The 84,810-nt window shown below is 60.3% G+C and carries 87 protein-coding genes; 40 read left to right on the top strand and 47 right to left on the bottom strand.

Annotated features, from left to right (window positions below; translation table 11 throughout):
• Window positions 1-194: 194 nt before the first annotated feature.
• The 4 genes from SNL23_RS16045 to SNL23_RS16030 all read left to right on the top strand — a co-directional run bounded on the left by SNL23_RS16045 (window position 195) and on the right by SNL23_RS16030 (window position 4,374).
• Window positions 195-1,085, top strand: coding sequence for a sugar nucleotide-binding protein (locus SNL23_RS16045; protein WP_008436463.1), 891 nt, complete (start codon window positions 195-197; stop codon window positions 1,083-1,085).
• A gap of 244 nt (window positions 1,086-1,329) precedes the next feature.
• Window positions 1,330-2,454, top strand: a complete 1,125-nt coding sequence (locus SNL23_RS16040) for an ATP-binding protein (RefSeq protein ID WP_318302736.1) — start codon at window positions 1,330-1,332, stop codon at window positions 2,452-2,454.
• A gap of 90 nt (window positions 2,455-2,544) precedes the next feature.
• Window positions 2,545-4,005 carry an ATPase domain-containing protein gene (locus SNL23_RS16035; RefSeq protein ID WP_318302734.1) on the top strand — a complete coding sequence of 487 codons (1,461 nt, stop codon included), beginning with the start codon at window positions 2,545-2,547 and terminating at the stop codon, window positions 4,003-4,005.
• 6 nt (window positions 4,006-4,011) lie between these two features.
• Complete coding sequence (locus SNL23_RS16030; protein WP_063026844.1) at window positions 4,012-4,374, top strand: response regulator; 363 nt, start codon at window positions 4,012-4,014, stop codon at window positions 4,372-4,374.
• A 98-nt stretch (window positions 4,375-4,472) separates the two neighbouring features.
• Here SNL23_RS16030 and SNL23_RS16025 read toward each other — a convergent pair whose 3' ends face one another.
• The 5 genes from SNL23_RS16025 to SNL23_RS16005 form a co-directional block, all read right to left on the bottom strand.
• Entirely contained in the window at window positions 4,473-5,171 is a 699-nt protein-coding gene (locus tag SNL23_RS16025; protein ID WP_167665692.1) for an OmpW/AlkL family protein, read from the bottom strand.
• Window positions 5,172-5,267: 96 nt separating this feature from the next.
• Entirely contained in the window at window positions 5,268-5,789 is a 522-nt protein-coding gene (locus tag SNL23_RS16020; RefSeq protein WP_318302732.1) for a DUF3299 domain-containing protein, read from the bottom strand.
• Window positions 5,790-5,800: 11 nt separating this feature from the next.
• On the bottom strand, window positions 5,801-7,066 hold the full coding sequence (locus tag SNL23_RS16015; RefSeq protein WP_167665693.1) for an ABC transporter permease: 1,266 nt from the start codon (window positions 7,064-7,066) through the stop codon (window positions 5,801-5,803).
• A 1-nt stretch (window position 7,067) separates the two neighbouring features.
• Window positions 7,068-7,778 (bottom strand): ABC transporter ATP-binding protein, encoded by a 711-nt coding sequence (locus SNL23_RS16010; RefSeq protein WP_167665694.1) that lies wholly within the window; start codon window positions 7,776-7,778, stop codon window positions 7,068-7,070.
• Window positions 7,779-7,902: 124 nt separating this feature from the next.
• Window positions 7,903-8,520: a DUF2796 domain-containing protein gene (locus SNL23_RS16005; RefSeq protein WP_318302730.1), complete on the bottom strand. Its 618-nt coding sequence runs from the start codon at window positions 8,518-8,520 to the stop codon at window positions 7,903-7,905.
• A 135-nt stretch (window positions 8,521-8,655) separates the two neighbouring features.
• Here SNL23_RS16005 and SNL23_RS16000 point away from each other — a divergent pair, with 135 nt between their 5' ends.
• On the top strand, window positions 8,656-9,003 hold the full coding sequence (locus SNL23_RS16000; protein WP_017476294.1) for a hypothetical protein: 348 nt from the start codon (window positions 8,656-8,658) through the stop codon (window positions 9,001-9,003).
• Between the two features lie 3 nt (window positions 9,004-9,006).
• Here the strand turns inward: SNL23_RS16000 and trxA are convergent, their stop codons facing one another.
• The 3 genes from trxA to SNL23_RS15985 form a co-directional block, all read right to left on the bottom strand.
• Window positions 9,007-9,879, bottom strand: coding sequence for a thioredoxin (gene trxA / locus SNL23_RS15995; protein WP_318302729.1), 873 nt, complete (start codon window positions 9,877-9,879; stop codon window positions 9,007-9,009).
• A 152-nt stretch (window positions 9,880-10,031) separates the two neighbouring features.
• Window positions 10,032-10,688: a class I SAM-dependent methyltransferase gene (locus SNL23_RS15990; protein WP_318302727.1), complete on the bottom strand. Its 657-nt coding sequence runs from the start codon at window positions 10,686-10,688 to the stop codon at window positions 10,032-10,034.
• Window positions 10,685-11,143: a YbaY family lipoprotein gene (locus SNL23_RS15985; RefSeq protein ID WP_076016662.1), complete on the bottom strand. Its 459-nt coding sequence runs from the start codon at window positions 11,141-11,143 to the stop codon at window positions 10,685-10,687. The genes SNL23_RS15990 and SNL23_RS15985 overlap by 4 nt, the downstream gene beginning before the upstream one ends.
• 139 nt (window positions 11,144-11,282) lie before the next feature.
• Between SNL23_RS15985 and nrdR the strand changes: the two genes are divergently transcribed.
• The 10 genes from nrdR (at window position 11,283) to SNL23_RS15935 (ending at window position 18,701) form a co-directional block, all read left to right on the top strand.
• Window positions 11,283-11,753 (top strand): transcriptional regulator NrdR, encoded by a 471-nt coding sequence (gene nrdR, locus SNL23_RS15980; RefSeq protein ID WP_003209990.1) that lies wholly within the window; start codon window positions 11,283-11,285, stop codon window positions 11,751-11,753.
• Window positions 11,750-12,886 carry a bifunctional diaminohydroxyphosphoribosylaminopyrimidine deaminase/5-amino-6-(5-phosphoribosylamino)uracil reductase RibD gene (gene ribD / locus SNL23_RS15975; RefSeq protein ID WP_318302726.1) on the top strand — a complete coding sequence of 379 codons (1,137 nt, stop codon included), beginning with the start codon at window positions 11,750-11,752 and terminating at the stop codon, window positions 12,884-12,886. Before nrdR ends, ribD begins: the two co-directional genes overlap by 4 nt.
• A 34-nt stretch (window positions 12,887-12,920) precedes the next feature.
• The gene (locus tag SNL23_RS15970) at window positions 12,921-13,598 is read left to right on the top strand and encodes a riboflavin synthase (RefSeq protein ID WP_003209988.1); all 678 of its coding nucleotides are present in this window, start codon (window positions 12,921-12,923) and stop codon (window positions 13,596-13,598) included.
• A gap of 16 nt (window positions 13,599-13,614) precedes the next feature.
• Window positions 13,615-14,706, top strand: coding sequence for a bifunctional 3,4-dihydroxy-2-butanone-4-phosphate synthase/GTP cyclohydrolase II (gene ribBA, locus SNL23_RS15965; protein ID WP_318302725.1), 1,092 nt, complete (start codon window positions 13,615-13,617; stop codon window positions 14,704-14,706).
• 90 nt (window positions 14,707-14,796) lie between these two features.
• On the top strand, window positions 14,797-15,273 hold the full coding sequence (gene ribH / locus SNL23_RS15960; RefSeq protein ID WP_003209986.1) for a 6,7-dimethyl-8-ribityllumazine synthase: 477 nt from the start codon (window positions 14,797-14,799) through the stop codon (window positions 15,271-15,273).
• Window positions 15,270-15,770 (top strand): transcription antitermination factor NusB, encoded by a 501-nt coding sequence (gene nusB, locus SNL23_RS15955; RefSeq protein ID WP_017476288.1) that lies wholly within the window; start codon window positions 15,270-15,272, stop codon window positions 15,768-15,770. Before ribH ends, nusB begins: the two co-directional genes overlap by 4 nt.
• Window positions 15,771-15,788: 18 nt before the next feature.
• Window positions 15,789-16,742 carry a thiamine-phosphate kinase gene (gene thiL / locus SNL23_RS15950; RefSeq protein WP_167665698.1) on the top strand — a complete coding sequence of 318 codons (954 nt, stop codon included), beginning with the start codon at window positions 15,789-15,791 and terminating at the stop codon, window positions 16,740-16,742.
• A 128-nt stretch (window positions 16,743-16,870) separates the two neighbouring features.
• Window positions 16,871-17,488, top strand: coding sequence for a GTP cyclohydrolase II (gene ribA / locus SNL23_RS15945; protein ID WP_076016667.1), 618 nt, complete (start codon window positions 16,871-16,873; stop codon window positions 17,486-17,488).
• Window positions 17,485-17,904, top strand: a complete 420-nt coding sequence (locus SNL23_RS15940) for a nuclear FMR1 interacting 1 family protein (RefSeq protein ID WP_076016668.1) — start codon at window positions 17,485-17,487, stop codon at window positions 17,902-17,904. The genes ribA and SNL23_RS15940 overlap by 4 nt, the downstream gene beginning before the upstream one ends.
• On the top strand, window positions 17,904-18,701 hold the full coding sequence (locus tag SNL23_RS15935) for a cobalamin-binding protein (RefSeq protein ID WP_318302724.1): 798 nt from the start codon (window positions 17,904-17,906) through the stop codon (window positions 18,699-18,701). The genes SNL23_RS15940 and SNL23_RS15935 overlap by 1 nt, the downstream gene beginning before the upstream one ends.
• A gap of 107 nt (window positions 18,702-18,808) precedes the next feature.
• Here SNL23_RS15935 and SNL23_RS15930 read toward each other — a convergent pair whose 3' ends face one another.
• The 11 genes from SNL23_RS15930 to SNL23_RS15880 form a co-directional block, all read right to left on the bottom strand.
• Window positions 18,809-20,674 (bottom strand): TonB-dependent receptor domain-containing protein, encoded by a 1,866-nt coding sequence (locus SNL23_RS15930; protein WP_318302723.1) that lies wholly within the window; start codon window positions 20,672-20,674, stop codon window positions 18,809-18,811.
• Between the two features lie 141 nt (window positions 20,675-20,815).
• On the bottom strand, window positions 20,816-22,714 hold the full coding sequence (gene dxs / locus SNL23_RS15925) for a 1-deoxy-D-xylulose-5-phosphate synthase (RefSeq protein ID WP_318302722.1): 1,899 nt from the start codon (window positions 22,712-22,714) through the stop codon (window positions 20,816-20,818).
• A 110-nt stretch (window positions 22,715-22,824) separates the two neighbouring features.
• Window positions 22,825-23,712, bottom strand: a complete 888-nt coding sequence (ispA, locus tag SNL23_RS15920; protein WP_318302721.1) for a (2E,6E)-farnesyl diphosphate synthase — start codon at window positions 23,710-23,712, stop codon at window positions 22,825-22,827.
• Entirely contained in the window at window positions 23,709-23,951 is a 243-nt protein-coding gene (locus SNL23_RS15915) for an exodeoxyribonuclease VII small subunit (protein WP_003209964.1), read from the bottom strand. The genes ispA and SNL23_RS15915 overlap by 4 nt, the downstream gene beginning before the upstream one ends.
• 88 nt (window positions 23,952-24,039) lie before the next feature.
• Window positions 24,040-25,179 carry a Fic family protein gene (locus tag SNL23_RS15910; protein WP_318302720.1) on the bottom strand — a complete coding sequence of 380 codons (1,140 nt, stop codon included), beginning with the start codon at window positions 25,177-25,179 and terminating at the stop codon, window positions 24,040-24,042.
• Window positions 25,180-25,257: 78 nt separating this feature from the next.
• On the bottom strand, window positions 25,258-25,449 hold the full coding sequence (locus SNL23_RS15905; protein WP_076016674.1) for a hypothetical protein: 192 nt from the start codon (window positions 25,447-25,449) through the stop codon (window positions 25,258-25,260).
• A 231-nt stretch (window positions 25,450-25,680) separates the two neighbouring features.
• Window positions 25,681-26,070, bottom strand: a complete 390-nt coding sequence (locus tag SNL23_RS15900) for a hypothetical protein (RefSeq protein WP_318302719.1) — start codon at window positions 26,068-26,070, stop codon at window positions 25,681-25,683.
• 61 nt (window positions 26,071-26,131) lie between these two features.
• Complete coding sequence (locus SNL23_RS15895; protein WP_318302718.1) at window positions 26,132-26,440, bottom strand: hypothetical protein; 309 nt, start codon at window positions 26,438-26,440, stop codon at window positions 26,132-26,134.
• Window positions 26,441-26,500: 60 nt separating this feature from the next.
• Complete coding sequence (locus SNL23_RS15890) at window positions 26,501-27,136, bottom strand: hypothetical protein (protein WP_318302716.1); 636 nt, start codon at window positions 27,134-27,136, stop codon at window positions 26,501-26,503.
• A 3-nt stretch (window positions 27,137-27,139) separates the two neighbouring features.
• Entirely contained in the window at window positions 27,140-31,732 is a 4,593-nt protein-coding gene (locus tag SNL23_RS15885) for an RHS repeat-associated core domain-containing protein (RefSeq protein WP_318302715.1), read from the bottom strand.
• 205 nt (window positions 31,733-31,937) lie between these two features.
• Entirely contained in the window at window positions 31,938-32,810 is an 873-nt protein-coding gene (locus SNL23_RS15880; RefSeq protein ID WP_318302714.1) for a WYL domain-containing protein, read from the bottom strand.
• A 122-nt stretch (window positions 32,811-32,932) separates the two neighbouring features.
• Here SNL23_RS15880 and SNL23_RS15875 point away from each other — a divergent pair, with 122 nt between their 5' ends.
• On the top strand, window positions 32,933-33,166 hold the full coding sequence (locus SNL23_RS15875) for a hypothetical protein (protein ID WP_318302741.1): 234 nt from the start codon (window positions 32,933-32,935) through the stop codon (window positions 33,164-33,166).
• 52 nt (window positions 33,167-33,218) lie between these two features.
• On the opposite strand, the gene SNL23_RS15870 is transcribed toward SNL23_RS15875, so the two are convergent.
• The 8 genes from SNL23_RS15870 to SNL23_RS15835 form a co-directional block, all read right to left on the bottom strand.
• Window positions 33,219-34,115, bottom strand: coding sequence for a hypothetical protein (locus tag SNL23_RS15870; RefSeq protein ID WP_076014119.1), 897 nt, complete (start codon window positions 34,113-34,115; stop codon window positions 33,219-33,221).
• Window positions 34,115-34,855 (bottom strand): DUF3944 domain-containing protein, encoded by a 741-nt coding sequence (locus SNL23_RS15865; protein ID WP_318302713.1) that lies wholly within the window; start codon window positions 34,853-34,855, stop codon window positions 34,115-34,117. The genes SNL23_RS15870 and SNL23_RS15865 overlap by 1 nt, the downstream gene beginning before the upstream one ends.
• 44 nt (window positions 34,856-34,899) lie before the next feature.
• Window positions 34,900-35,544, bottom strand: a complete 645-nt coding sequence (locus SNL23_RS15860; RefSeq protein WP_167665708.1) for an OmpA/MotB family protein — start codon at window positions 35,542-35,544, stop codon at window positions 34,900-34,902.
• A gap of 10 nt (window positions 35,545-35,554) precedes the next feature.
• Window positions 35,555-37,507, bottom strand: coding sequence for a hypothetical protein (locus SNL23_RS15855; protein ID WP_076014116.1), 1,953 nt, complete (start codon window positions 37,505-37,507; stop codon window positions 35,555-35,557).
• Window positions 37,504-38,754 carry a hypothetical protein gene (locus SNL23_RS15850; protein WP_167665710.1) on the bottom strand — a complete coding sequence of 417 codons (1,251 nt, stop codon included), beginning with the start codon at window positions 38,752-38,754 and terminating at the stop codon, window positions 37,504-37,506. Before SNL23_RS15850 ends, SNL23_RS15855 begins: the two co-directional genes overlap by 4 nt.
• Window positions 38,755-38,773: 19 nt before the next feature.
• The gene (locus SNL23_RS15845) at window positions 38,774-39,718 is read right to left on the bottom strand and encodes an ATP-binding protein (protein ID WP_318302712.1); all 945 of its coding nucleotides are present in this window, start codon (window positions 39,716-39,718) and stop codon (window positions 38,774-38,776) included.
• A gap of 200 nt (window positions 39,719-39,918) precedes the next feature.
• Window positions 39,919-40,275 carry a MerR family transcriptional regulator gene (locus SNL23_RS15840; RefSeq protein ID WP_318302711.1) on the bottom strand — a complete coding sequence of 119 codons (357 nt, stop codon included), beginning with the start codon at window positions 40,273-40,275 and terminating at the stop codon, window positions 39,919-39,921.
• Entirely contained in the window at window positions 40,214-40,858 is a 645-nt protein-coding gene (locus SNL23_RS15835) for an NAD(P)H-dependent oxidoreductase (protein WP_318302710.1), read from the bottom strand. The genes SNL23_RS15840 and SNL23_RS15835 overlap by 62 nt, the downstream gene beginning before the upstream one ends.
• Window positions 40,859-41,260: 402 nt before the next feature.
• On the opposite strand from SNL23_RS15835, the gene SNL23_RS15830 reads away from it, so the two are divergent.
• Complete coding sequence (locus SNL23_RS15830; protein WP_017476274.1) at window positions 41,261-41,572, top strand: DUF6124 family protein; 312 nt, start codon at window positions 41,261-41,263, stop codon at window positions 41,570-41,572.
• A gap of 123 nt (window positions 41,573-41,695) precedes the next feature.
• Here SNL23_RS15830 and fic read toward each other — a convergent pair whose 3' ends face one another.
• From fic to exaC, 10 genes are all read right to left on the bottom strand, one after another.
• Window positions 41,696-42,817: a protein adenylyltransferase Fic gene (gene fic, locus SNL23_RS15825; RefSeq protein ID WP_167665713.1), complete on the bottom strand. Its 1,122-nt coding sequence runs from the start codon at window positions 42,815-42,817 to the stop codon at window positions 41,696-41,698.
• Window positions 42,818-43,323: 506 nt separating this feature from the next.
• Entirely contained in the window at window positions 43,324-44,100 is a 777-nt protein-coding gene (locus tag SNL23_RS15820) for a LexA family transcriptional regulator (RefSeq protein WP_076014109.1), read from the bottom strand.
• Window positions 44,101-44,313: 213 nt separating this feature from the next.
• A complete protein-coding gene (gene ppa, locus SNL23_RS15815) occupies window positions 44,314-44,841 on the bottom strand; it encodes an inorganic diphosphatase (RefSeq protein ID WP_003176323.1) in 528 nt (175 codons plus the stop codon).
• A gap of 93 nt (window positions 44,842-44,934) precedes the next feature.
• Window positions 44,935-45,765, bottom strand: a complete 831-nt coding sequence (locus tag SNL23_RS15810; protein WP_318302709.1) for a zinc-dependent peptidase — start codon at window positions 45,763-45,765, stop codon at window positions 44,935-44,937.
• 6 nt (window positions 45,766-45,771) lie between these two features.
• Window positions 45,772-46,428, bottom strand: a complete 657-nt coding sequence (locus tag SNL23_RS15805; RefSeq protein WP_076014107.1) for a DedA family protein — start codon at window positions 46,426-46,428, stop codon at window positions 45,772-45,774.
• Window positions 46,429-46,668: 240 nt separating this feature from the next.
• Window positions 46,669-47,127 (bottom strand): GNAT family N-acetyltransferase, encoded by a 459-nt coding sequence (locus tag SNL23_RS15800; protein ID WP_076014106.1) that lies wholly within the window; start codon window positions 47,125-47,127, stop codon window positions 46,669-46,671.
• Window positions 47,128-47,219: 92 nt separating this feature from the next.
• A complete protein-coding gene (gene eutC, locus SNL23_RS15795) occupies window positions 47,220-48,068 on the bottom strand; it encodes an ethanolamine ammonia-lyase subunit EutC (protein ID WP_076014105.1) in 849 nt (282 codons plus the stop codon).
• The gene (locus tag SNL23_RS15790) at window positions 48,065-49,459 is read right to left on the bottom strand and encodes an ethanolamine ammonia-lyase subunit EutB (RefSeq protein ID WP_003219393.1); all 1,395 of its coding nucleotides are present in this window, start codon (window positions 49,457-49,459) and stop codon (window positions 48,065-48,067) included. The genes eutC and SNL23_RS15790 overlap by 4 nt, the downstream gene beginning before the upstream one ends.
• Window positions 49,460-49,523: 64 nt before the next feature.
• Window positions 49,524-50,972 carry an ethanolamine permease gene (gene eat, locus SNL23_RS15785; RefSeq protein WP_318302708.1) on the bottom strand — a complete coding sequence of 483 codons (1,449 nt, stop codon included), beginning with the start codon at window positions 50,970-50,972 and terminating at the stop codon, window positions 49,524-49,526.
• Between the two features lie 98 nt (window positions 50,973-51,070).
• Window positions 51,071-52,591: an acetaldehyde dehydrogenase ExaC gene (gene exaC / locus SNL23_RS15780; RefSeq protein ID WP_003219398.1), complete on the bottom strand. Its 1,521-nt coding sequence runs from the start codon at window positions 52,589-52,591 to the stop codon at window positions 51,071-51,073.
• Between the two features lie 290 nt (window positions 52,592-52,881).
• Here exaC and SNL23_RS15775 point away from each other — a divergent pair, with 290 nt between their 5' ends.
• The 4 genes from SNL23_RS15775 (at window position 52,882) to SNL23_RS15760 (ending at window position 57,100) form a co-directional block, all read left to right on the top strand.
• On the top strand, window positions 52,882-54,786 hold the full coding sequence (locus SNL23_RS15775; protein ID WP_318302707.1) for a sigma-54-dependent Fis family transcriptional regulator: 1,905 nt from the start codon (window positions 52,882-52,884) through the stop codon (window positions 54,784-54,786).
• 61 nt (window positions 54,787-54,847) lie between these two features.
• Window positions 54,848-56,197 carry a UDP-N-acetylmuramate:L-alanyl-gamma-D-glutamyl-meso-diaminopimelate ligase gene (gene mpl / locus SNL23_RS15770; protein ID WP_318302706.1) on the top strand — a complete coding sequence of 450 codons (1,350 nt, stop codon included), beginning with the start codon at window positions 54,848-54,850 and terminating at the stop codon, window positions 56,195-56,197.
• On the top strand, window positions 56,194-56,823 hold the full coding sequence (gene ubiX, locus SNL23_RS15765; RefSeq protein WP_003219402.1) for a flavin prenyltransferase UbiX: 630 nt from the start codon (window positions 56,194-56,196) through the stop codon (window positions 56,821-56,823). Before mpl ends, ubiX begins: the two co-directional genes overlap by 4 nt.
• Entirely contained in the window at window positions 56,816-57,100 is a 285-nt protein-coding gene (locus SNL23_RS15760; protein WP_076014101.1) for a YceK/YidQ family lipoprotein, read from the top strand. The genes ubiX and SNL23_RS15760 overlap by 8 nt, the downstream gene beginning before the upstream one ends.
• A 148-nt stretch (window positions 57,101-57,248) precedes the next feature.
• Here the strand turns inward: SNL23_RS15760 and SNL23_RS15755 are convergent, their stop codons facing one another.
• The 3 genes from SNL23_RS15755 to SNL23_RS15745 all read right to left on the bottom strand — a co-directional run bounded on the left by SNL23_RS15755 (window position 57,249) and on the right by SNL23_RS15745 (window position 60,195).
• Window positions 57,249-57,890 carry an oxidoreductase gene (locus tag SNL23_RS15755; RefSeq protein ID WP_167665191.1) on the bottom strand — a complete coding sequence of 214 codons (642 nt, stop codon included), beginning with the start codon at window positions 57,888-57,890 and terminating at the stop codon, window positions 57,249-57,251.
• 28 nt (window positions 57,891-57,918) lie between these two features.
• Window positions 57,919-59,637, bottom strand: a complete 1,719-nt coding sequence (locus SNL23_RS15750; RefSeq protein WP_076014099.1) for a C13 family peptidase — start codon at window positions 59,635-59,637, stop codon at window positions 57,919-57,921.
• A 102-nt stretch (window positions 59,638-59,739) separates the two neighbouring features.
• Window positions 59,740-60,195 carry a MaoC family dehydratase gene (locus SNL23_RS15745; protein ID WP_076014098.1) on the bottom strand — a complete coding sequence of 152 codons (456 nt, stop codon included), beginning with the start codon at window positions 60,193-60,195 and terminating at the stop codon, window positions 59,740-59,742.
• Window positions 60,196-60,360: 165 nt separating this feature from the next.
• Here SNL23_RS15745 and SNL23_RS15740 point away from each other — a divergent pair, with 165 nt between their 5' ends.
• From SNL23_RS15740 to SNL23_RS15725, 4 genes are all read left to right on the top strand, one after another.
• Window positions 60,361-60,714 (top strand): CidA/LrgA family protein, encoded by a 354-nt coding sequence (locus SNL23_RS15740; protein ID WP_017476261.1) that lies wholly within the window; start codon window positions 60,361-60,363, stop codon window positions 60,712-60,714.
• Window positions 60,711-61,427, top strand: coding sequence for an LrgB family protein (locus tag SNL23_RS15735; RefSeq protein WP_318302705.1), 717 nt, complete (start codon window positions 60,711-60,713; stop codon window positions 61,425-61,427). The genes SNL23_RS15740 and SNL23_RS15735 overlap by 4 nt, the downstream gene beginning before the upstream one ends.
• 22 nt (window positions 61,428-61,449) lie before the next feature.
• Window positions 61,450-62,040: an LON peptidase substrate-binding domain-containing protein gene (locus tag SNL23_RS15730; RefSeq protein WP_076014096.1), complete on the top strand. Its 591-nt coding sequence runs from the start codon at window positions 61,450-61,452 to the stop codon at window positions 62,038-62,040.
• A gap of 111 nt (window positions 62,041-62,151) precedes the next feature.
• Window positions 62,152-62,358: a hypothetical protein gene (locus SNL23_RS15725; protein ID WP_076014095.1), complete on the top strand. Its 207-nt coding sequence runs from the start codon at window positions 62,152-62,154 to the stop codon at window positions 62,356-62,358.
• Here SNL23_RS15725 and SNL23_RS15720 read toward each other — a convergent pair.
• Together SNL23_RS15720 and SNL23_RS15715 are read right to left on the bottom strand one after the other, a co-directional pair.
• On the bottom strand, window positions 62,355-63,671 hold the full coding sequence (locus SNL23_RS15720) for a bifunctional DedA family/phosphatase PAP2 family protein (RefSeq protein WP_318302703.1): 1,317 nt from the start codon (window positions 63,669-63,671) through the stop codon (window positions 62,355-62,357). The two genes, SNL23_RS15725 and SNL23_RS15720, sit on opposite strands and share 4 nt — an antisense overlap.
• 147 nt (window positions 63,672-63,818) lie before the next feature.
• Entirely contained in the window at window positions 63,819-64,502 is a 684-nt protein-coding gene (locus SNL23_RS15715) for a DNA-3-methyladenine glycosylase (protein ID WP_318302702.1), read from the bottom strand.
• Window positions 64,503-64,678: 176 nt separating this feature from the next.
• On the opposite strand from SNL23_RS15715, the gene SNL23_RS15710 reads away from it, so the two are divergent.
• The 13 genes from SNL23_RS15710 to SNL23_RS15650 all read left to right on the top strand — a co-directional run bounded on the left by SNL23_RS15710 (window position 64,679) and on the right by SNL23_RS15650 (window position 77,210).
• The gene (locus SNL23_RS15710; protein WP_076014092.1) at window positions 64,679-65,944 is read left to right on the top strand and encodes a glutamate-5-semialdehyde dehydrogenase; all 1,266 of its coding nucleotides are present in this window, start codon (window positions 64,679-64,681) and stop codon (window positions 65,942-65,944) included.
• A complete protein-coding gene (nadD, locus tag SNL23_RS15705) occupies window positions 65,944-66,588 on the top strand; it encodes a nicotinate-nucleotide adenylyltransferase (RefSeq protein ID WP_003215431.1) in 645 nt (214 codons plus the stop codon). Before SNL23_RS15710 ends, nadD begins: the two co-directional genes overlap by 1 nt.
• Before the next feature lie 69 nt (window positions 66,589-66,657).
• Window positions 66,658-67,152 (top strand): ribosome silencing factor, encoded by a 495-nt coding sequence (rsfS, locus tag SNL23_RS15700; protein ID WP_003215432.1) that lies wholly within the window; start codon window positions 66,658-66,660, stop codon window positions 67,150-67,152.
• Between the two features lie 9 nt (window positions 67,153-67,161).
• Complete coding sequence (gene rlmH / locus SNL23_RS15695) at window positions 67,162-67,629, top strand: 23S rRNA (pseudouridine(1915)-N(3))-methyltransferase RlmH (protein WP_003185785.1); 468 nt, start codon at window positions 67,162-67,164, stop codon at window positions 67,627-67,629.
• Window positions 67,630-67,644: 15 nt separating this feature from the next.
• A complete protein-coding gene (mrdA, locus tag SNL23_RS15690) occupies window positions 67,645-69,543 on the top strand; it encodes a penicillin-binding protein 2 (RefSeq protein WP_076014091.1) in 1,899 nt (632 codons plus the stop codon).
• 31 nt (window positions 69,544-69,574) lie between these two features.
• Complete coding sequence (rodA, locus tag SNL23_RS15685) at window positions 69,575-70,678, top strand: rod shape-determining protein RodA (protein ID WP_050543221.1); 1,104 nt, start codon at window positions 69,575-69,577, stop codon at window positions 70,676-70,678.
• A gap of 17 nt (window positions 70,679-70,695) precedes the next feature.
• Window positions 70,696-71,709 (top strand): lytic murein transglycosylase B, encoded by a 1,014-nt coding sequence (mltB, locus tag SNL23_RS15680; protein WP_063026905.1) that lies wholly within the window; start codon window positions 70,696-70,698, stop codon window positions 71,707-71,709.
• Entirely contained in the window at window positions 71,709-72,707 is a 999-nt protein-coding gene (locus SNL23_RS15675) for a septal ring lytic transglycosylase RlpA family protein (RefSeq protein WP_318302700.1), read from the top strand. Before mltB ends, SNL23_RS15675 begins: the two co-directional genes overlap by 1 nt.
• Window positions 72,708-72,892: 185 nt before the next feature.
• On the top strand, window positions 72,893-74,050 hold the full coding sequence (locus SNL23_RS15670; protein WP_076014088.1) for a D-alanyl-D-alanine carboxypeptidase family protein: 1,158 nt from the start codon (window positions 72,893-72,895) through the stop codon (window positions 74,048-74,050).
• Window positions 74,051-74,134: 84 nt separating this feature from the next.
• Complete coding sequence (locus SNL23_RS15665) at window positions 74,135-74,410, top strand: DUF493 domain-containing protein (RefSeq protein ID WP_076014087.1); 276 nt, start codon at window positions 74,135-74,137, stop codon at window positions 74,408-74,410.
• Entirely contained in the window at window positions 74,410-75,057 is a 648-nt protein-coding gene (gene lipB / locus SNL23_RS15660) for a lipoyl(octanoyl) transferase LipB (RefSeq protein ID WP_318302699.1), read from the top strand. The genes SNL23_RS15665 and lipB overlap by 1 nt, the downstream gene beginning before the upstream one ends.
• A 2-nt stretch (window positions 75,058-75,059) precedes the next feature.
• Entirely contained in the window at window positions 75,060-76,079 is a 1,020-nt protein-coding gene (lipA, locus tag SNL23_RS15655) for a lipoyl synthase (protein WP_003215441.1), read from the top strand.
• Window positions 76,080-76,274: 195 nt separating this feature from the next.
• A complete protein-coding gene (locus tag SNL23_RS15650) occupies window positions 76,275-77,210 on the top strand; it encodes a S66 peptidase family protein (RefSeq protein WP_318302697.1) in 936 nt (311 codons plus the stop codon).
• Between the two features lie 133 nt (window positions 77,211-77,343).
• On the opposite strand, the gene SNL23_RS15645 is transcribed toward SNL23_RS15650, so the two are convergent.
• From SNL23_RS15645 to leuS, 5 genes are all read right to left on the bottom strand, one after another.
• Entirely contained in the window at window positions 77,344-78,669 is a 1,326-nt protein-coding gene (locus SNL23_RS15645; protein WP_076014085.1) for a lytic murein transglycosylase, read from the bottom strand.
• Between the two features lie 61 nt (window positions 78,670-78,730).
• Entirely contained in the window at window positions 78,731-78,895 is a 165-nt protein-coding gene (arfA, locus tag SNL23_RS15640) for an alternative ribosome rescue factor ArfA (protein WP_003176285.1), read from the bottom strand.
• An 84-nt stretch (window positions 78,896-78,979) separates the two neighbouring features.
• Window positions 78,980-80,017: a DNA polymerase III subunit delta gene (holA, locus tag SNL23_RS15635; RefSeq protein WP_318302696.1), complete on the bottom strand. Its 1,038-nt coding sequence runs from the start codon at window positions 80,015-80,017 to the stop codon at window positions 78,980-78,982.
• A gap of 39 nt (window positions 80,018-80,056) precedes the next feature.
• Entirely contained in the window at window positions 80,057-80,662 is a 606-nt protein-coding gene (locus SNL23_RS15630) for an LPS-assembly lipoprotein LptE (RefSeq protein ID WP_076014083.1), read from the bottom strand.
• A 90-nt stretch (window positions 80,663-80,752) separates the two neighbouring features.
• The gene (gene leuS, locus SNL23_RS15625) at window positions 80,753-83,359 is read right to left on the bottom strand and encodes a leucine--tRNA ligase (RefSeq protein WP_318302695.1); all 2,607 of its coding nucleotides are present in this window, start codon (window positions 83,357-83,359) and stop codon (window positions 80,753-80,755) included.
• Window positions 83,360-83,620: 261 nt separating this feature from the next.
• Between leuS and SNL23_RS15620 the strand changes: the two genes are divergently transcribed.
• Both SNL23_RS15620 and SNL23_RS15615 read left to right on the top strand, forming a co-directional pair.
• The gene (locus SNL23_RS15620; RefSeq protein ID WP_318302694.1) at window positions 83,621-83,938 is read left to right on the top strand and encodes a hypothetical protein; all 318 of its coding nucleotides are present in this window, start codon (window positions 83,621-83,623) and stop codon (window positions 83,936-83,938) included.
• A gap of 99 nt (window positions 83,939-84,037) precedes the next feature.
• A complete protein-coding gene (locus tag SNL23_RS15615) occupies window positions 84,038-84,799 on the top strand; it encodes a YdcF family protein (RefSeq protein ID WP_318302692.1) in 762 nt (253 codons plus the stop codon).
• The last annotated feature ends 11 nt before the right edge of the window (window positions 84,800-84,810 follow it).

The following is an 84,810-nucleotide window of genomic DNA, read 5'->3' as shown; positions in this document are numbered from 1 at the left end:
GCCACTGCAAGCTCCCTCGCCACAAAAGGCTCTCTCTATCTAAAGCACCCAGGCGGCAATGGGCAGCGCACTTTGTAAGTGACGGTTGCGCTACAAACACGCAAAATGCAACGATTCTGGCAAATGCCAACGGCATGGCTCACAAGCCTGTCGATAATAACCATCGTTCCAAACAGACCGGGCCTGCTCAATCTATGCGAATGCGCCTTATGTTACTGGGCGGCGGGAATGCCCTCGGGCAGGCGCTGATTCGCCTCGGTGCGGAGGAAGACATCGGTTTCCTCGCCCCGCGTCCGCCCCAAGACGGCTGGGATGCCGCGAGCCTCACGCAACTGCTCGACGACACCCGTCCCGATGCCTTGATCAATCTCGCCTATTACTTCGACTGGTTTCAGGCGGAGACGGTCAGCGAAACGCGTCTGGCTGCCCAGGAATATGCGATCGAGCGCCTGGCGGAACTGTGCCAGCACCACAGCATCACTTTGCTGCAACCGTCCAGCTACCGGGTGTTCGATGGCTCCCGCGCCACCGCCTACAGCGAAAAAGACGAACCCGTGCCCTTGGGCCTGCGGGGGCAGGCGTTGTGGCGCATCGAGCAGAGCGTACGCGCCACCTGCCCACAGCACGTGCTGTTGCGTTTCGGCTGGCTGCTGGATGACAGCGTCGACGGCACACTCGGGCGCTTCCTGGCCCGGGCCGAAAAACCTGACGAACTGCTGATGGCCGACGACCGCCGGGGCAACCCGACGCCGGTAGACGATGCTGCGCGGGTGATCATTTCGGTGCTCAAGCAACTCGATTGCGCCGCGCCGTTGTGGGGCACTTATCACTACGCCGGCCACGAAGCGACCACCCCGCTGGCGCTCGGGCAGGCGATCCTGACCGAAGCGCGCAACTTCCACCCGCTGGCCGTGGAAGCCCCGACCGCCCAGGCCCACGCCGCCCGTCCGGATGCCGCCGATGAACCGCAACACGCGGTGCTGGCCTGCAAGAAAATCCTCCACACCTTCGGCATCAAGCCACGGGCATGGCGGGCCGGGTTGCCGGCGTTGCTCGACCGGTTCTACCGACACGGTCAAACATAAAAAAAGGCGCCTGTAACCGGCGCCTTTTTTGTGGCGGAGTCCGGACGGATTCAGTTAATGCGTGTTGGCCAAGTGGGGTGCGCCACGGCATACGAAAAATTTGAAACCTTTGGTGCGCGCGGTCATCCATCCCAATAGAGATTGATTGTGCTTACGGCTCGTTCAGCAAAAGCAAAAGTCTGGATTCAGAAGAAGACTTCGCCCATCCAGCCATGGGCAGCCTAAAAGAGGAGCCCTGCCCATCATGGCAACAAATTCTCCGGTGAATGGTTCGCCGCCGCCTCACGATGATGTGTATGAGGAGGAGCACGAACTGCAGTTCGCTTTGAGTACCGCCGGGCTTGGTATATGGCGCCTGGATTTGACGACGGGCGAGCTGAAGACCTCGGCCACTTGCCGCCTCAACTTCGGACTCGAACCACAGATACCGTTCAGTTATGAACACATGCAGCGCTCGGTGCACTCCGAGGACAGCAACCGAGTGGCCGAAGCCTGGGATCGCTCGATCGCGCAACGTTGCGATTACGACGTTCACTACCGCGTCATCACGCCGCGAGGTGAAACTCGCTGGCTGCACGTGTGCGCGAGACCCCGTTATGCCGATGATGGTCTACCCGTCGCGATGGCGGGCACCGTTCGGGATGTTACCCAAGAGAAGTTACTTCAGTCGCAGAAGATGGAAGCGCTGGGGCGGATAACTGGCCGAGTGGCTCATGACTTTAACAATCTGCTGACGGTGATCCGTTCTTCAGCGGATCTTTTGAAGCGTCCTTCCGTATCAGAAGAGCGGCGGCTGCGCCTGGTGGAAGCCATTTCCGAGGTTGTGGTCCGTGGTTCTCACTTCACCAGCCAATTGCTGTCCTTCGCTCGCAGGCAAGCCCTGCATCCCGCACCGCTGGATGTCAATTCAAGCACGTTGGCCATGGCCGATACGATTGCTTTACGGGTTGGGACAGGCATCAACGTACGCATCGAACCCACAGCAGTACCCTGCGTTGTTGACGTTGACGCAGGACAGTTTGAAGCCGCCATTCTCAATATGGTCATGAACGCCCGAGACGCCATGATGGATAAGGGAGAGGTGGTCATCCGTGTTGAATCGATGGACCTTATCCCCGCGTCCAATGGTTATCCCCTTATCAAGGGGCGCTTCGTTGCCGTGTCCATCACAGACAATGGCTCGGGTATCGCTCCGGTCAGCCTCGATAGAATCTTCGAGCCATTTTTCTCTACCAAAGGCAAAGGCCAGGGAAACGGGCTGGGGCTCAGTCAGGTATTTGGTTTTGCCAAACAGTCGGGGGGAGAGATCAGGGTAGAGAGTTGTCTGGGTCTGGGAAGTACGTTCACGCTTTATTTGCCCCGCCCTTGAACTGGATGAGCAGATAGCCCGATTGCGCAAATGGAGTTAGCATCGTAAACCTTCGGCTTAAGGGCCTGTTGTTCACATCAGGGTTGCATTGTGGAAAAGCTAAATCGCCTTCAAAGCGGAATAGAAGGGCTGGATGCTCTGCTCAAGGGCGGGCTAGTCGCAGGTGCCTCCTACATCATCCAGGGGCGCCCAGGGTCCGGTAAAACCATCCTCGCCAATCAACTGGGGTTTAACCATGCGCGCAACGGGGGCCGTGTCCTGGTCGCCACGTTGCTGGCTGAGTCCCACGACCGTTTATTTCAATTCCTCTCGACCCTGAACTTCTTTGATGTTTCCCGGGTGGGAGCTGAAATTCAGTTCGTCAGTGCATTTGACACCCTTGAGAACGAAGGTCTCGATGAAGTGGTCAAGCTGCTTCGGCGTGAGATCAGTCGTCAGAAGGCCACCGTGTTAGTGGTCGACGGCTTGCTCAATGCACGCTCCAAGGCTGACTCTCCCATCGACACCAAGAAATTCATTTCCGAGCTGCAAGGCCACGCCGCGTTCGCCGGTTGTACGGTGCTGTTTCTCACCAGCTCCCGGTTGGACGACGGCAGTCCTGAGCACACCATGGTTGATGGTGTGATTGAAATGGGTGAGGAGCTTCACGGCAGCCGTTCGGTGCGCCGTATTCAACTGCGCAAGACTCGAGGCAGTGGTGCACTGACCGGATTGCACGAGTGTGAAATTACCGACGATGGCCTGGTGGTTTATCCGCGGTTGGAAAGCCTCTACAGCCGTCCATCGTTTCCTGATAGTGCCGATCTGACGCGTATCAACAGCGGCATCGGTTCGCTGGACGCCATCATCGGCGGTGGCCTGCACAGTTCTTCCGTTACGCTCGTCATGGGGCCTTCGGGCGTCGGGAAAACCACGTTGGGGCTCAAGTTCCTCGCTGAGTCGACAGTGGAAGCGCCGGGCCTGCATTTCGGTTTTTATGAAAGCCCGCAGCGGTTACGCCTCAAAGGCCAATCGCTGGGTATTGATATCAAGGGTATGGAAGAAAGTGGTGCGCTGAGTATTGCCTGGCAACCCACTACAGAAGGCCTGCTCGATGGTCTCGGCGCACGGCTGCTGAAAATGGTTGAGGAAAAGGGCATCAAGCGCCTGTTCATCGACAGCTTGAGCGGCATGACCCGACTGTCGACGAACCCGGCACGTATCACCGATTTTTACGGTGCCCTGATGAGCGAGCTTCGTGCCCGTGGCGTAACGGTATTTGCCTCATGGGAGATGCGTGACGTTTTTGGTTCGGAGGTCAGTTCTCCAACCCCGGACCTGTCCAGTATTGTCGATAACCTGCTGCTGATGCGTTTCTTCGAGATTCAATCTGAACTAAGAAGAATGCTTTCGATTCTTAAGGTACGAGACAGCTTCTACGATCCTTCGCTTCTTGAAGTGGTAATCCATGAAAACGGCGTTGACCTGAAGAAGGCATCAAGAAATGCGTTGGCTGTCCCTAATGATTCTTCGCTGCCGGGCTCAACGTCCAAAGTCTCTGATTCGGGTTGAACTGACATGACCACCATCCTGGTCGTCGACGACGAGTATTTGATCGCTGACATTCTCGGCTATGCGCTGGAGGATGAGGGGTACATGGTCGTAAAAGCGAGCAATGGCCAGAAAGGACTCGAGGTCCTGGAGCGCGAGCGGCCAGCGTTGATCATCACCGACTTCATGATGCCGGTCATGGATGGCCAGGAGTTTGCCGAAGCTGTCCGCGCGCTACCGGCAGTCAATCACTTGCCCATCATCCTGATCAGCGGAGCCCAGGCACATATTGGTATGGAGCGGTCGGACTTGTTCAATGCGGTGTTGAAAAAGCCGTTCAACATTGACTTGGTCATCGCTGAAGTTCGCCAACTCCTGGCTGAAGCCTGATTCGCAGCACACGGGCGTGTGCCTGGCCTCTGATTGGCGCTTGCCTCCATGGGAAGCCTCACAAAAAAGGCCCTGTACAACAGGGCCTTGGGTAGAACCTAGAACTTGTAGCCAATACCGACCATGTACACCATCGGGTCAACATCCACATTGACCTTGGCGCGAGTGCCCTGGCCCAGCGCGTTGTTATCCACAGTGGCCTTGGTGCTGATGTCGATATAGCGCGCCTGGGCGTTGATCATCCACTTGTCGTTGATCATGTAGTCCGCACCGATCTGCGCGGCCCAGCCCCAGGAGTTTTCCGCCTTGAAGTTGCTGAAGCCGGCTTCCTGGGCGCGACCGCCGACGTGTTCGTCGTAGATCCAGGTGTAGTTGATACCGGCGCCGATGTACGGTTGGAATACCGACTTGCTGTCCAGCGGGTAGTACACGACGCTCAGGGTCGGCGGCAGGTGTTTCAGCGAGCCGAGCTTGCCGTTGGCAGCGCCCAGGGCAGTGTTCTTGATCTTCACATCGTGTTCGAACGGCGTGGCCGCCAGCAGTTCGATGCCCCAGTGGCTGGTGAACATGTAGGCGAAGTTCAAGCCCAGTTGAGTGTCGCTGCTCATGGTCGCCTTACCGCCCAGGTTGGTCCCGGCCAGCGGGCCCTGGTCAACCTTGACACTGCTGCTGTCCGCTTTCGGGTTGACGGTGATGGCACCGGCGCGAATCAGGATGTCGCCCGCTTCGTGAGCGTGGGCAACGGGGGCAGCGAGGGCGAGCGCGACAAGCGACGCGCCGAGCAGGGACTTGTTCATGGGAGCTCCAGAGGATGTATTAATAGAGATACATCCAATGGTAAAGATCATTCAGGCTGGGCTTTTGACTCAGCTCAATGAAACGGTGATAACGCGCTACTCCTGCAATTCGTACACGTAGATCTTGTCGGCATCCATCTGGTAGCCGGCGTCGGCCAGTTCGCTGCTCGACGGTTTGACCTGCATCTGGCCTTCGATCCAGTACGGCTGATACAACTCGTCGAGCTTCACACCGACTTCGCTTTTGACATGCACGATCTGGTTCGACGGCGGTGGCGGTACATGGATGCACGCGCCGAAATACGGCACCAGCAGGAACTCCGTAGTGCGACCTTCTTCGCTGACCTCCAGCGGCACGATATAACCTGGCAGGCGGATGTGCTTACCGTCCAGGCTTTGTACGACTGGCGCGTTGGGCAGGTCCTGCTTGGCGGCCGGCGCAGACTCCACCGACAACGCATCAGCCATGCCCGACAAGTTGTGCAGCGGTTTCATGTTGGGGATTTCCGGCGGTGCGTCCGGCGGGATCATCTCCTGCCAGGCCAGGTCCCTGGGCTGGTCTTCGGCCCAAGCGGGCAGGGCCACCAGCAGTAACAGCGCGAGCACGACGCGACGCATCAACAGCTTCCTCATAAACGTATCGACAGGCCGTCGGCCAACGATTGGCGGTAGGCGCGCCAGGCCGGCACGCTGCCCATCAGCAGGGCTGCGACGAGAATACCGCCGAGCAGGGTCCATTCATATTCGCTCGGCAGCGACAATGGCAGGTCCAGGCCGTAATTGGCCTGCAAATACCCGCGAGACGCGGCGATGCACACATACAGCAGCCCAACGCCGGCGATCACGCCGGACAACGCCAGGGCAAAGGCTTCGAAGATCAGCAAGGTCGCAATGTGCCAGGGCCGCGCGCCCACTGAACGCAGGATCGCCATTTCCCGGCGGCGCTCGTTGAGGCTGGTGAGGATCGCGGTGAGCATGCCGATCAAGCCGGTCAGCACCACGAACAGCGAGATCACGAACAGCGCTTTTTCAGCGGTGCCCATCATGCTCCACAACTCTTGCAGGGCCACGCCCGGCAGGATCGCCAGCATTGGCTCGCCACGGAATTCGTTGATCTCCCGTTGCAGGGCGAAGGTGGAGATCTTGTTGTTCAAGCCGAGCATGAACGCGGTGATGGCTTGGGGCGTCAGGTCCATGTTGCGGGCCTGGTCGGCGCTGATCCGGCCTTTGCCCTGGGCGGGCACGCCGTTGTGCCAGTCGATGTGAATCGCTTCCATACCACCGAGGCTGATATGCAGCGTGCGGTCCACCGGCGTGCCGGTACGCTTGAGGATGCCGACCACGGTGAACGGCTTGTCATCGTGCTTGACCAGGCTGACCACCGCCACGCCGTGGGCCAGCACCAGCTTGTCGCCAAGCTTGTAATGCAGGGCATCGGCCACTTCGGCGCCGAGCACCACTTCGAACGGGTCGGTGGCGAAGGCGCGACCGCTGTCGAGTTCGAGGTTCTGCCGACGGCCGTATTGATAGTGTTCGAAATAGGATTCGTTGGTGCCCATCACGCGGTAGCCGCGGTGGGAGTCGCCGAGGGAAATCGGGATTGCCCATTTCACCTGCGGGTTGGCGGCGAAGTGCTCGTAGCTGTCCCAGCGAATATTGTTGGTGGCGTTGCCGATGCGGAACACCGAATACAGCAGCAAATTCACCGAGCCGGAACGCGCGCCGACGATCAGGTCGGTGCCGCTGATGGTGCTGGCGAAGCTGGCGCGGGCTTCGGTGCGTACCCGTTCAACCGCCAGCAACAGGCACACCGAAAGGGCGATGGCGAAGGCGGTGAGGATTGCGGTAAAGCGGCGGTTAGCCAGGCTGGCCATGGCTAGTCGAAACAAATACATCTCAAACCTCTGCGGGCGTGGCGGCGCGATTGAGTTCGGCCAGCGACAGGTTGCGGTCGAACAGCGGCGCCAGGCTCTGGTCATGGCTGACGAACAACAGGCTGGCGCCTGCTTCGCGGCATTCGGCGAACAACAACTGAATGAAGGCTTCCCGGGCGTCGTAGTCCAGGGCTGAAGTCGGTTCGTCGGCGATCACCAGTTCCGGCTGGCCGATCAACGCGCGGGCGGCAGCCACCCGCTGTTGCTGGCCAATGGACAGCGAGTCGGCGCGGCGTTCCAGCAGGTTCTTGTCTTTCAGGCCCAAGTGGGCGAGCAAAGTCGCGGCGGCCTGGTCGACGCTGCCATGGCGCTGGGTTGCCCGCTGCGCCCGCAGCTTGGAGAAGTGGCAGGGCAGTTCGACGTTCTCGCGCACCGAGAGAAACGGCAGCAGGTTGAACTGCTGGAAAATGTAGCCGGTGTGGTCGACGCGGAAGCGGTCGCGGGCGCCGGCCGAGAGTTCGGTCAGCTCCTGGCCCAGCAGGCGAATGCTGCCGCGACTGGGCTTTTGCACACCGCCCAGCAGGCCCAGCAGGGTGGTTTTGCCACTGCCGCTGGGGCCCTTGAGGAACAGGGTTTCCCCCGGCTCCAGGCGAAACGTCGGGATGTCCAGCAGCTGTGGGTGACCCGGCCAGTTGAAGGCCAGGTCAGACAGTTCGATAAGTGCTTGGGTCATGGTGACAGGCTCTTCTGTGGGAGCGGGCTTGCTCGCGATGGACGTCAACGATGACGCGGGCATCAGGTTGAACGCGGCGCTCTCGAGTTTTTCGCGAGCAAGCTCGCTCCTACAGGGGTTCGTTTCAGAATTTGAGGGTGGCTGCTGTGGCCGTCGCTTCCACACCCTGCTGGCCGCTCGGGCCAATGAGTTGTACCTGAATTTTCTGGGTGGCGGGGAAGGTCTTGAACACCTGGGTCAGGTCGAGGTTGCTCAGCGCGGTCGGCGTGGCGCAGGTGAACTGGTAGTGGGCGTGGATTTCGCTGTGGTCGTGGTGGTGCTCGTGGGCGGCGGCGCCTTTGCCATCGGTGGCGTGGTCGTCATCGTCTTCATCATGGTCGGCTTCAGGCTTGTCGCCGAACAGCGGGCTGTTCAGTTCCTGGGTGCTGATTACGCAACCGGCGGCCTTGGGCAGGCTGAACAGCACCAGGGGTTGCTCCAGTTGCTTGCGGGCGGCGGCGACCTTGGCTTTGTCGGTCGGCGTGGTAGCCAGGTGTTCAAAACCCACCAGGTTCATCGCCGGGCTGTCCAGTTCCAGCTCCAGGGCCTGGCCGTCGAGCACTGCGTTGAGGCGGCCGACACCGTGTTCGTGGGCACCCAGGCTGCCGTGCTCGTGATCATGATCATGGTCGTGCTCGTCGGCAGCCTGGGCGATGGCCAGTGGCAACAGGGCAAACGGCAAAGCGAGCAGCAAACGGCGCATGGTGGAGCTCCCGAACAAAGATGAAAGTTTTGTTATGTGATCTTATAACAATTTTGCGAGGAGTTTGACCGCCTGCTTGGCGTAGCGCAAGACGCGTGGGAGCATGCTCGTCAGAAAAGTGCGGGAGTAAGTGCGATGTTGAGAATTCGTGGAACCGTCGGCGACCTGCCGGTGGACTTGACCCTGGAGCTGGACGACGGCGACTGGGCCCGGCTGGGCGCGCAGTTGCAGGCCAGCAAACCACCGAGTGCCGAGCCCGTGGTGGCGCCGGCCCCGGGTAACCTGGACGAGAGCCTGTGGCAGGCCGCCCAGGATTTGCTGCGCAAGGCTGGGCAACTCAATGGTCTGGAATTGCTTGATCAACTGGAGGGCTTGGCCGGCAGCGCCTCGGCGGGCAAGCGCCTGCTGGTGCGCCTGCGCCATAGCGCCAAGGTCAAGGTGGCCAGCGGCGGGGATACGCCGCTGTACAGCTGGATCGAGTAAGGCTTAATACAGCGCGGCGAACAGCTTGCGGCGGTAAACGGTGACCAGCGGGTGATCGTTGCCGAGCAATTCGAACACCTGCAGCAGCGTCTTGTGGGGCAAGCCTTCGCTGTAGCTGCGGTTGCGGGTGAACAGCTTGAGCAAGCCATCCAGCGCGGCCTCGTATTGCTGGCGCGCCAGTTGCTGCACGGCCAGTTGATACACCGCCTCGTCATCCTGCGGGTTTTGCGCCAGGCGGGCCTTGAGATCCGCGGTGTCCGGCAGGTCGGCGGCCTGGCGCAGGAAAGTAATCTGCGCCTTGGCGCCGGCCAGTGCCGCCTTGTGATCATCGCTCTTGACCGCGTCGAGCACGGTTTGCGCTTCGCCTAGCTCACCACGTTCGGCGAGGCAGCGGGCGTACAGGATCAGCGCGGCGGCGTTGGTGTTGTCTTCGCCGAGCAAGGTCACCAGCACGGCCTCGGCCTCGGTAATGCGGCCTTCGGCAAACAGTGCCTGGGCTTGCTCCAGCGGATCGGCAGCAGCCGGCGGCGGCATTTGCACATGTGGCTCCAGCATCGCGCGCACGGCGGATTCTGGCTGCGCACCGGCAAACCCGTCCACCGGCTGGCCATCCTTGAACAGCACCACGGTGGGCAGGCTGCGAATGCCAAAGCGCGAGACCACGTCCGGCTCGGCATCGCAATCGACCTTGGCCAGCAGCAACTCACCCTGATAACTCTCGGCAATCTGCGCGAGCATCGGCATCAACGCCTTGCACGGCGCGCACCACTCGGCCCAGAAATCCACCAGCACGGGTTTTTCGAAGGAATTCTGGATCACTGCCTGGTCGAACGTGGCAGTGGTGGCGTCGAAGATGTACGGCGTGGGCTCACTCATGGGGTATCTCGAATAAAGCAGGGGATGGGGCAACTATAAGGGTTGGTGGGGTTGGCTGAAAGCGGGGCGGTCTCAGGATCGCAATCTCAGGCAAGCCAGCTCCCACAGGGGAATACATTTCAAATGTGGGCGCGGGCTTGCCCGCGATGCTCTCAAGCGCGCTGCGAGTGGTACAGGCTCACCTTGCGAAACTCCCACGGCTCAGCCAGGTCGGGCAGTGTCAGGGCATCGAGGATGTCCAGGCGCTGATACTCCGGGTGCTGGAAGTCCCGCACACGGGAATCGGCGACCAGCGCTTCGCGGCCTCGAGTCAGAAATTCATCCAGCAGCGGCAGGTTTGCCCGGTCATACAGCACATCGGCGACCAGGATCAGGTCAAATCGGTCGGCTTCGGCGAAGAAGTCTGCGGAGTAACCCAGCATCACGCCATTGAGTTCCGCATTCGCCCGGCAGGCTGCCAATGCCAGTGGATCAAGGTCGCAAGCCACCACTTCCAGCGCTCCAGCTTTTACTGCGGCAATCCCGGCGACGCCCGAGCCTGCGCCGAAATCCAGCACCCGCTTGCCTGCCACCCACTCGGGATTAGCCGCCAGATACCGCGCCAGCGCCAAACCACTGGCCCAGCAAAAGCTCCAATACGGTGGCTCATGCAGGATGCGTCGGGTTTCTTCTGGGCTGAAAGCGCGGTCCATGTTGTCGGCGTCCAGCAGCCACAACGACAACTCGGTGCCCGGCAGCGGGCAGGGCACCAGTTGGGCGTCGCCGATCAGTTCGCTGAGGGCGCGTTGCAGGTCCAGCGGTGGCGTCATGGTGCAGTGACGAGTTGCAGCGGCCCTGTGGTCTGGGTGATCGCCTGGGTGATGCGCACCGGCGGCAGGTGCAGGATCAACTGGCCGGACTGGCTGGCGCGACCGCGCAGTTCAACGCGGGCACCCACAGGGAAAGCTTCAGGGTTGAAGCGCAGGCGGAAGGCCAACGGCTTGTTATTGCCGATCAGCACGCTGCTGGCGAGCAGTTGCTGCGGGCGCGAACGGTCGTCGATCACCAGCAGCGCCAGTTCGACTTCCGCGCCGGCGGGTACACCGTTCAACTGGCCGCTGACTTCACGCTGGTAGGCGGGCAGCGGACCGAGGTCTTCTTCCACACCCGGGATTTTTTTCTCTTGTTGAGGGGCGGCAACGGGTGCCGCCGGTTTTGGGGCATGGCTGCTGCAGGCGACCAGAAAACCGAGCAACGTGAGCAAAACAAGTGGTCGTAACTGCATGTACGGCTCCAGAAAGGACAAAATCCGTGGCTTAAAAAATATGAAACATAATAGTCAGCCTATATACCGTAAAGGCTATGGCTTGTCTTGCCACAGGGATGCGCTACCATGGCCCTCCCATTTTTTGTTGCCTGCCACCATGCACTGTCCCTTCTGCGGTGCCAACGACACCAAGGTCATTGACTCGCGTCTGGTCGCCGAGGGCGAACAGGTGCGTCGCCGGCGTGAATGCCTGGCCTCTGGCTGCGGTGAACGTTTCACCACCTTCGAAACCGCCGAACTGGTATTGCCACGTCTGATCAAGACCGACGGCAGTCGCCAGCCTTTCGACGAAGAAAAACTGCGCGCCGGAATGCAGCGCGCCCTGGAAAAACGCCCGGTGAGTGTCGAGCGGCTGGAAGCGGCGCTGGTGCATATCAAGCACAAGCTGCGCGCCACTGGCGAGCGCGAAGTCAAATCCCTGGTAGTTGGAGAATTGGTGATGGGCGAGCTGCAAAAGCTCGACGAAGTCGCCTATATCCGTTTCGCCTCGGTGTATCGACGCTTCCAGGACCTCAACGAGTTCCGCGAAGAGATCGACCGCCTGGCCCGTGAGCCGGTAAAAGAATGAACCCACCTTCGGCAGAACAAGCGGTACTCGACGCTCATTACATGGCCCGTGCCCTGGAATTGGCGCGCAAGGGTCTGTACACCACCCACCCCAACCCACGGGTTGGCTGCGTGATCGTGCGTGACGGGCAGATTGTCGGCGAAGGCTGGCACGTGCGCACCGGCGAACCCCATGCGGAAGTCCATGCTCTGCGGGCGGCGGGCGACAAGGCCCGGGGCGCCACGGCCTACGTGACCCTTGAGCCGTGCAGCCACCACGGGCATACGCCACCGTGCGCCGATGCCCTGGTGAATGCCGGTTTGGCCCGTGTGGTCGCGGCGATGCAGGACCCGAACCCGGAAGTCGCCGGGCGTGGCATGCGTCGGTTGGCCCAGGCCGGGATCGAGACGTACAGCGGCTTGCTGGAAAAAGAAGCGCGGGCGCTTAACCCGGGCTTTCTCAAGCGCATGGAGCATGGCCTGCCGTTTGTGCGGGTCAAGTTGGCCATGAGCCTGGACGGTCGCACTGCCATGGCCAATGGCGAAAGCCAGTGGATCACCGGCCCGGCCGCCCGTGCCGCCGTGCAACGCCTGCGGGCCCAGGCCAGTGTGGTGCTGACCGGCGCCGACACGGTGCTGGCCGATGGCGCTCGCCTGACGGTGCGCGCTGCCGAGCTGGGCCTGAATGAAGAAACCACCGCCCTGGCAATGTCCCGTCCGCCGCTGCGCGTATTGATCGACGGTCGCCTGCGGGTGCCGCTGAACGCGCCGTTCTTCAAGGCCGGCCCGGCGTTGGTCATCACTTGCGTGACCCCGGACAACCAGTACCCCACCGGCCCCGAGTGCCTGGTGGTGCCGGGTGTCGACGGCCAGGTCGACCTGCGTTCCGCGCTGGTGGCCCTGGCGGCCCGTGGCGTCAACGAAGTGCTGGTGGAAGCCGGCCCAAGCCTGGCTGGCGCCTTCGCCCAGCAAGGCCTGGTGGACGAGTACGTGATATTCGTCGCCGGCAAGTTCCTCGGCTCCGCTGCCCGGCCTTTGTTGGACTGGCCGCTTGAGAAACTGGCCGACGCCCCCCAACTCAAGATCACTGAAATGCGCGCTGTGGGCGACGACTGGCGAGTCACCGCCATCCCTCTGCCATCAGCGAGCGTATAATTCCCGGCCTGCGCCACGTCTTCAGGAGAACGGCATGTTCACCGGCATCATCGAATCCATCGGCAGCATCCGTGCAATGACCCCAAAAGGCGGCGACGTACGCCTGCTGGTTGAAACCGGCAAGCTCGACCTGAGCGACGTCAAACTGGGCGACAGCATCGCCGTCAGCGGTGTGTGCCTGACCGTCATCGAATTGCCTGGCAACGGCTTTGCCGCCGATGTCAGCCGGGAAACCCTGGACTGCACCGCGATGAACGATCTCAAGAGCGGCAGCCCGGTGAACCTGGAAAAAGCCCTGACCCCGACCACCCGCCTCGGTGGGCACCTGGTCAGCGGTCACGTCGACGGTGTCGGCGAAGTCGTCGCCCGCAGCGAAAACGCGCGTGCCGTGGAATTCCGCATCCGCGCGCCCAAAGAGCTGGCCAAGTACATCGCCCACAAAGGCTCGATCACCGTCGACGGCACCAGCCTGACCGTGAACGCCGTGAATGGCGCCGAATTTGAACTGACCATCATTCCCCATACCCTGAGCGAAACCATCATGGCGTCGTACCAGCCGGGTCGCCGGGTGAACCTGGAAGTCGACTTGCTTGCCCGTTACCTGGAGCGCCTTCTGTTGGGCGACAAGGCCGCAGAGTCTGACTCTCTTCAAGGGCCCGCCGGGAACATCACTGAAAGTTTTTTAGCCGCTAACGGCTACCTTAAATCCTGACCCAAGGGGGTGCCGCGTGGCGCTCAACAGCATCGAAGAACTGGTTGAAGACATCCGCCAAGGCAAGATGGTCATCCTCATGGATGACGAAGACCGCGAGAACGAAGGCGACCTGATCATGGCCGCCGAGTTGTGCCAGCCGGAACACATCAACTTCATGGCCAAGCACGCCCGTGGCCTGATCTGCATGCCAATGAGCCGCGAGCGCTGCGAGCTGCTGAAGCTGCCATTGATGGCGCCGCGCAATGGTTCGGGGTTTGGCACCAAGTTCACCGTGTCCATCGAAGCGACTACCGGTGTGACCACCGGCATCTCCGCTGCTGACCGCGCCCGCACCGTACAAGCCGCTGCCGCGAAAGACGCCAAGGCCGAAGATATCGTCAGCCCTGGCCACATCTTTCCGCTGATGGCCCAACCGGGTGGCACCCTGGCTCGCGCCGGCCACACCGAAGCCGCCTGCGACCTGGCGCGCATGGCCGGTTTCGAGCCGAGCGGTGTGATCTGCGAAGTGATGAACGACGACGGCACCATGTCCCGTCGCGCCGAGCTGGAAGAATTTGCCGCGGTGCACAACATCAAGATCGGCACCATTGCCGACCTGATTCACTACCGGATGATCCACGAACGTACCGTTCAGCGGATTGCCGAGCAGCCGCTGGACAGCGAGCTGGGCCAGTTCAACCTGGTGACCTATCGTGACTCCGTGGAAGGCGACGTGCACATGGCCCTGACCCTGGGCACCATCTGCGCTGAAGAACCGACCCTGGTGCGGGTGCACAACATGGACCCGCTGCGCGACCTGCTGATGGTCAAGCAACCGGGGCGCTGGAGCCTGCGGGCCGCGATGTCCGGGGTGTCCGCGGCTGGCAGCGGCGTGGTATTGCTGCTCGGTAACCCGGTGGATGGCGACGTGTTGCTGGCGCATATCCGCGAAACCGCCGACCACGTGCCGGTGAAAAAACCGACCACCTACAGCATCGTCGGTGCCGGTTCGCAGATCCTGCGGGACCTGGGCGTACGCAAAATGCGCCTGATGAGTGCGCCAATGAAATTTAATGCCATATCCGGTTTCGACCTGGAAGTAGTAGAATACGTGCCCTCCGAATAAAGGACGGCGTTGTTTACCCCTTGTTCGCGGTTCAAATATCACTGAGGGGCGCGCACTAAGCGCGTCCCGGCTCTTTAAGAGATTTGTCGAATGACCCTGAAGACCATCGAAGGTACCTTCATCGCCCCCAAAGGCCGCTATGCCCTGGTGGTTGGCCGCTTCAACAGCTTCGTGGTTGAAAGCCTGGTAAGCGGTGCTGTGGATGCCCTGGTTCGCCACGGTGTGAGCGAAAGCGATATCACCATTATCCGCGCTCCCGGCGCCTTCGAAATTCCACTGGTTGCGCAGAAAGTTGCACAGCAGGGTGAATACGCGGCGATCATCGCCCTGGGCGCGGTCATTCGTGGTGGTACTCCGCACTTCGAATACGTGGCTGGCGAATGCACCAAGGGCCTGGCCCAGGTGTCCATGGAGTTCGGCGTGCCGGTCGCCTTTGGCGTGCTGACCGTTGATTCCATCGAGCAAGCCATCGAACGTTCCGGCACCAAGGCCGGTAACAAAGGTGCCGAAGCTGCCCTGTCCGCTCTGGAAATGGTCAGCCTGCTGGCACAGTTGGAGGCCAAGTGATTAGCGACGACAGCGATCAGTTCAACCCCCAGGACCCGCGCCCAGCAGACGCCGGCAAGCCCTCGAAGAGCGAAAAGCGTCGTGCGGCCCGTCAGCTCGCGACCCAGGCGCTGTACCAGCGCCACATGGCTAAAACCTCGCTGAACGAAATCGAAGCGCAATTTCGCGTCGACAACGATTTCAGCGCGGCCGATGCCAGCTATTTCCATGACATCCTGCACGGCGTTCCGGCCAACCTGCCGGAGATCGATGCTGCATTGTCGCCGTGCCTGGACCTGGCGATCGAAGAGCTGGACCCGGTTGAACTGGCCGTACTGCGCCTGTCCACCTGGGAACTGCTCAAGCGCGTCGACGTACCGTACCGCGTAGTGATCAACGAAGGGATCGAACTGGCGAAAGTCTACGGTTCCACCGACGGTCACAAGTTCGTCAACGGCGTGCTCGACAAGCTGGCCCCGCGCCTGCGTGAAGCCGAAGTGAAGGCGTACAAGCGCTAACTGGCGCTTGCTGACGCAATGGGCGAGTTTGAGCTGATCCGCAACTATTTCGCCGCCGCGCCTTGTGCGCAGGGCGGCGAAGGCATTGCACTGGGGATTGGCGACGACTGCGCCTTGCTGGCGGTTCCTCCCGGGGAGCAGCTGGCGATTTCCACTGATACTTTGGTGGCCGGCGTGCACTTTGCCGACCCCTGCGATCCGTTTCTGCTCGGCCAGCGCTCGCTGGCCGTGGCAGTCAGCGATCTGGCAGCCATGGGCGCCAATCCCCTCGCGTTTACCCTTGCCCTGACCACCCCGACGGTTGATGCCGATTGGCTGCAACGCTATGCCCAGGGTTTGAACGCCATGGCGCAGGGTTGCGGCGTGGTTCTGGTGGGTGGTGATACCACCCGTGGGCCGCTGAGCCTGACCCTGACGGTGTTCGGGCGGGTGCCAGCGGGCCAGGCCTTGACCCGCAGCGGCGCGCGGCCCGGCGACTTGCTGTGTGTTGGCGGTGAGTTGGGTAACGCGGCAGGCGCATTGCCGCTGGTACTGGGGCAGCGCACGGCAGAGGCTGCGATCGCCGAGCCGCTGCTGGCCCAGTACTGGTCGCCGCAACCGCAGTTGGCGCTGGGTTTGGCGTTGCGGGGCAAGGCCACGTCTGCCATGGATATTTCCGACGGCCTTCTGGCTGATTGCGGGCATATCGCCAAGGCGTCGGCTGTCAGCTTGTTGATCGAGCAGCAAAAGTTGCCGTTGTCGGCGGCCTTGCTGGCGTTCGTTGGCGACGCGGATGCCCGGGTGGCCGCGTTGAGCGGCGGTGACGACTACGTGCTGGCGTTCACCTTGCCGCCAGCCGAACTGGCACCGTTGCTGGCGTCGGGTGTGCCGGTGCATGTGATCGGCCGGGTCGAGGCGGGGCAGGGCGTTACCCTGCTGGACGCGGTTGGCCAGGACATCACACCCGCCATTCGTGGCTATCAACATTTCTGAAAGGCATAGAACCAAGCTGAAGGCCAATCGAACCTATTGATCTTTATCAGCGACAATTCAGCTTAAGCGTCTGTAGGAACCTGCTGTTACAATCTATCCCCTGTGAAATCAGAAATCAGGAGCACACGGTGCCCGTCGTTTTCGTTGCCGCTTCCAAGCTGCCAACCCCTTTTGCCACGTTCACCATGAATGGTTTTCTTGAAGAAGCCACCGGGCGCGAACACGTTGTTCTGAGTCTCGGTGATGTGGCCGACGGTGCGCCGGTTCTCGGCCGTTTGCACTCTGAATGCCTGACCGGCGACGCCCTGTTCAGCCAGCGCTGTGACTGCGGCTCGCAACTGGAAGCCGCGTTGCAGGCCATCGCCCGCGAAGGCCGTGGTGTGTTGCTGTACTTGCGTCAGGAAGGCCGTGGCATTGGCCTGTTGAACAAGATCCGCGCCTACGAGCTGCAAGATGGCGGCGCCGACACCGTTGAAGCCAACGAGCGCCTGGGTTTTGCAGCCGATCAGCGTGATTACGCGATCTGCCTGCCGATGCTCGAGCACCTGGGCGTCAAGTCCCTGCGCCTGATGACCAACAACCCGCGCAAGGTCAAAGCCTTGACCGACATGGGCATCACCGTCGCCGAGCGCGTGCCGCTGCACACCGGCCACAACCCGCACAACAAACTCTACCTGGCCACCAAGGCCAGCAAGCTCGACCACATGATGGGCAACGAGCACCAAGGCGAGGCCGACCGGGCGTGACGCGCGGCCAGGTCAAGCGGCGACTGTCGTTTAACTGGTGGCAATACCTGGCGTTGGCGCTGGTGCCGTTGTTTGTGGTCAACCTGGTGTTTGGCAAGGCCGATCCCTTGCTGCCGGTGCTGGCGATGCCGTTTTTTATCGCCGGCGTGGCCTCGATGTTTGTCAGCCTGCGTTACTTTCATGGCTATAAGCACGCGCTGATCGCCACGGGCAAAGCCCTCGATACCCCTGAAGAACCGGCTGCCTGGATCACCCTCGCGGCCCGTCGTCGTGTGGCGTTGCTGGTGGCTGCATTGCCGGCCTGGGTTGGCGCGCTGGCAGTGTTTGTCGGGCTGGAAGCGGTGCCGCTGTTTCTGCTGGCGCTGTCGACCCTGGTGCTGTTCTACCTCTATCGCATTCCGCGTCAGTTGGGTTGATGCGCGCCTGGCTGGCGGTGTTGCTGCTGGTCGTCGCGGCTCAGGCTGCGGCGGTCGAGCGGGTTGTCAGCCTTGCTCCTTCCTTGTCTGAAATCGTCGTTGAGCTGGGCGCTGCTGATTTGCTGGTGGGCGTGCTGGACGGCGGCGAGCGGCCACAGGCCTTGGCGAACGTGCCTTCGGTAGGAAACTACGGGCAGTTGGACATGGAGCGGCTGCTCAGCCTCAAGCCGGACCTGATCCTGCTCTGGCCGGGCAGCGTCGGCCCGGCCCAGCGTGAGCAGCTCCAACGCCTGAACATCCCGGTGTTTGTCGCCGAACCCCACAGCCTCGAACAACTCACCTCGCAAGTTGAAACCATTGCCCGGCAACTGGGGCGGGCTGATGCCGGCCGGCAATTGGCCTCGCAGTTGCGCCAGCGATTGGCCGAGTTGCGCTTGCGCTATTACCGAGCCGAGCCGTGGCGGGTGTTTTATCAGGTGTGGAACCAGCCCCTGTACACCGTTGGCGGCGGGCAGATCATCAGCGATGCACTGAGTGTGTGCGGGGCGCGCAATGTGTTTGATGACCTCAAGCTGCCGGCGCCGCAGGTCAGCATTGAGTCGGTGTTGCAGCGCAATCCCGAGGTGATTCTGGCGGGCGATCAAGCGCAGCTTGATGCGTGGAAGGCCTGGCCACAGGTGGCGGCGGTGGCGAACGGGCATTTGCTGGTAGTGCCCGACAAGGGCCTGGAACGGCCCAGCGGGCAGATGCTTGAAGCGGTGGCGCGGTTGTGTCAGGTGATTGCACCGAGTCTGTGAGACCGCTATCGCAGGCAAGCCAGCTCCCACATTTGACCGAGTTGTCTGGATAAACACGGCCCCCTGTGGGAGCCGGGCTTGCCCGCGATGAGGCCGGTGCCGGCGCCTTAGATTTCCGGGCTCCAGGTCACCCCGAACATCAACGCCCGGCCTTCTTCCCGATAGCCATATTGCTGGCCCTGATACTGATACAGCGCCCGGCTGTATTCTTTGTTCAGCAGGTTATCGAGCTTCATCTCCAGCCTGATCTCACGATTTACCGCCCAACTTCCCCGTAGACCGAGCAAGCCATAGCCGCCCATGGGTTGCTGGTTCGCCGCATCGTCGTAGCTGCTGCTCACCGCTTGCCAGCTGGCACCGACGCCGAACTGATCGAATTGACGATCCAGGTCCAGGCTCAAGGTGCGTTTGGCCCGACGCGCCAGTGTGCGCCCGGTGTCGCGGTCCCGTGGGTCGATCAGCGCAATGCCGAGGCTGCTTTGCCAGCCGAACAGCTCTTGCTTGAGCGCCGCCTCGAAGCCGTTGATGCGTGCGGAGCTGACGTTTTGTGGGACGTGTCCGTTGAGTACGATCGCGTCCTTCAGGTCGGTCCTATATAACGAGGCTTCCAGTCGGCTCGTGTCATTGAGTTGGCTTCGCCACTGCATCTCGTAGCTTTTCGAGGTTTCGGGCTTGAGGTTCGGGTTGCTGTTTATCCCGTATAGGTCATCCGGGTAATAGAGGTCGTTGAACGTTGGCGCCCGAAAGCCTTCGCTATAGCTCAGCAACAGATCATTGTCCGGGTTCAGCGGCAGGGTGAAGGTGCCGCTCCAGCTGTTGTGGCCGCCGAACTGTTGGTTCTGGTCGCGGCGCAGGCCCAGTTCTGTGGAGAAAGATTGCGCCTGGAAACGGTGCTGGATAAACGCAGCCCGGTTCCAGCGACTGTCCTCATTGAGCAGGGCACTGCTGTTGACCTGATCTTCGTACCAGTCGCCCCCCAGGATCAGGCTGTTCTGCTCATTGAGGGTCAGGTCGTTTTGCCAGTTCAGCGAGTTGCGGTAGGTGTTGAACACGCTGCGTTCGGTGCTGAGCTTGTCCCGGGTTTCTTCGCGGTTCTCGCTGTGGCCCGCTTCCAGTCGTGACTTCCACGTTTCATTGATGTGTGCGTCGACATAGCTGCTGACGCTGCTCACAGTGAAGTTGGAATAGGGCTTTTGCGGGGAGAACGAGTTGTCGAATTCGCTTTTGCCACGGTTATCCAGCACGTTCACCCCGGCTTCGAGGTCATCGTTGAAGGCATGGCTCAGGCTGAAACTGGTGGACTGGTTGCGGTAGGCGTCATGGTCGCGGTCGCTGGGGTACGAGGCATATGTGCGATTAATCCCGGCGGTGTCATCCAGGCTGGCGCCGAGGTTGAAGCGGGTTTTCTCGTCACCGCCGGACAGGCCCAGGCTGCGCTCCCACGTCTGGTTGCTGCCAAATCCCACATGCAGGCGGGGTTGCAGGCCGGACTCGCTGCCGCGTCGGGTAAAGATCTGAATCACCCCGCCAATCGCATCGCTGCCGTAGATCACCGAGCGCGAACCGCGCAGCACTTCCACCCGTTCGATCTGCTGGATGTTCAGGTGCTGCAGGTTGCTGTCGCCGGAAGTCGAGTTGCCGATGCGCTGCCCGTCGACCAACACCAGGCTTTGGGCCGACTTGGTGCCACGAATGTAAACGCTCGCCAGGCTGCCACGGCCACCGGCTTGTGAAACCTGTACGCCGGGCACGCGGCTCAGCAGATCGGTCACGCTGGTGGGTTGCAGGCGGTCGATGTCGTCGCGGGTGAAGACGGTGTTGGCGGCGCTGCTGTCGTTACGCGCCTGCACCTGGCGGTTGGCGCTGATCACCACGTCGGGCAGCTTGAGGGCTTCGTCGCGTTCGAAGCTGTCGGCGAGCAGGTCGGTGGCTGGCAATAACAGAAGGGGCAGGGCAAAGCGAAGGCGGTTCATGGACTGTCCGTAGCATTTGAAGTTGGCATAAACAAATGTGGGAGCGGGCTTGCTCGCGAAGGCGCCGTGTCAGTCAATACATCTGTTGACTGACCCACCGCTTTCGCGAGCAAGCCCGCTCCCACATTTTTAATCGCGTTTCTACAGACCCAGCAGGGCCATGCGCTGACGAACCGAAGCTTCAATCCCTGCTTCATCCAGCCCGCACTCGGCCAGCATCTGTGCCGGTTTGGCATGCTCGACATACACATCCGGCAAGCCCAGATGCAGCACCGACTTGAGGATGTTTTCCCGCGCCAGGAACTCACTGACCGCCGCACCGGCGCCGCCCATGATGGCGTTTTCTTCGAGGGTCACCAGCAGCTCATGGCTACCGGCGATCTCGCGTACCAGTGCCTCATCCAGTGGTTTGACGAAACGCATGTCCACCACCGTGGCGTCGATCTTCTCGGCCACTTTCAAGGCTTCAGCCAACTGCACGCCGAACACCAGCAAGGCAACGTTGCTGCCTTGGCGACGGACGATGCCCTTGCCGATCTCGATAGGCTCAAGGTCTTTCTCGATCACCGCATTCGGGCCATTGCCCCGCGGGTAACGCACCGCTGCCGGGCCGTTGTACAGGTGGCCGGTGCTGAGCATCTTGCGCAGTTCGTTCTCGTCGCTCGGGGTCATCACCAGCATGCCGGGGATGCAGCGCAGGTACGACAGGTCGAAACTGCCGGCGTGGGTCGGGCCGTCTTCGCCTACCAAACCGGCACGGTCGATGGCGAACAACACGTCGAGGTTCTGCACCGCGACGTCATGAATCAGTTGGTCATAACCACGTTGCAGGAACGTGGAGTAGATCGCGACTACCGGCTTGGCGCCTTCACAGGCCATGCCGGCGGCGAAGGTCACCGCGTGTTGCTCAGCGATCGCTACGTCGAAATAGCGCAGCGGGAACTGCTCGCTGAACGCTACCAGGTCGGAGCCTTCCTTCATCGCCGGGGTGATACCCACCAGGCGCGGATCGGCGGCGGCCATGTCGCAAAGCCATTCACCAAACACGCCGGAGTACTTCGGCCCGCTGGCTTTCTTGGGCGCAGCAGCCGGTGCGTTCAACGGTTCAAGCTTGGTGATCGCGTGGTAACCAATCGGGTCGACTTCCGCCGGGGCGAAGCCTTTGCCTTTTTTGGTGACGATGTGCAGGAACTGCGGGCCTTTCAGGTCACGCATGTTGCGCAGGGTCGCGATCAAAGTTGGCAGGTCGTGACCGTCGATCGGGCCAATGTAGTTCCAGCCCAGCTCTTCGAACAGGGTGCCGGGAACCAGCATGCCCTTGGCATATTCTTCGGTACGACGGGCAATTTCCCACGCGCCGGGCAGACGCGAGAGCACCTTCTTGCTGCCTTCACGCATGCTGGCGTAAGTGCGGCTGGAGAGGATTTTTGCCAGGTAATTCGACAGGCCGCCGACATTGCGCGAGATCGACATGTCGTTGTCGTTGAGGATAACCAGCATGTTGGCGTTCACTTCCGGCGCATGGTTCAGCGCCTCGAAGGCCATGCCGGCGGTCAACGCGCCATCACCGATCACCGCAATCGCCTTGCGATCGCTGTTCTGCAGGCGGGCGGCAATCGCCATGCCCAGCGCTGCACTGATCGAGGTGCTGGAGTGGCCGACGCCAAAGGTGTCGTACTCGCTCTCGGAGCGGCGCGGGAAGGCCGCGATGCCGTCCTTCTGGCGCAGGCTGGCCATGCGCTCGCGGCGTCCGGTGAGGATCTTGTGCGGATAGGCCTGATGACCCACGTCCCACACCAGCCGGTCGTCCGGGGTGTCGAACACGTAGTGCAGCGCGATGGTCAGCTCAATGACGCCCAAGCCGGCACCGAAATGCCCACCGGTCTGGCCGACCGTATAGAGCAACTCCAGGCGCAACTCATCGGCCAGGGTTTCCAGCTCGGCTTCACCCAGGCGGCGCAGACCGGCTGGCGTGTTGGCACGGTCCAGCAGGGGCGTGGCCGGGCGCTTGCGGGGAATCTCTTGGAACGTCGTGGGCATCAGGCGAATCGTTATAGGTATAGAAGAGGCGGCAGTTTACCTCAAGCATCGCAAACTGCCCACGCAGAGCGCCGAACTTGGCTGATATGCGGTGGAAAAGGCCGCTGCTGTCAGTGGCGACGTTCGACGATATACCGCGCCAGGTCACGCAGTGGCTCGGCAGCCGCGTCGAAAGGTCGCAGGGCATCCAGTGCCTGGTCCCGCAGCTCCAGGGCGTAAGCCTTGGCGGCTTGCAGGCCGAGCAGCGAAGGATAAGTCGGCTTGTCTCGTGCGATATCTGCGCCCTGGCGTTTGCCGAGGGTTGCGGTATCACTTTCAACGTCGAGAATATCGTCCTGCACTTGGAACGCCAGGCCAACGGCCCGCGCGTAGGTTTGCAGCGCCGCCAGTTGCGCGGCTTCGGCACGGCCACTGGCGAGGGCGCCAAGGTGCACGGCGGCTTCGATCAGCGCGCCGGTCTTGTGGCGGTGCATATATTCCAGGGCTTGTTGATCGAGCTTGAGGCCAACCGAGCCCAGGTCAATCGCCTGGCCGCCGACCATGCCGGCCGGGCCCGCTGCCAATGCCAGCGCGGTAACCATACGCAGGCGGATCTCGGCGTTGACGCTGCTCAGGCGCGGGTCCAGCAGAGCGCTGAACGCCAGGCTTTGCAGGCCGTCACCGGCGAGAATCGCGCAGGCTTCATCGAAAGCTTTATGGGTGGTGGGCTGGCCGCGACGCAGATCGTCGTCGTCCATCGCCGGCAAATCGTCGTGCACCAGGGAATAAGCGTGGATCAACTCCACCGCACAGGCGGCGCCGTTGGCTTCTTCCGCTTGCGTACCGAGAGCCTCACAGGCCGCATAGGCAAGCAACGGACGAACGCGCTTGCCGCCATTCATCACGCTGTAGCGCATGGCTTCATACAGGCGAGTCAATTCAGGGCTAGGCGCGACAAACAGCGGTTCCAGCGCAGCATTGACCCGGGCCTGGCTGCCGGCCTGATAAGCGTCGATCATTCAGGCTGTTCCGCATCGAAAGGTTCTTCGGCCAACTCCCCATCGCGCTCCAGCAACACCTGGACCTTCTGCTCCGCCTGCGCCAAGGCGCTCTGGCAGTCGCGGGTCAGGCCGATGCCTTGCTCAAACGCCGTCAGCGAGTCTTCCAGCGACAACTCGCCGTTCTCCATCCGCTCGACCAGGGTTTGCAGGTCGGCGAGGGATTGTTCGAAATCGAGTGCAACTTTTTTGCGGGCCATGGCGGCTATTCCGGTAGACGGTAAACCGGCGCGACACTAGCAGACATGGGGGATTGGGGCAAATGAGTGGGGGGATTTGCCTTGGAAATCAATCGCCTTGGGTGTTGATCTGGTAGCGGGTGCTGCGGCCGCCGCCGGGTAGTCGAACCAGGCAGTTTTTTTCCAGAAGATCGGCCAGATGTCGCGTCGCCGTGGCCTTGGACACGTTGGCCACAGCCTGATACAGAGCCGCGCTGATCCCGTGCTCAAAGCCCTTTTCGCCACCGTCGAGCAAGCGATTCAAGACTTTAGTCTGCTCGGCACTGAGTGCGTGGTGCCGATGCTGTTGCCAGAAGCGGCTTTTGCCCAGCACCCGGTCAATCCGCATCATCGCCTGTTGCAGGCTACGAAGCAGTGTTTGCAGGAACCACTCAAGCCAATCGGTGACATCCAGCGTAGCCTTTTGACGGGTTTCCAGCGCACGGTAATAGCCCGCCCGGTCTTCAAGGACGCTCGCCGACATCGCGTAGAAGCGGATCGCTTGGTTCTCGGCTTGGGCAAGCGCGAGGTCAGTAATAGCCCGCGTCAGACGACCGTTACCATCATCGAAGGGGTGCAGGGTGACGAACCAGAAATGCGCCAGGCCTGCACGCAGCAATGGGTCAAGGGCCGCATGATTCCGGCTGGCTTCAAACCATTCGATGAAATCGTCCAGCGACTGCTCTAGCCCTTGGCGGGGTGGGGCCTCGAAATGCACAGTGGGTCGGTCCAGTCGTCCCGACACGACTTGCATGGGCTCATCGCCCCTTAAGGTTCCTACGTTCAACCCGTGCGTGGAAAGACGGGTTTCCTCGGTGGGAAACAACCATCGATGCCAGTTGAATAGACGGGTGAGGGTAAACGGTTGAGCAAACTGTTGCGTGGCGTCCAGCATCAAGTCAGCCAAACCCTCGCTACGTCGGCTCACGGAGCCTTCTTGCAATTGCTCCAGGCCCAGGCGTCGGGCCAAAGAGGAACGTACCGAGCCCACATTCAGTTGCTCACCCTCGATTGCCGAGGAGGTCAGAATGTTTTGCAGCAACGCATCCAGTTCGTTTTCTGAACTCTGTGCCTGGCTGACCGAACCCAGCATGCCCAGCAACTTTCCTTGCGCCTGCGTGCACTCTCGCAACAACGCTGCAAGGCGCTCTGGTTGCCAGTGAAAGTGCGGCCAGTCGGGTTGTTGCCAGATCCAGTATGGGTGATCCATGTAGGTATGCTCGGTGTGTGAGCCGAATAGAAGGCTTATTCGGCTCATTTGGTGAGCCGATTGTGTGAGCTATTCGGCTCACTGTCCAGTCAGCCGCGTACGATCAAGATGCGACGGGTGAGGGCAATCTTGGTCACCGTTGATGTCACGCACGCGGTTGCGCCAGGAGTGGTCGATGGTTAGGTTATTGGCGATGCGATAGAGAAAAGCGCGAACGTCGCCGATCTTCGCGACTTCGCTGTTGATCTGGTGGATGAAGGCGTCATGCATAGTCGTTGGCGATTTCGCGGCAGTTTACCCGGCGGGTGAAGTACGCAAGGAGTTCACTGCGGTGACGGCGCTAGAGCGGGCCGAGGTTGCGCCAGAGGAGCCGTGCATGGCATGGCAGGGCGGCGTTTTTGGGGGAATAGTTGAAGTGGGGGGATGGTAGAGGGGGTGAGGATTTGTCACCAGAAGGGCGGTTAGCTCCATGGCTGACCGCTGGTATTAACTATGAGCAGACTACGCCCAGCTTACGCAGCCATGGTCATCCATGTTGGTGACGAATGTTTGGTCTTGGTCAGTGACCCAGAAAGGATAACCCGTTGTTTCAGCTAAAATGCTAGCAAGATTGTTGGCGCTGCCTACCCTCCATGCTCTGTGGGATGAGTCAAAAACAATTAAAATCAGCGTTCCACTATGAATCAGATCTGGTATCTCCTTCCAGAAATTTGGATTGTGTTGCTCGTTTTTTATATTGAGATTACTAGGGTCAAGCGCTTTTTGTTTGGTTGTAAAAAATCTCTCGCTAAGAGATTTAATCAGTAAGTCGACCTCGTTAGTTTTCAGCTTTTTGGCTTCTATATTTAAGGTGATTATAGTCTCGTCGCTTTCTTTTTCTAAGTAGTTCATTGTTGTTATCGCGTTGGTAAATTTATTAGAGGCTCTCATTTTAAGTGCGACCCCTGACGGGTTAATTATAGGATTTAGGCTTCCAAAATTCTAATCCAACCATATGCCTTTCTATGTCATCCATATCGTCCTCTCCAAGAGTATCGTCAAAATGTTTTGATATTATATTACGGATCTGAGCGAGCCGCGTTGTGATGCCGAAGTCGTCGATAAAGTCGGTGGTTTCTTTTCGGTACTCTTCCAGAGCAAAAGGCTTGTCCGCATAAAAACTACCCATGTCGCGCAAGGAAATAAGTATGAACTCAATTTCCGATAACACTTTCAGTGCTTCCATTCCAGTTAGTGCTATATTTTTGTTTTGCTCTAGCATTGTTGTTTGCTTCCATGGATTTTATGTTTGGATGAGCGTTTTGCCTTATGGAGCTTAGAGTTATGAAGGGCTCTGCATATATTCGTAAATGTCGCTTCTTGTTATTTCTTTTATTTCTAGTTCATTTATCTTGGATAGGATGAGGTTTTTATGTTTTGAGTGACATATTAACTGAATGGCCCCGTAAGTCTCGCCATTAAAGAATCGGATAGATAAAGTCGAACTGTTGAATAATATTAGTCTGAAATCATTTGTGGTTAATATGTAATCGAGAGCGCTTAATCTTTGCGAGAGTTCAGCGGTTCTTTCGTTTTGTATCATCAGTCGTATTGAATTGCAAGCGCTACCCAGCGTTGATGGGTCTGTTTCCGTAGAGGGCGTGTTTAATTGTTGTATGTAGGAATATACCGACGTTACTTCATTTTTCAGTAAAATATCTCCAGGTCCCGCTTTTTTTGAAAACTCCTTTATAGTCACATATTCCATAGTTTTGCTGTATGGCTTTATTCCATACGTGCCCCATCTTACCGTGAATGGCCACTTTTCCTTGAGTAAAAACTCAAGCTTGCACCACGAAGGCCAAGCTTCTTTGATTTCGTGATTAAGTAAGGTGAGTGTCAGGAAGTCCTTGTCGTAACTGTGGATGACCTGATCCCAAGGATAAATGCCGTCCTCACATATAAATACCGTGTTCATTCGTTATCTCTTGAAATATGTGTGCGAGTCGTCGCCAATGGCTAGGGGTGCTTTACGTTCATTTATGAGCACCTCAGTGTTGAAGTGTGGACCATGATTGCCTTTTGTATGACCTAAAGAGTGCTCGCGAATCTCGATTATCCGATTCTTTAACTCAAAAACATATACCCTTCCTTGAGTGTAACGGTCTTGATCCGTAATTGTTTCTCGACGCACATGTTTAGGTAGTTGATTTTTTTGAATTCCTGCAATTTTTTTTGCCCTCCTGAATGCCCCATTTCTTGAGAGCTTACTATCGGATCCTTTAGGCGGCTCTACGTCGCCTTCGTTTACCTTGGCTTTGCTCGTGGGGTCTTCAGCGCGGTGCGTCGGCTTACATCCATCCCCACCCGGGCAGGTACTCAACCCCAACGGATCCACCCACCCCGTCGGGTTGGGCGCGTATTGGTATCCGTTCAGCCCGCCCGCCAGCTTCACCGGGTCGGGCGTCAGATAGCGGCCAATGTCCGGATTGTAGTAGCGATGGCGGTTGTAGTGCAGCCCGCTTTCCGGGTCGAAGTATTGGCCCTGGAAGCGCAGCGGGTTGGTGAGGGTATTGACGTCCAGCTTCGCGATTTGGCCGTAGGCGCGGTAGTGGGCGGACCAGACGATTTCGCCGTCGGATGCGGTGAGTTCCTGTGGGGTGCCGAGGTGGTCGAGTTGGTAGTGGAAGGGTTTTACGTCTTCCGGGCCGTAGCCTTTAAGCAGCGCTAATGGGCGAAAGCTATTGGGTTCGTAGAGGTAACTTTGGTGGTGATCGACGCTGTGCTCGGCGATCAGCTTGTCGCCTTGCCAGAAAAACTCGGTGGTCTGGCCTTTTAAGGTTTTGGCGATACGCCGTCCAAACGGGTCGTAGCGATATGCGGCCTCGGTACCGTCCGGCTGGATGACAGCAATCAGCCGGTGTTGGCAGTCGTAGCGGTATTCGGTAACCAACTGTTGAGCCCGGCCCCGGCGTTCGCGCAGGAGATTGCCGAAGGCGTCGTAGTCGTAATGACGGTCGCCTTGCATCAACAGGCGGTTGCCTTTGACGACGCTGGGCCCGACGCGGTCTTGCATCAGCAGATTGCCCGCCGGGTCGTGGACGAAGCGTTCCTGCAGGTCTTGCTCGTGGTTGGCGCGGGTCAGGCGGTCGAGCGGGTCGTAGTGGTAGTCGTGCTGGCCTTTGCGGGTGTCGAGGATGCGGGTCAGGTTGCCGCGTTTGTCGTAGTCGTATTGGCGGCGCTGGTGGCGTTGTTCTTGTTGGGTGATGGCGTGGGCGTGCAGGCGGCCCTGGTCGTCGTAGTGGTAGTGGCTGAGGAGTTGGCCTTGCTGGCGCTGGTGTTCACGGCCGGATTTGAACAGGTGCGAGGTGAGCAGGTTGCCGTTGAGTTCGATGGTGGCAAGGTCGCCGCCTTTGTCGTGGTGAAAGGCCAGGCGGTTGTTGTCGGGCAGGCGCAGGTAGTTGAGTTGCCCGCATTCGTCGTAGCGGTAGCGCAGCGTCCCCCAGCCCTGGTGCTCGGCAGTGAGGCGGTTTTGCAGGTCGTATTCGTAGTGAAGCGGCCAATTACCGTCGTCGACGCTGAGGAGATTGCCGAGGCGGTCGTAGGTGTAATCAACCGTGCTGCGGTCGGGCAGGGTTTTTCTTACGAGGCGCCCGGCAGCATCGCGCGCATAACCGGTAACCAGCTGACTGCCGTCATCGCCGTATTCGGTCTTTTCCAGCAGGTGCCCGGCAAGGTCATAACCGTAGGCAGTACGCCGGCCATCAAACCCGATTTCCTGCTGGATCAGGCCATTGGCGTGATAGTCGAGCCGATAGGTTTCCCCAGCCTCGTTTTCGATCTCGGTGAGTAACAGCCGGACATTGTCGTAGCGGTAGTTGAGCTGCGTGCCGTCCGGATTAATCCGACGGCTGATCAGGTGCAGACCGTCGGCATACTCATAGCGAGTTACCCGCCCCAGTTCATCACGCTCGGCAGTGATTTTTCCGTACGGGTTGTAGCTGAATTCGCGAGTGCCACCGTCGGGCTGAATCACCTTCAGCAAGCGACCCACGGCGTCCCACTGATACTGGGTCAGCGCGCCATGCTCATCCTCGCAAGCCACCTGTCGCCCCAGGTCGTCATAGCGATAACGCCGCACTCCGCCATTCACCAGCTTCTCTTCGGTGAGCTGGCCACGCTCGTTCCAGATCAGCCGCTGGCTGCTGTTGTCCGGATACCAGACGCCGGTGAGCTTTCCATGTTTGGTGTAGGTGTATTCGGTGTAGTTACCATCCGGATCGGTCTTGCGGGTGATATCGCCTTGATCGTTACGCTGGTATTTCCACACCGCGTCACCACGGCGTACAACCCGTACGAACCCGTTGTCATGCTCGTAGGACGTCGGCGCATCGTCACCGGGAAACAGCGCAATCAACCGACCGGCTTCGTCGTACTGATACGCCGTCACCGCCCCCAACGGGTCCTGCTCGACCGTCAGGCGGCCTTTTTCATCGTAGGATTTGAAGTGCTGCGCGCCGTCCGGATCGGTCCGCTGCACCAGCCGTGCGCGCTGGTCATGAACGTAGACTTCCTGGCTGCCATCGGCGTTGTGCACGGTGACGGTGCCGTTGTCGTCCCACACATACCGCGTGTCCATCTGCGAAAAGCTGGCCCAGTGCCGGACACACCTTGCAGCCTTGCCAGACCTTTCCCACTCCCAGAAGAAACTCGCCCCGCCGGCCAGTTCCCGTTCCAGGATCACCTGTTGATCGTCGTAGCGATAACGCTCGCTTTCGCCTACCGCGTTGGTCGCCTCAACCAACCGCCACGCATCGTCGTACTTATAGGCAACAACGTTTTGCTCGGTAACCCAGCCGAGTTCCCGCTGCACTTGATAGTCGACCGCAACGATGTGTCCACGGTCATACCGCAGTAGCAATCCCTGGCCAACGTGGTTATCGATCCGCTGAATCCGTCCTGAATAGTCGCGGGAAATGCGCAGCCGGTTGTCATACGCATCGCTGATCGACGTCAGCACACCGTTGCGGAAATGGTAGAAAAGCGAGGCCTGAGCCAGTACCAACTCATCAGGCAAAGCGCCCAGATAAATCGCTGCTTCCGCCAGGCTATTGGTGATGGCCGGCCGCGCAGCAGAGGGCAGGGGGACGGTGGTGCTGCGGTTTTCGTGATCGGTCCATACCACCGATTCGCCACTAACCACCAACCGCTGCGCCAGCGAATTACTCCAGCCAAACCCCAACCCGCAATCCACTTCCACTGCACTGCTGCGATACAACCGCGTCCAGGCAAACGGCAGCACACCTTCCAACGAGCCGTCTGTGAGGGTCAGCAGCTCCTCCCCTGTAACCATCGAAACCGGGCAGCCATTGGTTGCGGTCTTATCTGCGGGAGCGGCCGCGTCACCGCCGGGGTTCTTCGCAGAGGAGGGAACGTCATCGACATGCGCTTTCTCGCGAACCGCCGTGTTCTGACGCGGCCCCCAGCGCATCTGCACGCCACCCTTTTTCAAACCCTCAACAGCGCCCCGAACCGCCACGGCCTTATAGCGATTCGCTGCCCCAATAAAGCTCTGAAGAACTCCGAAAATACCCTTCACAAACTCAATGGCTGCCTCAACAATCCGAGCGCCATACCTGAGCGCACGTGAACTCAGATAAGCGATGCCCGCCGCCGGCAAAACAACCGTCAGCAACGCAGCCACCAACAAGTCGATCAGCAGCGACACCACAAACCCGGCCACCGCCTCGGCGGTACTCCCGGCAACCTCACTCGGCGGCAGCGCAGACAGCCAAATCATCGCCGTGCGCAACATCAGGTACAGCGCCGCTTCATCACTGGCCAACAACATGGCCTGTTCCATCACCTTTGGCGCAGTGCGAGCCATCTCCCTCAATTCGCTGGCTTTCGCCCCCAGGCTTTCAAACAGCTGGCCGGGGTCCTTGAAGATCTCCTGCACCTGCTTGATGGCGTCCCACACCCCGGTGATCGCCGCCCAACTTCCCGCCAGCACGCCATTGCCAATCGCACTCGAAGTGGACCTTTCCCAATGCGGCTTAAACCCACTCCATTCCTTGCGCAGCCAACTTTCCAGGTCAGCAGTCAAACCGTCGTAAGACGAAAACAGCGCCTCGACCTGCTCCTGCGAAACCCCACCCTGCACCCGCACCCGGTAACGCTTGCCAGCCACGCAGTGGTGAAAACCTTTCCCCTGTTCATCGAGCATGACCACGGTTGAACTGCCGTCATCCAGCCCAATCACCTCAATCGGAATACCTCCCAGCGGCACGTCATACACCGACTCGAACTTGCTCTCGATCTCCAGTACGCCACCCACCTCACAGCGCACTACCGTCGAGAAGTTGTCATCGGTCATGCTCACCGACGTGCTCGAATCCCCCACCCGAATGATTCGGTCCATTCCCAGCAGCGACGGCAAATCTGTCGCATGGCTGACCTTGTCCAACGCCTGCGAATACCAGGCGCTCATCTGCTGGCGATACACCGCCAGGCTCCGATGAAAGCCATCCAGTTCGTGTTCGATATGGGCAATGTGGGACGAAGAAGCAGTCATCCATGACGTCTCTGCAAAGAGGAGGCGTCGGAGTCTGCAACAGCAAACTAGGGCCTGGACGAGTGGTCCGCAAAATCAGATTGGGCTTACGGGGAGGGAGATTTTTTCCGTGTCGAGCCGCTGCCCGGCACTACGTAAAACGGCGATTCAGCTTATTGATTACCGCGTTCTCCCCAGCATTGCGCCGGGGAGGAGCCGGTGTCGATCAATCGTACAGCCACGGCTTCAGCTCTTGCAGGTTCTTCACCACGATCTGCTGGGCTTCGGGTTTAGGGTCCAGGTTCTTCGGATCGATCTGATAACGCTGCAGGACATATTTCACCAGCGCCTGGCGACTAGGGATTACCAACTGCCCGTCGACCATGCCGAAGTCCGTCTCGATGATCGCCCGCTGGGTCGGCGACAATCGCAGGTCGGGTGCTATCACCAGGTCCACTGCGGTCTCCCAGACCGTGTCCTCGTCGATCAGGTTTTCCGACTTGTCCAGCAACTCCGGCTCGCCCCTCAGGCGGCTGAGCACAAAGTCACGGTACTTACGGTTCTTCTCGCAGTAAGCCCGCACATGCCAGCGCATGCCCGTGTACACCAGGGTATGAGGCGCAATCAGGCGAATCTCCGGCTCCGGGTTGGCCAGGGAAACGTACTCGGTTTCCTGGCGCAGCCCCTCGCGGCAGGCCTTGAGCAGTGGGCGCAAAATCTGTGGCCGAATGCTGCGGTCAGGCACTTCCAACACCTTGGAATGGGCATAGGCCAACGCCAGCCCTTCAATGTGCGGCGCTCGTTCATTGTTCTGGTACAGCAGGTGCAAATAGGCGCTGGCGCTGTCGTCGATGAACCTTGGCTTGAACAGTTTGCTCGGGACATAGCCCTTGAGCTGCTTGTCATATGTCAAGTTTCGGGGCGCATGCTCGTTGATGTACGTGTTGATGTCCTTCGACGCCTGCTGCCGGCTGATGCCGAAGCTTTGGATCAAGTGCCCCGTGGTCAGGCGCCCTTCCCACCAGGCGACTGTCTCGATCAAGCGATAGCGAAGTGCCAGGTCCCAACGTACTTGCTCAATGGATTGCTTGCGTTTCATGACCCCTCCCATGTGTGCCATTACTTTACCTGTATCTGTCCACAGTATGGACCTGTAATCAAAGGCTACATATCGTGTGGCTGTCTTCGGGATTGCCCGAAGCTAAAAAAAGGAAAAAGGACATGGGTATGTCGGAGTTGATTTCGACAAGTGCGTTGGTGTTGATCGGTGTGATTCTGCTGGTGTTGTTGATGCAGTACCTGCGGCTTCGGGAGATCTGGAAGTTTGTGATGGGCTGTCGCACCGCGACACGCTGGGCGAAGATCCGGGAGATGGAGAATCGTGAGTTAAAGCGGGCGTTGCGGGCGGAAAGGGCGCGGGTGGCCGAGCTGCGAGGAAGGCTTGAGGTCACGTGAGGCTATGTATACCCCAATCGCTTGCGGGCAAGCGATTGGGGTTGGAGCCACATTAAGCAGCCTGGAGCACCGCCATGCGACCGTTGGGCAGCGACAGTAACAACCGGTTTTCTTCCGAGTCGATCAGCTGTTTGGCTCGGTGTTCGATGCGGTGGAAGGTTTCAGCTTTATCGCCGATGCTGCCGCGGACCAGTTGGCGATGTTGGTCATTGAGGAAGCCTTTATAGAGCCCAATAGCGCCTTGATAGCGCTCGGAACCATCCTCCAGAATTTGTTGTGCCAACTGCGGTTTGCCGACGCGAGCGGCCAGCAGGTACTCGGTGTGCATGCCCAGCGGCATGATTTCCAGCATCATGTGAGCGAAGTTAACCACCAGCTCATAGTGCTTGTTGGTCAGCTCGTTGCTGTTGTGCGCAAGGTTCAGAATGTTATCGATGAACGACAATGCGTGGTTGCGCTTGGCGGCTGCCGTGGCCAGAAGCGGGTAGGCCACTTCCTTGATTTCATGGGCCAGGCTGCGGTCTTTCAGCAGCGTACGGGCGACCTCTATGGCGCCGATGTAGTCGGTGACCTTGTCCATGTAGTAGATGATGTTTTGCGAGTGCAGGTCTTTGGATATTTCGTCGACAGTGCTCTGGATCTTATCGAGCTTGGCGGCCAGGTATTTGGTCTGGATGATCAGGGCGCCGAGGATCACGCACGTCGAGGCAGCCGCAGCCAGGACCGTGGTCATTTGTGCGGCTTTGATCGCCTCTTCAGCAGACTTGATCAGCGTCTCCTTGAACGGCAAGTGCTGGATGATGCCGGTCTCGCCGCTGCCTGCTTTCCAGTAGGCCACGCCGTCATGGATGACGGCTTTGCCCTGTGCCAGCGCATCCAGCAGTTTTTTGGAGAAGGCGGACTCATCGAGCACCCAGATTTTTTGCAGCAGGTCGGCGGCAGCTTGCATTAGAAACGGTCCTCTTTTTCGTATTTTCGGCGCATGTAGGCGATCTGGATAACCGCCGGAATCGTGACTCGGTAGGCGGCGCCGCTGAACATCGGAATGGTAATGGCCAACGCCGCTACCGGCCCTGCGAAAGCGGCCACGGCGCGCCCGCCTATCAACGCAGCGGCGCCGCCTGCGCCCATGGCGGCAGCGCTACCGAAGAACTGGCGCGCGGAGGTCGCGAGCCACGCCGACCACTCGAACGAGCTTTTACCGCCTGAGCTGATCGCCTTGATGATGGCCACTATCGGCATCGAATCAATGGCGTCTGGCAGGTTCATCGATTCCATGGCCTTGTGTTTTTCAGCATCGGACATGCTGTCCCAGGACTGTGCGACCAGCCGTTCGATCAGCGTGTTTTCGATGTCATAGGCCGACGCTTTACTGTCGTATTTGGCTTTTGCCTTGTCGCAGACGTCGCTGAGCATTTCCCGGTACAAAACACCCTGGCGGCGGAACAGGTTGACGATGGAGTCACCGGCAAAATGCTGCAGCTCACCGGCGACCAACTTCCAGCATTGGCGCCATTGGTTCGGCTGTCCCTCAAGCTGTTTGAATTGCGGGTCGTCGGCAATCTCGCTGGCCACGCGTTTTTCGCCGTCGTCATCGAACATCAGGTACTTGGCCAGTTGGCGGATGTCGTCCTCTGTGCAGTACTGGAGAAACGCCAGGTCATCATCCGGTCGGTAGGTGATACCCATTGCTGTAATCCTTTGTCTGTAGTGAAAAGTGGGGTGAAGCCTGCCTAGCGATCTTCCTGAATCACCCAGCGCACTTCGATACGCCGTTGTTGTGCGTCCTCGGGGGCGATGCCGGGAATGGGCTGGGAGTCGCCGTAGCCGGCCACCACCACGCGTTTTGCGCTGGCCGTGTCGAGGTCGCCGATGATCAACTTGCGGGCCTCTCGGGCGCGTGCGGCGGACAGAGTGAAGTTGTCGTCGTATACCGTGCAAAACGCCTCGAAGTTGGTCACTGGGCGTGATACGGGCAAGTTGTCGGTATGGCCTTCGATATACACTTTTCCGCTGCTGAAGGTGGCCAGGAAGTCAGCGATACGCGCCTCGATACTGGCGAACGCCAGTTTGGCCTGATCAGTGACACAGGCGCTGCCGCGGCCGAAAATACCGTCCCGCAAGGTCATCTTCTGCGCGTTGATGTCCAGCACAACCAACCCGTCGTTATCACTGGTTTCCAGCGAGGCCTTGAGTTGGCTGAGAATCGCGCCAACCTTTTCGCGTTGTGAGGTGCTGCTTTTTTCCATCTCCTGCTTGTGCTTGAGGTCGGAGTAGGTCTTTTGCAGCACCGACATCACCAGTAGCAACATGACCACGGCCATGACTCCGGCCATCAGGTCAGCGATGGACACCCATTCATTTGGTTTGTCTTTCATGGGGAAACCTTCACGCCTCTACGGCACTGAGACTCAAGGGCTTGAGGCGCGGGGCGGGGTTTTCAAGCCGCTCTACAATCCGTTGCAGCGGGGCCTGCAGTTGGCCAATCGCGTGTAACTGTCGCTCGTCGTCGGCAGCCGACTTGAGTGCGAGCAGGTGCTCGTCCAGGCGCTGCAGGCTATGCCCGATCATCTCGACCCGGCCTGCGACGGTATCCATTACCGGTTGCAAGGGGCTGGCGTGTTGGAGCTTTTGCAGTTCAGCGACGAGTTCCTCGATTGCGACGGCGCTACGGGCGGCTTTTTCAGTGACGTCCTGGAATTTAGAGTTGACGGCGATCATGCCCCGACTGCTTTCCGACACGGCCTTGAGCCCAGAGACAATGCGTTCACGCAGGTCCCCGACCAGGTCGGTCATGCTCCCAATATTTATGTTCAGGTTTTCGCTGGTCCCCAGGAATTCGATTTGGGCATTCTTCTGGATTGCCATCGAGTCTTCGTTTGACTTCTGTATCTTGTCCATCGTCTGGCCGACGCTACTGGACAGGTTGGTGACGGCTGTTGAAATACCGCCGGTGGCGTTGGCCATGGTCGCGGACATAGTGGCCATATTGTCTGTGAAGCTGTCTCCCATCTGGCCGATGGTACTGCCCAAGTCTTGCTTGATACTGCCCAGTACATCGGCAACACCATCCTTGAAACCACCGATAGCCGACTGCAGTTCCTTGGCTGACAGGCCCACATCGCTGGCAGCACCGGCCATCTGCGTGGCCGCCTCGGAAATCGCTGCCAGGTTGCTGATATTGGCCTCCATATGCTCCAGGCTTTTTTGCGCGGCATGGGCGGCCTTGAGCTGTTGTTTCTGCCCTTCGTTGTTCTGTTGCTGAGTGCTGGCGGTGTCGCGCAAAGCCTCCAGCGCTTGCTCGGCGTGGGTGTTGAGGTTCTGAACTTCGGGCAGCAGGGCTTGCTGCAGATCCTGAACTGCGGAGTGGGTCGCGCTCGCCGTGATGCCGTGTTGCTGCAGATGCGTGACGGTTTCCAGCAGGGCATCGCGTGCCTGGTTATTGCTGGTGTTAAGCGTCTGCACCTCGGGCAACAGGGCTTGTTGCAGGTCCTGGATGGCCGAGTGGGTCGCACCCAGCGTGACGCCGTGTTGATGCAGGTGAGTCAGCGTCTCTTGCAGCGCATCACGAGCTTGGGCGTTGCTGGCGTTGAGGGCCTGCATCTCGGGCACCAGGGCCTGCTGCAATGTCTGGACAGCCTTGTGAGTGGCAACCTGGATGGCGCCAGAATGCTTGTTCAGTGTGCATTGGGTTTCAAGCAACGCGTGATTTGCTTGCCCTTGGCTGACCAGTGTCTGGTCAATCCTGCCCAAGGCCTCGATCAGTGCATATTGGGTTTGCTGGCGTTCCTGCTGTTGTGCCAGGCGGCTGAAGTCGAACGCGGCTTTCATCTTGCCGACACACCAACGCAGGCGTCGCTCCTCGTAGCCATTGCGGGCCGACCACGCCTTGAGCAGCAGGAAAGCCATGATGCCCCAGGTGGATGTTTTGAACTTGGTGCCCAAGCCTTCCATCATGCCCATCAGGTTGGCCATGGCATTGTCCATGCCGCCCCCTGCATTGGCTTCGAGCAGGATGGTCGAGGCCTTGTTCAGGGCGATACCCAAGCCGAGGAACGTACCGAGCAGCCCCAGGATCAGCAGGATGCCGGGCATGATGTCCGCGAGCTTTTCGCCGGGGCTGGCCACGGCAGCACTGATCTCATTGACCGAGCCGTGTTCCACGTCCAAGTCATCGACTTGACCGTTGCCGTTCCATCGCTTTTCCCAGGACTCTGAGGTAGCGCCACGCCATACGCCGATCAGCGTCGCGGCGATCAGGATCAGAAACAGGCCGCCAAAAAACAGCTGTATGGGGTCGTTTCCCGGGATCAGGAACGCGATGATTTCGTCGAACTTCACGCCACCACCTCGACCAGCCTGGCCGCTCGGGCGCGACTGGCTTCCTCAAAGATATTGGCGAAATCGATGATCAGGAACTGCTCGGACTCGCTGAGCTCCTCCCATTGCTTACCGTGCTGGGCACACTCGATGATGATCATCCCGGCTGCGCTGCTGTCTTCGAGCAGGTATTCCTTGTCGGCGAAATCCTCGGGATTTTTTTCCAGCATCTGCAGGAAACCTTCGGCGGCAAACACGTAGCTGCGCATTTCATTGGCGCGTTTGCGCTTGCTGTCCATCTGGGCTTTGAGGGCCGGCACCTTGGCCTGCAGGTCGGCCAGTATCGCGGCCTCTTCAGCATCCAGTTCAGACAGACGCTGGCCGATTTCCAGACGGCGCAGCAGCACCTGATCCTTGGCGATGGCTTGGCTCTGGGCTTTCCATTCCTGCTCCATGGTGTCCAGGTTGCAGCCCCAGGCCATGATCATTTCTTCGAACACGAACGGGATCAACTTCTGCTGGAAGCGCGCGTAGATGACTTCGTCCAGGCGTTGGGTGTCGGCGTCGCTGATGCTCGGAGTTTTCTTCAGCAGCTCGGCGCCGATCTCCATCAGGAACAGGTCGTCGGCATTGATAACGTGGATGTCTTGCGCCAGCATCAGGCGTTTTTCGGTGTCCTTGAGCAATTTTTGCGCGGCACGCAAGCGCAGGTAGTGCTCAAAGTCCTCAATGTTGTTGTTTTCCATGACGTGAGTGATGCGCGTATTGAGCTGTGCATAGCTGGTAATCAGGCTGGCCAGGTCGATGGCCTTGGCGGCATCACCGCGCACCTCGCTGCGGGCCTCGCGGAAGGTTGCTTCGTGTTCTGCCGCGGTGGCCATTTCCTCTTTACTGAGGTTTATGTCGTGCAGGTCCTTGGCTCTCTGAATGACCCAGTGAATGGCGGCATCGAGTTTTTTCGCCATGGCGGTCTTGTCCCAGGCCACCAAGGCATCCAGCGCTTTGTCGAAGGCCGCGATGGCTCCGGCGACCCAAGGAAAGGCGGGCAACGCGGCCGAAGTCCATTGCACGGCGAGCTTCAGAGCCGGCTGTACGACCTTTTCAATAAAGGGCTTCACCTTCTGCCAGACGCTTTTGACTGTGCCGACAAACGTCTCAGCCTTTTCTGCCATCAAGCCGATAGCTTCTCTGGCTACTTCCTTAGTCTTTTCCCAGGCCGACGAGGCAGCTTTTTTGATGCCGCCCCACATTTTTGAAAGAATTCCCATGACGTTGCTCATTATTAAGTTATTGAAGGCCTAGCAGGCTTTTGGCACGGGCCACGTCCTGCTCGCTGTGTATTCGGGTGGGAGGCGGTGTTGCTACCTGGAGGTGACTGGCCAGGACTTCATCGATAGCCGCGTGCAAGTGCTCGGCGTGCAGGTACGGGGGCCCGCCGTTTTTCTCGGCGGCAAGAAACGACTTGGGCAGTGCCAGGCGCATGCACGTGCGGATTTCTCGGCCAGATAGCCCGTCGGAACGCAGGCTGGCACTGTCGATCAACGCTCCGCGCGGCCCGGCCAGCGGAATCTGCGGCACCAGAAAACGCTCCCAAAGCTGTTGCCGGGCGCCCAGGTCGGGCAAACAGAATTCGACGTGGTAACCGATCCTGCTGCGAAAGGCCTCGTCATAATTCTTGGCAAAATTGGTGGCAAACACCACGATGCCCTCGAAACGCTCCAGCTCGATCAGCAAGGTCGAGCGCATGGCATTGACCTCGTTGTCCACGCCCTGGGTGACGGACGACAAGCGCTTGCCGAGCAACGTGTCGGCTTCATCGAAGAACAGCAGCGCCCCGGTTTGCCGGGCCTGTTCGAAGGTCGCCTGAATGTTCTTGGCCGTATCGCCCATGAACTTGCTTTCCAGCTCGGCGATACCCAGTGCCATGAACGGCAGCCCAAGCTGACCGGCGAGTGCCTCGGCACATAAGGTCTTGCCGGTGCCGGGCGGGCCATAGAAGTTCAAGATGGCGGTCATGCCCATCGGGTCTACGGCAGCAAAGCCCCAGTCCTGGTAAATTTTCGTATGAAAGCGCAGGCGCGCCAGGCACTCGTCCAACTGCAGCCGGGTGCGCGCAGGCAGCACCACATCCCGCGAAAGGTTGAAACGCGCTTCGCGCAGAGGTGTTTGCAGCGCAGGGGGCGTCGCCTCCGATAAACGCCGGTGGGCGATCGAAGCGGGAAGATCAGTCATGGGAGAGCCTGGAGTGAGCGGGGGCCGTTAGGCAGGTACAGCAGAGCCTTGGGCCAACAGAGCGGATCCTTCGCTGTGACATGGTAACTGCCTTGTACTGCCGGGCCTGGGAGGTGTTGTCAATTGGTTAGGAGCCTACTACAGGGGGTGGCTAGTTGCTACCACCCTTTAGGCGAAGGTCATTCACTGGCAACCGGACATTACTCAGGCTGACAGTGACCGGTCCAGCTCGCTTCAAACTTGACCAGGTCCGTATACATCCGTTGGAGAGCTTCAATCTGATGGGACAGTTGCTGTTTTTTGTCTGCAATCGCTTTAGTTGCCTTATGCCAAGGCAGCTCATCGCCCTGCGCGCTATGCAGAATGCCCTGCAGTTCCTTGAGCTTGAAGCCCAGCTGCTGGGCGCACTTGATAAACATCAGGAGCTCGACGCTTTGTGCTGAATAGATCCGATAGCGGCCCTCCCGCTGCGGCTGCGGCAACAGGCCGATTGCCTCATAGTGACGAATCGCCTTGATCGTGGTGCCCGACAACTGCGCGGCTTTGCCGATGTACATGAAAAGTCCTTTTCCCAAAGAGAGTACTGGCCTGTTGTAGCCATCGGTCCCGTTGCTGTGGCGTGGAGCCGAGTACCGGTCCGAACAACAGCGTCTTGATCGGCTGAATGCCACAAAACGCCAGTGTTGTCTTGCGCATCTGATGCAGCGCGGGCATGCGGTAGAACCACCTGTAATACCACGGCGGCGTGTCCAGGGTCACCAGCAAATGCGCGGTTCGGCCCTTCAGGAGTTTGTCGGGGAGGGCCTTGCCTTTGCGGTATTTGAAGGCGAAACCGGACAGGAAAATTCGGTCGATAAACCCCTTCATCAGGGCCGGGATGCCACCCCACCAGATGGGGAAAACAAACGTCAGGTGATTGGCCCACAGGATGTCGGATTGGGCGCTGAGCAGGTCGGGTTCCAAGGGTTGGATCAGGCTGTAGCCATTGTGGAGGATCGGGTCGAACGTCAGGTCGCCCAGGCGCAGGACGCGTACTTCGTGGCCGGCAGTTTTGGCGCTGGTGACGTAGGCGTCGGTGAGGGCAGAGCAGAAGCTGGTGCTGGAAGGGTGGCCGAGGATGACCAGGATGCGTTGGCTCATGGCGGTGGAGTCCTGAAAGGTAGGGCTTCAGGGTGAGGTGTGACCTTAGGGGGAGAGTCAAGAAGTGGCAGTGATTGGGAATGGCCAGGAAGACTCATCCCTTTCATTTGCAGGACGTTTCCTAGAGAATTCCAAGCGCTTGCGCCAGCAAAATCCCGCGACTAGTCTGCGTTCCGTCACCGCATATTCGGTGATCGGGTTTAGTCGCCCGGACAACGCTAGGCGTACAGCGCCATCTCAAAGCCAGGTATTTATCGCCTGCACTTTATGGTGGCTGTGCGCAGGGCACCTTCGGGTGCGCCGGTGCCTAGCGGCCGGTCGACTAACCTGCGTACAGCTGCCACCTTCTGATCGTTTAGTCGCGAGAGGTTAGTGGTTCAACTCACTGCTAGGAGTTCTACCATGGTCAAAGTTACCCCCGATCCACCCGCATTCCATAAAGCCTTACTCCGCGACACTGATGCCTCACGCCGAGTGATTGATCGCTACCTCAAAGCGCCGGACGCGCAGCCTTCACCCACCCCGTTTACCGTTGATGACGAACTGAGTTTCGAAGATGCGCTGGCCCATGCTGCCGAGTTGCTGCATTGCGCCGTGGCGACCGCCCAGGCGTCGACCGAGCCGCTGAATGGCGCGCAGCGGGCAGTCATGCATTTGGTGGAGATGTCGAAGGTGGTGGTGGATAGGGCGTTGGATTGCTTGCAGCCGAGGTGAGGATCCTAAGCCGACACTGAGGTAACGACGCATTTGGTCAGCAACCTACTGACCAAATGCTGATCATCACGGCTCAGGGGCGCAGATCCCGGCAGACAATTGTCATCGAGTAAAGCTGTCCCCTCAGGCGTATGGCTTGAAGTCGTTATTGTCGCGACTGAGTAACTGCATCAGCTTGGGATGGATGAAGAGCTTTTCCTTGCCAACCTGAACCTCTTGCAGAACGCCGATGGCGACTAGCTCTTTGAGGTAACGGGAGGCTGCTTGACGCTGGGCAATCTGTTTGTCGACGACGTTGCTGATGCGGCAATAGGGCTGTTCGAAAATAACGTCCACCAGTTCGCGGGAATAGGTTTTCGGCAACTGCTCGCGAACGAACTGTGTGGTGTGTTCGGACAGGCTGCGGATGGCGGCAATTTTGGCACATGTCCAGCGTGCGGTTTCTTCTACTGCGCTAAGCATGTACAGCAACCAGGGTTCCCAGGCTTGTTCACGAGTGACATCAAGCAACAGGCGGTAGTAATCGGCTCGATGGGCAATGATGTAACGGCTAAGGTAGAGAATCGGTAGATTCAGCAGGCCTTCCTGGATCAGGTACAGGGTGTTGAGCACTCGCCCGGTACGGCCATTGCCGTCGGTGAATGGGTGAATGGCTTCGAATTGATAGTGACTAACCGCCATACGTACCAATGGATCCAGGTCGGTCTCGTTGTGCAGGAAGCGCTCCCAGTTGGCGAGCATGTCACGTAAGCGATCTTCGCCTTCCGGTGGGGTATAGATGATCTCGCCGGTTCGGTCGTTGGCTAGCTGGACTCCTGGCACCCGGCGTATATCCATGTTCACGCCTTTAAGCGTGCGGCAGATTTCGACTGCAGTACCGGTGGAGAGTGGGCGTTCGGCCAACGATTGATAACCCTTCTGCAGGGCTCTGCGGTAGCGCAGTGCTTCCTTGGTCGCTGGGTCGGCATGGCTATCTCCATTCTGAGCGTGCTGAAAGAGCAGGTCCGTGGTGGTGACGATACTTTCGATCTCCGAGCTATCCTTGGCCTCCAGCAATGGAATGGTGTTGATCAGCATTGTCTGGTTAGGGATCAGCTCAGCCGCTTGCTTCAATTCGGCCAGGGCTGTGCGGGCCTCAATGCAGCGTTTGAGAACTGCATGGGTTTCCAGAACAGTTGCCGGTGGCAAAGTGGGAAGCTGGTTGTAGGGCTTGTCAGCCTGCCAGGGAAGGTGGGATGCGGTCATGGATGGGGCTCGGTCTTTGACTTATCCGTCTAAAGGTAAGAGGGGCTCATCAGGGCGCCCTTTCGTGGCGTCAGTGTAAACATGTGTGCACTACGTGTCGCTATATTTTGATTTCTGCGACACGTCTTGACGTCATGTCGTTGGTAACGACAGGTATGCGAAACGTGTTCTTGGAGCGGGCTTTTAGCGACGTATCAGGCGAATGTCCTGAGGATGGAAAAGACGGCTTGCGTGCCTTGGAGCGGTTGGCGCGTTCTCAAATAGCTCGATGCCTGGCAGGTGTAGTGCATTTCTTCCAGGCATTAAAAAGCCGGCTTGTGGCCGGCTTCTCGGGGACTGGTTCAGCTTATTTTTGGTAAACCTCACCAGCCTTCAAATCGTTCACCCAAACTCGCGCCCGGGTGATAAGGGGCATCAGCGGGAACTCCTCCGCATCGCCAGGCAGGGCGGACCGGCTTCACGCCAACCCCCTGCCAAATGTGCGGCGGATAATACCCACATTCGCCTCAATTTCCCAGCTTCGGATCCGATTTAGAGCCTTCGTAGCCCAATAAATGCTCATCCAGCGGCACTGGTGGTCGGCGGTTATTCAGTGTCGCCCACCAGAACACCCAACCCAGAATCTCAAAGTTCTGCTCGTGCCGCTGTTCGTAGGTCAAAAACTCGTCCGGATGCTCTGCGCTGTTGTGGCTGCGCATCCGCAGGCCGCCTCCGGGGCGGTTGTAGAGGTATTTGATGCGCAGCATTCCGTCGTGCTCTACCGCGTAGATTTCGCCGTCGATGATCTGTTTGCGGCCACAGTCGATCGCGAGGGTACTTCCGTCCTGGATGATGTCGATCATGCTGTTGCCAACCATGTAGGCACCGAGTGCCCGCTCCGGGTTTACGCCGATGGTTTCAAGGGCGTGCAGGGAGAGGCGGATGCTTTCGGTTGAGGTGAAGGTGGGATGGAGGGGAATCTCCACATCGATTTTTACCGGGCCAGAGACCGGGTGGGTGATGTAGTTGCCGCTGTTTTCGCGGGCAATACGGTGTGAGACGTCTAAATCGGTTCCTTCCAGTAGGTAGTTAGCGGGTGGATGTTTGGGGCCTTCGCCTGTACGCAGCCATCGGCTGGTGACGCACAACAGTTCTGCGAACTCGTTGAGCCGGCCCATGGGGACGCCGCGTTTGAACCAGTTGTTTACGTGCTGAGGCGTAACATTGCGGTTCTTGGCGAAGTCGGAAGCGGAAAGATGAACTTCCCGTAATAGCGCTCTTAAGCGATCACCTGATGTATTCATAAACGCAGAGTTTACTGGCCGTAAAAATAGATCAAATAAACCATGCGTTGAGTTGCCGTATGTAGGTGTTTCCTTATTGAGGGAATGTTCTACCGGATAACTAAGCTAGTTAAACAGTAGCTGTAAATGTGTTTATTAAAATGCTCGGATGTTTATATTTTTCCCACAAAAAAAGCCCCGATTAATCGGGGCTTTTTTGAGCGTGTAGCGGTATCAGCCTTTGTAGGCAGCGACCGACTTCATGATCTCGGCGCGGGCGGCGTCTGCGTTGCCCCAACCGTCGATCTTCACCCATTTGCCTTTTTCGAGGTCTTTGTAGTTCTCGAAGAAGTGTTTGATCTGTTCCAGCAGCAGTGGCGGCAGATCGGTGTATTCCTTCACGTCGACATACAGCTGGGACAGCTTGTCGTGTGGTACTGCGATAACTTTGGCATCGCCGCCGCCATCGTCAGTCATGTTCAGGATGCCGACCGGGCGTGCGCGGATAACCGAGCCTGGGGTAACCGGGTAAGGGGTCACGACCAGCACGTCGAGGGGGTCACCGTCGTCTGCCAGGGTGTTAGGGATGAAACCGTAGTTGGCCGGGTAGAACATCGGGGTGGCCATGAAACGGTCAACGAACAGGCAGTCGCTGTCTTTGTCGATTTCGTATTTGATCGGCGCGTGGTTGGCCGGAATCTCGATGGCGACGTAGATGTCGTTCGGCAGGTCTTTGCCAGCCGGAATCTTGCTGTAGCTCATTGGGCGTTGCCCCCGTAGTTGGCCATGGAACATGGCCGGATTGGCCTAAAAGTGGCGGCGATTATAGGCATATTCTGACGCCGATGCCATGCGTCAGACGTCGTAGGACGCTTGGCGTTCAGTCTGATACCGCACGTCGCCGGCCTGCAGTTGGTGCAGGCGCGCCAGGGGATCCTGGCGGTAAAAGTGGCGCAGTTGCTCGTACACCTGTGGATAACTGCTGACCAGCAAATCCGGGGCACTGAAGAAATATTCGCTGGTAACGGCAAAGAACTCGGCCGGGTTTTCCGCGGCGTACGGGTCTATGAGCGTTTCGGCGTCCGGGTTGTGGTCCAGTTGACGGTTGAGGTCATCAAAGGCGCTTTGCATGACGCTGGCCCATTCCTGCACGCGCATGTCGTGGTGCAACGGCGGCAGGCCGTTGGCGTCGCCATTAAGCATGTCCAGCTTGTGGGCCAGTTCGTGGATCACCAGGTTGTAGCCTTCCCAGTTGCCGCTGGCCAGCACACCGGGCCAGGCGAGGATCACCGGGCCTTGCTGCCAGGCTTCGCCGCTGTGTTCGCCGTCCCACTCGTGTTCCACGCCGCTGGCGTCGCGATGACGCTGGGGGCTGAGGAAGTCGTCGGGATACAGCACGATCTCGTGGAAGCCCTGGTACCAGTCGAGGTCGCCAAGGTTCATCAGCGGCAGTTGTGCCTGGGCAGCGAGCAGCAGGCGTTGTTCCTGGTGCAGTTCGACGCCGGGTAGGGCGGTGAGGTGTTTTTCGGCGAGGAACACCACGCAGGCTTCCCGCAGCCACTGGTCTTGCTCAACGGTGATGCCGTCGAGGAAGGTCAAGTGGTGGCGCACCCGCTGCCACGTTTCATCGGCAATCGGGTGCTTGGCCAGCAGGCGCCGGCGACGCCAGGCGCTCAGGGACCACATCGCAGGTTATTGGGGCTTGGCTTCGGAAGAGCTGCGGCCAAAGCGGCTGCGGAACACGCCGATGATCATCGGTACCAGCGACAGCAGGATGATGAACACCACCAGCAGCGACAGGTTTTTCTTGATGAACGGTACGTTGCCGAAGAAGTAGCCCAGTGTCACCAGGCCGCCGACCCACAGGATGGTGCCGAACACGCTGAAACCGAAGAAGCGCGGGTAAGGCATTTTCGCGATGCCGGCGACGAACGGTGCAAACGTGCGCAGGATCGGCAGGAAGCGCGCCAGGGTCACGGTTTTGCCGCCGTGCTTGTCGTAGAAGTCGTGGGTTTTTTGCAGATAGTCGCGGCGGAAGATTTTCGAGTTGGGGTTGCTGAACAAGCGTTCCCCGGCCGTTCGTCCGATCACGTAGTTGGTACTGTCACCCAGGATGGCCGCGAGCATCAGCAAACCGCCCAACAATACCGGGTCCATCCCACCGCCCGCGGCGATGGCGCCGGCAATAAACAGCAAGGAATCACCCGGCAGGAAGGGCATGACCACCAGGCCTGTTTCGCAAAAGATAACCAGGAACAGAATGGCGTATATCCACACTCCGTAGTTTCTCACCAGCATGTCGAGGTACACGTCGAGATGCAGGATAAGGTCGAGCGGGTTGAAATCCATGGATGGCACCTGTGTGAATGGCCTGGCTCAGCGGGCCTGTGCGGAGGCTTCGGGTAATAAGGGCTACAAGGTTGCGGCGTAATTCTTACGACCCTGAAAGGTCCGCATTATACGGATAGAGTCGTGAAAAGCGTGTTGGTTTTGTAGCGGGGGATGTCGCGACATCGATCTTATTCCAGGCACAGAGTCAGTGTGGGAGGGGCCTCCCACAACCGATGCATGAGCTTTGGTTAATAGATGTCAGTCATCGCTGATGGGCAGCACGTAGTTCTTGAACTCGGTGTCTTCCCGAAAACCGATGGACTCGTAGGTCTTCTGCGCCACCAGATTGTCGCTGCTGGTGGACACACGCAGGCGCACGGCGTGAGTTTCCTTGGCCATCTTCTTCGCGGTACGCATCAGGTTGTCGGCCACCAACTGACGGCGTGCGTCTTCGGCGACGTAGATGTCGTTGAGGATCCACACGCGCTTGAGGGACAGCGATGAAAAGCTTGGATACAGCTGGCAGAAACCGAGCAGTTTCTTGTCGTCATCGTCGGCCAACGCCAGATAGATCACGGATTCCTTGCGGCGCAGGCGTTTTTCCAGAAAGGCGCGGCTCGAATCAGGGAAAGGCAGCGCACCGTAGAACTCACGGTATTTGACGAAAAGCGGGGTCAACAGGTCCAGGTGTTCCAGGGTCGCTTGAGTAATCCGCATGCCAGGCCTCAACTTCCAAATGGGGTATGACCACACAAGCGGCCGTGTTTCGATGCTGCCTAAAGCGGAGAAAAAGCGCAATCGTGCAAGGATCAGTCCTTCGGCGGGCTGAGCAGGAAGTTGCCTTTCATCAGGTCGGGATCATCCGACTCGAGGGTTTGTACCTGGGCTTCATCCTTGAGGTTGACCCCCGACAACTGCCGGCGGCAGGCCTCGCGCATCAAGTACAGCAAGCGGTGAGCGGCCATGCCGTAGCTCAAGCCCTCCAGGCGCACATTGGAGATGCAGTTGCGGTAGGCGTCGGTGAGGCCGACCTTGGGGTTGTAGGTGAAATACAGGCCCAGGCTGTCCGGCGAGCTGAGCCCCGGCCGCTCGCCGATCAGGATCACCACCATTTTCGCCCCCAGCAACTGGCCTACTTCATCCGCCACTGCCACGCGGCCCTGTTCCACCAGAATCACCGGCGACAGCGACCAACCCTCTGCGTGGGTTTGTTCCTCCATGCGTGTAAGAAACGGCAGCGTATGTTTATGCACCGCCAGCGCCGACAAACCGTCGGCCACTACCACCGCCAGGTCCACGCCGCCCGGGTTGGCTTCGGCGTAGTCCCGCAGGGCCTGGGCCGATTCATCACTCAGGCGCCGCCCAAGGTCCGGGCGTTGCAGGTAGCTGTGACGGTCGACGGCGGCGCTGTGCAGCAACAGGCTGTCGCGGCCGCGTTCGGCCAGTTGGCTGCTGAGTCCTACATGGTCAAACGGCAGGTGTACGGCGTCCCGCGCCTGGGCGTGGGCGAACTGGAAATCCAGCTGCGCACCGGTAGGAATGCTGGTGCCGGTACGGCCCAGGGCAATTCGCGCCGGGGTCAGGCGTCGCAGTTCCAGCCACGGGTTGTCCACGTTGTTTTCCGGGGTGTCGATGTGCACAGGCGGTTCCTTCTTCATCCCAGTTGCGCCAAGGCGTGGCGGAATGCCGGTGGCAGGCTGTTGCCGAAGTGCACCTTGCCGTCGGCTTGCGTGAAGATGCCCATTTTCGCCAGCCACTGTTCAAACTCCGGTGCCGGCTTTAACCCCAATGTTTGCCGGGCGTAGAGCGCGTCGTGGAACGAGGTGGTCTGGTAGTTGAGCATGATGTCGTCGGAGCCCGGGATGCCCATGATGAAGTTGATCCCGGCCACGCCCAGCAGCGTGAGCAGTGTGTCCATGTCGTCCTGGTCGGCTTCGGCATGGTTGGTGTAGCAGATGTCGCAGCCCATCGGCACGCCCAGCAGCTTGCCGCAGAAGTGATCTTCGAGGCCGGCCCGGATGATCTGCTTGCCGTTGTACAGGTACTCGGGGCCGATGAAGCCGACCACGGTGTTCACCAAAAACGGTTTGAAGTGCCGGGCTACGGCGTAGGCGCGGGTTTCGCAGGTTTGCTGGTCGACGCCAAAGTGCGCGTTGGCCGACAAGGCGCTGCCCTGGCCGGTTTCGAAATACATCAGGTTTTGCCCGAGGGTGCCGCGATTCAGGCTCAGGCCCGCGTCGTAGCCTTCCTGCAACACGCTCAGGCTGATGCCGAAACTGGCGTTGGCCGCCTCGGTGCCGGCGATCGACTGGAACACCAGGTCCAGCGGCACGCCACGGTTGATGGCTTCGATGGAGGTGGTGACGTGGGTCAGCACGCAGGCCTGGGTCGGAATCTCGTAGCGCTGGATGATCGCGTCGAGCATTTCCAGCATGGCGCAGATCGACGCGATGCTGTCGGTGGCCGGGTTGATGCCGATCATCGCGTCGCCGTTACCGTAGAGCAGGCCGTCGAGAATGCTGGCGGCGATACCCGCCGGTTCATCGGTGGGATGGTTGGGTTGCAGGCGGGTGGACAGGCGCCCGCGCAGGCCCATGGTGCCGCGAAACTGTGTGACGACGCGGATCTTCTGCGCCACCAGTACCAGGTCCTGCACCCGCATGATCTTCGACACGGCGGCGGCCATTTCTGGTGTCAGCCCGGGCGCCAGGGCGCGCAGGCTTTGTTCGTCGGCCGCGTCGCTGAGCAGCCAATCCCGCAGGCCACCGACGGTCAGGTGGCTGACCACGGAAAACGCCTGTTTATCGTGGGTGTCGATAATCAGCCGGGTGACTTCGTCGCTTTCGTACGGGATCAGCACTTCTTCAAGAAAGTGCTTCAGCGGAATATTGGCCAGGGCCATTTGCGCCGCGACCCGCTCACCGTCGTTTTGCGCGGCAACACCGGCGAGGAAATCCCCGGAGCGCGCCGGGCTGGCCTTGGCCATCACGTCCTTGAGGCTGTCGAAGCGGTAGGTCAATGCACCGACCGCGTGGGAAAAGCTTGCCATACAGAGTCTCCTTTTCGGCGCGGGCAGAATGTGAGTAAAGCGCCCGCACCGAGGTTTACGGCGTTTAGTGCAAGGCGGCCTCTGCGGCCTGGATCGCCGCAAATTCTTCTTCCGGCGTGCCTGCTACCAAGTGATGCCGACTGTAGAAAGCAAAGTAAGCAATTAATACTCCATAGATGATCGCGGCGCCAATCACCACGCGCGGATCCACCAGAAAGCCCGCCACAACAGCGATGCAGGCCAGTACCAGAGCGACGCCCGAGGTGAAGATGCCGCCCGGTGTGCGGTAAGGACGGTCCATTTTGGGGCGGCGGATGCGCAAGGTGATGTGTGCGGCCATCATCAGCACGTAGGAAATGGTCGCGCCGAACACGGCCACCAGGATCAGCAAATCACCCTGGCCGGTCAGCGACAGGCCAAACCCGATGATGCCGGGGATCACCAGGGCCAGGACCGGTGCCTTGCTTTTGTTGGTCTGCGACAGCTTGCGCGGCAGGTAGCCGGCGCGGGACAGGGCGAAGATCTGCCGGGAGTAGGCGTAGATGATCGAGAAAAAACTCGCGATCAGCCCGGCCAGGCCCACCAGGTTGACGAAGTGGCTCATCCACGTGGAACCGCCATAGGCTTTGGACAAGGCTTCCACCAGCGGATTGCCCGATGCCATCAGTGCATAGGCGCCAGCACCGCCAGGCGCGATGACCAGGATCAGCAGGGCGAAGCTGGTCAGCACCACAATGGCACCGATCAGGCCGCGGGGCAGGTCACGTTTCGGGTTCTTGGTTTCTTCGGCGGCCAGCGGCACGCCTTCGACCGCCAGGAAGAACCAGATTGCATAGGGAATCGCTGCCCACACGCCGACATACCCGAATGGCAGGAAGGTGCTGGCGCCCTTGGCCCCGGTCACCGGAATATCCAGCAGGTTGGCGACATTGAAGTGCGGCACCATCGCCACCAGGAACACGCCCAGGGCAATGGCCGCGACGGCAGTAATCACAAACATCAGCTTCAGCGCCTCACCCACCCCGAAGATGTGGATGCCGATAAAGATGATGTAGAACGCCAGGTAGATCATCCAGCCGCCAATGCCGAACAGCGACTCGCAATAGGCGCCGATAAACACCGCGATGGCGGCGGGGGCGATGGCGTATTCGATAAGGATCGCGGTGCCGGTGAGGAATCCGCCCCAGGGGCCGAACGCGCTGCGGGCAAAGCCGTAGCCGCCGCCGGCGGTGGGAATCATGGAAGACAATTCGGCCAGGGAGAAACACATGCACAGGTACATGGTGGCCATCAGCAGTGTGGCGAGGAACATGCCGCCCCAGCCGCCCTGGGCCAGGCCGAAGTTCCAGCCGGCGTAGTCGCCGGAGATCACGTAGGCAACCCCGAGACCGACCAGGAGCACCCAGCCGGCAGCGCCTTTTTTCAGTTCCCGTTGTTGGAAGTATTCGTTGCCGACCTTTTCAAAGTCGACGGAAGACCCGGACGCCGGAGCGCCATTCGGTTCGCTAGGCATGATGGAATCCCTTTCTTATTGTTTTATCCCGGCTTACTTAAGTAAGCCGAATGAGTAGCAAGGTCTTGTGAAGATCAAGTGTGGGAGCGGGTTGTGAGTTAGAAGAAGCCCAGCGGATTGATGTCGTAGCTCACCAGCAGGTTTTTGGTCTGCTGATAGTGATCAAGCATCATCTTGTGAGTCTCACGGCCCACACCGGACTTCTTGTAACCACCGAAAGCGGCATGTGCCGGGTACAGGTGATAGCAGTTGGTCCACACACGCCCGGCCTTGATCGCCCGGCCCATGCGGTAGGCGCGGTTGATGTCGCGGGTCCACAAGCCGGCACCCAGGCCGAACTCGGTGTCGTTGGCGATCGCCAGGGCTTCGGCTTCATCCTTGAACGTGGTGATGCTCACCACCGGGCCAAAGATTTCTTCCTGGAACACCCGCATCTTGTTGGTGCCCTTGAGCAGTGTCGGCTGGATGTAATAGCCGGTGGCCAAATCGCCGGTCAGCTTCTCGACCTTGCCGCCGGTCAGCAACTCGGCGCCTTCGCCCTTGGCAATTTCGAGGTACGACAGGATCTTGTCGAACTGCTGCTCGGACGCCTGGGCGCCGACCATGGTGTCGGTGTCCAGCGGGTCGCCACGTTTGATCGACTCGACCTTCTTCATCACCACTTTCATGAAATCGTCGTAGATCGACTCTTCCACCAGCGCGCGGGAAGGGCAGGTGCAGACTTCACCCTGGTTGAAGAACGCCAGCACCAAACCTTCGGCGGCTTTCTCGATGAATTGCGGTTCGGCTTTCATGATGTCGGCGAAGAAGATGTTCGGCGACTTGCCGCCCAGTTCAACGGTGGACGGAATGATGTTCTCGGCGGCCGCATGCATGATGTGCGAGCCCACTGGCGTGGAGCCGGTAAAGGCGATCTTGGCGATGCGCTTGCTGGTGGCCAGGGCTTCGCCGGCTTCTTTGCCGTAGCCGTGCACCACGTTCAGTACGCCCGGCGGCAGCAGGTCGCCGATCAGTTCCATCAGCACGTTGATGCCCAGCGGGGTTTGCTCGGCAGGCTTGAGCACCACGCAGTTACCGGCAGCCAGGGCTGGCGCGAGTTTCCAGGCGGCCATCAGCAGCGGGAAGTTCCACGGGATGATCTGGCCGACCACGCCCAGCGGCTCGTGGAAGTGATAGGCGGCGGTGTGTTCGTTGATTTCGGCGCTGCTGCCTTCCTGGGCGCGGATGCAGCCGGCGAAGTAGCGGAAGTGGTCAGCGGCCAGCGGGATGTCGGCGTTCAGGGTTTCGCGCACGGCCTTGCCGTTGTCCCAGGTTTCGGTGATGGCTAGCAGTTCGAGGTTCTGTTCGATGCGGTCGGCGATTTTCAGCAGCACCAGCGAGCGGTCCTGAGCCGAGGTTTTGCCCCAGGCGTCAGCGGCGGCGTGGGCGGCGTCCAGGGCCTTGTCGATGTCTTTGGCCGTGGAGCGCGGGAATTCGGCGATGGGCTTGCCGTTGACCGGCGAGGTGTTGGTGAAATAGTTGCCATCGACCGGCGCGACAAATTCACCGCCGATGTAGTTGCCGTACTTGGCCTTGAACGAAACGATAGCGCCTTCAGTACCGGGGTGTGCGTAACGCATGGTGGGTATCTCCTGGCTTTTTTGTGTTTATTGGAGGACGCACGGTTGTGCTTGTTAAAGCGTAGAGCAAAGGTCGGGCCAGTGCCTTGCGGGCCCCGTAAATCAAGGGTTTTGAGGTCGTACCAAGCCGTTGCTGTGACAGGCTTGGTACAGCTTGGGTGACAGTTTGTGCCATAAACGGTACAGCCTGTGACCCATGGGTCTGGTCGGGATTGCATTGGTCGGGGCGCTGGAGGATGCTGGGCATTCGCGCGCGGTGGTGTAGCTCACGCAGGGAGAATAATAAAAACATGCAAAACGATCATTTCAGTCGCCATGCCCAGCAAGTCCTGACGGTCACCCGTGGTCAGGACCCGTTGCACGGCCCCGGCAGCGATCCGTCCATCGCCCGCTCCTGGCTGCGTTGCCTGGAGGACTATCACCTCGACCCCGCGCTGACGGTTGCGCCCACGGTGCTCGAACATGGCCGCCTGCTGGAAAGCCGCGAGCGCCTGCAACAAGTGCTGAGCATCGCCGGCAGTGAAATGAACAGCCTGCATCAACAGTTATCCGGCGCCGGCCATGCCGTGCTGCTGACCGATGCCCGTGGGGTGATCCTCAACTGCGTCACCGCCCCAAGCGAGCGCAAGATTTTCGAGCGTGCCGGGCTGTGGCTGGGCGCCGACTGGAGCGAGGCCTGCGAAGGCACCAACGGCATCGGCACCTGCCTGGTGGAGCGCCAGTCCCTGACGATTCATCGCGATGAACACTTCCGTGGCCGGCATACCGGCCTGACCTGCTCGGCCAGCCCGGTGTTCGACCCCCATGGCGAGCTGCTGGCGGTGCTGGATGTGTCCTCGGCCCGGGAGGCGGTGTCGCGCCAGAGCCAATTCCACACCATGGCGCTGGTCAATCTTTCGGCGAAGATGATCGAGAGCTGCTACTTCCTGCGGCATTTCGAGCACCACTGGTTGCTGCGCTTTCATTTGCAGGCCGAGTCTGTGGGGCTGTTCAGCGAAGGGTTGCTGGCGTTCGATGGCGAAGGGCGCATTTGCGCGGTCAACCAGAGTGCGTTGAACCTGCTCGGGCAGATCCGTGGCGGCCTGTTGGGCCAGCCGGTGGAGGCGTTTTTCGATTGCTCCCTGGACGAGTTGCTCGGACGTGCCAGCGCGAATGCCAGCGCCAGTTGGCCGCTGCGTACCCGCGATGGCCGTGGGTTGTTCGCGGTGTTGCGCGGCCAGCCCCGCAGCGTACCGGTGCCAGCTCCACAGCCCTTGCCCGAACGGCCCCGGTTGCCGGGCATTTGCCTGGGCGATGCGGCGCTGCAAAACGATTTCCGCAAGGCGTTGCGTGTGTTCGAACGCGACGTGCCTTTACTGATCAATGGCGAAACCGGCTCCGGTAAGGAGGCGTTTGCCAAGGCGGTGCACCATGCCAGCCTCCGGGCCGATAAAGCCTTTATCGCCCTGAACTGCGCGGCCATCCCGGAAAGCCTGATCGAGAGCGAGCTGTTCGGCTATCGCGGCGGCAGTTTCACCGGCGCCCGCAAGGAAGGCATGCGCGGCAAGCTGCAACAAGCGGATGGTGGTACGTTGTTCCTGGATGAAATCGGCGATATGCCCCTCGCTTTGCAAACGCGCCTGTTAAGGGTTTTGGAAGACCGACTCGTCGTGCCCATCGGCGGCGAGCCGCAAGCGGTGAACGTCAGAATCATCAGCGCCACCCACCGTAATTTGCTGGAGCGGGTAGAGGACGGCAGTTTTCGCGAAGACCTGTACTACCGGCTGAACGGCCTGGAAATCGCCCTGCCGCCGTTGCGTGAGCGCAGCGATAAGTCGCAACTGCTCGACTTTCTGTTGGCTGAGGAGACGGGCGACCAGCCGGTGTTGCTCGACGGCCCTGCGCGTCAGGCACTGTTGGCATTTGCCTGGCCGGGCAATGTGCGGCAGTTGCGCACGGTGCTGCGCACGTTGGCGGCATTGTGCGACGACGGACGGATTGGGCTTGAAGACCTGCCAGCGGTCATTCGCCAGGCACGCCCGCGGCCTGCAGTAGTAGAGGACCGTTCGGATTCGCCCTTGGACGATGCAGAGCGCCTGGCGCTGCTCAGTGCCTTGGAGCAACAGCGCTGGCACATGAGCCATACCGCAGAGCAACTGGGGGTAAGCCGCAACACCTTGTATAGAAAGCTGCGTAAACACGGGATCGCCCGTTAGCTAAAGAGTGCGAATTTTCCCACCCTACGCTAACCTGCCTCGATGTTTTACGAGGTCGACTATGCACATTCATATTCTCGGTATTTGCGGCACGTTCATGGGCTCTATGGCGGTTCTCGCCAAAGAACTGGGCCATCATGTTACTGGCTCCGATGCCAACGTTTACCCTCCCATGAGCACGCAGCTGCAGGCTCAGGGCATTGAGCTGACCCAAGGCTACGACCCGGCGCAGTTCGACCCAGTCCCGGACCTGGTGGTGATCGGCAATGCCATGAGCCGCGGTAACCCGGCGGTCGAGTACGTACTGAATAAAGGTTTGCCTTACGTGTCTGGCCCGCAATGGCTGGCAGACCACGTGTTGCAAGGCCGTTGGGTGCTGGCGGTTGCCGGAACCCACGGCAAGACCACCACCAGCAGCATGCTGGCCTGGGTGCTGGAACACGCGGGCATGAGCCCGGGCTTCCTGATCGGCGGCGTGCCACAGAACTTCTCGGTGTCGGCGCGCCTCGGCGACACCCCGTTCTTTGTCATCGAAGCCGATGAGTACGACAGCGCATTCTTCGACAAGCGCTCCAAGTTCGTTCACTACCGCCCGCGCACGGCGATCCTGAATAACCTGGAGTTCGATCACGCTGACATCTTCCCTGATCTGGCGGCCATCGAGCGGCAGTTCCATCACTTGGTGCGCACTATCCCAAGCGAAGGCCTGGTGATTCACCCGACTACCGAGCCGGCCTTGCAGCGCGTGATCGAGATGGGCTGCTGGACCCCGGTACAAACCACCGGCGCGGCCGGCCAATGGCAGGTCAAACTGCTGAGTGAAGACGGCTCAAAATTTGAAGTGCTGTTCGAAGGCGTCGCCCAAGGCATCGTCGATTGGGACATGACAGGCCAACACAACGTCGCCAACGCCTTGGTTACCCTGGCGGCTGCGCGGCATGTCGGGGTGGTGCCATCCATGGGCATCGCTGCCTTGAGCGCATTCAAAAGCGTCAAGCGCCGTATGGAAAAGGTCGCCGAAGTGAATGGGATTACCATCTACGACGACTTTGCCCACCACCCGACGGCCATCGCCACCACCCTGGATGGCCTGCGCAAACGCGTGGGTGGCGCCCAGGTCATTGCGATTATCGAACCACGCTCCAACTCCATGAAGCTGGGCGCCCACCGTGATGGTTTGCCGGAAAGCGTGAACGATGCAGACCATGCTGTGTGGTATGCACCGGCCAACCTCGGCTGGGACTTGCCCGCCATCGCCGCGCTGTGCACGGTGCCGTCGATTTGCTGCGACTCACTGGAAGGCATCATTGAGCACGTGAAACACCAGGCCAAGCCCGGCACTCACGTGGTGATCATGAGCAACGGCGGCTTCGGCGGCCTGCACGGCAAACTCGCCGAGGCCCTGAAATGAGCGGCCCGGAACGCGTCACCCTGGCGATGACCGGCGCATCGGGCGCGCCCTATGGCTTGCGCCTGCTGGATTGCCTGGTGCGCGAAGACCGCGAGGTGCACTTCCTGATCTCCAAGGCGGCGCAACTGGTACTGGCCACCGAGACCGATGTCGCGTTGCCGCCCAAGGTGCAGATGATGCAGGCCTTCCTCACCGAGTACACCGGTGCGGCGGCGGGGCAGATCAAGGTCTATGGCAAGGAAGACTGGATGTCGCCGGTGGCTTCGGGCTCCGGCGCGCCGGCCGCGATGGTGGTGGTGCCGTGTTCCACCGGGACCCTGTCGGCGATTGCCACGGGGGCCTGCAACAACCTGATCGAGCGGGCAGCGGATGTGACCTTGAAGGAGCGCCGACAGTTGATTCTGGTACCGCGCGAGGCGCCGTATTCGAGCATCCATCTGGAACACATGCTCAAGCTATCAAACATGGGCGTGACCATCCTGCCGGCGTCGCCGGGCTTTTATCACCAGCCGCAAACCATCGATGACCTGGTGGATTTTGTGGTGGCGCGGATTCTCAACCTGCTGAACATTCCCCAGGACATGCTGCCGCGCTGGGGCGAGCACCATTTGAGCAGTGATGAATAAACTATTGATGGTGTTGCTGGCGGCTCAGCTGACGGGGTGCGCGACTGCGCGCACGCTGGACGCGGCACAACCCGGGGCGCCGGTGGTGTATGCCGGGACGCGTCTGGATTTGTATGCGATTCAAGGTGGGTGTTGCGCAATGGACCGCTTTGGGGCCGAGGCGCCGAGCTATCCCCATGTCGACCTGCCGGCCAGCGCGTTGCTCGATACGTTGCTGTTGCCGTTGTCGGTGCTGACGGTGTTGGGGGTTGGGTTTAACGCGACGGGCGGCCTGTAGTACAAAATATCAGGAACACCCTATACCTAATGTGGGAGCGGGCTTGCTCGCGAATGCACAGTGTCAGTCAATACATCAGTGACTGATCTACCGCATTCGCGAGCAAGCCCGCTCCCACATTTGGATGGTGTACGCCCTGGAATACGGGTTACTTGCCGAGCTTGCGCAACTCATCCGACTCCACAACCCGCACCCCGTCCTGCTCTTCCAGCGCCAGCCGCCACATCGCGCGTGCCAGTTCGCACACTTCAATGCCGTGGTACTTGCCCGGAATCAGTCGCGACAATGGCCCGGCCAGTTGCTCGGCCAAGCGTGGCTCCAACCGCTCACCCAGCAACAGCGAAGGTCGGACGATGGTCAACTGCGGCCAATCCTGAGCCTTCAGCGCCTGTTCCATTTCGCCCTTGACCCGGTTGTAGAAGATCGAGGATTTCGGATCGGCGCCGATCGCGCTGATCACGATCAGGTGCCGTGCGCCCAGCTCCCGTGCGCGCTTGGCGAAGGCTACGACCATGTCCAGGTCGACGGCGCGGAAGGCTGCTTCGGACCCGGCCTGTTTGATGGTGGTGCCCAGGCAGCAGAAGGCGATGTCCACCTGGCCGCTCAGTTGCGGCAAGAACACCGCCGGGTCGCCCACCGGGTTTTCCAGGTGTGGATGCTCGGCCAACGGCTTGCGGCTGGGTGCCAGCACGCGGGTCACTGTCGGCTCGTTGAGCAGGCGGTCCAGCAGGTGTTCCCCGGTCAGGCCGGAGGCTCCGGCGAGCAATATATGCTGAGGCGTCAGGTACATGATGTTTCCCCCTAGATACAGATTCAGCTTAGTTGCTCTTAGCTTCCTTGCTATTCATTGAGACGCTTTCCAACGCTTTTCGTGCCTGCTGTTTTCGTAATAATTGCCAATGGGCAATCACGCCTTTGGGGGCCCAGATCTGCGGCTCGGAGGCTTCGAAGTTGTCCGCCTGTTCGCGTTCGGCCACGTGGGTTTGCGCCAGTTTGAAGGCTTGCTGCAAGTCGTCGGTCTGGTTGAAGGCCTGGGCGAAGAGGGCGTCGCCGAAGTAGGTGAAGTCGGCTTCTTCGGAGCAGCCGAACGACACGCGGTCGGCCCGTGAGGCGGTCATGATCAGGGTGTGTTCGTCTTTCAGCGCCGGGATGAACCCGCCGGAGTAGCAGGCCGAAATCACGATGATCTTGTCGCGGTTCTTCAGCGGTTCCAGCACGGCGGCCAACTCATCGGCCGGCAGGTCGGCCAACTCCATGCGTGGCTGGTCGAGCACCAGTTCGTGTTCGTGGGTGCCGTGGCTGGTCAGGTAGATGAACACCAGGTCTTCCGGGCCACTGCGTTCGGCCAGGGTCTGGACCGAGCGGCGCAGGCTTTCGCGAGTGGCCATGGGGCGGTCGGCAATATGGTCGCGGTGGTTCACCAGGCGGATCTGGCCGTAGGCGCCGAAGCGGGTGGCGAGCATGTTGCTGACGTAGTCGGCTTCACGCAGGAACACGCTCTGCTTGCCGTCGCCGGCCACCACCAGGGTGTACAGCTCCACCGCCTTGGTGGAGGCTGGCACGGCGGCGAGGGCAGCATCGAGCAAACGGCCCTGGGCCAGCAGGCCGGTTTCCAACGGGTCGGGTAATAACTTGCCGTCGGCGTCGCGCACGCGCATGCCGTTGACCCAGGTGCCGGCCTGTACGGTGCCATCGGTGAGCACCAGGGTTCCACGCCCTTGATAGCTGTCGCTGTCAAAGCCGCCGATATAGAAGCTGCCGTCGGTGAGGTTCAGGCGGCCTGGGCCGGTGAAGCGCCAGTCAACGAATTGACCGACATAGTGGCTGCCGTCGACGCCGATCAGTTCGCCCTTGCCGCTGAGGGCGCCTTCCTTGAACTCGCCGATCCATACGTCGCCGTCGGCGTTCTCATAACGTCCCTTGCCGTTGAGCTGGTTCTGTTTGAAGTGGCCGATGTACATGTCGCCTTCGGCACTGTTGAAGGTGCCGTTGCCCTCCAACTGGCCATCGACGAAGCGGCCGCTGAACTGGTTGCCGCTGTCGTCGTTACGCTGGCCTTCGCCGTTGGGCTTGCCGTGGGCGAACTGGCCCTGGTACTGGCTGCCGTCGGCCAGCTCGAGGCGGCCGAGGCCGGAATACTGGTCGTCCTTGAATTCGCCGCGATAGGTCATCTGCCCTTCTTTGAGGGTGCCTTCGCCGTTGCGTTTGCCTTGCTTGAACCCGCCGACGTAGCTGTTGCCCGCAGTGGTCAGGCTGCCCTGGCCGTCGAACAGGCCTTGCTGGAACTGGCCTTTATAGACTTCGCCATTGCTGCCATGCCACTCACCCTGGCCGTGCCATTGGCCTTTATCAAACTGGCCGGCGTACCAGCTGCCGTTGGGGTAATCCACTCGGCCCTGGCCTTGCAGCAAGCCATTGACCACATCGCCACGGTAACGACCGCCATCGGGCAGCCGCGCATCGGGCGGCAACAGCGATTCGCCGTCGCCGCACGCGGTGAGCAACAGGACAAGAGCAAGGGGGGCGAGTGGGCGCATAGCGGGATCCGGATAATTGAGCGCCGAGTATGCCGCAGCTGCGAGATCTATACATAAATTTACATGAATTGTGGTGAGCGGTCGGGCCCACCACAGCCAGGCTCAGACGAAGCAGAGTGACAACGACTCGGCTATATACGCGGGTTTTTCCTGGCCATCGATTTCCAGGGTGCAGGTAGCCTTAAGCAGCCATTGCCCAGGCTTTTTCTCGGTGGCGTCGGTCAGGGTCACGGCCAGGCGCACCTTGGAGTCCACCTTCACCGGCTGGATGAAGCGCACGCTGTCCAGGCCATAGTTGACGGCCATTTTCAGGCCTTCTGGCATGATCAGGATGTCTTCGATCAGCTTGGGTATCAGCGACAGCGACAGGAAACCGTGGGCGATGGTGCCGCCGAACGGCGTCTGGGCGGCTTTCACCGGGTCGACGTGGATGAACTGAAAATCGCCGGTGGCTTCCGCGAACAGGTTGATGCGCTCCTGGTCGATGGTGAGCCATGCGGAACGTCCCAGTTCCTTGCCGACATAATCCTTGAGTTGCTCTACGGGTACTGAGGGCATTGCGACTCTCCTTGGTTCATCATGTTGTGTTTTTGGACAGGTCCAGAGAACCAATGTAGATCATCACGGGCACTTGGCCCGGTCAACCCACCATGCTTTTGGCGAATGCCGCTCCATAGAGGCAGCGTGCTTATAATGCCGACACGCTTTTGGGGGGAAGAACGGATGCTGTTACGCGGTCTGACATGGCTGGTGCTGTTTCAATTGCTCGGCACGGCGATCAATCATTTGTTTGTCCCGGTGTTGCCGGGGCCGATTATTGGCCTGCTGCTGATGCTGGCATTTCTGGTGTGGCGCGGCGAAGTCGGTGAACCCCTGAGCCTGGCCGCCAGCAGCCTGCTGCGCTACCTGCCGTTGCTGCTGGTGCCGCCGGCGGTAGGCGTGATGGTGTATGCCAAGGATATCGCCGCCGACTTTTGGGCCATCGTCGGCGCGTTAGTGTTGTCGCTGGTGATCGCCATGGGTTTTGTCGGCGTGTTGATGCAGCAGATGGTCAAGCGCAAGGAGAAGGACCAATGATCTTCGACTGGCACGGCGCGTGGTGGTCGGTCATTCATCACCCGCTGTTCGGCATCGGCATCACCCTCGGCGCCTATCAGCTGGTGCTGGCGGGCTTCGAGAAAACCCGCTGGATTTTCCTGCAGCCGGTGCTGGTGTCGATGCTGCTGGTGATCGGCGTGTTGCTCAGCTGCGGCCTGACCTACGTCGAGTACCGCAAAAGCACCGAGATCATGAGCATCCTGCTGGGCCCGGCAACGGTAGCCCTGGCGGTGCCGCTTTACCTGAATCTGCGACGGATTCGCCAATTGTTCTGGCCGATTTTTACTACGCTGGTAGTGGGAGGCGTATTGGCCACCGGTCTGTGCGTGCTGTTGGGCTGGTGGTTTGGTGCCGAACACATGATGCTGATGACCATGGCGCCCAAGTCCGTGACCTCACCGATTGCGATGCTGGTGGCCGAGCAGATCGGTGGCGTGGCGGCATTGGCGGCGGTGTTTGTGCTGATCACCGGGGTGATCGGCGCGATGATCGGGCCGGCGTATTTGTCGCGCCTGGGCGTGCACAGCCCCGAGGCGCGCGGCATGGCGCTGGGCATGACCGCCCACGCGGTGGGTACCTCGGTGGCTTTGCAGGAAAGCGAAGAGACCGGCGCCTTTGCGGCGCTGGCCATGAGTTTGATGGGCGTGGCCACGGCGGTGTTCTTGCCGTTGGCCGTGTCGCTGGTTATTTAAGTCGGGTTTAAGGAAACCTTTTATGAGTCTGGCGCTTTTCCCGCTCAATACCGTGCTGTTTCCCGGGTGCACCCTCGACCTGCAATTGTTCGAGGTGCGTTACCTGGACATGATCAGCCGCTGCATGAAAAAGGGCGAAAGCTTTGGCGTGGTGTGCATCCTCGACGGCAAGGAAGTCGGGCTGGCGCCGGATGGCTACGCGTTGATTGGCTGCGAAGCGCTGATTCGCGACTTCAAGCAGCAGGACAATGGCCTGCTGGGGATTCGGGTCGAGGGCGGTCGGCGTTTCCGCGTACGTGACGCCGGTGTGCAGAAGGACCAACTGCTGGTGGCTGAGGTGCAGTGGCTGGACGAACACCCCGAGCAGCCGTTGGAAGAGGAAGACGCCGACTTGCTCGCGCTGCTCCATGCCCTGGCTGAGCACCCGATGGTCGCCTCCCTGGACATGGGGACCCATGCCGATGGCCAGCAGGCCTTGGGCAATCAGCTGGCGTATCTGCTGCCCTTTACCGAGGCCGACAAGATCGACCTGCTGCAACTCGATGACCCGCAACAGCGTCTGGACGCGATCCAGCTGTTGCTGGATGAATTGCAGGGCGAGCTGTTCACCTGACCCGCGAGTGCCACTCGGATTTATCCTTCCCTGTCTTCAGATTTTCCGTCGTTGCCCTGATCTCGTTGCCTGAAATAGTTGGCAATCACGTAACGATGATCAGGGGGAAGGATGATTCAGCTTTCGCAATCGGAGCAGGTCGTATGGGATGCCTTTTTTATAGCCATCACGACACAGATACTGCAGATGGACGATGGTCGCGGTGCGGAAGACATCGCCGAACGCGCCGCGCATATAGCTGACGAAATGTTTCTGGAGCGGCGCGAGCGCAGCGTCGAACGTCGCGCTGCTCCCGTGGATTGGCTGGGGCCTGCTTAATAGGCGTACCTGAGCAGCGCGTGAGAGGTGCCGGTAAACGCAATAAACGCGAGCACCGCGCCACACACGGGCAAGATCAACCACCAGACTCTCGGCGGCATTGCTGGTAATAGGCTGCGCTGCTGGCTGAAGTGCAGGCTGAAGGCACAGACCGTCATCGCCAACAGGGTGCCGGCCAGGATGTCCGTCGGCCAGTGCGCTCCCAGGTACACCCGGGAAATCGCAATGGTCGCTGCAGGAATGCAGCCGAGCACCAGCCAGGTCAGGCGCAGGCGGGTCGGTTGACCACGGCCGGCCAGCACCGCCAACGCCAGGAAGAATGCAAACGAGCCGGATGCATGGCCGCTGGGCATGCTGAAACTGGTGAGCGGATCGGTCAGCACTTCGGGGCGCATCCGCGCAAAAAACAGTTTGGTGCCGGTATTGATCAGCGCAGCGCCCAGCAGGGTGGCGCCGACAAAGATTGCCTGGCGCCATTGCCGCGCCACGACCAGCAGGCCGGTCAATACGGCACTGGCCACAAACATCTTCTTGAACTCGCCGAGCTGGGTCACCATCACCATGGCTCTATCGATCGCCGGGCCGCGGTGTTCCTGCACCAGCGCCATCAAGCCCTGGTCAAAGTCGTTCAGGTAGTGATAGCCGATAAACAACGCAATCAGCAGTGTGCCGCCGATGCAGCCAATCCACAGGGTGGCGCGCCGGTGGCCGCGCAGGCTGGTGTTGAGGCTCACGCCGATCAGCACCACCAGGCAGGCGGCGACAATCCCGGCTTCTGGCCAGAAGCCCTCGGGCAATGGCAGACGGAAGGCCGCGCCGGTGGCCCAACCCGGCAGCAGATACGCCACCGACCATCCCGCGCCGGCCAGCAGGCTCACGGCAACAAAGCGTGGGAAGGGCATGTCACACATGCCCGCGACCATCGGCAACATCGGCCGCAGCGGACCAATGAAGCGTCCTACCAGCAGGCTCGCGATGCCGTACTTGTGGAAGTAAGCCTCAGCGCCGCTCATCCATTCAGGGTGATGCCGCAGGCCGGGCAGGCGCCGGATGTTCTGGTGGAAATGGCGACCGAGGAAGTAGGAAGCAACATCACCCAGCATGCCGCCGAGGAAGCCCAGCAACAGGGTTTCCCCCAGGGACAGTGCGCCGCTGCCGGCCAGCGCGGCGATGGCAAACAGCAACACCGTGCCCGGTACGATCAGGCCGGCAATGGCCAGGCACTCCACGCACGCCACGATAAATACCGCCACGGCGAGCCATTGCGGGTTTAGGGTCAGCCAGCCGGTAATGCCATCGAGCCATGGGCCCATACAATCAAACTCCCTTTGTGAATATTGCCCCCTCTGTAGGAGCGAGCTTGCTCGCGAAGGTCGTTAACGCTAACGCGGGCTATCTGGTTTAGCGCGGCGCTCTCGGGTTCTTCGCGAGCAAGCTCGCTCCTACAGGGGGCTAGCGTTTCAAATCAAAAAATAGTCGCGGCCTTCGACCTGGCCCCGGCGCAGCGGGTTCCGTGTGCAATACGGCGCATAACCGGCATCCACGAAGCGGTACATCAGGTGTTCATCGCGCCCGCCGGGGATGCCCAGTCGGGTGGTCTGGATAATCTGCGCCGGCGTAAGCCCCACGTCTTCCACGTAGAGCAACTCCTGGTCAAAGCGTTTGGCATCCCACATCGGCACCTTCAAACCCAGCGCCTTGCACAGCAAGGTCTGGCCGGCACACAGCTTTTGCGAGGGGCGCGGCTTGCCGCTGGCGTCCGGGTTGTTCAGCAGCATCTGCGCCAGGCTGGCCGGGCCGGACACTTCGTCGACCCACGGATAGGCCGATTTGATCAACACCGCATTGCCTGGGCCATGGGCGCTGAAGTTCAGCGAATCGCCGCCACGGGCGTAGTACATATAGATGTGGCCGCCATCCAGAAACAAAGCCTTACGCTTTTCTGTGTAGCCAAGGGACGCGTGGCTGCCTTTTTCGGCGAGGTAATAGGCTTCGGTTTCGATAATTCGCGCCGACAGCCACAAATCACCGACACGGTGGCGAATGACTTTTCCCAGCAATTCGCGCGCGAGCAGTTGCGCGTCACGGTCGAAAAAGCCGTCGGGCAGGGCATTGGCGGGGATCAATGGCGAAAAACTGGACATGGCGATCAAAGGTAATACGGCTAAATGTGACAGGATGATAACAACTCCAGCCTTAATTCCCGCTGAACGTCGGGTTTTTACAGCTCATTTCGACCATCCGCCCCTCACCGCTGTCCGTGGGACGGCGTCACAGCTATAATCTGCCGCTTTCCTCTTTGCCAAGACCCCACCAGACCATGACTGAGTCCGTTCTTGACTACATGACCCGCCTGGGTCGCGCTGCCCGTCAGGCCTCGCGGTTGATCGCCCGTGCGAGCACGGCGCAGAAGAACCGCGCCTTGCTGGCGGCTGCCGACGCTCTGGATGCTTCGCGCTCCGAGCTGACCGCCGCCAACGAGCAAGACCTGGCCAACGGCCGGGCAAATGGTCTGGAGCCTGCCTTGCTGGATCGCCTGGCGCTGACGCCGGAACGCATCGACGACATGATCGAAGGTTTGCGTCAGGTGGCCAAGCTGCCTGACCCCATCGGTGAAATCCGCGACATGCGCTACCTGCCATCGGGTATCCAGGTGGGCAAGATGCGCGTGCCCCTGGGCGTGATCGGCATCATCTATGAGTCGCGCCCGAACGTGACCATCGACGCCGCGAGCCTGTGCCTCAAGTCCGGCAACGCCACCATCCTGCGGGGCGGTTCCGAGGCCATCAATTCCAATCGTGCCATCGCCGCGTGCATTCAGCAGGGCCTGGCCGTGGCCGAACTGCCGGCCGAAGTGGTGCAAGTGGTCGAGACCACTGACCGCGCTGCCGTTGGTGCGCTGATCACCATGCCTGAATTCGTCGACGTGATCGTGCCGCGTGGTGGCAAGAGCCTGATCGAGCGCGTGAGCCGTGATGCCAAGGTGCCGGTCATCAAGCACCTGGACGGCGTCTGCCACGTGTTCATCGACGTCGCCGCCGACCTCGACAAGGCGATCCGCATCGCCGACAACGCCAAGACCCACCGCTACGCCCCGTGCAACACCATGGAAACCCTGTTGGTGCACGCCGGCATTGCCGATCGCGTGCTGCCGCCGCTGGCTGCCATCTACCGTGACAAGGGCGTTGAACTGCGTGGCTGCGAGCGTACCCGGGCGATCCTCGGCAGCGACGTGATCGAAGCCACCGAGCAAGACTGGTACACCGAATACACGGCGCCGATCCTGTCGATCCGCATCGTCGACGACCTGGACCAGGCCATCGAACACATCAACCAATACGGCTCCAAGCACACCGACGCCATCGTCACCGAGCATTTCAGCGACGCCCGGCGTTTCCTCAACGAAGTGGATTCCGCTTCGGTGATGGTCAACGCCTCGACGCGTTTTGCCGACGGCTTCGAGTATGGCCTGGGGGCGGAGATCGGTATTTCCACCGACAAGCTCCACGCACGCGGCCCGGTTGGTCTGGAAGGGCTGACCAGCGAGAAGTACGTGGTGTTCGGTGACGGTCATGTGCGCACTTGATGGGTAAACGCATCGGGCTGCTCGGCGGCACCTTCGACCCCGTGCACATCGGCCATTTGCGCAGTGCACTAGAAGTCGCGGACGCCCTCGGGCTGGATGAGCTGCGCCTGGCACCGAATGCCCGGCCGCCCCATCGCGACACGCCGCAGGTGTCTGCGCAGCAGCGCCTGGAGATGGTCCGCCTGGCGGTGGCCGGCATCGCACCGCTGGTGGTGGACGACCGCGAACTCAAACGCGACAAACCGTCCTACACTGTCGACACCCTGGAACTGATGCGGGCCGAGTTGGCCGCGGATGACCAGTTATTTCTACTTTTGGGCTGGGACGCGTTTTGCGGCCTGCCCACTTGGCACCGCTGGGAAGAGTTGCTCCAGCATTGCCACATCCTGGTGCTGCAACGCCCGGATGCCGACGCAGAATCGCCGGATGCCTTGCGCAACCTGCTGGCAGCGCGGTCGGTAAGTGACCCTTTGGCCCTGACCGGGCCGAGCGGGAATATTGCATTCGTCTGGCAAACCCCGCTTGCGGTGTCTGCCACCCAGATCCGTCAACTGCTGGCCAGCGGGAAGTCGGTACGTTTCCTGGTGCCTGACGCGGTCCTGGCCTACATCGATGCGCACGGGCTTTACCGTGCGTCGAACTGAAAAGGCGCGCTTGAACGCACGAACATTCGTGCAGCGAGCGCCCGAACATACGAGCAAAACGAGTTTTATATGACGAACAAAGACGTAAGCAAAGTTAAGCGCAAAGGCACGTTCAAGAGCGCTCCTCTGCCAGTAGAAGCCCACACCGGCCCTGAGCTGGCCGGCGAAGAGCTGGTCAAGGTTGCCGTGGCTGCCCTGGAAGACGTGAAGGCCCAGGACATTCAAGTCCTGGACGTGCGCGACAAGCAGAGCATCACCGACTTCATGATCATCGCCACCGGTACCTCCAACCGCCAGATCGGCGCGATGCTGGACAAGGTTCGCGAAGCGGTCAAAGCCCAGGGCGTCAAGCCATTGGGTGAAGAAGGCAAGGGCGACAGCGACTGGGTACTGTTGGACATGGACGACGTGATCGTTCACATGATGACCAGCAACGCCCGTCAGTTCTACGACCTGGAGCGTCTGTGGAAAGGCGCCGAGCAGAGCCGTGCCGCTGATGGCAAGCACCACAGCCCTGAAGTTGGCCACGCGCACTTCGACAAGCTCAACAAAGACCAGGAATAAGGAACGGCTGTGCGCCTGCGTCTGATCGCTGTCGGTTCACGCATGCCCAAGTGGGTGGAAGAAGGCTGGCATGAATATGCCAAGCGCCTGCCATCCGAATTGGCGCTGGAACTGGTGGAAATACCGCTCAATACCCGGGGCAAAAATGCCGACGTGGCCCGCTTTATCCGTCAGGAAGGCGAAGCCATGCTGGCCAAGGTCGGGCCCAACGAGCGGATCGTGACCCTCGAAGTGCACGGCAAGCCCTGGAGCACCGAGCAGTTGGCGGTGGAGCTGGATCGCTGGCGCCTGGATTCGCGCACGGTCAACTTCATGGTCGGCGGCCCCGAGGGGCTGGCGCCGGAAGTGTGCGCGCGGGCGGACCAGCGCTGGTCGCTGTCGCCCCTGACACTGCCGCACCCGTTGGTAAGAATCCTGATCGGTGAACAGCTGTATCGCGCCTGGACAGTTCTGTCCGGGCACCCTTACCACAAATAATCTGCGCCCTGCCTGATGACCCAGCCGATCCGCATCAAGGACCACGAGAAAGACGCACGTCTTGTACGCGCGCGGGTGGTGTTTGGCGCGATTTTGGTGGTGGTACTGCTGGGGGTGCTGATTGCGCGCCTGTATTTCCTGCAGGTAATCCAGTACGACTATCACTCCACGCTGTCGGAAAACAACCGGGTGCACGTGCAGCCGATTCCTCCGACCCGTGGGCTGATTTTCGACCGCAATGGCGTGGTGGTCGCGGATAACCGGCCCAGCTTCAGCCTGAGCATGACCCGCGAACGTTCCGGCGACTGGCAGCAGATCCTTGATGTGATCGTCGAGGTGCTGCAACTGACGCCGGAAGACCGGGTGATCTTCGAGAAACGCATGAAGCAGGGGCGCCGGCCGTTTGAGCCGGTGCCGATCCTGTTCGAGCTGACCGAAGAGCAGATCGCCCGGATCGCGGTGAACCAGTTCCGGCTGCCGGGTGTGGAAGTGGTGGCGCAGCTGGTGCGGCACTACCCGCAAGGGGCGCACTTCGCGCATTCGGTCGGCTACATGGGCCGGATCAACGAGAAAGAGCTGAAGACCCTCGACCCGGTCAACTACAGCGGCACCCACCATATCGGCAAGACCGGCATCGAGCGTTTCTACGAGCCGGAACTGCACGGCCAGGTGGGTTACGAGGAAGTCGAGACCAACGCCCGAGGCCGCGTGCTGCGGGTGCTCAAGCGCACCGACCCGGTGCCCGGCAAGGACATCGTGCTGAGCCTGGACATCAAGTTGCAGGAAGCGGCGGAGATGGCCCTGGGCGGTCGCCGTGGCGCCGTGGTGGCGCTGGATCCGAGCACGGGCGAAGTGCTGGCGATGGTCAGCCAGCCCAGCTTTGACCCGAACCTGTTTGTCACCGGGATCAGCTTCAAGGCCTACGCCGAGCTGCGCGATTCCATTGACCGGCCGCTGTTCAACCGCGTGCTGCGCGGCCTGTATCCACCGGGCTCGACCATCAAGCCGGCGGTGGCGATTGCCGGCCTTGACTCGGGCGTGGTCACAGCGTCGAGCCGCGTGTTCGACCCCGGCTACTACATGCTGCCCAACTACGATCACAAATACCGTAACTGGAACCGCACCGGCGACGGATTTGTGGACCTGGACACGGCGATCATGCGTTCCAACGACACCTACTTCTATGACCTGGCCCACAAGCTGGGGATTGATCGGCTCTCGGCCTACATGGGCAAGTTCGGCCTCGGTCAGAAAGTCTCCCTGGACATGTTCGAAGAATCGCCGGGCCTGATGCCGTCCCGCGAGTGGAAGCGAGCAACCCGCAGGCAGGCGTGGTTCCCGGGCGAAACCCTGATCCTGGGGATCGGCCAGGGCTATATGCAGGCCACGCCGCTGCAACTGGCCCAGGCGACCGCGCTGGTGGCCAACAAGGGTGTGTGGAACCGTCCGCACCTGGCCAAGACCATCGAGGGCGAACGCCCGGTGGATGAAAACCCGATTCCCGACATTGTGCTGCGCGACCCGTCCGACTGGGCCAAGGTCAACCACGGCATGCAGCAAGTGATGCACGGCGCCCGGGGCACCGCGCGTAAAGCGGCTGCCGGCGCGCAATACCGGATTGCCGGCAAGAGCGGTACCGCCCAGGTGGTCGCGATCAAGCAGGGCGAGAAATACGACCGTTCCAAAGTTCAGGAGCGCCACCGTGACCACGCCTTGTTCGTCGGCTTTGCCCCGGCCGACAACCCGAAAATCGTCGTGGCAGTGATGGTCGAGAACGGCGAGTCCGGTTCCGGTGTGGCCGCTCCGGTGGTGCGTCAAATCATGGATGCCTGGCTGTTGACCGAAGACGGCAAGCTCAAGCCTGAATATGGCGGCACCCCTTCAAGCGTGGAGGCTACGGCCCGTGAAGAGTAATTTTGATCGCATCCTCTCCAGCGAGGATGTGATGCGCCGTCGCGCCACCTTGCTGCAGCGCATGCACATTGATGGCCCGTTGCTGATCCTGCTGCTGACCCTGGCGGCCGGCAGTCTGTTTGTTTTGTATTCGGCCAGTGGCAAAAACTGGGACCTGCTGATCAAGCAAGCGTCCTCGTTTGGCCTGGGCCTGTTGTCGATGGTGGTGATCGCCCAGCTGGAGCCGCGCTTCATGGCGCGCTGGGTGCCGCTGGGTTATGTCGCCGGTGTGTTGCTGCTGGTGGTGGTGGATGTCATGGGCCACAACGCCATGGGGGCGACCCGCTGGATCAACATCCCGGGGGTGATTCGCTTCCAGCCGTCGGAATTCATGAAGATCCTGATGCCGGCGACCATCGCCTGGTACCTGTCAAAACGTACATTGCCGCCCCAGCTCAAGCACGTGGGCATCAGCCTGATATTGATTGGCGTGCCGTTTATCCTGATCGTGCGCCAGCCCGACCTCGGCACCTCGTTGCTGATCCTCGCGGGCGGCGCGTTCGTGCTGTTCATGGGTGGCTTGCGCTGGCGCTGGATCCTCAGCGTGCTGGCCGCCGCCGTGCCGGTGGCCGTGGCCATGTGGTTCTTCTTCATGCACGACTATCAGAAGCAGCGAATCCTCACGTTCCTCGACCCGGAGAGCGATCCGCTGGGCACCGGCTGGAACATCATCCAGTCCAAGGCCGCCATCGGTTCCGGCGGTGTGTTCGGCAAGGGTTGGCTGTTGGGCACCCAGTCGCACCTGGACTTTTTGCCGGAAAGCCACACCGACTTTATTATCGCGGTGATGGGCGAGGAGTTCGGCCTGGTGGGCATCTGCGCACTGTTGCTGATTTACTTGCTGCTGATCGGCCGCGGCCTGGTGATTACCGCCCAGGCGCAAACGCTGTTCGGCAAATTGCTCGCCGGCAGCCTCACCATGACGTTTTTTGTTTACGTTTTCGTCAACATCGGTATGGTCAGTGGCCTGTTGCCGGTGGTTGGGGTGCCGTTGCCGTTCATTAGCTACGGCGGAACTTCGCTGGTGACATTGATGTCAGCGTTTGGGGTTTTGATGTCGATCCATACCCATCGTAAGTGGATCGCACAGGTTTGAATAAGGTGAAGATGTCAATGCAAGTAATGCGCGGCTGGGCGGCTCGGCACGTGTCCTGGATGGGCCTGTTGGGCCTGCTGGGAGCCGCTGTGCAGGAAGCGCAGGCCGGCGACTACGACGGCTCGCCCCAGGTCGCCGAATTTGTCGGTGAGATGACCCGTGACTATGGTTTCGCCGGTGAGCAACTGATGGGCGTGTTCCGCGAGGCCCAGCGCAAGCAGGCAATCCTCGACGCCATTTCCCGGCCCGCCGAACGCGTGAAGCAGTGGAAGGAATATCGCCCGATGTTCCTGACCGACGCCCGCGTGGCGCGTGGCGTGGACTTCTGGCGCCAGCACGAAGCCGTGCTGGCGCGCGCCGAGCAGGAATACGGGGTGCCGGCCCAAGTGATCGTGGCCATCATCGGCATCGAAACCTTTTACGGCCGCAACACCGGCAGCTACCGGGTGATCGACGCCTTGTCGACCCTGGGCTTCGATTACCCGCCGCGCGCCGAATTCTTCCGCAAGGAACTGCGCGAGTTCCTGTTGTTGGCCCGTGAAGAGCAGGTCGACCCGTTGACTCTCAAGGGCTCCTACGCCGGGGCCATGGGCTTGCCGCAGTTCATGCCGAGCAGCTTTCGTGCCTATGCCGTGGACTTTGACGGCGACGGCCATATCAATATCTGGAGCAACCCCGATGATGCTATCGGCAGTGTTGCCAGCTACTTCAAGCGTCATGGATGGGTAGCCGGCGAGCCGGTGGTGATCCGCGCCGATGTCACCGGTGATCGCGCCGACGAAGGCCTGACCCAAGGTATCGAGCCCGTCAAGACGGTGGGGGAGTTGCGGGCGCTGGGCTGGTCGAGTCAGAATGCGCCACGCGATGATATGCCGGTGACGGCGTTCCGCCTCGAAGGCGAGAACGGCCCGGAATATTGGATGGGCCTGAAGAATTTCTACGCAATCACGCGTTATAACCGCAGTGTGATGTACGCCATGGCCGTGCATCAGCTGTCAGACATGCTGGTCCAAGCACGGGGCGTCAAGTAATGCCGGTATCACCGATGTACAAACCCCTGAAGCTGGTGGCTTACGCCGCATTGTCGTTATTGGTGGTCAGTTGCTCTACCAGCCGTGCACCGGTGCAAAAAGCCGGTGGCACCGCGGTCCGCTCCCAACCGGGGCTGGACATCAACCGCGCCCATAAAGACGGCGCGCCGTGGTGGGATGTGGATGTGTCGAAGATCCCGGATGCTACGCCGACCCTGCACACCGGCCCTTACAAGGCCAACCCCTACACCGTGTTGGGTAAAAACTACTTCCCGCTGCAAGAATCGAAGACTTACGTGCAATCGGGTACGGCGTCCTGGTACGGGACCAAGTTCCATGGCCAGAACACCGCCAACGGCGAAGTGTATGACCTCTACGGCATGAGCGCGGCGCACAAGACCCTGCCGCTGCCTAGCTATGTACGCGTGACCAACCTGGACAACAACCGCACGGTGATCCTGCGGGTCAATGACCGTGGGCCGTTCTATTCGGACCGGATCATCGACTTGTCCTACGCTGCCGCGAAGAAACTCGGGTATGCCGAAATCGGTACGGCACGCGTGAAGGTTGAAGGTATCGACCCGGCCCAGTACTGGGCCCAGCGTGGCAAGCCGGCGCCGTTGATGCTTAACGAGCCGCAAACCCAGCAACCGCAAGTGACCGCGTCGACAGGCAAGATCGAACAGTGGACGCCGCCGCCGGCGCAACATGCTCCGGACACGGTCGTCGTACCGCGTGCAGCTCCGGGGGCTTCTACCGTGGGCGGGCAGTACTTGCAAGTCGGCGCTTTCGCCAACCCCGACGCGGCAGAGCTGTTAAGGTCCAAGCTCAGCGGGATGGTCAACGCGCCGGTCTTTATCAGCTCTATTGTGCGTAACCAGCAGACCCTGCACCGTGTGCGCATGGGCCCTATCGGCTCGCCGAGCGAGGTTGCGCAAGTGCAGAACAGCGTGCGCCTGGCCAACCTGGGGCAACCCAGCGTGGTCACCGCCGAATAAGCGATACAAAGGATTGATGGTTCAGGCTCGCATGCGGGTTTGAACCCTGGTTGTTGGCTCGTTGAACAATAAAAACCCAGGGGCAAGGGGTGGGCGTACAACCGAACACGCGACAGTCTGGCGACGGGCTGTCTGAATAGTTTTGCCCGCGAGGGCAAGTTTCCATAAGCAATTTCGAGAGACGGATGAACATCACCACCTTAGCCAAACGCACGTGCCTGCTTCTTTCGCTGATCATCACCCCGGCCGCCTGGGCGGTTGAAATGGTGCCGGCTTCCCCGCAACTGGCTGCCAAGGCCTGGGTCCTCATGGATGCCGCCAGCGGCAACGTGCTGGTGGAGAACAACGGTGACCAGCGCCTGCCCCCAGCCAGCCTGACCAAGCTGATGACCGCCTACATCGCGACCCTGGAAATCCGTCGCGGCCAGATCGGTGAAAACGATCCAGTGACCGTCAGCGAAAACGCCTGGCGCACCGGCGGTTCGCGGATGTTCATCAAGGTCGGTTCGCAGGTGACTGTCAGCGACCTGCTGCACGGCATCATCATCCAGTCCGGTAACGACGCCAGCGTAGCCCTGGCCGAGCACATCGCCGGCAGCGAAGACGCGTTCGCCGACATGATGAACAAAACCGTGGCCGACCTGGGCATGACCAACAGCCACTTCATGAACCCGACCGGCCTGCCGAACCCGGAGCACTACTCGTCGGCTCACGACATGGCGATCCTGGCGCGCGCGATCATTCGTGTCGACCCGGTGCACTACGCGATCTACTCCCAGAAAGAGTTCTTCTGGAACAACATCAAGCAGCCTAACCGCAACCTGTTGCTGTGGCGTGACAAGACCGTCGATGGTCTGAAAACCGGCCACACCGAAGAAGCTGGCTACTGCATGGTGTCGTCCGCTGTCCGTGACGGCCAGCGCCTGATTGCCGTGGTGTTCGGTACCAACAGCGAGCAGGCCCGTGCGGCCGAGACGCAGAAGCTGCTGACCTATGGCTTCCGTTTCTTCGAAACCCAGACCTTCTATCAGAAAGGCACCGAGCTGGCTCAAGCCCCTGTATGGAAAGGCGCAACCCATCAAGTCAAGGCCGGCCTGGCTGAAGACCTGACCCTGACCATGCCTAAAGGCCAGCTCAAGAAGCTGGTTGCCAGCATGACCATGAACCCGCAACTGGTCGCACCGATCGCCAAGGGCGATGTCATCGGTAAAGTCGAAGTGAAGCTGGACGACAAAGTGGTGCACAGCGCCGACCTGATCGCTCTGGACGCCGTCGACGAAGGTGGTATCTTCCGACGCGTGTGGGATAGCATCCGTCTATTCTTCTACGGCTTGTTCAACTGATAGTGTGCACCTGCAAAGCCCCGCGTTGATCTGACGCGGGGCTTTGCCGTCGCCACGGCTTACCGCTTACGAGGCTGTTCTGCCATGACCGATAAAGAAGTACAGGCGCCAAAGATCGAGTTCCCTCAAAAGGACTATCCGATCAAAGTGATCAGCGATACTGGCGTGGGCCGCAAAGACGCGGTGATTGCAATCGTGTTGAAGCACGCCGAGATCAATCTTGATAAGACCATTGATCGTCAAAGCAGCACAGGCAAGTACACCACGACCCAGCTGTATATCCTGGCGACCGATCAAGACCAGCTCTACAACATCAACAGCGAACTGCGGGCTACCGGCTTCGTGCACATGGTGTTGTGATGTCACAGACCCTGGGCTTTCGCGAGCTCGGCCAAATGGCATACGAGCCGGTGTGGCACGCCATGCAGCGGTTCACCAACGAGCGCGGCACTGAAGCCCCGGATGAGATCTGGCTGGTCGAACACCCGCCGGTTTTCACTCAGGGCCAGGCCGGCAAGGCCGAGCATTTGCTGCTGCCGGGAGAAATCCCGGTGGTGCAGGTCGACCGCGGCGGGCAGGTGACTTACCATGGCCCAGGCCAATTGGTGGCTTATCTGTTGCTGGACGTGCGCAGGCTGGGTTTTGGCGTGCGGGAGTTGGTCAGTCGCATGGAGTCATGCCTGATCGAACTGTTGGCCAGCTACTGTGTGACCGCGGCGGCCAAGCCGGATGCACCGGGGGTTTACGTCGATGGCGCGAAAATCGCCTCCCTGGGCCTGCGGATTCGCCACGGCTGTTCCTTTCATGGTCTGGCCTTGAATGTGGACATGGACCTGGCGCCGTTTCGACGGATCAATCCCTGCGGTTACGCCGGTTTGGCGATGACCCAGTTGAGCGATCACGCAACACCACTAGAATTTGCCGAGGTAAGTGCCCGGCTGCGCGCGCAGCTCGTCAAACACCTCGACTATGCTGAGCAGACGACCCTAACGGGCGGAATCGACTGATTATGACTACTGATGCAGTGCAAACCATGATCCCGACGCTGGATGTTACCGAGCGCCCGGCCCCGCGTGCCAAGGTAGAAGCCGGCGTCAAGCTGCGCGGCGCCGAGAAGGTTGCACGCATCCCGGTCAAGATCATTCCGACCACCGAACTGCCGAAAAAGCCTGACTGGATTCGCGTGCGTATCCCGGTTTCGCCGGAAGTCGACCGCATCAAGGCCCTGCTGCGCAAACACAAGCTGCATAGCGTGTGCGAAGAAGCGTCCTGCCCGAACCTGGGCGAGTGCTTCTCCGGTGGCACCGCGACTTTCATGATCATGGGTGACATCTGCACCCGTCGTTGCCCGTTCTGCGACGTTGGCCACGGCCGGCCGAAGCCACTGGACGTCAACGAGCCGGAAAGCCTGGCCATCGCCATCGCCGACCTCAAACTCAAGTACGTCGTGATCACCTCGGTAGACCGTGACGACCTGCGCGACGGCGGTGCCCAGCACTTTGCCGACTGCATCCGCGAGATCCGCAAGCTGTCGCCGAACGTGATGCTCGAAACCCTGGTCCCGGACTACCGTGGCCGTATGGACGTAGCGCTGGAAATCACCGCTGCCGAGCCGCCGGATGTATTCAACCACAACCTGGAAACCGTACCGCGCCTGTACAAGGCTGCGCGTCCGGGTTCGGACTACCAGTGGTCGCTGACCCTGCTGCAGAAATTCAAGCAGATGATGCCGCACATTCCGACCAAATCCGGCCTGATGCTGGGCCTGGGCGAAACCGACGAAGAAGTGATCGAAGTCATGAAGCGCATGCGCGAACACGACATCGACATGCTGACCCTCGGCCAGTACCTGCAGCCATCCCGTAGCCACTTGCCGGTACAGCGCTTCGTGCACCCGGACGTGTTTGCCTGGTTTGCCGAAGAAGGCTACAAAATGGGCTTCAAGAACGTCGCTTCCGGCCCGCTGGTACGTTCCTCGTACCACGCCGACGAGCAGGCGAAACTGGTCAAGGCCAGCCTGGTCTCGTAAGCCGCGCCCTCACTGTAGGAGCGAGCTTGCTCGCGAAGCACTCAAGAGCACCGCGCGCATCCAGGATGCGCGCGTTATCGTTTACGACCTTCGCGAGCAAGCTCGCTCCTACAGGTTGCGGTTAAGTCATCCTCTTCTGTTTGCAACCATTGCTGTTTAGAGTGCCTTGGGCAATCCACACGAGGAGCACCATGGATGACGACTCAATTGACCACTTGTGCGGTACCTGCGCTGCGCGCCGAAGGCGTGATCGGTCTGATTGCCCCTGCCGGGCCGGCCGAGCTGGATATCGACAAGGCCACGCAATGGATGCGCGCCCGGGGCTACACACTGCGGGTGTTCCCGGGTGTAGGGGAACGTGATGGCTACCTGGCCGGCAGTGATGACGTACGCCTGAATGACCTGCATGGGGCGTTCGCCGACCCGTCCATCGACGCGATTTTTTGCCTGCGCGGCGGCTATGGCACCCCACGCCTGCTGGACCGCCTGGACTTCGACCTGCTGCGGGCCAATCCCAAGCCATTTGTCGGCTACAGCGATATCACCGCCTTGCACCTGGCGATCAACCGCTATGCCGGTTTCGTCACCTTCCACGGGCCGATGTACAACGCTGACCTGTTAGGTGAGAAGCAACAACCTACCGAGTCGTCGCTGTTCAGCATGCTGCGCGGGCAAGTGAAGGCCGGTAGCCAGTTGACCCACCCGGTGGCCTACCCATTGACCACCGTTGAGCCAGGCATCGCCTGCGGGCGCTTGCTGGGCGGTAATCTTTCGATGATCGCGGCGGTGATGGGCACGGCGTACGAGATTGATGCCGAGGACATCATTCTGTTTATCGAAGACATTAACGAGCCGCTGTACCGAATCGACCGTCTGCTCACGCATTTGCGCCTGGCCGGCAAGTTGGCTCAGGTGGCGGGTGTGGTGGTGGGGGATGTGGCTGGGGTTGATAGCCTCGCGCTTGAGCGCTTGCTGAAACAGACCTTTGAGCCGTTGTGCATTCCGGTACTGTCCGGCTGGCGCAGTGGGCACTGCAATCCGAACCTGACCTTGCCGATGGGCGCGAGGGTGCGGCTGGATGCGGGGGAGAGGCGGTTGGTGTTGGAGCAGGATGTGGTGTTTAAGGCCTGACCCTTGTATTGCCGCTGAAGGCCTCTTCGCGAGCAAGCCCGCTCCCACATTTTGACCGTGTACTTCCTGAAGGAACGCGATCGAAATGTGGGAGCGGGCTTGCTCGCGAATGCGGTAGTCGCCATACCCCGATCTATCGGCTTTGCAGCGACTCCAGCAACTTCACCGTCGGATAACCATCCGCCGGCCAGCCCAGCGACTGCTGCGCTGCACGAATCGCCTTGCGGGTGTTGGCGCCGATGATCCCGTCCGGGTTGCCGGCATCGTAACCCTGGGCGCTGAGTGCTGTTTGCAAATCAATCCGTTGTGAACGGCTCAACGGCAGCTCATCTTTCGGCCAGCTCCCACGAATCACGCCACCGCCACCGAACCGTTCCGACAGCAAACCAACCGCCAACGCATAGGACGACGAGTTGTTGTACTTGAGGATCGCGCGGAAATTATCCAGCACCAGGAACGCCGGGCCACGATAGCCGGCGGGCAGCAGCAGGGCGGCAGAAAGCTGGTCCACATTGGCCGGTACGCTGGCGCCAGGCGGCACCTGGATCCCGAGCTTCAGCCATTCGCCAACGGTCTTGCGCACGCTGCCGTCGGCCAGGGCATAATCGAAGTTCAACGGCAGTTGCTGCACCTCAAAACCCCACGGCTGGCCTTTCTGCCAGCCGGAGCTTTGCAGGTAGTGCGCGGTGGAGGCGAGGGCGTCGGCCGGGCTGTTCCAGATATCGCGGCGACCGTCGCCGTCGAAGTCCACGGCGTGGGTGTTGTAGGTGGTCGGGATGAACTGGGTCTGGCCCATGGCGCCGGCCCAGGAGCCTTTCATCTGGTCAGCCGCGATGTCGCCATGCTGGATGATTTGCAGCGCCGCCAGCAGTTGGGCGTGGGCGAACGCCGGGCGACGGCCTTCATACGCCAGGGTCGCCAGGGAGCGGATCACCGAATTGTTGCCCTGGAACTGGCCGAAGTTACTCTCCATGCCCCACACCGAGACCAGCGCCTGGCGGTCGACGCCATAACGATCTTCGATGCGTTGCAGAATGTCGGCGTATTTCACCAGCAGTGCCTGGCCATTACGTACACGCAGCGGCGACAGGGCGCCGTCGAGGTATTCCCACACCGGGCGGGAAAACTCCGGCTGGCTGCGGTCGGCACGAATCACCGCCATGTCGGGTACGACATTGGCAAAGGCCGTGTCGAAAACCTGTGGCGTGATACCGGCCTTCAGGGCTTCTACGCGAAAGCCTGCCTGCCATTCGGCAAAGGTCTGGGTCGGCTGGATATCAAGGTTGTCCACCGCCAGTGGCGCAACGACGGCAGGTGCGGCTACCGGTGCAGTCTGGAGCGGGGGCAGGGGTTGAGCATCGGCGGCGGTGGGTTTTTCCGCGCAGGCGACTAACAGAATGAGGCTGGAGGCAGCGATCAGTTGGCGAAGGTGCCAACGACGGGAAAGACTAGAGGGCATGCACAGGTCCAGGGAGTACGAATCAGGTACAGACCTTATCATGCCAGAGGGGCGCTTGCCTTCAGGCAGCCAGAAAGTAAGAAGCCTCCCAGCTATTAGACTGGAAGGCTTCGCGGCGGTAGCTGCCTTTGCCTTTGCCGGCTCGTTCCTGGCGACTGCGGAACAACGGCTGGGCGATGATGGATTTGGCCTTGTTGGGGCCATGCTTGGATGGCTTTTTGCTCATGATGGGTACTCTTTGGCGGGTTGATGATGCGGTGCGAATCATCGGCCGAAGTTTGGATTCTGTCCAGCCCAGCGAGACGTAGGACTATTCAGCAGGCAGCGCCAAGCGCTGTCCTGACATCAAAAGTGACAAACGACTCAAGCTCATCCAGGGCGATCCAGCCGCCTGGCCCTTGATCTGCGCGTCAATGCGCTGGGCCTCGAGCAGCAATTGCGCCCAGCGTTGCGCCGAGTGCCGTTGCAGGGCTTTGCTGATCAGCGGTTTGCGCTTGTCCCACACCGGTGGCCGGGCCTGGCTGAAAGCCTTGTCCAGCGGGATGCCCTGGCTGTATTGCAGGGCAATATTGGCCAGCAGGCGTAATTCCCGGGCGAGGGCCCAGAGAATCACCGGGGGCTCGACGCCTTCGCCGCGCAGCCCTTCGAGCATGCGCAAGGCGTGGGCGGGTTCGCCGTTGAGGATCGCGTCCACCAGGCCAAATACGTCAAAGCGCGCGCTGTCAGCCACGGCGCCTTGTACGGTTTCGACGGTGATCTGGCCGCCTTCAGCCATCAGCTTGAGCTTTTCGATTTCCTGGGCGGCCGCCAACAGGTTGCCTTCCACCCGCGCAGCGATCAGCTCCACCGCGTCCTGGCTGGCAGTCAGCCCGGATTGCGACAGGCGCTGACGAATCCACTGCGGCAGCTGGCTGCTGTCCACTGGCCAGATCTGTATGAACTGCGTCTGGCGGCCTTCCACCAGCGCCTTGCCCCACTTGGTCTTCTGCGCGCTGCCATCAAGCTTGGGCAGGCTGATCAGCAGCAGCGTGTCTTCGGCAGGGCGTGCGCAGTATTCCATCAATGCTGCCGCGCCTTTATCGCCGGGCTTGCCCGAAGGCAGGCGCAGTTCCAGCAGGCGTTTTTCGGCGAACAGCGACATGCTCGCCCCGGCTTGCAGCAGCGTGCCCCAGTCGAAACTGGCGTCTGCGCTGAATACCTGGCGCTCATCGAAGCCCTTTTGGCGGGCGGCGGTGCGAATCGCGTCCGCAGCCTCCTGGCACAGCAGTGGGTCATCACCGCTGACGATGTAGACGGGCGCGAGGTTGCCTTGCAGGTGCTTGGCGAGTTGGGCGGGGGCAAGTTTCATAGGCAGGGCAAACGGGGCGCCTGGGGCGCCCCGTCTGGCTTACTCGGCAGGGACTTCGACAGGCGACTGTTTAGGCTGGCTGTTTTCATACTCTTGCGCAGCTTTCAGCGCATCGGCATCTGCCTTGGCTTTGTTGTCTGCCGTTTGCTGCAGTTGATCCAGTTTTTCCGGGGTGATCTGTTGCAGGCGCAGAACCATGCGCTGCACCAGTTCACGACGCATTTCCTTGCGCACCTGGATGGTTTCGGAATCCGAACCCACCAGGTTGTTGCCGTCGTGGCTCACGACTTTCTGTACCTGGATCTTGTCGCCCATCAGCGGCAGGTTGTCATGGCCCTGGATTTCGTAGAAGAGCGTGGTGCTCAGCTCAATGTCCGAAGCACGCCCGGCACTGGCGTAGCTGAGGTTGCGCTGCTCTTCTTTTTCATCCGCCAGGTTCAGTTTGTAAGCCGCGCCTGTATAGACTTTGACGCCACTGTTTTCCAGTACCTGGCGCAGCTGTTGCACCGTTTCTCCGTAGGAGTTGCGTGCGGTGACGTCCAGTTCCTTGAGCGTCAGGTCGGTGGTGCCGGTGCCGCGCAGCTGGAAGCCGCAAGCGCTCAGTAGCACGGCAAGGCCCATAACCAGCAGATTGCGTTTGATCATTTTGATGCTCCCCTTGAAACCATGTGGGCCTTATCGAGGCCCTGGAGGTTTTGTTCGGCGCCAGGGTTATGCCCCTGCCGCCCGATCCGATTAGCTAGCGACGATATTGACCAGTTTTCCGGGCACCACGATCACTTTGCGGATCGTCAGGCCTTCGGTGAAGCGCAGCACGTTCTCATTGGCACGGGCGGCGGCTTCGACTTCTTCACGAGTGGCGCTGGCAGGCATGTCGATCTGGCCACGCAGCTTGCCGTTGACCTGAATCACCAGTTGCAGCGTGTCCTGTACCAGGGCGCTGTCATCCTGTACTGGCCAGGCGGCATCGATGACTGCACCGCTGTGGCCCAAGCGGCTCCACAGGTCGTGGCTGATGTGTGGCGTGATCGGAGCCAGCATCAGGGTGACCGTCTCGAGGCCTTCCTGTACCAGCGCGCGGTCTTGTTCGGTGGCCTGCGGGGCTTTTTCCAGCACGTTCATCAGCGTCATCACCTGGGCGATGGCAGTGTTGAATTTATGGTGCTGGCCCACGTCCTGGCTGGCGTGCTTGATGGCCAGGTGGGTGCTGCGGCGAATGGCTTTTTGCTCATCGCTCAAGGCTGCCACGTCCAGTTTGCCCGGCAAGCCCTGGCTGACATGAGCGTGCGCCAGGCGCCAGACGCGTTTGAGGAAACGGTGCGAACCCTCTACGCCGGAGTCGGACCATTCCGCGCTCATGTCGGGCGGCGAGGCGAACATCATGAACAGGCGGCAGGTGTCTGCGCCGAACTGGTCGATCATCGACTGTGGGTCGACGCCGTTGTTCTTCGACTTGGCCATCTTCTCGGTGCCGCCGATTTCCACCGGCAGGCCGTCGGAGATCAACTTGGCACTGATCACCTTGGCCTTGCTGTCACGCACCAACTCGACGTCCGCCGGGTTGAACCAGGTGTAGGCGCCATTGGCTTCGCGACGGTAGTAAGTTTCAGCAATCACCATGCCTTGGGTCAGCAGGTTCTTGAACGGCTCGTCGGAGCTCACCAGGCCTTCGTCACGCATCAGCTTGTGGAAGAAGCGCGCGTACAGCAGGTGAAGGATGGCGTGTTCGATACCGCCGATGTACTGGTCCACCGGCAACCAGTGGTCGGCTGCGGATTTTTCCACCAGGCCGCCTTCATAGTGCGGCGAGGCGTAGCGGGCGTAGTACCACGAGGACTCCACGAAGGTGTCCATGGTGTCGGTTTCACGCTTGGCCGGTGCGCCGCAGTTCGGGCAGGTGCACTCGTAGAACTCAGGCATGCGCGCCAAGGGCGAACCAGCGCCGTCCGGTACTACATCTTCCGGGAGTACGACGGGCAGTTGGTCTTCCGGCACCGGCACATCACCGCAGGTTTCGCAGTGGATGATCGGGATCGGGCAGCCCCAGTAGCGCTGGCGGCTGATGCCCCAGTCACGCAGGCGGAACTGGGTGCGCGAGGCACCGAGGTTTTTCTTGATCAGCGCGACTTCGATAGCGTCGAACGCGCCTTCGAAATCCAGGCCGTCGAACTCACCGGAATTGATCAGGGTGCCGTGCTCGCCGTAGGCGTCTTGCCACGGGGCCGGGTTGGTGTCGCCGGAACTGGTGCGCACCACGGACTTGATGGGCAGGCTGTACTTGGTGGCGAATTCGAAATCGCGCTCGTCGTGGGCCGGCACAGCCATTACCGCGCCATCGCCGTAGTGCATCAGCACGTAGTTGGCGACCCACACCGGCAGCTTCTCGCCGGTCAGCGGGTGCTCGACGAACAGCCCGGTCGGCAGGCCTTTTTTCTCTTGGGTGGCGACGTCGGCTTCGGCGACGCTGCCGCCTTTGCATTCGGCGATGAACGCCTGCAGCTCAGGGTTGTTCTGTGCAGCCTGGGTGGCCAACGGGTGTTCAGCGGCCACGGCGACGTAGGTCGCGCCCAGCAGGGTGTCCGGACGGGTAGTGAAGACTTTCAGTACGCCTTCTGCGCCGATGGAGTCGACGTTGTAGGGGAACTGCACTTCCATGCCCTTGGACTTGCCGATCCAGTTGCGCTGCATGGTCTTGACCTGCTCGGGCCAGCCCGGCAAATCGTCGAGGCTCGACAAGAGCTCATCCGCGTAGGCGGTGATCTTGAAGTAGTACATCGGGATTTCGCGCTTTTCGATCAGTGCGCCGGAGCGCCAGCCGCGGCCGTCGATCACTTGTTCGTTGGCCAGTACGGTCTGGTCCACCGGGTCCCAGTTCACGGTGCCGCTCTTCTTGTAGATCACGCCTTTTTCGAACAGGCGAGTGAACAGCCATTGTTCCCAGCGGTAGTAATCAGGCTTGCAGGTGGTCACCTCGCGGGACCAGTCCACTGCCAGGCCTAGGCTGCGCAGCTGGGTCTTCATGTAGGCGATGTTTTCGTAGGTCCATTTGGCGGGCGCTACGTTGTTCTTCATCGCGGCGTTTTCCGCCGGCATGCCGAAGGCGTCCCAACCCATGGGTTGCAGGACGTTCTTGCCCAGCATGCGCTGGTAGCGGGAAATGACGTCGCCGATGGTGTAGTTGCGCACATGCCCCATGTGTAGCTTGCCGCTGGGGTAAGGGAACATCGACAGGCAATAGAAAGTCTCCTTGCCTGGCTGTTCACTGACTTCAAAGGACTTTTGCTCATCCCAGAACGACTGGGCGGCATTTTCTATTTCACGGGGCTGATATTGTTCGTGCATGGCTACTTTTGAACTGAATAGGGGTGGCCTAATCCTCTTCGGTGCAACGTTCAGGTTGATCGACACCAAAAAGCGGCGCGTCCGTGCCCAAACCCTGCGGGAAGTGGAGTTACAGGAAGCGCCGTAGCATACATGACCCCACTCTATCGAGGGAAACCCTGATTGCGCCGCCGAGGCCGTTGGTCGCGGCGTCAGGCAGGCAGGGCCAGCAGGACTACGCTGTTTAGTGGGGAGTGAGTCTTATCTTCAATGAGGTGAGGGATGGTTGATTCGCAGCGAACTTTAACGAAACCGCAGGTGTACGAAGGACTGATCGACCGTTTGGGTCGAGCACTGGATGCAGCAAAAACCGCTGGCCGATTGTGTGATGAGCGGCCTCTGGAGTTGGAACTGCGTGGTTTGAGCCAGGCAGAGCTGGACGTAATCAAGGTGTATCTGGAGCTAAATGAGCATCGCGCGCCCCATGGCATGGCCTCCCCGCCAGCCGAGGAGTTTTCGCGCTCGGCCAAGGTGGTATGGCTCAAGGATTTCTCGGCCGGTCGCAGCCCGGAAAAACTCCGGTCCGCGCGTTTCAAGTGAAGTACCGCGTTATCTGTAGCCTTCTCAAAATCTGTTCTTGTAAAGATTGTCGCTAAACCCCGTTACACCTTAGGCTTCGGGCATCTTTGGAGATGCCCGATGCCTATTCGTTACTTCATTAAACAATTGCTGTTGCCGCCCGGCGTTCTGTTGCTGTTGCTGGCGCTTGCCTGGTGGTTTCGTCGCAGCCGGCCACGACTGGCAGCGGTGTGCTTTGCCCTGGGGTTCGGCGGGATGTGGTTGATGAGCCTGCCGGTGGCTGTGCAGTGGGGGGCAAAGGCCCTGGAGACCGAGCCGCCTTTGGCCCGGGACGAATGGGCAACCCTGGCGCAGCGGGCTGATGCCATTGTGGTGTTGGGTTCCGGGCGTGAGCGTGGGGATCCGGCCTGGGGCTCCGATCAGCCGACGGGGATCGGGCTTGAGCGCCAGCGTTACGCGGCGAGATTGGCCAAGGCTTCGGGTTTGCCGGTGCTGACCAGCGGCGGCTTGCACTACGGCACGCCGCCGAGCGAGGCGGAGTTGATGGCGGTGTCGATGCAGGATGACTTCGGTGTGAGCGTGCGCTGGAAGGAAGAGCGCAGCCGTACCACCTGGGAAAACGCTCAGATGAGCGCCGAGATTTTATTGCCGCAGGGGATCAAGCGTGTGGTCGTCGTAACCCAGGCCTGGCACATGCCGCGCTCGCGCTGGAGCTTCGAAAAGGCCGGGTTTACGGTGGTTCCGGCGCCGGTGGGATTCCTGAGCCTGGACAATGCTCGGCCACTGGGTGGCTGGATGCCGGAATTCAAGTCAATTTGGCAGAGCGGGCAGTTGCTGAATGAAGCGGTGGGGCAGGTGGGCTACCGGATGTTTTACAGGTAATACCGCAGGGC

Source organism: Pseudomonas sp. SED1 (assembly GCF_034044025.1).
GTDB lineage: Bacteria > Pseudomonadota > Gammaproteobacteria > Pseudomonadales > Pseudomonadaceae > Aquipseudomonas.
Note: the sequence above shows the minus strand (reverse complement) of the source record. Positions and strands in the feature narration are given on the sequence as shown.

Excerpts from the sequence above, each read along its gene's own strand:
- SNL23_RS15755 (WP_167665191.1), bottom strand. The coding sequence starts at position 57,890 with ATGTACCTGACGCCTCAGCATATATTGCTCGCCGGAGCCTCCGGCCTG.
- SNL23_RS15665 (WP_076014087.1), top strand. The coding sequence starts at position 74,135 with ATGACCGATAAAGAAGTACAGGCGCCAAAGATCGAGTTCCCTCAAAAG.
- SNL23_RS15810 (WP_318302709.1), bottom strand. The coding sequence starts at position 45,765 with ATGTGGTCCCTGAGCGCCTGGCGTCGCCGGCGCCTGCTGGCCAAGCAC.
- SNL23_RS15735 (WP_318302705.1), top strand. The coding sequence starts at position 60,711 with ATGATCTTCGACTGGCACGGCGCGTGGTGGTCGGTCATTCATCACCCG.
- SNL23_RS15830 (WP_017476274.1), top strand. The coding sequence starts at position 41,261 with ATGGTCAAAGTTACCCCCGATCCACCCGCATTCCATAAAGCCTTACTC.
- SNL23_RS15730 (WP_076014096.1), top strand. The coding sequence starts at position 61,450 with ATGAGTCTGGCGCTTTTCCCGCTCAATACCGTGCTGTTTCCCGGGTGC.
- SNL23_RS15670 (WP_076014088.1), top strand. The coding sequence starts at position 72,893 with ATGAACATCACCACCTTAGCCAAACGCACGTGCCTGCTTCTTTCGCTG.
- SNL23_RS15900 (WP_318302719.1), bottom strand. The coding sequence starts at position 26,070 with ATGAACTACTTAGAAAAAGAAAGCGACGAGACTATAATCACCTTAAAT.
- SNL23_RS15715 (WP_318302702.1), bottom strand. The coding sequence starts at position 64,502 with ATGTCCAGTTTTTCGCCATTGATCCCCGCCAATGCCCTGCCCGACGGC.
- SNL23_RS15915 (WP_003209964.1), bottom strand. The coding sequence starts at position 23,951 with ATGGCCCGCAAAAAAGTTGCACTCGATTTCGAACAATCCCTCGCCGAC.
- SNL23_RS16045 (WP_008436463.1), top strand. The coding sequence starts at position 195 with ATGCGAATGCGCCTTATGTTACTGGGCGGCGGGAATGCCCTCGGGCAG.
- SNL23_RS15720 (WP_318302703.1), bottom strand. The coding sequence starts at position 63,671 with ATGGGCCCATGGCTCGATGGCATTACCGGCTGGCTGACCCTAAACCCG.
- SNL23_RS15775 (WP_318302707.1), top strand. The coding sequence starts at position 52,882 with ATGCAAAACGATCATTTCAGTCGCCATGCCCAGCAAGTCCTGACGGTC.
- SNL23_RS16005 (WP_318302730.1), bottom strand. The coding sequence starts at position 8,520 with ATGCGCCGTTTGCTGCTCGCTTTGCCGTTTGCCCTGTTGCCACTGGCC.
- SNL23_RS15615 (WP_318302692.1), top strand. The coding sequence starts at position 84,038 with ATGCCTATTCGTTACTTCATTAAACAATTGCTGTTGCCGCCCGGCGTT.
- SNL23_RS15895 (WP_318302718.1), bottom strand. The coding sequence starts at position 26,440 with ATGCTAGAGCAAAACAAAAATATAGCACTAACTGGAATGGAAGCACTG.
- mltB (WP_063026905.1), top strand. The coding sequence starts at position 70,696 with ATGCAAGTAATGCGCGGCTGGGCGGCTCGGCACGTGTCCTGGATGGGC.
- nadD (WP_003215431.1), top strand. The coding sequence starts at position 65,944 with ATGGGTAAACGCATCGGGCTGCTCGGCGGCACCTTCGACCCCGTGCAC.
- eutC (WP_076014105.1), bottom strand. The coding sequence starts at position 48,068 with ATGAAGAAGGAACCGCCTGTGCACATCGACACCCCGGAAAACAACGTG.
- SNL23_RS15645 (WP_076014085.1), bottom strand. The coding sequence starts at position 78,669 with ATGCCCTCTAGTCTTTCCCGTCGTTGGCACCTTCGCCAACTGATCGCT.
- SNL23_RS15835 (WP_318302710.1), bottom strand. The coding sequence starts at position 40,858 with ATGAGCCAACGCATCCTGGTCATCCTCGGCCACCCTTCCAGCACCAGC.
- SNL23_RS15675 (WP_318302700.1), top strand. The coding sequence starts at position 71,709 with ATGCCGGTATCACCGATGTACAAACCCCTGAAGCTGGTGGCTTACGCC.
- ppa (WP_003176323.1), bottom strand. The coding sequence starts at position 44,841 with ATGAGCTACAGCAAGATTCCGGCTGGCAAAGACCTGCCGAACGACATC.
- SNL23_RS15805 (WP_076014107.1), bottom strand. The coding sequence starts at position 46,428 with ATGGATTTCAACCCGCTCGACCTTATCCTGCATCTCGACGTGTACCTC.
- SNL23_RS15725 (WP_076014095.1), top strand. The coding sequence starts at position 62,152 with ATGATTCAGCTTTCGCAATCGGAGCAGGTCGTATGGGATGCCTTTTTT.
- leuS (WP_318302695.1), bottom strand. The coding sequence starts at position 83,359 with ATGCACGAACAATATCAGCCCCGTGAAATAGAAAATGCCGCCCAGTCG.
- SNL23_RS15760 (WP_076014101.1), top strand. The coding sequence starts at position 56,816 with ATGAATAAACTATTGATGGTGTTGCTGGCGGCTCAGCTGACGGGGTGC.
- SNL23_RS16010 (WP_167665694.1), bottom strand. The coding sequence starts at position 7,778 with ATGACCCAAGCACTTATCGAACTGTCTGACCTGGCCTTCAACTGGCCG.
- ribD (WP_318302726.1), top strand. The coding sequence starts at position 11,750 with ATGAACCCACCTTCGGCAGAACAAGCGGTACTCGACGCTCATTACATG.
- SNL23_RS16015 (WP_167665693.1), bottom strand. The coding sequence starts at position 7,066 with ATGTATTTGTTTCGACTAGCCATGGCCAGCCTGGCTAACCGCCGCTTT.
- SNL23_RS16030 (WP_063026844.1), top strand. The coding sequence starts at position 4,012 with ATGACCACCATCCTGGTCGTCGACGACGAGTATTTGATCGCTGACATT.
- SNL23_RS15790 (WP_003219393.1), bottom strand. The coding sequence starts at position 49,459 with ATGGCAAGCTTTTCCCACGCGGTCGGTGCATTGACCTACCGCTTCGAC.
- SNL23_RS15875 (WP_318302741.1), top strand. The coding sequence starts at position 32,933 with ATGGGTATGTCGGAGTTGATTTCGACAAGTGCGTTGGTGTTGATCGGT.
- thiL (WP_167665698.1), top strand. The coding sequence starts at position 15,789 with ATGGGCGAGTTTGAGCTGATCCGCAACTATTTCGCCGCCGCGCCTTGT.
- SNL23_RS15860 (WP_167665708.1), bottom strand. The coding sequence starts at position 35,544 with ATGAAAGACAAACCAAATGAATGGGTGTCCATCGCTGACCTGATGGCC.
- SNL23_RS15910 (WP_318302720.1), bottom strand. The coding sequence starts at position 25,179 with ATGGATCACCCATACTGGATCTGGCAACAACCCGACTGGCCGCACTTT.
- SNL23_RS15845 (WP_318302712.1), bottom strand. The coding sequence starts at position 39,718 with ATGACTGATCTTCCCGCTTCGATCGCCCACCGGCGTTTATCGGAGGCG.
- ribH (WP_003209986.1), top strand. The coding sequence starts at position 14,797 with ATGACCCTGAAGACCATCGAAGGTACCTTCATCGCCCCCAAAGGCCGC.
- SNL23_RS15930 (WP_318302723.1), bottom strand. The coding sequence starts at position 20,674 with ATGAACCGCCTTCGCTTTGCCCTGCCCCTTCTGTTATTGCCAGCCACC.
- SNL23_RS15630 (WP_076014083.1), bottom strand. The coding sequence starts at position 80,662 with ATGATCAAACGCAATCTGCTGGTTATGGGCCTTGCCGTGCTACTGAGC.
- SNL23_RS15880 (WP_318302714.1), bottom strand. The coding sequence starts at position 32,810 with ATGAAACGCAAGCAATCCATTGAGCAAGTACGTTGGGACCTGGCACTT.
- rsfS (WP_003215432.1), top strand. The coding sequence starts at position 66,658 with ATGACGAACAAAGACGTAAGCAAAGTTAAGCGCAAAGGCACGTTCAAG.
- SNL23_RS15985 (WP_076016662.1), bottom strand. The coding sequence starts at position 11,143 with ATGCAGTTACGACCACTTGTTTTGCTCACGTTGCTCGGTTTTCTGGTC.
- SNL23_RS15870 (WP_076014119.1), bottom strand. The coding sequence starts at position 34,115 with ATGCAAGCTGCCGCCGACCTGCTGCAAAAAATCTGGGTGCTCGATGAG.
- SNL23_RS15650 (WP_318302697.1), top strand. The coding sequence starts at position 76,275 with ATGACGACTCAATTGACCACTTGTGCGGTACCTGCGCTGCGCGCCGAA.
- SNL23_RS15935 (WP_318302724.1), top strand. The coding sequence starts at position 17,904 with ATGCGCGCCTGGCTGGCGGTGTTGCTGCTGGTCGTCGCGGCTCAGGCT.
- SNL23_RS15840 (WP_318302711.1), bottom strand. The coding sequence starts at position 40,275 with ATGTACATCGGCAAAGCCGCGCAGTTGTCGGGCACCACGATCAAGGCG.
- arfA (WP_003176285.1), bottom strand. The coding sequence starts at position 78,895 with ATGAGCAAAAAGCCATCCAAGCATGGCCCCAACAAGGCCAAATCCATC.
- nrdR (WP_003209990.1), top strand. The coding sequence starts at position 11,283 with ATGCACTGTCCCTTCTGCGGTGCCAACGACACCAAGGTCATTGACTCG.
- rodA (WP_050543221.1), top strand. The coding sequence starts at position 69,575 with ATGCGCCGTCGCGCCACCTTGCTGCAGCGCATGCACATTGATGGCCCG.
- SNL23_RS15710 (WP_076014092.1), top strand. The coding sequence starts at position 64,679 with ATGACTGAGTCCGTTCTTGACTACATGACCCGCCTGGGTCGCGCTGCC.
- SNL23_RS15800 (WP_076014106.1), bottom strand. The coding sequence starts at position 47,127 with ATGCGGATTACTCAAGCGACCCTGGAACACCTGGACCTGTTGACCCCG.
- exaC (WP_003219398.1), bottom strand. The coding sequence starts at position 52,591 with ATGCGTTACGCACACCCCGGTACTGAAGGCGCTATCGTTTCGTTCAAG.
- SNL23_RS16000 (WP_017476294.1), top strand. The coding sequence starts at position 8,656 with ATGTTGAGAATTCGTGGAACCGTCGGCGACCTGCCGGTGGACTTGACC.
- SNL23_RS15890 (WP_318302716.1), bottom strand. The coding sequence starts at position 27,136 with ATGAACACGGTATTTATATGTGAGGACGGCATTTATCCTTGGGATCAG.
- SNL23_RS15990 (WP_318302727.1), bottom strand. The coding sequence starts at position 10,688 with ATGACGCCACCGCTGGACCTGCAACGCGCCCTCAGCGAACTGATCGGC.
- ubiX (WP_003219402.1), top strand. The coding sequence starts at position 56,194 with ATGAGCGGCCCGGAACGCGTCACCCTGGCGATGACCGGCGCATCGGGC.
- mrdA (WP_076014091.1), top strand. The coding sequence starts at position 67,645 with ATGACCCAGCCGATCCGCATCAAGGACCACGAGAAAGACGCACGTCTT.
- SNL23_RS15820 (WP_076014109.1), bottom strand. The coding sequence starts at position 44,100 with ATGAATACATCAGGTGATCGCTTAAGAGCGCTATTACGGGAAGTTCAT.
- SNL23_RS15750 (WP_076014099.1), bottom strand. The coding sequence starts at position 59,637 with ATGCGCCCACTCGCCCCCCTTGCTCTTGTCCTGTTGCTCACCGCGTGC.
- eat (WP_318302708.1), bottom strand. The coding sequence starts at position 50,972 with ATGCCTAGCGAACCGAATGGCGCTCCGGCGTCCGGGTCTTCCGTCGAC.
- fic (WP_167665713.1), bottom strand. The coding sequence starts at position 42,817 with ATGACCGCATCCCACCTTCCCTGGCAGGCTGACAAGCCCTACAACCAG.
- SNL23_RS15865 (WP_318302713.1), bottom strand. The coding sequence starts at position 34,855 with ATGGGTATCACCTACCGACCGGATGATGACCTGGCGTTTCTCCAGTAC.
- SNL23_RS16020 (WP_318302732.1), bottom strand. The coding sequence starts at position 5,789 with ATGCGTCGCGTCGTGCTCGCGCTGTTACTGCTGGTGGCCCTGCCCGCT.
- lipA (WP_003215441.1), top strand. The coding sequence starts at position 75,060 with ATGACTACTGATGCAGTGCAAACCATGATCCCGACGCTGGATGTTACC.
- holA (WP_318302696.1), bottom strand. The coding sequence starts at position 80,017 with ATGAAACTTGCCCCCGCCCAACTCGCCAAGCACCTGCAAGGCAACCTC.
- SNL23_RS16040 (WP_318302736.1), top strand. The coding sequence starts at position 1,330 with ATGGCAACAAATTCTCCGGTGAATGGTTCGCCGCCGCCTCACGATGAT.
- mpl (WP_318302706.1), top strand. The coding sequence starts at position 54,848 with ATGCACATTCATATTCTCGGTATTTGCGGCACGTTCATGGGCTCTATG.
- lipB (WP_318302699.1), top strand. The coding sequence starts at position 74,410 with ATGTCACAGACCCTGGGCTTTCGCGAGCTCGGCCAAATGGCATACGAG.
- SNL23_RS15905 (WP_076016674.1), bottom strand. The coding sequence starts at position 25,449 with ATGCATGACGCCTTCATCCACCAGATCAACAGCGAAGTCGCGAAGATC.
- dxs (WP_318302722.1), bottom strand. The coding sequence starts at position 22,714 with ATGCCCACGACGTTCCAAGAGATTCCCCGCAAGCGCCCGGCCACGCCC.
- SNL23_RS15745 (WP_076014098.1), bottom strand. The coding sequence starts at position 60,195 with ATGCCCTCAGTACCCGTAGAGCAACTCAAGGATTATGTCGGCAAGGAA.
- trxA (WP_318302729.1), bottom strand. The coding sequence starts at position 9,879 with ATGAGTGAGCCCACGCCGTACATCTTCGACGCCACCACTGCCACGTTC.
- SNL23_RS15885 (WP_318302715.1), bottom strand. The coding sequence starts at position 31,732 with ATGACTGCTTCTTCGTCCCACATTGCCCATATCGAACACGAACTGGAT.
- SNL23_RS16025 (WP_167665692.1), bottom strand. The coding sequence starts at position 5,171 with ATGAACAAGTCCCTGCTCGGCGCGTCGCTTGTCGCGCTCGCCCTCGCT.
- SNL23_RS15970 (WP_003209988.1), top strand. The coding sequence starts at position 12,921 with ATGTTCACCGGCATCATCGAATCCATCGGCAGCATCCGTGCAATGACC.
- SNL23_RS15740 (WP_017476261.1), top strand. The coding sequence starts at position 60,361 with ATGCTGTTACGCGGTCTGACATGGCTGGTGCTGTTTCAATTGCTCGGC.
- ispA (WP_318302721.1), bottom strand. The coding sequence starts at position 23,712 with ATGATCGACGCTTATCAGGCCGGCAGCCAGGCCCGGGTCAATGCTGCG.
- SNL23_RS15850 (WP_167665710.1), bottom strand. The coding sequence starts at position 38,754 with ATGGGAATTCTTTCAAAAATGTGGGGCGGCATCAAAAAAGCTGCCTCG.
- SNL23_RS15620 (WP_318302694.1), top strand. The coding sequence starts at position 83,621 with ATGGTTGATTCGCAGCGAACTTTAACGAAACCGCAGGTGTACGAAGGA.